This is a genomic window from Bacillus sp. z14 (2026) (assembly GCF_058313575.1).
In genome coordinates this window covers 115,344-230,686 of sequence record NZ_JBZFQK010000002.1, presented here as the reverse complement: position 1 = coordinate 230,686, position 115,343 = coordinate 115,344, and the positions used below count along the sequence as shown (strand labels likewise).

The window sequence follows — 115,343 nt, the reverse complement described above, 5'->3', positions numbered from 1 at the left end:
TCCATTCAAATTTTCCTTAAGCTGGATACCGAACAACTTAGCTCCTAATCTAATCCCAAAGCCGTCATTCAGCAAAAAGTCAGCTCTATTGATGATTTCCCTGTAATCATTGTCCCTTTGCGCGATATTATAACAATGGGCATTTAAGAAATAGATTGCTGCTTTCTTTTTGTTTATGAGACGGGATTCTATCACACATAAGCCTTCCTTTATATTAAAGATATCCATTGCAACATTGCCCAAATGGGACTTTTTCATTTGGATCAGTCTCCTTAACCCCTATTTTCAGTCCATTTATCTGCTCATTATAAACTCAATGAATCTATCTATGATTGCTGAATTTTATTTCATGAGCACTGCTTCTTTTTCAAATAAATTGCTGAAATCCATATTTTGAGCCATTATATTAGCCTGTGCATAAGAAGAATGTGTACCAGCATCTGTCCACCGCCCTCTCAGCACATCAAATTTCAGTAAACCCTCCTTAATATAGTGATTATTGACATCTGTAATTTCCATTTCACCTCGCGCTGATGGGGTAAGCTGGTCAATTATCCTATAAACGGTCGAATCGTACATATAAATGCCCGTCACTGCATAGTTCGATTTTGGTACCATTGGTTTTTCTTCTATCGCGATGATTCTGCCGTCATATATAACCGGAACACCGAAACGTTTTGGATCCTCAACCTCTTTAATTAAAATTTTCGCGCCACTCTCCTGTTGCGCAAAATGCTGCACATAAGGTCGAATTGTATCTGTGAAAATATTGTCTCCAAGAATGACGACCATTTTCTCATTTTCAGTGAAATCGCGAGCAAGTCCAAGAGCCTCTGCTATACCGCCGGCCTTTTCCTGCACCTTATAAGAAAATTCAACTCCAAATTCAAAGCCGCTGCCAAGCAAATCAACTACATCCCCCATATGTTCTCTGCCCGTTACAATTAATATTTCTTCAATTCCGGACTCCTTCAGTTTATAAACTGAATGATAAATCATTGGATATTTTCCGATTGGAAGCAGATTTTTATTGGTGACCTTTGTTAAAGGATAAAGCCGCGATCCGGTACCTCCAGCAAGGATAATTCCTTTCATTTACAACACTCCCTATTAAGTTTTTTATCTCCTAACCTTTAAAACAATCGGTTTATTGAATAAGAAGGGAATAGATACTTCTTTTCTCACTAGCGCGATCCCTATGCATAACAGCATGGTGATTATGCCGCCAGAAAAAAAATGGATAAATTGATGACCAGGCAAAAAGGAGATAATTAAATAGACCACTCCTGCGGTGAAACCTGAGGTTCCAAATGTCATCAAAATTGACCTGTAGGGTAGAAGCTCCCTTTGCCGAATTTCAAATACTTTGCATACATCTCTTTGCTGCAGGTAAATACTAATAAAACATGAGATAACAGAAGCTATAGCTACCCCGATGTACCCAAATAACCCCATCAATGCTAGTCCTAGAACGATATTGCAAATAACCGTGATAAGCGCGTTTTTTAAAACTAGCTTTTGATTACCGGATATAAGTAAAGGCGTGTAAAAAACTGTAAAGCGAAGCGGGAATTTCATTAAATATATTAAAAAGATGATGGATCCGCTTAAATAAGTATCAGAGTATAAAAGATCGATAAACTCTTTATGATAGAAAAATAGAATCCAAAAAATAGGGAACATGACTAATGATAGTAATCGGCTTGATTCTGACCAGAGATTTAAGGCTTCTAGCTTCCGCCTTTGTATGCTGTATAAACGACCTAGTCTTGGTAGCATCGCTGTTATAACAGCTACAGTAATAATAGACATGAAAGGAATCTCTTTTGATGATATTGAATAAATTGCAAACAATTCTATTGAGTAGAATAACCAAATGATGACTTTATCACTTGTCTGTGTAATCACATCGATGGCTGTTACTGCTCCAACTGCCGCTGTATATTTAAGCTGCTGTTTTAATAATGGCAGATCTCCTTTTAAAGACATGCCATGAATCTTATGGAAAAACAGATGCAAAATGATGACTCTAACGATTTCAAACAGGGCAATCAGTTTAATTGTTAAGAGTAGCTCCTTTGTCGCATATAATGTATAGCCAATAATCAGGAAATAGGCAAAATAATAAGATAAATTAATAAAGCTATAAATTTTAGCCCTCTTAATAGAAACAAACAAATTTTCTAAATAACAGCCCATTATGGTTGCAAAGCTCCAAAATCCAATCCAAATCTCATATTTGCGCAATGGGCTATCCTTTAATAAAAACTCAATATTGTATAGAGTATACAGGCCGAAAATCATCAGTACACCAAGAATGAACAAAACCCAGAACGTATTGGTTATCACTAATGATTTTTCACGTTCATTATCCGTTTTGTTAAAGAAATAACTGAACGTTGTATGCATCTCAAACGGAATAAAAGCACCTACCATTACTGCAATCAAAAAGATTTGCTGATAAAGGCCCATTTCTGTTAAGGTCAGTAATCTGGCTATAAGAATAGTTAAAAAAACTTGGACAATTGATTTGGCAAATCGATTAATTGATAACAACATTGATTCTTTAATCATCAGTAACTCCCACCGTACGATTTAGAATAAGTCGATATAAAACATAAATATTATTTATGACTATCACTTCTTTCTTATTGTTCTTTCCTAATAAGCATTATTAGGAAAGAACATTACGATAAACGTTTTGCAAATGATTTTTATATCATAAAAGAAATGGCGCTTACGAATATAATAAAGGTCCAGCTCAACCATTTTTTCAAAGCCGACACTGCTTCTACCAGTAACCTGCCATAATCCTGTACAGCCGGGAATAACGGACAAACGCTGTTTATGATAGTCAGAGTAACTTTCTACCTCTCTCGGCAATGGCGGCCTGGGACCGACCAAACTCATCTCTCCTTTCAAAACATTCCACAGTTGTGGCAATTCATCAATACTCGTCTTGCGAATAAAACGTCCTATTTTTGTAACCCTAGGATCCTCTTTCATTTTAAAAATAGCCCCACTGGACTCATTTTGATTGAGCAGTGTCTCTATCAGTTGCTCTGCGTTCATCACCATAGATCTGAACTTATACATACAGAATGTTTTTCCATCCTTGCCTACACGTATTTGTTTAAAGAACACAGAAGCCTTAGGATCTTCAATTTTTATCAAGACGGCTACAATAAAAAATACAGGAATTAACAGCAGAAGACCCACTACAGCTAGAATAATGTCTAAGTATCTTTTAGATACTAGATATAATTTCTTGTTATCAAGCTCATTCGGTTCTGCGAACGCTTCCTGTGCAGTCCCTGCCTTAGAAGAAATCAATGAATTCACTCCTTTTTCCCCTGATATATGGTGGCTTTTACTTTTGGTTTGAGTTGTTCCAGTCCTTTAATTATTTTTCCATTCCAGCCCCCTTTTGTTCTCAATAACGAATTTTATAGGTATACTAAAGAGTGATTGAATTAATCAGAGAAAGAATTTCATTCACTCTTTTTCCCATGAATATGCTTACTTTTACTTTTGGCTTGAATATTCAGTCCTTCTATTACGTTTCTATATAGCTCTCTTTGTTCTTAATAACGAACTATATAAATGTACTAAAGAGTCACTGAGCTAATCATAGGAAGAATTTCATCCCATTCCATGCTAATTCTATGCACATCTTCCTCCGTCAGCGAACTACCTTTTTGAACTTCAATTAATTCCAAGTCGGAAATAGCTTTCAATGCATGTCTTGTGCCAGCTGGAATTTCAATTACGCTTCCCGGCTTCACATCGTATATATATTCATTCAGTACCAAAGAACCCTCACCTTTGAGAATAGTCCAAACTTCCTTTCTCTTATTATGCTCCTGATAGCTTAAATTGCTGCCGGCATGAATGGTTATTCTTTTTGTGAGCACTTCTGTCCCATTATCATAGACGGTTTGATCAAGGACTTTATACGACCCCCATCGTCTCTCTTCATACATCGGCCTTTGATTAAAATGAAATATGAATTTCTTAAGATCATGACTCAAACCTTTATTGGCAACTAAGATGCCATCGGGGCTCGCGACAACCACCGCATCTGGCATACCAAGAACCGCAACTGGAATGTCCAGCTCATTGATGATATGGGTATTATGAGATTTTGGGCAAATAACACCTAAGCCTTGAACAGTCTCGATCATTTGCTCAGTTAAGGTGCTCCAAATCCCCAGGTCCCTCCATATTCCTTTATAGGGGAGAGCGACAATATTCTTCGTTTTCTCGACAACTTCAAAATCAAAACTAATACTAGGCAGGAGTTCATAGACATTTTGTAGCTGTTCGTACTCTATAGGCAAATTCATTTCTTCTAAAATCGAAATCATAAAACCTAACTTAAATGCAAATACACCACAATTCCATAATGCCTCTTCCTTTATCAATCTTTGTGCATACTCTTCTGTCGGCTTTTCTACAAAATGGCTAACAAGAACTAGCCCATCATTTTTCTTTTCTGGAACGATGTAGCCAAAACTAGTAGAAGGATAGCTTGGTTCCACTCCCATTAAAGCAATACTGCAATCTGTTGTGTTTAGCGTATCCTCCAATTTTTTCACAGATTCATAGAAATCATTTTCCACGTAAGAATCAATGGGCAAAACGGAAACTACTTCATCTAGGCTGATTCCTTTGATCGAATATAGGTAGGAGGCAGCAAGAGCAATTGCCGGAAAAGTATCCCGCCGCTCTGGCTCAATAATAAGGGGAACGTTTGAGCCGAGCTGATTTTTCAGGATATCCACTTGTTTCTTACTCGTCGCAATAACTGCCGACTTCATTAGTCCTACTTCATCCATTTGTCGCCATACTCTCTGAGCCATTGATTCGTTTGTCTTATCATGCCCTTCCAATACTTTCAGAAATTGCTTTGAACGTGAATCATTAGATAAAGGCCATAATCTTTGCCCCGATCCTCCAGATAAAAGGATAACCTGCATTTAACCACTCCTTAATAATCAGTTATATTGATAAGCCTTTGGTTTTATTGGATTTCCATTTAATGAAGCTCCCAATAATTCCGCTTTGGAATCTTGTAAAACATTTACTGCCTTTCTTGCATCTTCTTTTAATGTCTGACCGCTTTTCACGACCAGCATGGAAGCTTCACAAAGATTAGCAAGTATTTGCGTTTCAGCGGTATACAAGATAGGTGAAGTATCAAATATTATGGTGTCATATTGCTGGCTTAGAATCGAGATAATGTCCTCTATTCGATTTGCTGTTAAGAGCTCGTACGATGTTTTGGTTACGGCACCGCTCTGGATGATATGGAGATTTGGTATATCTGAAATGCATATAGCTTCAACCACTGTCGCTTTGCCAGCAAGAATAGCTGTTAAGCCATCAGATTGTTTAAGGTCAAATAATTTATGAATCTTCGGTCTTCTTAAATCAGCATCAATGACGATGACTTTTTTATCATGCTGGGCCAGCACGATACTCAGATTTGCGGCGGTGGTCGTTTTGCCGTCCCCGTGGTTTGGAGATGTGACAAGCAGAGTCTGGATGTCTTTACCAATTCGAGAAAACGTTATGCTTGAGCGCAGCAATCTGTACTGCTCACTCACAATCGATTGTTTATAAATTTGTGCATATTTCGCTCTTTCCTTGCTCACCAGCAAGTCTTTATTTCTATTACGACTCAAATGTACGTCCTCCTATTTTCACCCGGCTGTCCTCCATCTGCCTTTCCATGCTTTTGCTGCTAACTTTAATTTCCGGGATATTTCCGATAACCGGTATACCTAATTCATAAAGGATATCTTTTTCATCTCTGATTGTAGGGTCGAGGTACTCCAACAAGAAAGCTACCCCAATAGCACAAAATAAGCCTAATGAAAAACCAATCAGTACATTTCTAATCATATCTGGATTAAATATCCCATAAGGCTCTTCAACATTTGCATTCGCGAGAATATGAATATTATCAATATTCATTAATGTAGTAACCTCTTGCTGGAATACTGTCGCAATACTATCGGCCATTTTCGCTGCCAGAACAGGGTCCTGATCCTTGACGACTATTTCAACAACTTGAGAATTTTGAGTCGTGTTTACTGTGACTTGCTCATTTAATTTATCGATGCTTCTGTCAAGGCTGAGCTCACTAATTACATCTGCTAGAATAGCCTGGCTCTTGATCAACATACTGTATGTATGAATCAATTCAATATTCGCACGGACTTGATTAGGGTCGATTAAATTAGTTTCATTGCTATCAGTTTTGGCGTCCTCTTTTTTTGTTTTCTTATCCTGATTTTGTTGTTCGTTCGTGTTCATAGTGTCGTTGACAAGAATTTGTGTGGATGATTCATACGAAGGAGATAAAAAGAGATAGGAAATAATGCCACTGGCCAGAGCCGCTATTAACGTCATCAAAATAATAAGTACTAACCGTCTCTTTAATACACTTAAAATATCCTTAAAACTTACTGTATCTTCCATCCCAACCTCCATACATTTCTTTTTTTGTTCTCAAAAGAGAACTTATTGTTGATTGTAGTATAGAACCTAGAATTAGAAAAGGGTTTAAATTGTCAAAATTTGTATTTTGGTAAAATTTATTTATTTTAGGGTATTTCAGTTTATATTGATTCTAAATAATGAATGTAAGCCTTTTCGTATTTTTATATACTTATCCACCAGTCGATTTAATAATCAAAGGTAATAATTTATAATGAACAGCCCTTGGCCATGTTTTCTTAACACCATTTCAAAATAATTTAAATTACTTTACCTTCGCTTTTTTATAAGATAAATGTTTTTCGCAAAAAAAAGCATTTATTGTAAGCGCTTTCTATATTGAGGATAGTTAGTTCTCTATGCATCTTCATTCTTATCCTACATTCAAAAATAAACCCTTTCCGTTCGCTCTAAAGCACACGGAAAGGGTTTATTCCTTGTCAATCTTTCCGGAAAGAACCGATAACTCCGGTAGATTGAACGATATTTGTAAATGCATGTGGGTCTACTTCCTGAATAACACTCTGTAAATCATATAGCTCATAACGGCTTATCACAATCATTAGCATATTTTTATCTTCGCCCGTAAAGGCTCCAACAGCAGGAATCATTGTTATTCCGCGTACCAGCTTGGAATGAATCGCCTGCTTCAATTCATCTGCATGTCTTGTTACAATCATAGCTGTAACTTTTATATGTCTTGTATGAATAGCATCAATTACTCTCGTAGAAACATATAATGAAATTAATGTATAAAGTGCCTGTTCTTCTGAATACATAAGCCCCGCAATGGCTACAATAGCTCCATTCAGCATTAAAAAGTAAATGCCGATTGGCTTATCATTGATTCTAGAAAGAATCATTGCCACGATATCCATACCACCAGTGGAAGCACCGAATCGCAGTGTGATTCCCACACCGGCCGCTCCAATTACACCGCCGAAAACAGCATTTAGGATAATATCATCTGAATAGGATTGTACCGGTAATATTTCTAAGAATAATGACATTAATACAACAGCTAAAAAGCTGTACACTGTGAAAGACCTTCCAACCTTAAACCATGCAAGAATAGCAATCGGAATATTAAGAGCAAGTAATAATATACCTGTAGATAAATTAATATTCGTAAACATGTCCAATGCTGCTGATATAATTTGGGCTGTACCCGTGAACCCACTCGCAAACACGTTTGCAGGTATCAAGAAATAATTCATTGCGATTGCATTTAATAAAGCTCCAACCACAACAGCCAGTATTTTTTTTGTTTCATTCCAAACCAAATTTAGCTCCTCCTTAAGTTGACAACTGAAAATAAATTCCCCATGATAGATAGATATGTGAACAATTTTTGTTTTCTATAAAAGATAATAGACTTATAATTAAACTAAGTAAATTTTAAAAAAGTAGGTGTCTATATGAGTGTACAAATTTTGGCTGATAGTGCAAGCGATTTGCCATTAGAATACTTCCAGGATAACAACATCATTCTTTTTCCATTAAAAGTACATCTTGATGACAATGAATATGATGATCAAGTTACAATCAAACCAAAAGTAGTCTACGATGCCATGCGCGAAGGAAAAGCACCCAAAACATCACAGGTGTCTCCACAAAGTTTTTACGAAAAATTCGAAGAGCTGGCAAAAAATAAACAACCCGGACTTTATGTCGCATTTTCTTCCGAATTAAGCGGTACCTATCAAACAGCTGTTATGATGAGAGACGAAGTTAAAGCTGAGTACCCGGATCTTCAATTAGAAATTGTCGACAGTAAATGCGCGTCTTTAGGCTATGGCCTAGTCGTCATGGAAGCCGTACGCAAAGCCGCTAAAGGAGCCAGTCTTGAAGAACTGAAAGAAACAGCACAGTTTTCAGCCTCCCATATGGAACATTTATTTACGGTAGACAATTTGGAATACCTGGCTCGAGGTGGCCGAATTTCCAAAACATCTGCTTTTTTCGGCGGTTTATTAAATATCAAGCCACTGCTAAATGTTGAAGATGGCAAACTGGTTCCACTGGATAAATTCCGCGGCCGCAAAAAACTGATGCAAGCCGTCATCGATGTAATGAAAGAACGAGGAGACCAATTAGATAAACAAATAATTGGAATCAGTCATGGCGATGATATCGAAAAAGCTATGGAATTCAAGCAATTAATTGAAGAAAATTTCCAACCAAAATCAGTATATATTTCATCAGTCGGTGCAACTGTTGGCGCTCATGCCGGTCCAGGTACCATTGCGATATTTTTCTTAAATAAACTATCCTGAAATACATTCTGATGTATACATATTTTCCCCTACTTGCAGCATACTACACATATGCGTAGTAAATAAATTGCAAAGGGGCAAGCACACATGGGATATCATACTTCAGATAATGATAAAAAAGCCAGAGATAACCAAGCTAAAAATGAAATTAAAAATATTCAGGAAGAGAAAAACCGAAAAGCCGGAAAAAAATCTTTTTCAAAAAAGACTGATCACTTATAAGTAAAATCTCCATTTCAACATATTAACTGTGTATAAAGAGGATTTCAATAAAAAATCCTCTTTTTTACTTGTAATTGAACTTATATAGTGCTTTTTTTATAATAAAGTTAAAAAACGGAGGGATAGTATGGCTAAAGAAAGCTCATTTGATGTGGTTTCAAAAATTGACTTATCCGAAGTAACAAATGCTGTAACGATGGCAATGAAGGAAGTAAAAACACGTTATGATTTTAAAGGTAGCAAAAGTGATATTAAGCTGGAAAATGAGGAACTCGTGCTTGTTTCTGACGATGATTACAAAATGGGGCAATTAAAGGATGTTTTAATGAGCAAGCTCATTAAACGGGGCGTTCCCGTTAAGAACCTTGATTACGGAAAAATGGAAGGCGCTTCAGGCGGCACAGTTCGCCAACGTGCTAAATTGGTTCAAGGTATAGACAAAGACAACGCAAAGAAAATTAATTTAATTGTTAAAAATGTGGGTAACAAAGTTAAATCCCAAATACAGGACGATCAAATCCGTGTGACCGGAAAAAGCAAGGATGATCTTCAGCAAGTTATTGCAGCCATTCGAGACGCAGATCTCTCTATCGAAGTTCAATTTATAAACTTCCGCTAGTAGTTACATAGGTTTGAAGAGCTACTTATAGAGGCATATTGAATTGCATCTAAAAAGCCATCGGCTACACGATGGCTTTTTTCTATTTTTCAGGTTTAATATAGGGAACTATTTGTGCAGTGATGCCCACTGAAGCCCAGGAATAAAACTCTTATTCTCTAATGCTTTAAAATTTTCAGTCCATCCAGTGAGCATTACCCTTAATAGCCCAACCTTCTCAAAGGGTTTATTTTTAATTCGGTTAAAAAATCCTGAATTTCTTCACTATCACTACTTGGATCCTATTGTTTTGAGCATTAACAAAACGACATTAAAATCAGCAAATCATCACATTTTTTTACATACACCATATTTTCCAGTGCTTTTTTTGTAAGTAATAAAACATCCTTAACTTTAATCCTATTTCCATGTTTCTTTTTCCATAAATGAGGAATAACAATAGGGAAACATTAATTGGAAAGGATGTTGTGAAATGAATGAAGATATAAAAATCGGTAAAGATGGATTTCCAGCCCAAGAACAGGATACTCAACCTGGTGTAACAAACGAAATGCATCCTGAACCAAAAGAAGTCGATGAAAATTATAAAGGCAGCGATAAATTAAAAGGAAAAGTAGCGATTATCACAGGCGGAGACAGTGGGATTGGCCGATCTGTTGCCCACTATTATGCTAAAGAAGGCGCCAATGTTGCGATTGTGTATTTGAATGAACACGAGGATGCGAATAAAGCAAAAGATTTAGTGGAAAACGAAGGCGTACAATGCATGCTATTGGCTGGAGATATAGGTGACAGTGCTTTTTGCCGCGAAGTCGCCGAAAAAGTTAAAAGTGAATTCGGCAAAATTGATATCTTAGTCAATAACGCAGCTGAACAGCATCCTCAGGAGAGCCTGTTGGATATCAGTGATGAACAATTAGAAAAAACATTTAGAACCAATATCTTTTCACAATTCTATTTAACAAAAGCTGTCCTTCCTCACTTATCTAAAGGAAGCTCCATCATTAATACAACTTCTGTAACAGCCTATCAAGGTAATGCACAATTGATTGATTATTCTTCAACGAAAGGTGCCATTGTATCCTTTACACGTGCGCTTTCCAATAGTATTGCCAGCAAAGGAATCCGCGTGAATGCAGTAGCACCGGGACCAATTTGGACACCATTAATTCCTGCTACATTCGAGGCTGATAAAGTGGCTGAATTTGGTAAAAACGTTCCACTTGGACGTGCTGGACAACCATCCGAATTAGCCCCAACTTATGTTTATTTGGCAAGTGATGATTCCAGCTATGTCAGCGGACAGGTCCTTCATGTCAATGGCGGCTCTGTTGTGAATGGGTAATTAACGATTCTAGATCATATACACAAAGACAGGGTAACACTCTCAATTGAGGGTGTTACCCTTTTCGATTTTCTTTCTATATAGTTTATCGCCCCTCACTTGACGCCGACTATATAATCTTATTCAGCGACCTTCATGACGAAAAATGTTTTGTTTCAACAAACAGTGGAAAAGTATACACATAGATGAAAAATATAGGAGGTATTCAGTTATGAGTGAAAGATTTTATAATGCGCCAGGACAAGAGCAAGAAGTACAACCGGGATTGCAGTATAAAATGGATCCCGAACCTATTACCGTTACTTCTTCCTATAAAGGCAGTGGGAAATTAAAAGATAAAGTGGCTATTATTACTGGCGGTGACAGCGGAATTGGCCGATCAGTTGCAGTCTACTTTGCCAAAGAAGGCGCCGATGTAGCTATTCTTTATGTCGATAGAGAACAAGAAGATGCCGAAAAAACAAAAGAGCTTGTAGAAGCGGAAGGCCGAAAATGCCTGTTAATCACAGGCGATGTTGGATATGAAGATGTTTGCATAAATGCTGTAGAAAAGACCGTTGAAACATTCGGTAAACTCGATATTCTTGTCAATAACGCTGCAGAACAGCATGTTCAAAAAGAATTTACTGACATAACGTCAGAACAATTGGAACGCACATTCCGAACCAATATATTCGGATATTTTTATATGGCAAAAGCAGCCATGAAACATCTTCCGAAGGGCGGCAAGATTATCAATTCTGCCAGTGTAACAGCCTACCAGGGTAATCCATTGTTAATTGATTACTCATCTACAAAGGGAGCGATCGTATCCTTTACCCGTGCCCTTTCCAATAGTGTTGCTCCTAAGGGAATCTATGTGAATGCCGTTGCACCGGGCCCTATTTGGACACCGTTAATTCCCGCATCCTTCTCTGCTGAGCAAATTGAAGAAAGCTGGGGTCAAAATACACCGCTTGGCCGTATTGGGCAGCCTGATGAATTGGCTCCTACTTATGTTTACCTGGCAAGTGATGACTCGTCCTATGTTTCTGGACAAACCTTGCATGTAAATGGCGGCAGTGTCGTTAATGGATAATGGATAAAGATAGAAAACGGTGAAGACACCTTTAAGATGTCTTCACCGTTTCTTTATAAAAGTACCTTATTTTTTTGTAACAGATGATCGAATAATGAATTGATGCGGAATAATCATACGCATTGTTGGTCCCTGAGGGTTCTTTATTTTGGAAATCAGCAATTTGACTGCCTGATACCCCAATTTCTCTATATTGATATCCACAGAGGAAAGAGGAGGCTTTGACAATTGAGAAATTAAGACATTATTAAAGCTTACTACTGAGATATCCTCTGGAACACTGATATCCATTTCATCAAGCATGTTCAGTACACCAAGTGCCATAAAATCATCAGCAACTATCAATGCTGAAGGAGGTTTTTCAAGATTCATTAATTGCTTGACTGCTTCTTTACCGCCTTCAAGCATGAAATCTTCATGAATCGCATATTCTTTTAAAATAGGTATTCCAGCTTCCTTCAATGCTTCCTCGTACCCTCTCATCCGTTCAATCGTGACGACCAGATGGGCACTCCCTCCAATAAAGGCGATATCCTTATGCCCGTTCGCAAGTAAATAATCGGCTACATCCTTGCCGGCCTGAAAATTATCGTTATCCACATACGTAATACTGCTGTCATGCATTGGTGGTTTTCCAATAACAACAAATGGGAAATTTATTTTATATAGATAGTTCAATACGGTATCGTCAACTTTAGAGTAAAGCAAAATAACTCCGTCCACTCTGCCGCCATGTACCATTTTTTCAACTTCATTAAATATTCCTTCATCCGATATCCCCGTAGTAATATGTAAGCCATACAAGTCTTCATGCGCAGCCTGGCTTAAACCCTTCATAACCGTAGAGAAAAATGGATTTAAAAAAGATCCATCTCCAGACTTGGGCATAACGATTCCTAAAACCTCACTTGACTTGTTTGCCAAGCTTCTCGCTATAAAATTTGGATGATAGCCGAGTTCTTCCATTGCTTCTCTTACTTTTCTTTTTGTCTTCTCGCTTATTCTTGGATTGTTGGCAATTACTCTGGAAACTGTCGAAGGTGCCACATTTGCCAATTTCGCTACGTCTTTTATCGTTATCGCCATACGATTGTTCCCCATTTCCTATTCAGCGATCTGTTTGAAGAGATAGACTCTTGATTCATATGGTGATAAATAGATATTACCCTGTTCGTCTGTTTCTTCACTATGATTATTATAATTACTAAGGATTAGCTCCCCTGTCAACCCATTGAACACCGGTAAAGTAATAGCTTCACTATCTTTATTGAAATTACAGATTACTAAAGCGGTTTGTTCATCTGTAAATCTGGAGTACATGTACACATTAGGATCATCTTCAAGGTAAAGCTTATATTCACCATAAACAAGACAATCATACTGCTTGCGCAAGCGAATCATTTTTTTATAAAAGGAAAGAATCGAATTGGAATCCTGACGCTGATGCTTTACATTAATCTCCTGGTAATTTGGATTCACCTTCATCCAAGGTATTCCTAATGTAAAACCACCGTTTAACGAATCATCCCATTGCATTGGTGTTCTGGAATTATCACGTCCGTTTTTCCATATTACCTTCATAATTTCAAGATGGTCTCTTCCTTTGGCAGTTTCTAACTGATAGTAATTCTTCATGCTAATATCATCGTAATCATTAATAGAAGGAAAGGCTACATTTGTCATGCCAATTTCCTGCCCTTGATAAATAAAAGGGGTACCCTGCATGAAGAAATACATAGTTCCTAGCATCTTAGCGCTTTCTTGCCAATACTCCTGATCGTTTCCCAGTACGGATACAATACGTGGTTTATCATGATTTTCAATGAACAACGCATTCCAGCCTTTACCATGTAATACAGTTTGCCATTTTGACAGGATTCTTTTTAATGATACAAGGTCGAGATCAACTTCAGTTTCTTTTTCCCATAGGCTCAAATGCTCGAATTGAAATACCATATCAAAAGCACCTTTTTGCTCTTCTACCCAGGGGTCTGCATCTTCGGCTCTTACCCCACTTGCTTCTCCCACCGTCATAATGTCATAGTTTGAGTATGTTTTCATCTTTAATTCTTGAAGGAAATCATGAATCCCATCCTGGTCCGTATACATCTTGAAACCTTTTATCCCGTTATCATCTAATCCTGCTGCATCTGGAAAACCAGCCTTCTTTTTTATATGGCTAATAGCGTCAATACGGAATCCGTCAATCCCTTTATCTAACCACCAATTGACCATATTATAAACGGCCTCTCTCATATCCTTGTTCTCCCAATTCAAATCAGGCTGTTTTGTTGCAAATACATGCAAATAATATTGCCCACTTTCCACATCATATTCCCATGCACTGCCGGAGAAAATACTCTCCCAATTATTCGGTGGGCCACTAGGGCTTCCATCACTCCATATGTACCAATCTCTTTTAGGTGAATCTACTGATGTTTTGGATTCTAAAAACCACGGGTGCTCATCACTTGTATGGTTAACAACCAGATCCATTATTAATTTCATACCCCGTTTATGAACTTTCTCCAGTAATTCGTCAAAATCCTTCATCGTTCCAAACTCGTCCATGATTGCTTGGTAATCACTGATATCATAACCATTATCCGCATTGGGGGATTGATAAATAGGGCAAATCCAGATAACATCTATCCCCAGTTCGGTTAAATAATCAAGTTTATTAATTACCCCTCGTAAATCTCCAATCCCATCTCCATTGGAATCTTTAAAACTCTTTGGATATATTTGATAACAAACTGCTTCCTTCCACCATTTCTTATTCAAGCACTTTCATCCTCACTTATGCTAGTCTATGATTATTATTAAAAAAAAGGAGAGAAATAACATCCCTCCATTTTCGTTCAATTATGATTGTTTTGCCGTTTGCCTTTTCTTCGTGCCAAATAAAGGAACCCAAAGAACAAGATATTAACTAAAACGATTACAGCAATGAATACATAATTTACGCCGCTTTTTTCTGCTGCCAAATAGACTTCTGATGTTTCACGATCCAAAGTAATTGAATAGGTATCATTACTTTTTCTGACCATATCTGCATTAAGCCTGCCACGTAACTCTTCACTTGCTGGAAGATTAGCTGCATCAAGTTGAATGGTTTTTGTTTTCGAGCTATTATTAATCGCAACTATCATTATTTGGTCTTCATACTCTCTTTTGTAGACGGCCATTCCATCCTGCTCGTTCAAAAGTTCAAGAGTTCCTTTCCTTAAAGCAGGATATTCTTTACGCAGTGCAGCTATTTTACCAATATATTCAATTAAATCCTTATCTGTTCTGAAATCCATCATACGGCGATTATCAGGTATCTCATTACCATTCATGGCTATTTCGGATCCGTAATAAACCATTGGGATACCAGGCATGGTATACATATGGGTCATTAGTAATTCCCATCTCGTTCCAGGGAATTGATTATGATCCTGCATTGACTTAGTGAATCTAGGTATATCTTCTGTATCAACCATAACTCCCAACTGATGTGGCTGACTCATCGTTTGCATTCGTTCATTCCAGATAGTGAATAATGAATTCATCTTCTGATCCGGTTTAGCAAATACCTCTCTCAACGCTTCCATTTGTTGTTTATCTAGTACACCATCAATGCCTGATTCCTGAAGGCCAACCAAATCAGATGTATTTTCTATAGTACCATTACCAAGTAGAAAGAAATCATTTTTAACCGATTTCATTTCTTTACTGAAATTACTCCAAAAATCAACAGAAACATACTCCAAATCATTCAAGCGATAGCCGTCAATATTGGTTTCTGTAATCCACCACTTCGCAGCATCCAGCAAGTAAGCAGATACTTCAGGATTTTCCTGTGCTAAATCTGGTAATCCATCTATCCATCCAGCCTGCTTCCCTTCCTGGTTACTTGCAGAGGTCACATCTTTTCTTTCATGAAACCAATCTTCTTTTGCCGAATCCTTAAGCCATGGATGATTAGGTCCGACATGATTCGCATTAAAGTCAACGATCACTTTCATATTACGTTTATGAGCTTCTTGCACTAACTGTTTAAATTCCTTTAATGTTCCATAATTCGCATTGATCTTTCTATAATCCAGAGCCCAATCTCCATGATAGCCTGATTCTGTGTTTTCAACGATTGAATTCAGTGCAATAGTGGTAAAGCCCATTTCCTGCAAATAATCTAACTTTTGCATAATACCGGCAAAATCCCCGCCTTGGTATGTATTAAGATTATCAAGGTCCACACTATGATCGTTTTTCGTATTACCATTATAAAATCTGTCCACCATGATGAAGTAGATGGACTCATCCTGCCAATCTCTTCCCTCTATTTCCTCCGCAGATACTGGAATTGTCGAAAGTAAGATAAACGGCGCCAGCAGAATGGCCATTACTTTTTTTAACATACTAATTTCCCCCTTATTTCTCCCATCAAAATAACCTTATCCCTTTGTACCGCCAGCCGTCAATCCGGAAACAAAGTATTTTTGGAAGAATAGGAAAAGGGTAGCAATTGGAATAGCAATTAAAACCGAACCTGCTGCAAACTTGGTGAATTCTGCTCCAAATTTCTTACCAACCAGTTCATATAAACCAACTGCAATCGTATACTGATCACTTGAGCTAATTAATATTTTCGCTAAAATAAAATCTCCGAAAGGAGCAACAAAAGCGAATAACGCTACAACCGCTATGATTGGTTTTGCCAAAGGCAGGACGATTTGGAAGAAGATACGTAAATGACCAGCTCCATCCATCTTCGCACTTTCATCGAGTTCACGTGGAATGGTATCAAGATACCCCTTCATCAACCACGTATTCATCGGAATTTGTCCACCCACATACAGTAAAATTAAGCCGATATGTGTATCCAGCAATCCTGTCCGAACGGCCAATACATAAATGGCAATCAAGGCTGCAAAGTTCGGGATCATTTGTAAAATCAAAAAGGTCATTAATCCATTTTTTCTCCCAACAAACCGATATCGTGAAAACGCATAGGCTGTAAAAGAAACCGTAATAACCGTTAAAATCATTGTCATAATACTAATTTTAAGAGAGTTAAAGTACCAAATCAGATAATCACTGTTTTTCATATCAAATAGCTCTTTATAATGGTCGAGCGTTGGATTTTTGGGAAACATCGTTGAACCGGACAAACTGTTCCCCGGATTAAAGGATGAGCCTATAATCCAAAGAATTGGATAGATGACAATGGCAAACATGATGGCTATGACTATATAAGATAAGGTTAAGCGGATCATTTTATTCTTTTTTGAACTCTTCATTACATCATATCCTCCTCTTGGAAAGACTTAGTCCGTTTGAATTGCCATAATGCTACAGACATGACAATTAGTGAAAGAATCATCGTAACTGCGGCAGCTTTTCCATATTGAGCCGATGTCATTGTCAATCTATAAATCCACGAAATTAATATATCCGTACCCCACGCATTTTGACCCGGTATGGCAGGGCCTCCGTTATTAAATAAAAAGATTAAATTAAAGTTATTAAAATTAAACGTATACTGTGTGATTAGTATAGGCGCAGTGGCAAACAAAACGAGCGGTAAAGTAATTTTTCTGAATTTCTGCATCAAGCTAGCCCCATCTATCGTGGCCGCTTCATATAAATCCTCCGGTATAGATTGAAGGACTCCTGTTGTCATGGCAAAAATAAACGGAAATCCTAACCAGCCCTGTATGAGAATTAAAGCAAGTCTTGTCCAGTTTGCTTCCGTCATCCAATCCACTGGAGGTAATCCAAGAGCCGGAAGAATCGTCGTATTGATAATACCAAATGATTCATTAAACATACCTGAAAATACAAGGATGGATACAAAGGCAGGAACGGCCCAAGGCAAAATCAGGACGGTTCTAATGATAGCCTTGCCCTTTAAATCTTTCTGATTAACCAATACTGCCAGAAAGACTCCGAGTGCAATTTGTAAAGTCGTTGCTGTAAATGTCCATACAATAGTCCAGCCAAACACTTTAAAGAATGTGGTTCTCCATATTTCTATTTTAAAAATATCAATAAAGTTCTGAAATCCAATCCAATCGACCAGATTTGCAGGCGGGGAATGATACAAATCATAGTTTGTGAATGCCAAAAGGAAAGAGAAGATAATCGGAAATATAACAACGAAAATTAATAACAAAAATCCCGGAGAAACAATTAGATAGGGGAATCCATTATCAATTAAATTTTGATATTGCTCGCGTATAGAATTTAATGCAATCTCTTGGTCTCTCTTTTTACCATTGTTATAAGCATCGTAAATATTAAAAGCGTAAATACCTAAACCAATAATCGTTACAATTAACGTTAGAATGCCGTCTATCAATAAAATAACAGAATGATCAAGCTTCGGAATTTCACCTAAAGTGACCAATCCCCAAAATCCAATATTTAACATATCTGCAAAAGCAATAAAAAAAGAGGCTGTCAAAATAAGAAAGATAATTCCTTTTATGTATTGTTTATTAAAAAACTGTCCAAACCCTGGAATAATCGAAAATAAAGCAGCCTTTTTAGCATAGTTGGTTTTTGTTTGAGCAGGAATTATATCCATCGTGGGTTTTTCCCCTTTCTACGAAAAGAATTGGCTATATTCTGTGAAAGCCCAGAAACAAACTTTCTAAAGGGAAGATGAACAAAGAGAAAGTCTCTTCCCGAGTTTTCACTAAAATGCAATATAACCAATACCTTGTTATAAAAGGATAGGCCATATCCAGAATAATTGGATACCGCCTAACCCTTACCTAGCATTATTTTTTATGGTTGGTATCAATATTTGTTTTGATTGTCTTCGCTGCCTCATCCATTGCAGATTTAGCATCTGCTTTACCAGTTGCGATTGTCTCTAAAGCCGCTGCCATCGGGGACCAAACTTCTCCCATTTCTGGTATATTAGGCATTGGAATCGCATATTGGGATTGCTCTGCTACTGCTTTAGAAAATTCATTGTCAGCAATAATTGGATCTTCAATCAATTTTTTAACCGGAGGAATCTCCTGTGTTTTTTCATAACGAACTTTCGCGCTATCATAATTAGTTAAGTGTTCAACCAATTTAGTAGCCCAATCTGTATTTTTAGAGTAAGCTGACACGTGCCATCCTTTAACACCCATGAAGGTTTTCATGTGTTCTCCATTTGGAAGTGTCGGCAATGCAGTTGCTCCAATATCTATACCTGCATCTTTATATCCTTGGAAAGCCCAAGGTCCATTTTGTACGGAAGCCAGTTTTCCTTCATTAAATAAACCATCCTGTGCTGAACCGCCGCTTTCTCCAATAATCCCTTTAGGGAACAGGCCTTCTTTATACCATTTAGCAATAAATTCAGCGCCTTCAATTGCACCTTCATTATTTAGTCCTAAATCATCACGGTTTAGAGATCCATCTTTTTCTCCAAACACATAACCACCCATACCGCCAATTACACCATATGCATGATAAAAATCATCCCATTTAGCTGTAAATCCATATGTTTTGCCTTTTGTGTTCTCTTTTGCAAATGTATATAATTCATCCATTGTTGCAGGCGGTTTTTCCATAAGTTTCTTGTTATAAATAAAGACTGGTGTTTCAGTAGCTTTTGGCAAGCCATATAATTTACCATCATAGGTTTGTGCCTGAACAGAAGATTCTGTAAAAGTATCGATTACACTTTGGTCTACTTTTAGTTCAGCTAATACACCTTCAATAGCTAATTGACCAATTTGATCATGCGGCAATGTGATAACATCCGGACCTTTTCCAGCTGGTCCATCCAATCTGATTTGTTCACGAATCTTATCTGCCATACCCATTTCTTTATATTCAACTTTAATTCCATGCTCTTTTTCAAATGCTTTTATAGCCGGCTCTAAGCCAGGTCCTTTATCTGTATCTTCCCAAATGACTAGTTTTTCAGGTTTATCCGTATTCGTATCTTCCTTACTGCCTGTTTCTTTCTCTCTGTCTGGTCCACAAGCAGCCAGTACGCCAATTACGAGCATGAGCACCATTAACATGGAGTATGCTTTTTTCATGGGTCAACCCCTCCTCTTATAATATCGCTAAGTAAACAAACGTTTGCACATAAGAATGCACTTGATGTTCAAATATAATTTTTGTATTAATTTTCTAATGAAAACGATTGCAGACTCAACACCTTTATTATACTTATTTATCAAAATTTAACAATAATAAAATTGTGAATTATTTATTAAGTTATTTTACATCGTTTTATGGGTAAAAACACATTGTTATTATCTGAAATTTTCGAGATTGAAAATTTATCATTAACTGATATAGTTAATGAATAGAAGGCGCAAGCGTTTGCATTAATATTCACTTGTATATTGAGAGGAGAAAGGTTACATGGAAAAAGCATCTGTTATTCACTTTGCAAGAGATCAATTTATGTATAGTTCATCATTAAACTCCATTACGATTATGATCATGAGTAAAAAAGATGATATTGAAAAGATGGAGTTACTATATGGTGATCCCTATGATTTTCAGGGCAGTGAATGGATTTACAAAGCAAAAAATATGGACTATACCGGCAGTGATGAACTGTATGATTATTGGCGTTCTACCATTGATCTTCCTCACCGCCGAGCTCGCTATACTTTCCGTTTAACAGATAAGAATGCTAAAACAGCCTATTATTCTGAAAAAGGTTTTTACGAGGAACTTCCTAAAGTCGGCCTTCTCTTTGCTTTACCATATCTTCATCATACAGAAGTATTCAGCGCACCAGAGTGGGTTAAAGATACTGTTTGGTACCAAATCTTCCCCGAACGGTTTGCAAACGGGGATGCAAAATTAAATCCTAAAGGTACTTTGCCATGGGGAAGTGCCGCACCGACACCAACCAATTTCTTTGGCGGTGACTTGGCAGGGGTCATCGATCATTTAGATTATCTCAAGGATTTAGGCATTACTGGAATTTATTTCACCCCTGTATTTCATGCTTATTCCAACCATAAATATGACACCATTGATTATATGGAGCTTGACCCTCAATTTGGAACGAAGGAAACATTAAAACGACTCGTTGAAGAAAGCCACAAGCGCGGTATAAGGGTCATGCTTGATGCGGTATTTAATCATAGCGGCTATCATTTCAAGCCATTCCAAGATGTATTAGAAAAAGGAGAGGATTCCAAGTATAAGGATTGGTTCCATACGCGCAGCCTTCCAATGGTTGAAGAAAATCTCAACTATGATGCCTTTGGTTTTGTAGAAACAATGCCAAAATTAAATACAAAGAATCCAGAAGTAAAAGAATACTTGCTAAATGTGGCTAAGTATTGGATCCGTGAATGCAATATTGATGGCTGGAGACTAGATGTAGCCAATGAAGTAGATTTTGATTTCTGGCGTGATTTCCGTAAAGCAGTCAGATCTGAAAAAGAGGATGCATACATACTCGGCGAAATTTGGCATGATTCCATGCCGTGGCTGCGTGGAGACCAATTTGATGCTGTAATGAACTATCCATTCTTAACTGCAATCTTGGAAATTTTCGCCAAAAGCACCATCACACCTACACAGTTTGCTGAAAAAATGACGAAGGTTTATCATATGTATCCACATATTGTGAATATGGCGGCCTTCAATTTAATCGGAAGCCATGACACACCTAGGATTTTAACAGAATGTGAAGGTAATCTTGATAAAATCAAACAAATTTTCACGATATTACTTACCTTTACGGGAACGCCATGCATTTATTATGGCGATGAAATTGGACTAGATGGTGAAGATGATCCCGGCTGCCGTAAATGTATGCCTTGGGAGGACAAAAATCAAGACCTCGAGCTTCGTAAGCATGTGCAATCCTTAATTAACTTACGTAAAGATCATAAGGTCCTCGCCAATGAAGGTGATCTTCTCTTTGTAGCTCATGATCCTGATGTAGTTATGTATAAAAGAGAAAGCTCTGACTCTCTTGCCTATGTGTGCATTAATCTTGGCAAACAATCAAAGTCTATTTCTTTGAAAGAATGGAAGAGTGCTAAGCCACTTTACATGGATTCTAAAAGTCAGTGGAATGATAAAGGTCAGATTACACTTGCCGAAGACGGATATACGATTCTTTCTGTTTCTAAATAAAGTATCTATAAAGCCGCCTGTTTTTGGGCGGCTTTTTTCAACAAAATGCTTTCCATTCTTCAGCAATTATCTCTATAAAACTTACCATAGATACAAATACTCCACTTAAGGACTGTTTTTATCTTAATTTTTTCCTCATGATAATATCCGTTTCTATATATCCTAATTTCTCATATAAATCTCGTGCCCACTTATTGTGACCAAAGACGTGAAGCCCTATATAGTTAAGACCCTGATTTTGGGCGAAGATTTTAATTTCTTACATTGCCTCTTTTCCATAACCAAGTCCTTGATTATCCTTCCAAATATTAATCGTTGAAAGCTGAGCAAGCCAAATCATACCTACTTCTCTCTCTTCCTCACGAATAGAGAATAGGTGATGATTAGCGGTATCTTTTCCATCAGGTAATAACCTTTTAAATTCTGCAGCAGCCTGATCAATTGCTTCTGCCTCCTTCCAATTACCAGCCTTTACGTGTTCATTTGCATAGTTTTTAATTGCATAACTTGATAATTTTGAAACTCATCTGATTTCATTTCTTCCAATCTAACCATTGCCTTCCTCCTATTAAATGAAACTTATCTATAACTTACCTGCTTTAACTCACACCTAAATATTCACTATATTACCAATAAAATAACAAGTTATGTATAACAGTCATCCATATCGCTTGTTAAAGAGCACTTTTTTTGAAAAGAAGATTACAAATTTTTTTCTTTTGGGCAATTTCTGTCGTAAATGCTATTTTTACATGTATAATAAGTAGAGTATTTTTATAGGAGGATTTAAGACAAATGAATCTAGCTTTAGTTATCTTATTTAGTACAGCTGTCGTTTTACTTCTTATTTCATTTATGAAAATGAAAAAGCAAACGAAAGAGGAAAAAAAACAGTTAGACAGTTATTATGCAGTCATGCTCGATGAAACGAACAAACTGCAGGAGCAAATCAATAAATTAGAATTAAATGCAGAGGTTACTGCTCAGGAAGCTGGCATCATGGGTCATCACTCTGAAGAACGCCAAGTTATGGTGAAAATGCTGGACTTATATAAGCGCGGCTATTCCACTAAAAGTATTGCCTCTATGCACAAACTTACGGAGAACGAAGTAGTAGAACTGCTTGCTCCATACGAAGGTCCTAGCCAAAGAAGGAGGAAAATAGCCAATGACGCCTAAAGTTCTGAGTAGCTTTGCTGCAGGGATTATTGTGGCAGCAGGTGTATGCGGCGCCGTATATTTTTCCTCCTCTGAGGAAGAAACGGTTACTCAAGCTGCAGAATCTCCAAAAAATACCGTTACTAAAGAAATGACAGAAGATGAAATGAAAAATGAGCTATCTTCTTTGGGATATGTTATAAAAACAGAGGACGAATACTCCGCTGAACTGCAAAAAGCAGAGCAAACTGCAAAAGAAAACTCTAATCAGCAGGATCAACAAGTTGTCTACAAAACAGTAATCAATGTAGCTAGCGGAATGACTAGTATTGATGTTGCTCAAGCGTTGGTTAAAGGAAAAATCATTAAAGACGCTTCTAGCTTTACGAAAACGATCGAAAGCAGGAAGTTGGAAAACAAACTGAAACCTGGCGTATTTGAAGTGGATAGTACAATGTCTATGGATGAAGTCATTAACCATATATTCAAGTAATATAATGGCCGGGAGCCTTGGAGACTAAATTTACTCTGAAGGTTTCCGGCTTTATATATATTGTTTCATTCTGTTTTTCTTCTAGTATAATGGATTAATCCTCCAATAACTTTCTATTTAGTTCAGAGATTTAAAGAGCAGCTATTCAACAAAGCTTCTGCTAATATAATATCTTTCTTAACACTTGAATATTCTCCACCATCCTCTATACACCAACACACGCTCATAAGAGTTTCGACATATAGGCATTGCCTTATAATAGAATCTGGGATAGTAAGCTCTTTTTCTAAAACTTCAATGATATTGTTTATTTTCTTATACGTTTCCCTATCTTTTTTATTATCAAATTCATTTAATATAAAACGCGGAACATCAAACACTGGGTCACCGATGACACCCTTAGGATCAATAATTATATATTCTCCATCCATACCAAGAAGGATATTATCATGATGTAAATCACCATGAAGCAACGCCTTTTCAGAATACATAGCTGAAATCGATAAATAAATATTCCTCGCTTTTTTCATATATAAATATAGCTCTCTACAATCTTTTTGTTTGCTCATGTATTCTGTTATTCGATCGACCCATTGCATATAACTAGGATAAACCACAGATTTAGATGGGGAGATATGAAGTCCTTTGTAAAAGTGACAAAAAACAGATAATCTTTTTTCAAGTGAATTCTCTTCTCTCAAAGATGTACCAGGCTGTATACGGGCTTCAAGAATGACACCATTTTCAATGTCCGCTTCAATCACTCTACAAAATCCCCGCGCATGATATTGACATAATGTATGATATTCTGAAATAATCTCTCCTAAAGAAGGATCACCTAGTTTCAGGACCACATCACCATATTTTTTAGATTGACACTTAAACACTACCTTTGCGGAATAAGACGGAATGAATTGAATAGCTGTTAAACTCCACTTGTCAGCATAATATACAAGATCTAACAAGACCTTCTTATAAAAATCCAACCCAAAGCGATTAATTATTTTTTCACTTTCGGTTTGACTGAAGCAAAAAGAGAAATCGATCAATATACTACCTCCGTCTCATGTTTTTTTATGTAGAATCACTTTTTTCTTAGACCTTATAAAGCTGCTAAACCATATCTCTATATACTTATTCATCTACAAAATTATTTCCTTATTTCATTCTTAACCGGTAAACATAATACAAAGGTGTAAGACCACAGATAAAAATAACACCTCCTACAAGCAGACCTTCCCCCCATCCATAGCCAGGTGTAATTGAAATGAGAGAGGCAGAAATGACTACAATAGCTGTCAATACTGTTAAACTTATCATAAATGATTTTTTAGGATTAATGTTTTCTTTCTCATGTTCGATACTTACACTCATTGATAAATAAGCAGACACAACAGAGGTTAATATAAATAAAAACCAAAAAGGATTTGAACGCATTTGTTCAAGGCCGCCCTGAAAAAAATCGTATCCAAGTATACATAGAATACCAAGTGTTTGTATGGTATAAGCTATTTTAATATTTTGTAAATTTTTGAAGATAAGCCTCTCATCTGTAATCTTTTTCATTCAATATCCTCCTTTTCAATCCAAAAGATTTCATCTAATTTTGTATTTACTGTATAGCAAATTTGCAAGCATAGCTTTAATGATGGGTTGTATTTCCCTTTCTCAATAAGACTAACCGTTTGCCTTGTAATACCAACAGCTTCAGCCAATTGCTGTTGCGTCAAACCTACTCTTACACGAGCAACTTTTACTAAATTTTCCATAATACACCTCGATGTTAAAGTAACATATATATTCCATAATGTAAAATATAAATTACATAACGAGATTCTTCAGTTATACCGTATTTTGCACGAGAAAAGGCTGCCATGATATAGGCAGCCTTAGTTTTACTTATGAATCCTCCAAAGTAATATTGTAATGCTTAAACCATAAATGTACTTGAATCAAATAAGCAAGTAATTGCGGACCGGACATCAATTGCCCAAACCATGGCTTTTTAAATGAAGATCCTCCAGTATCAACAAGGGCTTTCAGCTGATCTTTATCGAAGAATTCGAATAGGGGGGAATCCCCATCCTCTAATAATTCCTCAAGCCAATCCTTCACAAGCTTTGTATAAAGAGGATTATGCGTTTTCGGATATGGGCTTTTCTTTCTGTATAAAACATCTTCCGGTAGGATTCCCTTCAAGGCTTTCCTTAGAATTCCCTTTTCCCGGTTACCTGCCATTTTCATATCCCACGGTATATTCCAGGCATATTCCACTAGACGATGATCTGCAAATGGAACACGTACTTCTAAACTTGCTCCCATACTCATTCGGTCTTTACGATCCAACAGATTGGTCATAAACCAGGTCATATTTAAATAAAATAACTGCCTTCTTTTTGTTTCTAAGTCAGATTCTCCCGAAAGCAAAGGCGTCTCCTGTAGACTTTCTTGATATTTATGCTTTACATACTCTTCAAGAGATAGCTTTTTTCTCCAGTCTTGTCTAAGTAATTGATTTCGTTCATGGATAGAGCGCATCCATGGAAAAGTATCGTTTGATAATTGTTCAGGATTATGAAACCATGGATAGCCTCCAAAAATCTCATCCGCACATTCTCCAGAAAGACCGACGACATAGTCCTCTTTGATTTTTCTGCAAAACCAAAGCAAAGAAGAATCGATATCTGCCATACCCGGTAAATCTTTTACGATTACGGCCTCTCCCAAATTATTAATCAGTTCTTCCTGACTGATGACACAATAGTGATGTTTCGTGCCAAATTCCTGATTCATTAGTTCAATCCAATGACCATCCGCATTGGGCTGGAATTCATTCGCTTGAAAATGAGCAGCATTATCCTCATAATCAATCGAATACGTATTAAGAGCAGGTTTCCCGTCCATCTGATATTGCTTGGCAGCAATTGCTGTAATGGCACTTGAATCAAGTCCGCCTGATAGGAATGTACATAATGGAACATCTGAAACCAATTGTCTTTTTACAGCATCCGTCACTAGAAAACGGACCTTTTCCACGGTTTCATCTAGACTCTCCTGATGTGTTTCACTCTTCACATTCCAATATCGGTTAATTTTAAGTCCATCTCTATTAAAGGTTAAGGTATGTCCTGGGCGGAGTTCATGAATATTTTTAAAAACCCCTGAACCAGGTGATCGTGAAGGACCAAGTCCGAATATTTCTGCAAGTCCTTCTCTTGTCAGAACCGGCTTGACTCCCGGGTGAGCCATAATAGCTTTTATTTCAGAACCAAATAAAAATTGGCCATTTTGTAGGGAATAAAAAAAAGGTTTTACCCCTAATCGATCTCTTGCCACAAATAATTGTTGTTTGGCTTCATCCCAAATCGCAAAGGCGAATATCCCATTAAAAAAATCCACGCATTTTTCTTGCCATTCCATATAGGCAGTTAACAGAACTTCAGTGTCCGAATGGCCAGTGAATGAATATCCTTTTAATAATAGTTCTTTTCGTATATCTTCTGTATTGTAAAGTTCACCATTATAGCATAGTACAAATTGATTCCCATTTTTTTCACGGATCATAGGTTGTTTTCCACAGAGCGGATCCACCACAATGAGCCTTTTATGTCCCAAACCGACATGTTGGCTATCCCAAATATTCGTGTCATCCGGTCCACGTTTTGAGAGTGTATTTGTCATTTTAATGAGAATCTCTTTCTCTTGATCAATAGATCGATTAAATTCAACCCAGCCAGTAATACCGCACAAAATGCATCATCCTTTCAAACAAGCAAATGGCCCATTCCTGCTAACATGATATGCATCTTACACAAAGTTGTTAATTGTCCAACTTTAAGGGGTGGGGTTATAAAAGAAGATGCTTATGTTAAGAAATAGAAAACAGTGCCATAAATTTTATCATTACAAAACGGATATGCAGTAATTTGAGTTCTACATAGACTCTTTTATCTGCACTTGGAGGCGCACAAATGAAAAATCAACTTAGAAATCAACTATTAAGTAAACAGCTGCGAGCATATACAGAAGGAATCTTTGAAAACATCAATGATCAATGGGTCTTCTTCGATGAAGAAACAGATGAGGCATACCCACTTGAGGAATATATGAATAATGAGATATCCATTTATCGTAATAATCGTTGGAGAAAAGGGACATTAGTAGAAGACGGGAAGCTTTTATCGGGCAAAGAGCTTATTTTTATAAAAGATGAAGACCAGGTTCGTATTAAAAAAAATTTACAATACTCTTTGGAACGATTACTGGAGGAATTAAGGGATGATGCTTTCTTTCAATTCATCACGACGTTAAACAGCATGGATTTCTCTGCTTATGACTGTATCTATGGCTATAACCAATTATCCTTTTCATCTACAGCCCAGTCATCAGGCACGAACTTTTTCATTTTTGATAATGGTGATTATATCTGCTCTGTCCACCACCATTTTAACGAGCACAACAAAGAACAAAACCGCTTTGAATTTACCCTGAATACTGGAAAACGAATGATCATTGAAAAATTAGTAAAGAACAAGGATTAAGGACACTGGCAGCTCATTTCATTTTCACACATCTCCAATCCATTTTAAATCGTGATAACCTAAAGTACTTTCAGCTCGTGAGCACTTTAGGTTATATACTGTTTACTTCAAGTGAAAGGCTGTCTGCTATAGGCAAATTACTTTTTAGAGGGGTTTTATTAGGAGGATACCCTATTTCAGGATAGATGTTTTTTCAGCATTTGCTGCAAATAAGCTTCTGATTGGCCTTTTGGTATACTAAGACTTTCCCACTCTTTACTCTTTATTTGTTTACCTATATAGACGATTTGTCCAATGTGATACGCATAATGAGCTAATTGTCTCTCAATAGCGTCTATTACCAAATGGCTTTCCGCACGTATATATACTTTCTTTAATAAATCTTCACCGCCTAAATTATGTAATGCTTTAAAGAGAGTATTCCATCCGTCTTCTAAAATACCGATCATTTCATCCTTTGTTAAAAGATGAGTTATAAATTCCTGTTCCCGATTCCGATTAGGCTTCTCTCCATCCGAATTCAAGAAATCGGTCCATCTAGATACCATATTGCCGCTTAAATGCTGTACGATAACAGCTACACTATTGGATTCCTCATTTAAAGCCCAATGTATATCTTCTTCTGATAATTGTGAAATTGCTTTATCTCCAAGACTTTTAACACTTTTAAATCGTTCCTTAATAATCCTTAAATACTCATTCTCCATACTCATCAGTATCCTCCCACATCATAAGTCAGGAAATTTTATATCATTAACCGTAAACATTTCTTGTTTAAAATCTACTTTGAACAATTTAACCAATATCAATAAAAAAGTTTTCTATGCTGCGGAAAGAGAATAGACACCATCCCATCCATCCAACTTTTACATATAAGCTATTCATTATCATCTTAATTACTGCACTTACAGATACCGTTTTGGTTTTTTGCTTTTTTGGATATTCCCAGATCCATTTTAAAAACTCGAAAGAAAATCTCTTCTCACAGCCTTCTCCCATATCTGGTCTTGTTTTATTTTGATATTGGAACATTCTTTTAAATGCTCTGTAAATGCAGATTGTTCTCGGTATATCAAGAAAGATTATCGTATCGGCTGCATTTATCCTTATATCCATCGTGCTACTGTAATTACCATCAATAATCCAATATTCTTTTGTTACTAACTCATATTGAACCTGTATTTGTTCCTCTTTAGGAACGCCTACCCATTTAGGTTTCCAAAATAATGAATCAAGATGATAGACATTTATATTCAACTTTTCACCTAGTTGTCTTGCTAAAGTTGATTTCCCTGAACCTCCAGAACCAATAAGCATGATTTTTTTCATATGATTCCCCTGTCAAAATAAAAGGTTTTAATTCTAAAAACTAAAGACAATATCCTTCTTCTATTACCGAACCTCAATATTATAATTTCAACATAATTAGTGTTAATCCTTCTTAAATCAACGTATCTAATGAACTCAAGCGAGTATTCCAAAATAGTAAAAATGCCGGCCACAATCATGCGGCCGACTTCATTTATTATTTTCTGATGATAAGGTAAAAAACTGCGCTAATAATCCCACCAATCAATCCATCCATCATATCAAACATCGTATCCTTATGATCTCGCCCTTGAGCGGTAAAATGAAATAATTGATCGCCCGCAAACTCGAGCAGCTCCCATGCACCAGCTAGACAAAGCGCAAAGATAACCATGAGACTAGCCAGAAACGCTTTCGGCAATTTTTGTGTAAGCTCCTCACCAATTATCTGCCTAGTTAGTACCAATGCTGCATACCCAAGCCAAATCCCGGAGGTAACATGAAGGAAATCATCAAAGTGCTTAATCGCGTACCCTCCGCCAAATGTACCAATTCCAACTGAAATGAAAATAAATATATACGTCATCATCATAAGCGGCCCGTCAAGCGGCTTTTTTGCTTTCCATTGCCAACCTCCTAAGACTACTAAGCTCATACAAGTTAAAATACCCATAAATCCTTTCGTACTGTCACCTTCTATGAACATTATTATCGTTGCAACCCCCATTAACAGTGTAACTATCCAAAACGTGATTGTTTCGATTTTAATTCTATGCATCACTGTTTCTCCTCTCGCTGTCAAAAAAGTATATTTAGTAATAAAATATGCTGTATGTATGGATGCGTTTTATATTCTAATAAATAAAAAATGCCGCACATTTGGCGGCAGCATCAAGTATGATCCATCTGAACAACTAGCTCAATTAACATTACTCATTGTTTTGGTAAGAAAATTAATATGAACACCGCTATGCTACATGATATTCACACACTTCACTAACATAGCAAAATGCTTCTATCCTATTAAATAGATATGAAACTACCATTTGATGAAAAGAACACTTTATAATTTGAAGTGTTTTTTTATCTTTTGGGCAACTTGTTCTGCACTTAAATCTGTATTGTTAATTCTCAGGTAATTTTTCTTGTTTATCTCACCTTCAAGCGAATTTAATCGTAAGTTTTCCATTTAAAACCGGTCTTTTCTCCCATCACTTTCTTCCAAATAACTCGAGTAAGTACGCTATTTTTTCGGTGTCGAACCCATTGGCAAAAGAACGGTCTTTTCGGACCCCTGACCCAAAATGGTATTCCTTTGCATTCAGGAATGAATGCAATTCCTGAATATGCTCCTTAACCAGGCCACCGCCGATTAATATCTCAGGACCCGACCATACATCTGTTAAAGTAATCAGCTGCTGTAGTGTTTCCCTGCCTTCATAGGCTCTTCTTTCACCGCCGGAAGTTAGAATTCGCCTTACATGCTGGGAGTACTGACAAAGTACTTTAAGTCCCTCTACATGAGATTTTAGTTCATCGAACGCCCTGTGGAACGTAATATCAAAATGCGGTACTTCCTTTATCACTTTCTCCAGTAGAGCCTGATCGATTTTCCCGTTCCTCAAGCAGCCAAATACAATCCCTTGTACACCCAAATCTGAAAAGGCTTGAAGCTCTTCTTTCATCGACATCCAATCGAACTCATCATATTCAAAAGAATAGCTATGCGGTCGCAGCATCACCTGAACAGGTATCTTCACATTTTCGATTACACGTTTTATTGTTCCATAACTTGGGGTTAGTCCGCCTTCCGACATGGCAGACACTAATTCCAAACGGTTAAATCCAAGCTGCTCTGCTTTAATGGCATCTTTTTCATTTTCCACTATACATTCCAAAATCATATTATCACCTGCTGCTAGTTCACATTATTTAATCCACGGGATGATATCCCTATAGAGAAAATTATTATTTTATAAACTTCATTATAACAAAACGAACCGAGCGTTATTTTATAAAACAATCAAAATATAACCATTGGTCTAAATAGTAAGATTGAATACTATAAGGGTTTTCACCTTACAAATATAGGTTTAACCCCTTCCCTCTGTATGTATCTGTGAGTATCTGTAAGTTCAAAATCACAGTCACTAATTCCTTGGAATCACGACAGCATTGCACGCTTTTTCATAAAATTCCAGTGGTCCAGCCTGCCCGATGATTGCATATTCATAGCCTATTTCCTGCATCTCTCTTAAACAATGATGAAGGAGAATGAATCCTATTCCTTGGACTCGATTTGATAGAGTAGTACCCATCGGACCGAACAATCCCTTCCTTTTTCTTACTACATCAAAGCAAGCGAATCCAATAATTTGGTTATCGTCTAAAGCGATGAAAATAGGAATATTATCTTTTAAAAACCCATTTTCAATTGAGTCTAGCCACCTAGCTCCAAATTCACTTTCCACAAAGACTTTTAACGATGCGGCATCATTTGGCTCCGCTTTCCGATAATTTATATTACTTGTTAAAATACTTGGGAATTCATAATCCTTCAGAGGAACAGCCATATCTCTCGGGGAAGACATTATTCCAAGTATGCTGGAAACATCTAAGCCATCCAATATGGAATAGGTTGAAAAATCCTTACTTTTAAATATTGCATCAGAAAGATGTCCTTCATTTAAATAAATCTGGTTAAAGCGTTTCATTCGGTTACTTGCATGTATTAACACCTGATTAGTCGATAAAGAAATGTTCATTTTAAAGGGCTCATAACTGATTCCATGTTCGTAAGTATGCGAGTACACTTCTTTAATCCGCTTAACTAATAGCTCCCGAAGTTCTGGATTCTTAATAGATAGCTCAGCACAGACACCTGTCCTTTCAAGCAACATTCCTAATACTAAATGAACTGGATAAATGATATTAGTTGTCCTTTTGGCTTCTATTTCTGCATATTTAAAAATTCTCAAGGTACGTTCCGTAAATCTCAAGAACTTCATCTCCCTTCTGAATTTAAATTAATTCTAGAAGTAAAATGAAAAAACCTTTTATTATAATAAATTAGGAATTAGATTAAATAAAAAAAGCCCAGTCTCTATCGACTGAGCCACTGCTTATCCGAATAATTGAATACCAATAGGTAATCTAAAGCCTAGCAATAACACTAAAACAAACGCAATCCAAAACTGGATGAAGAAAGATTTGTGATTCTTTCCTTTTGATCGCTTCACGTTTGTCATTTCCATTGCAGCGATTACCCAAACACCAATAATCGTCTTGGCGATGTATTCACCACTAATATTGGAAACATTCATTAACATCATGATACCTGTTGCAATAATTAATATGTATAGTACCCTATTAATCATCATCATTATTTTTAAATTTTTACCTGTCATTTTTAAAGATACTAAGAACACAACAATAGATAATACCCACATAAAAATATGTTCATAAGTAGACCCGCTCATAAAATCCCCCCACTTTCAGCAATATTCAACATAATAGTAGCATACTAGGTTGTATTCTACGAACATTATGTATTTACAATTTATTTAGAAATGATAGATTTTAAAGTCCCAATCGATTCTATAGTTATTTCAATCACATCCCCGTCTTTTAAATAACGCGGTGGTTTAAACCCTTTTCCTACTCCTGCCGGTGTACCGGTCGCAATAATGTCGCCAGGCTCCAGCGTAATTCCCTTCGAAATAGTAGCGATGATTTCGTCAATTGGAAACAAAAATAATGACGTTCTGGCATGCTGCCTTGTTTCCCCGTTTACTTTTGTTTTAATTTCCAGATCATACGGATGTGGCACATGATCTTTTGAAACAATCCATGGACCCATTGGACACGTACCATCCAGGCTTTTTCCCAGGAAATATTGCTGATGCTTTGATTGCAAATCTCTTGCTGTAATATCGTTTAAGATGGTATATCCAAAAACATGATCATAAGCTTTTTCACGGGAAATAGAGGTTCCCTTTTTGCCAATTACAATAGCCAATTCCCCTTCATAGTCCAGCTCATTCGTTACTTCTGTATGAAGAGGCACAACTTGTTTATGGGCATTGACTGCGGTTGGAGCCTTCGTAAATACAATCATATCCTCCGGTGGAACCCCGCCATCAAATTCAGTAGCATGTGCAGCGTAATTTTTACCTACACAAAAAATATTTTTGTGCGGACGCGGCAGAGGAGCCAGCCATATTAAAGAGTCGATTGATTTACCTTCTGTTTTCTCTGCAGCTTGTACCCATCCCTGAAGCTTTGGCAGCCATGTTTCAGATTCTTCAATCAAAGCCTGTAAAGAAGTTGGCAATCCTTTCAGTACCTCACTGGATTGCCTAATTACTTCTAAAGAATAAAATAAATCCTGATCAATCAGTCCTGCTACTGCTTGTCCATTATCATTGACGGTTGAAAATTTCATCCTTCCCACATTCCTTTCATATTGGTTTAAAACCATTTATGCAGCTCTTCCCTGCTACTAAAATGATAAATTACGTATCTCTATCCTTTTAAGCTATACTCTTATTAAACTGCGTTCCACCTTTATTAAAATGTATCATATACCTTTTCCCGCTTGAATGATGCTTTGTCCCAGTAAGTAACGATTCTCCAGCCATATTCAATTGGTCCCATTCTAAAAGAGCGTAACCAATATTTTGTATATACCATTTGAAACAGGATAATCAATACAGCTAATAAAGTACCCATAAAAGCTCCCACTTCGCCATATAGCCCTAGTCCATATGAATAAAAGATCAGCGTACATAGAATGGAGTGCATAAGGTAATTTGTAAGCGACATTCTTCCCAGTCTGACAAGAGGAACAGCCATTTTTCTAACCTTTGGAGATTGCTCATAAATAAGAGTAATCCCTGTTATAATGGCCAGTGTCAGGAGGGGCCCACCAAAAATATCCTGCCAAAATTCAGTAGCATAATTTTGGCTCGACAGATACGGATACATTTTCAAAAGCAGTCCTATAGGCAATGATACAAGGAACATGATCTGTAACTTTTTCTGATGAACCTTCAGATTGGTGAGCCATTCCAATTTGGCAAATGCCATTCCTGCCAAAATACATGGAAAAACGGATAAAAATAAAAAAAACATATTTGCCGGTCCATTGACAGCAGCCCAGTCATTAAATCTCAGTGAAAAAATCTCAGTGAACGTCCCGCTTGAATAGATTTCAATGGCTTTATTTATTTTTGAAAAATCGGTATTTAACAATCCAGATGTTGGGGTCAATAATTCGAGCAGTAGAATGAGCAGCCCAAATATTCCATAAGGAATGGTATATAACCATACTGATAAACGAAGCAATGTTTTACCCTTTAATCGATAAACAAGCAGCAAAAGTAATCCACAGACGGCATATGTGATTAAAATATCACCATGCCAAATTAAAAATGCATGAATTATGCCCAGCAATAGTAAAAAGATCATCCGCCTTGTAAATAAAACAGGAAACGATATCCCCTTTTGTTCTGCCCTAGTCATTAAAATAATCGTACCGAACCCAAACAAAAAGGCAAAAAGCGGATAAAAATTCCCCTGTGCCAAAATATCAATGAGTGCATATGTATAGAGATCTAGATTGTTATCCCAATAATCTATTTCAAGATACAAAAAAGGCGAATGAAAATCGAGCATATTGACCAATAAAATTCCTACAATTGAAATCCCACGCAGAAAATCAACCACATGTATCCTTTGTTTATCCGTTATGGATTGCAATAGAACACCCCATCTCTCCTAAAAATTTCTTATAAAACCAGTTTAGCAGTTTCTGCTAAAATCCCCTACATAATTATCTGTTTTTTCTGAAGCACAGAGGTTCCCTCACCTTTCAGCCCATTCCTCATATACTGTTAAAGAACGTTAAGATGGTAGATATAGGTATACCCAAGGAAGGTGTTAAATGTGCCAGGTATTGTAGGTGTTGTCCAAATTCTCAGTGTAGGGAGCAGCGGTGTATTTAATGTGGGGGATATTTACAAGGTCACTCCCTACTCTAATGCTAAAACATTTTCCGGAGCGGGTTCATTTAATACGGGTGATTATGTGGCTGTAAACAATCCTTACAGTGCTACGAATACGTTTGATGCAGATGTTGTCGATCAACCAATTGCATTTACGTTATAGAGGTGAAAAAAATTGAACATCTTTGTTAAGCAAACGATTATGATTAATACCATTAAAATTAACGCAATCGCCAATGCATCCGTCCTGCAAATCGGCAGTGCCGGTATCATCAAGTCCAAGTCACTCATGACCAATTCCGGTGGCTTTGAGGCACCTGCTCCGGAAGCGCACCATCCCCTTTTTGAGACTGAAGAAGATTCTCCGCAGGTTCAAGTCCAGAATAGGAAAGGATGAGTCATGTGCAGCAGGATTTAACCCAATTCCTACACTACTTACAAAATACGCTGGAATATCAACAGCAGGCTATCCGCAAACTGGAAGAAGACGTAAAGAGATTAAAAGAAGAATTAACAGAGGCAAAACATCAGGCACCGATTCGAGTCGATCGGATAGAATATAAATTTGACCAACTGAAAGTGGAAAGATTGGAGGGTACCTTAAATATTGGGCTAACCCCATCAGATTTAGAAAAAATCGATGAGTTGGCCATCAATAATCACACTCCTCCCGGTCCATTTCTCTTTCCATCCAGGGATGAATTTGTCCATCAACTAACGAGCGAGGTTTTACTTGACCTAAATAATCAGAAGGATGAAATCTTTAAAAGAGCCGAACATATCTGCGAACAAAAAGCGGATGAAACCATGCGCTCCTTTATCATGGAGGATCTAGCCCGGCAGCTTCCTCAGCGTATTCATCATTATTTGGATCAAACGCCACCTCATAACAGGACTGAGCAAAAAATCCCGGCAATTCGGGAGCAAATATCAGAAGTACTCAAAACAGATATCGAAAATGCCATCATCAGATTTATAGAGGTTTATCCTGATTCAATGAAGGAGCAGTGAGCAATGTGATGAATTTCCATGTCGTAAACGAACAAATTAAGGTTGGCTGCATTAAGTTGATATCTGTATCGAGCGCCTCTGCCATTAAAGTCGGCGATACAGAAACCATGCAGCTATTTGCCGCCTCTGACACGCCATTAAACGCATTAGAATTTGGACCCTTGCAGCCTATTGTTAATCGTTAAAGAGGACCATGCCATGTGGGAAAGAACATCGATAGTCGATCATATTCATGTATCCATTTTATCCAGGGGATCTACATTTGATATAGGAGAAATTCAATATAGTTACTCAGTTGACAATGTCCTTGCCTATCAGCGGGAACAGGAAATTTTTTACGGAAAGGAAGGTAATTTCGGAGATTATAAAGTATTTTACACAGTGCCTGATTTTGAACCAATTGAAGAAATGGTTCATATCATTTTTGAGAATGTTAATCCATACCTTTTTGTTGATTGCATCCGAACACAGGCCATCTCTGCTTCCTCTTTATTACAGGTAGGAAACGGCCGGTTTATCCGATCCGAAACTAGAGTCATGAATGTAAGACAGCTTCTTAATCGGCCCAAAAATGAAAGAAGGGAGGAAACTTAATGCCTGCTCTTGTCGGTTCCGTTCAAGTCCTTAATGCAGGAAGCGGAATTATTCAATTCGGCGACTCTCTGGTTATCTCCCCAAAATATGCAACTAAAAGTGTGAATGGATCAGGTTCTGGAATTACCGGTGGAATTATTTTTGATACAAATGGACTTAGCGGAAACTCCGTTATTGGTATAAATGGGGTTGATCAGCCCATCTCTGCGAATAATTAATCAATCACCTTTTTCCGGCCTTATAGCCGGATTTTTTTATACGCGGTAATTTACCTGCCGGCTGCTTTACAATCCACTTTAAATATTTCTTGATTTCAGGATCATCTCTCAGTTTCTCAATCGTATTAAGTCTGACAGCCAAATCCAAATTTGGATAAAGAGCATGTATCTGTTTATGGCATGGAATGCATAGCTTGGAGGTATCATTGGGGCCCCCACCATATTCGCGTGGAATTAAATGGTGAATCGTCCGTTCGACATAATTTCGTAGACAGAGTTCACATACACCGCTCCTTGCTTTACTCATATAATCCCCTCCTTTTCATACCTTTTCCTAAATTAGCACAATGATCGTATTCATTTATATTTCCATTATTAAGTGACATCCATTCCTGTTTTACTCCTATCTATATCGTTTTATTTCACTTGAACAAGTCTAAAGTCTTACTATTTTTATTTTTAACAATATAGTAGTATATTTTCCTTGAAGGGTATGGATATTTACTGGTAAGAACTTAATATCCAATTTACAGATTGGGGGAAATTAATCATGAATTATAAAAATGTGACAGTTGCAGGCAGTGGGGTTTTAGGGAGTCAAATCGCTTTTCAAACAGCCTTTAAAGGCTTTAATGTCACCATTTATGATATTAATGAGAGCGCCATTGAACAAGCAAAGAATCGTATCACCGATTTAGAAGATACCTACATTGCCTATTTTAAAAATGAACAGGAAGCAGCCCGGTCTGCTCAATCACGTATTCAATATGCAACAGACTTAAAAATCGCAACAGCTAATGCCGACTTGGTCATCGAAGCTATTCCAGAGTTAAAAGAAATCAAAATTAACTTTTACACTGAGTTGAGTAAAGTTGCACCTGAACATACGGTGTTTGCAACAAACTCTTCTACGATGCTTCCTAGTGATTTTGCCGAATATACCGGACGTCCGGAGAAATTCCTGGCCCTGCACTTCGCAAACCGCGTTTGGATGAATAATACTGGAGAAGTCATGCCACATCCTCAAACTGATGACCAAGTGGTTGAAGATGTATTGCAATTCGCAGCCGCAATTGGAATGGTTCCGCTCCATATAAAAAAAGAGCAACCTGGCTATATTCTAAACAGCTTACTCGTTCCATTACTGGATGCAGCCCAAAATCTATGGGGAAATGGAGTAGCGGATCCATATACAATCGATAAAACATGGATGATTGCTACAGGTGCACCTCTTGGACCATTTGCGATTATTGATGTAGTCGGTTTGGAAACAGTTTATAACATCGTCAGTACTAAAGCAGCAAAGCATCCAAATCCAGAGCAAAATCCATTCAAGGACATTGCAGATTTAGTCAAAACAGAATTTATTAACAAAGGCAAATTGGGTATGAAAACAGGGGAAGGATTCTATAAATATCCGAATCCAGCCTATAAGAAAAAAGACTTTCTACAGCCTTAAACCAGATCACTGATACTTCTAAGATAAATCCTATTGGCATAAATGCTAATAGGATTTCTTTAGGTCCACTGAAGAAGGATTTTAAAAATATATCAAGAATCTTTATATAAGATTAAAAGGGAGGTTATGTATTAAATGAATGATATTGTCGATTTGCTTGATACAAAAAAACCTGGAGTTACAGATTTAGATATAAAATTAGCAGAAGAACACTTAGATGAAATTTCCCCAAACAGTATAAAGATCTCTTTAAACTATCTAACCATGCACAGATTGATGAATGGACGATGAACGCTTTTCCCTATTAAAGATCCTAGAAATTTAAAAAGAACCTGGGATGATATTGTAAGACAAAATAAAGATATGCGAGAGGAAGAAATGGATGAAAATCTCATATCTATTGGCGAGGATGGTACAGGGGACAAATTATGCTATAAAATTGTGGATACAATCATAGATCATAAAATTTATATTTGGTATCACGAAACCGGCGAATTAGAAGAAGTAGCTTCTAACTTGAAAGAATTTATTATATCGGTCCAATACCAATAAATGATATAGCGGTCCTGTTGGCCATATATTTTCCCAAATTAGACAGTATCGAAAGAGAAAATATAAAAATAGACGACACAACTGCACGGTTTCCCGTCCAAATGTGCCGCCTTCAGCAGTTAAAGCTTCAATACATGTGTACCGTCAAAGAACATCAGATATCTTTCTGAAACTTCTCTTTTCAGGATTTGTTCAATCGCTCTTGTATATAGCTGAATCTGCTTTTCATATCTTTCTTTTAATACAGGCTCAGCTTCTTCAAATCCATTTTTAAATCGATCTGTTATCGCGTCTGTTTTATAGTCAAGCAGTACAATCCCATTCTCATCTTCAAATAGGCAATCCACTATTCCCTGAACAAGAATGTTCTCGTCGCCATCCTGCCAATCCTGATACGCTTCATGTGCAGGAAGTGCCATTGTAAATGGAATTTCCTTGCGTATTTTTTTGGCATGCTGCAAGCGTTGACCCAATTCACTTTCAAAAAAGCTCAAAATCTGGTCAGTTCTTATCTCACTGACTTGTTCCTTCGTAGCGTATTCCTTCATCACCAAATACTCCAGTAACGTCTGAACAGACTCTTCCGTGACTGGCTTTGTAAAGTCCAAATGCTGCATCACTAAATGCATCATCGTTCCCTTTTCTGCAGGTGACATTGTTTTTTGCTGCATAAAAGCCGGTCTCTTTAAATTCATCCGTTTAAAGGTCGCCCGAACCAAATCAGTTGCACTGTATTCATCCTTTGATTCATTTAATCGTTTCAATTCGGACACAGACTGCTTAGAACGCCCAGTTGTCGAGCTTTTAAATCGATAATCCCATTCCATTTGGTCCCTGACCTGTTCTTTAAACTCAGACTCTACCTCAATTGGTTCCATTTGTTCAATTGATTTAAATAATCGTTTACTTTCCAGGTTTTCTTCCTCTTTAACTGATTGCAACGTATTAGATTTCCGGACATGTACCTGCCATTCTGACGGATGACTAGCAATCTCAGCAAGTGAATCACTGGCGATTGCCCCTTCTTTAAAGATACGATGCCGCACTAGAGACGGACCAATCCAATCCATATAGGACGTGGCATTTGCTCTCGTATAATCAGGTAGAAGCCAGCCTTCTTTATTCTCATAGGCAGACCACTTCTTAAAGGATTTTTCAGCATCTGAGAGTGTTCCGATTAAGTACAGCTTCTCTTTTGCACGGGTTAACGCTACATACAGGACGCGCATCTCTTCCGCAATATTTTCAAGGAGCTGCTTCTTTTTAAAGGCAATCTGTGGTAAGGATGGATAGGTTATCCTTAACTCCGGATTCACATATCGAAATGCAAGACCCAGATCCTTATCCACTAAATAGGAACGCTTTAGATCCATCTGATTAAACTTCTTAGACAAACCGCCCAAAATCACGACAGGGAATTCCAGTCCCTTACTCTTATGAATGGTCATAATCCGGACAACATCTTCCTGTTCACCCAGGGCACGTGCCGCACCCAAATCACTGCCCCTTTCTCTCATCCGATCGATAAAACGGAGAAAGCGGAATATTCCTCTGAATGAACTTTCCTCATATTGTCTGGCACGGTTATATAGTGCCAATAAATTGGCCTGCCTTTGTTTGCCGCCAGGCATACCGCCAACAAAATCATAATAGCCCGTATCCCGGTACAGTTGCCAAATTAAACTGGATAGTGCTCCCTCACGCGCCTGGTTTCTCCATTCGTGAAGATAATCAAAGAATCGCTTCACTTTTAAATAGACAGTTCCGTATTTTTCAAATGAACCGTACTGGCAATAGGCCTTTAACGCATCATAGAATTGCCCCTTTGGCAAGGTAATCCGGATATCTGACAAGTTTTCTTCATCCAGCCCCACTATAGGAGAACGCAGCACAGATGCAAGCGGAATATCTTGATATGGATTATCAATAATTTGCAGGAGAGAGATCATAATAGCTACTTCTGTCGCCTCAAAGTATCCTGTTGAGAGATCGGCATAAACCGGGATACCCTGCGCTCTGAATTCATCCATAATTTGAGGAGCCCATGGCATGGAACGCAGCAAGATGACAATATCCCGATAGGTAATGTTCCGGTATGTTTTCGTTTTGGCATCATACACTTTGCGGCGTTCATTAATCATTTGTTTAATTAATTCAGCCATTTGCCTAGCTTCTAACAGTACCGTTTCAAGATCTTCGTCTGCCTCGTCATCATCCTCAGATCCGTAACCAGCTCCTTCTGCCGATTTATCAATCAAATAAAGTTCCACCGGGTACTCTTCATCCTCAGGATAGGCTGCTCCTTTTTTCAATTCAGCGGGTTCATCATATTCTATTTCACCAACCGTTTTTCCCATCAATTGTTTAAATAAAAAGTTCGTACCTGCCAATACTTCACTTCGGCTGCGGAAATTTTTATTCAAATCAATCTTCATTCCGGTATCTGTCGGCTCTGTTAAAAATCTGCTGTATTTCCCCATGAAAAGATTAGGCTCAGCCAGGCGGAATCGATAGATAGATTGCTTAACATCCCCAACCATAAACATATTGCCGGTTGACTCACCGTCCTGTGTAACAAGCTGAAGGATTGTTTCCTGCACCATATTAGTATCCTGATATTCATCGACAAGTACCTCTTTGAATTTATCACGGTACTCCAACGCAACATCTGTTGGCTTTAATGCTCCATCCTCATAAGTCCCCAGAATTTCTAACGCCATATGCTCCAAGTCGGAAAAATCAACAATCCCGCGTTCAAGCTTTTCTGCCAGGAATCGTTTTTGGAACGCTGTGACCAACCCGGCAAGTGTTACTACATACGGCTTCATATCTGATATATCTTTTAAAAAGCTATCTGCTTTCCGGAAGAATAAATCGCTCGAAATTCCATTCAGCAATTTCTTAACATCATCTCTCGTTTTCTTGGCTTGCTTTGCCAAGTCCTCATCACAGGTTCCCTTGCGAATCGTTTTTGCTTTTGCAAAGCTAACCGCTGAAAATGCATCTGCCATCGACTGCCAATCTGCTTCAAGCGACTCGGATAACTTGTTAATAAGCTCTTCGTCTAATTTAAATGTTTCGCCCAGGGCTGCTGGACCATCAGGCAGCAAGGTTAATTGATAGCCTTCATGGATCATTTCTTTAGCTGCAGCTAGGCGCATCATGATATCAAATTTCAAGACTGGATAAAATGGCAGATCCTCAATCCTGGTATGTTCCCCTACCTCATACATATCCGCAAGGCTTTCCAGCCATTTCTCAGGATTGGGATTAGATCGTGAAAAATCATCAAGCACTCGGATAATTTCGAGAATCGTACGATCACTGCGGTCATCCGTAAATGCATCGATAAGCCTGAAAAACGGCTCATTATCAGATATTCCATACTGTGTTTCCAATACTTCTTCAAGAATTTCATCTTTAATTAATTCGATTTCCGTTGAGTCCCCAATTCGAAAACCGGGATCAATGTCCAACAAATAATAATGACTCCGGACTACATCCAAGCAGAAGGAATGAAGGGTTGAGATATTCGCCTTATTCAGCAAACTGAGCTGCTTACGTAAATGTCTGGAGTCCGGATTCTTTTTAATTTCCTTTTCCAACGCTTCCGCAATACGGTGGCGCATTTCAGCAGCTGAAGCATTGGTAAAAGTGGCTATCAATAAACGATCCACATCAAGAGGGTTATCCTCTGAAATAATCTTCCTGATAATCCTCTCAACCAGTACAGCTGTTTTACCACTTCCGGCCGCAGCCGCTACTAGAATATCATTTCCATCCGCAGTGATAGCTTTCCATTGGTCATCTGTCCATAAGGCATCTGCCGGTTTTACGGGAATTTGTTTACGGTTATTCATCATCTTCTTCCTCCTCCCGTATAGCCTCAAAGATTTCTTCTTTTTTAGCCGGTTTAAATACTCTGTACTCGTTGCTCTCAAGAGAAGGATCAAACTGGCAAACTGTTTTATAATTACAGAAGGTGCATGGTAATTTATTTTGCAAACGATAAGGTTTGATATCAGCTACACCGCTCGTAATGGCATTACCTGTATCGGCATACATTCTCTTCACATGCTGGCTTAAAAGGGAGAACTCTCCTTCACTTGCGATCCGTGAAGCCGCCGTAAAATGCCCATCCTTCTTGAATCCTGCAGGTACAATCAGGGATTCCCCATTTTCCAAATCGCTATCCATCATTTTAACAACCTGGTCATCCCCTAAAAGCAATCCCTTCATTTTAAAGCTTTTAAAGACTTCACGTTCAATCTGGTCTAACGTATAAACTCCATTGTTTTTAATTAATGGATTGTGAACATGGAAATAAAGGACACCTGCAGGCTTAGCTTGTTCCCCAACCAACAATGGTGAGTGTGTGACCACAATATCGAGGTAGGTCAGCATTTGCAAGGCGATTCCATAATAGATTTCCGTGAAGTTTAAATCCTTCGAGCTCGATTTATAATCAATGATTCTCAAATAGGTTCCATCATCTGTCTTCGCCTGATCAATCCGATCAATTCGTCCAGCCAGTTCCATCTTTGTTCCGTTTTTAAGCTCAAAGGTCAGAGGCGGCAAAGAACCTCTCCGGCCAAATCCAAGCTCTAGCCCAATCGGTGAAAATTGGCTGTTTTTAGCTTGTCCGCTTAAAGTGATTGAGGCTCTCGCCACAATTTGTTCCAGTTTCCTTTTCAAATAATGGAATCGATTGGAAGATAATAAGATTTCATTCTGCAGTTTCGGTGCCATTACCTCTACAGCCGTTCTGGCTAATTGGATACATTGCTCCCGTGATAAAGCTCCCCAGCTTGTCCCACGTTCGATAATTTGTTCCGTCATCCATTGCAGAGCACCATGGAACATTTCTCCGATATCAGGAGCTTCTAAACGATAGATATCCCGTTCCCTAAGCTTTAAGCCGTGTGAGGAAAAATGCGCAAATGGGCAGCTATTGAATAGCTCCATTCTCGACACGCTTCCCTGGATTGTATCTCCATACAATTCAACAGCTTTTTGGTCAGGGATTTTCTTCGCTTTATTTTGATACGAAAGCGCTGAAAGAACAAAAGCTGCCTGATCCTTCATCGGACCGTCTTTAACATATTCGTTATATACATCCCACCAAACAGGGGATACCGGATAATTCCTTTTTTTCTGTTGAAGCTGGCTTGCCAGGAATGACAGCGTTGCTCTCGTCTGAACCACATACTCCAGTTGCAGCTCATCACTCATTTCAGCCGGATCATGCACAAAGAAAGTTTCTTTCACCGAACCAAATAAATCCTTCACTCGTTTCATATAAGAGGAAGCCAATAATTGCTTTCCTTCGTCATCAGCCAGTGGATAAGAAAAATATACATAGTCGGATGCCAGCAGGAATGCCTTGTATGCAGCAAACTCCTCATCCAATAATTTGGTGCTTGATGTCGGTGCCATCTTTATTCCCGAAGAATGCAGTGTTTCTCGATCCTTATCTGAAAGGATTCCCCCTTCACTTACTTTTGAAGGAATTACCCCTTCATTTAAGCCTGCTATGAAAGCAATCTTTACATTTTGAGGACGTGATAAATCCATATTGGTCACGACTACTTGGTCAAGGGAAGGTGGAATTAAGGAGAAGTTCAGTGTTTCAATCCCGCTTTCTAGGATTGCACCAAAATTCTTTAACGTAACCGGCCTGTCCCCAACAATTTCTACAAATTGATCCAACAAATCCATGACACCATTCCATGCCTGGTCGTGCTCGGTTGCATGGATGAGTCGGCCTTCCTGCTCATCGCTTCGAGCCATTTTTTCAAGCTTTTCCGGTATGTTAAGCTCATCTAAATACATATATAAAGCCTGAGCATAATCCGTTCCGGATGTTGCTTTTTTAAAACGATTTGCAAGTCGACGGATGGGCTCTGCCACTTGTTCCTTCGTTTCATTCAGCAACAATTCCATTTTCAATTCTTCATCTGTCTGGACACTGGCAACCAGTTCAAGACCGCGATTTCTTTTATACTTCCAGCCCTGCTTCTTACTCCAACGGTCACCATAATAGCCTCTGGATAATACATAATTTTCTAGCAGAGCAGCACTCTCACGCTCTTTTGGTATATAGGCATTCTTATCAAACAAAAGGTCTGTTTTTATAGCACGGAACATCGGTTCATAACGCCAATTATTCGTTAAGGCTTCAAGTGTAGAACGAATAAGCTCGATCAAAGGGTGATTAAGCATAGGTCTCTTTTGATCGATAAAGACCGGAATACCATAGTCCATAAAGACGGTTTCCACCACTTCAGCATATTCCTGGCTATTTCTCATTAACACAAAGATATCTCTGTATCGATATCCTTCCCTAACACTCTTTAGAATCTTACGTGCGATTCCTTCCACCTCAGCCCTTCTGTTACCAGCCGGGCAAAATTCAAAATTCGGCTCCTGATCATAAACTGGTGCCGGTCTGTTGGCAAACCATTTATCCAAATGCTGCATGGATTCATTTTGAATAAATCGATGCGGTTCCTTAAATAAACGATCCTCCTCCACCTTTACTCCGTTTTGGAGCGCAATCTGGTATAGATCAAAATAAGTTTCCCCTGTCATCCTGAATAAATGAAGTGGATCAGGCGCCCATTCTTTAAAGGGCTGATCTAATGTCAACGAAACCGTCACATTCCTACAGTGTTGCATTAGAGCTGCCATAATGCCGTATTCCTGGGCTGTAAAGCTGTAAAATCCATCTATATAAATTTCAGCATCGCGAAGGTAAGCTGATTCAGGCATCTTTTCTACTAATAAAGTAAAGTAATCCTCTGAATCCACGTACTGACCCTCTAATTCACGCTCAAATCCATTGTATAAAAGGGATAGATCATCAAGCTTTGATCGTAAAATCGGTGATACCTTTCCATCTGATTGGTTTAGCATTTCCTCAGGAGTCAGGCAATATCGCTTACATTCCTTCAGTAAATCACTCAGCTGGGTAATAAAGCCCTGCTTATCACTGGAACGTTGAAAGGTCTTTAACTCGTCCTTATTTTCCTCCATGATTTTGCGAATCACCATGTTGACACCGACATTATTTAAATGCCGTCTGCCCATACCGCCTGTTTCCTGCAAAACCTTCCATGCCAGACGGCTGAAGCTAAACACTTGAGCACGTATCATCCCGCCCAGATTAGGCGTATTAATTAATTCCAGCTCAGCCTGAAAAGTCATCTGATCTGGAACAATATATATAATCGAAGAACCTTCCGGATCACTCTCCAGCTTGGTCCTAATGTCATTTAAAATAGTCTCTGTCTTACCTGTACCTGTTTTTCCAATATAAAATTGCAAAGACATTAAATGTGCCTCCCCCCTTTATATCTATCTCTCTATTTTATCATAATTAATGGCGTTTTCTCCTCAATTGACTCTATATCCCAGCATTGTAAAAAATGGTTTATTTCAATGGTGAATAGAAGATTCGTTTTTGTTATATCACAGGAAACGAGAGAAAGAGGAGAAGTCAAAATAGGCACTAATATGAAAATGACAATCGGCAAGTGGAAAACTTTCACTGCAAAAATAAAACAATGACCATCTGGATTGTGATCATTGTTTTGGTTAGTTTCTTTATTGAATTCTAAGCCACTATTAATTAGCGATATATGGATAAAAGGGTTGTCATTTAATGAAATACTTTAGACCATTTTAAGTTTTAAATGATGTACGACTTTAGAAGTATCTACTGTTACTTACATACGTTGGGATATCTCACTTTATATTTGTTTCTTATTAGGCGCTATCCTTACTTTAAACTTTTTAAAAAAACGAAAACAGATGACTAAAATTACTCACCAAATGTTTTTCTAAATCCATAAAAAGGTCTGTAACCAATTTGGTTATAAAAGGATTGAGATTCACTGCTTGCCAGCATCTCTATTCTCGTAGAGGGATACAATCCATGTACAAACTTTAGCAGATACTGACCAATCCCTAGCCCCCGGTATCTTTTGTCGATTAAAAGTTCGCAAATATAGAGAGTGACATGTTTATCAGTAAAGCCCCTTATATATCCGATAACTTCCTCTTTTGAAAGTACAACAAATGCTATATTAGAATTGTTCCAGGCTTGCTTTGTTTTATCTTTCCCCGCAACCAAGTTTGTCCATTGTTCTTCCGCATTCAGCTTATTTACAGAAACAAAGTCTTGCTCACTATATTTGCGGATTTGTATGGGCTGCCCATGCTCTATGTGAATCATGATATCCCCCAATGCCTTTTTTATCGTTACTCCTAATGATTAGTATCCCTATCTAATGTGACCTTTTCTCTCAGAATAACCTTGAATCTTTCTGGTTCATCTAATCGAATCGCAACTTGTTCATATTCTTTCTTTATGCCCAATATGAGAGTAGCTTGTATGGGCTGTTTTAATTTTAAAATAACATCTGGATAAACTTCTTCTAGATCACGGGAAATGAATTCAATCGTCTTTTCAGTAACTTTTTGCTTAAGTTGTTCTTGTTCATCAATTATGGATTCAATATCTGTCCACTTTATTTCCATACGTTTCATTAATCCAAGAGATATATACATATGGTCCTCCGTAATCTTTAAGGGATTCAAACGGACAGCCTGTATATCTGCCACAAATAGAATGACCGAGTATAAATTTAGAAGGAGTAAGATCATGGACAATAGAAAATATTTTTCATGCAGCCACCAATGAATTGCTGCTGTTTCAAAAACAATCGCGTGAATCAACATCACTTGGAAAGCAATATAGCTTGATTTTTGATGCAAGGTATATTGCTTTTCACTCAGCTTCATCTTTTTGTTCCAGCTTGCAAAAGCATAATAAAAAACCAGCATTTCTGAACAAATCATTTGAATAATAACAGGCGTTTTTTTCATTTTTTGCTCAACGGCATTCGAGAATGAAAAAACCACCGGTAGTGGACTATTTTTAACAGCACGGATAATGTACGGCATATATTTGAACAATGAGACGATGAGCAGCACTTCAAAACATACTAATAAACCTTCAATCAGAAAGCCGACCCAAGTGATTGATTCAAATGGCGCCAAATATTCCATTGGAATTAGGAAGCGGACTAAAACGAGACCGCTGGCCGCCAATAAAATCATATTTTTCCATCCCCAGCTTCTCTTCCATGCCATAAATAAAACCGGCAAAACCAATGCCAAATCAATTATGGAGCCTACCACTGCACCATTTGGATTGTATTGTAAAATTTCAACTCCAAACGCTGTACGATATAAACAAACATTAGAGATTAGAACAAGCAGAAACAACATAATCAATAAAAACTCTCGATATAAGGATTTTTTCAAAATCACCGTTTTCACACCTTCCTCCGAAACAATTCCACTTTTTCCTAACTGTCTATATGTATAAAAAAATAGAAATATCATCACTTCGCCTACAACAATCTTATTCGACAAATTTCAATTTTCCCCTGCACAATTCTATTTCAAAGCAAGAAAAAGACGGCAATCATTAGCTTGCCGTCTCTTCAGCCCATATTTGATTTATTTTAGATCATCTACTCTCCACAATCCAACCTATCCAATTCTTCATAAAGATCTTCACGTACCTCTTCTGCTTCTTTCTTTTTTACATATAGTAGTTGAAGTGCTTCTACCGCTGTCTCCTTCTCCATATCACGAATGATTTCTGATAAGCGATGTTCCACTTTATCAATTTTTTTCTCCAGTGATTCGTAAGTCTCATTCGAAATTACATGGTGTACAAGCTTCACATTACTCTGACTCTGAGTCACCAATTGACTTGCTTGCTTTACTTGTAACATATCTGCAAGCATATGCTCTCTCGCCCAGGAGTAATTTCCTAAATAAACCTGTAATATTCGATTTTGTAGCCAATATGTTTTTTGAAATAGCTTATTCAGCAAGTATCGATCATGGCTGACCACAATAATGGTCCCCGAAAATTCACTTAATGCTTCTTCCAGCACTTCTCTCGAATCAATATCCAAATGATTCGTTGGTTCATCCAGTATCAATAAATTAATATCCTGGTACATTAGCTGAGCGAGTCGTAATCTCATACGCTCACCCCCGCTTAATTTTTCTACCTTTTGAAAGACTTGAAAACCATAGAAAAGGAACCGGGCCAGAATATGACGGGCTTCCCCTTCTGTAACATGGACCTCTTGGCGGAAGGCCTCCAAAACGGTCATGTCTTTTCCTTCTTGAAATAGCTGTTGAGACAAGTATCCAATCTTCACATTGCTGCCCAGTTTGACCTCTCCAACGTCAGGTGTAAACTCATTCAGAACCAGTTTAAGAATGGTTGATTTCCCGGTGCCGTTAGCACCAACAATCGCAATTCGTTCACCGTATTGAACAAGCAGGTTCATATTCTCAAACAGTGTTTGCGTACCAAATCGCTTCGTAATTCCATGAAGCTGCAGGACATCTTTACCGCTTCGCTCAGATTGGTCGAAGTCTAGGTCCATTTTACGTCTTTCTAAAATGGGCCGTTTAATTTTCTCCATTCTCTCTAAGGCACGTTCCATATTGCGGGCACGTTTATGCAATCCTTCACTCGGTGGATTCGCCTGATTGGCCCATTCCCGCAATCGTTTTATCGCTTCCTTCATTTTTTTGATTTTCTTCTGCTGTTCCTTATATTGATTAAATTCTTCCAAAAGCCGCTTTTCTTTTGCTTGCACGAATTCAGAGTAGTTTCCTTCGTATACGAATACCTCTCCATCGTCCAAATCTAAAATCCTCTTAACTGTTCGATCCAGGAAAAATCGATCATGCGAGACAATCAGAACTGTCCCATCATAGTCTTCGAGGAATCCTTCAAGCCATTCAACTGCACCAATATCCAGGTGATTGGTTGGTTCATCCAACAATAGGAGATCTGGCTTTTGCAGAAGCAGCACTCCTAAACAAACTTTTGTTTTCTCACCTCCGCTTAAGGAAACAAAACGTTTATCGAGCATCAAATCGAGTATCAGCCCATTGGCTATCTTCATAATCGTGCTATCCATCTCATAGCCACCAAGCCGTTCAAACTGCTCCTGAACTTCTCCATACTGTTCTATACTGCGAGCCAATGAGCTATCATTGGTCTCAGTAGCCATACTATGTTCTAATTTATCCAGTCTCTCCTTCAGCTCAATCATATGGCCAAAAGCAGATTGCAAGCATTCATATACCGTGATGCCGTCAGTAAAGTCAGGGATTTGTGACAGCAAGCCTATTGCTGCACCCTTTTTAATGTGAATAGCCCCCTCATCAATTGTTTCGACGCCTGCTATCATTTTTAGAATTGTTGATTTCCCACAGCCATTCCGCCCGACGAATCCAACTCGTTCTCCTTCCTTGATCTCAAACGTAATATTTTCAAATAGCTTTGTTCCGCCATAGTTTTTTTCAATTTGCTGTACACTGCATACAATCATGTGTATGAACCCCTCTCATGCTCATACCCTGTACATGAAAAAAAGCCATAGGAAAGTCGATATAAGACTTCCCCATGGCTTTTGAATTCCTATTTTATCAAGGGTATAGAGACTTATTATCGTTCTTTTTCATATGAAATTTCCTGAAAAGGGCAGACTACCCCCTTGGCGAAATTGCACATGAAAAATGGCACGGATCAATGACAAGTTTTCAAGCCATTGCAAACATACCTTCACAGAACGATTCATCTCTACACCTCCTTTAATGGAATAATTTAGTTATAATTATAAACTTTCAGTCAATTATTAACAACTGCTTTTTTCACTCTTCACAGATATCCTTCCATTCTACGAATGGTCCTTCTGTTCCACCCGATTCAAACGGATTTCTACTTGTTTGCCTACTAGCCATAAAAGGAAAATGACGATACCAACAATAATACTTTTTACTGGTTCGCGAATTAAAGACATAATGTCATGGCCAATATAACTAATAGTAAAGATCATGACCAATTTCCCTGCAAAGACAGCAAGCATATATTGTTTTGGACTAATGTCAGATAATCCGCAAACTATATTTACGATCGCGGAAGGAGTGAATGGGAAACAAAGCAAGATAAACAACGGGCCAAATCCATGATGATTGATCCAGAGCATCGCTTTTTGCACAGCCGAATGTCTATGTAAAAATGAAAGGGCTTTTTTCTTTCCATATTTTCTGGACAAATAAAACACAACCATCGCACCAGCGACAGCACCTGTCCAGGAGAGAAGAAATCCAATCCATAAGCCAAAAGCATTGGCATTAGCCGTCACAAAAACAAACAAAGGCAAAAAAGGAAGGAACGCTTCAACAAACGGGAGCAACAATCCCGGAATGGGACCTAAGTTTCTATAATCACTTATTAATTCGGCTAAATGCTCCAATGTTAGCCATTCTGTTAACCAATTAAGATCCATAGTCTCTCCTCACAAACAAATAACAAATTCAGTCCATACTATATAAATATCCCCATATACATTAGATTGAAACAATCCTTACCCCTATTATATCAGATTGCTGTAAGGAGAGAATTAGTTAGAAAATAAACTTGTCAAAAATGTGAAAAGCGATTATTCTATATAGGAACATACGTTCGTTTTTTTACAGACATTGAAAGGACGCGATTTACATGACCCGCATCCCTACAGAAGAGCGCAATATAATGGAAAAAGCGATCTATCTACCCATGGTCCTCACCGTACTTGCCCGAGACCTTCAAGTGGTAAAAGCATCGCCCCTTAAATTAAAACAACCATACATATTATTAATTGATGAAACCATGAAACAGGTCCAAGCAGAATTGAAGCAAGCAAGCCACTATATGAGGACACATCAACTCAAAGTGGAAGAAACAAAAAGAGACGAATCATTCACCTCCTTTTTATTTCTGTATAAAGGCTATGAGGAATACCATAATTATTTCAATCCCCGTATTCGAAATAAAGTACAGGAATTACTGGAGTATTATTTTTTGAAGCAGTGGACTGACCAACTGAAAAATTAACAGCAATAAGTTTCATCGACCTTCCTTATAACTATTTGATGAATGCATTAAACCATGCTTTGCTTGGAAATCTGAATTCCTATCATTAACTTGCATGGCGTTATATAAATAATGTGTCTTTCGCTCCGTCTCTGCTAAGGTTTGAAGCAGCTTCGACTTCAGCATTGCAGTTCTGAGCATCTGGTTTTCAATGATACTATATGAAACTGGAACAACGATAGATTGCTTATTATGAAAATTAATTTGGGTTTTAGTCGCGTCAATCTTAACTCTGGATACAATGTGTTCATAAGAAAGCCAAATACATGATTCTTTTGCAGGAGATGTAGTAGGAAAAAAGAATAATCGATTAGCCGGTTCTAACGATATCGGCACTTTATGCGAGATACCGAGGAGCTTTTTCGTCGACTGGCATCTCCCAGGATAATCAGCCCCAAAATAATCACAGCTGGATTTTACTACTTCCGATGGCCTAAAAGGTACTAAAATTTCTTCATCAAATTCAATCACTTTAGAATACGTTTTCGATCCGTATTCTACTGGAACAACAGCAAATGTAAATGGACTTATTTCGTAATCCTCTCTCCTGGTAATCACGTTCTTTTCCATAGCTTCCTCCTTATAAATCCTGCAATTAAACTACAATTTCAATATAACATAATATTTTAAAATAATTGGTTTATTCACCAAAATTTCAATTTTAACCCAGAACCCCCATGATTGTTACGGTTAATTCATTTTATATTCTGGGTATATGATAAATAACTATTTCAAACTACCAAAGTAAATTTTCTGAATAATTTAAATATTTAGTTGATTTTTCTTTTCATCTGACTTATAATAAAAAAAAGCAACGGGGGGATATCCATGAATCACGAAAAAGCAAATACAGATATCGTAAAAGCTGTTGATGTGACTGTTGACCAGGGGACCATGGAAGATCTACTGATGGATATGATGATTTACGAAGCTCAACTAACCCATGCACATAGGAAACTGAAAGAAGAAATCGATCATGCCTTGGACAATAAGGACAAAGAAGCATTTATGAAACTTTCCGCCGAGCTAATTGAATTGGAGAAAAACTTTGGGAATTAATTCAAACAACTTGTAACGAATAAATACGGTGTATAAACAAAATCACAGAGCGAGGATCATTTAATCCCGCCCTGTGATTTTCTTGTTTTCACTCTTTAATCACGGTATTTCCCTAAATAAAATGAAAACGTTGACAGTATTTAATCAAATACTTTGAAAATGTTAGGGTCGAATCCAAACGTTCCTTGTTTGAACTATATAAAGTCTCCTTATCAGTTGTGCGAGCAAGAACAGCAGGCATCCAGTGCAATGGAGCCATGTAAATACAAGCCCTCCAACTCATTTGGCAGATATTCATTGAATAATCCTTCGTATTCATTCAAAATAGTTTCTACGATTTTTGGTATTTTCAACATACCTATCCCTCTATTACTATAGTTAGTATAATTCTATTGTCATAAACACACTGTTCGGGTTCTCTTTGTAATCTGCAAACGGCTTACAATATTGAAATCCAACACTCTCTAAAGCCTTTGGGCTGGTTTAAAGGCAGCCATTGATCCAGTTTCCAGACTTAGTTTCTTATAGTTACGTTCCTTCGCTATATTGATAATGTCCTCTAGCAGCTTTCTAGCTACCCCTTTTCTTAAATGATTCAGTGAAGTTTTCATCGATTTAATCTCTCCATGAGTCATATCAAGTTCTTTCAGGGCCCCACAGCCAACTAACTCCTCATTCTCCCAGACACTCCAAACCGTGATATTTGTTTTTTTCAACTCTTCCAAATTTAAAGCATGTATACTCTCAGGTGAAGAATGCTCGGCCATACTGTAAAGATGGCTATTAATTAAAGCAGCCACTTCAGTTCCTCTTAAATCATCCAATTTAATCTTCATTCAATCATCCCTCACCTTTGACGCCCCCAAAAGAATATACAAATCTTTAATTTATGTCTCCTAAATAGACGGGAACCTTATCACCTTTGTGATAGTTGATTACCTGTTTTCTCATTGCACAAGGATAGAGTCTGTATGCTAATAAATCACTTAACGGCAGCCATTCTACTCCGATTTGTCCCTCATCAGGATTTAGTCCATTTTGAATCACTGTATTCCTTCCTTTAATCGTACATAAAAACATATATTCAATTTGATGGGTTTCCATATCAAAAGCAGCATGTTCATGATTTTGTCCGATATATTCACGAATCAGGATTAAATCACTAATTTCAACCTCCTGTCCTATTTCTTCTATACATTCTCTTATTAACGCTTGATGAAAGGTTTCTCCATGCTCTTGCCCGCCACCAGGCAATATATAATAGACACCTTCCTGATCTTCTTTTTTTATCGCAAGTAATTGATCATCCTGAATAATAATGGCTTTAGCAGAATTTCGAATCGGCATCATCGTTCATCCCTTTATCTATGTATTTTAAATTACAAAAAGAGCTGAAAATCCAGCTCATATGGTTATTGATTTGGAATTGAGTCAGCGTTCATATATCGTTCACTGATGATACTGCGATGATGTAATTCATGCCCGGCAATGATAACAGCCAGAGCCCGAACCGTTATATCGCAATCATTAGCTGTGCCTCGGCGCAGCCACTCTTCACTGCGGAGACTTTTTAATAATATAATCGTTGACTGACGGACGATAGAAAAGTTTTGTAGGAGCTCTTCTACTGTTTGTTTTGTAAAGGATGCTTGCTGAACATATTCTTCTTCATTAAAACCTGGCAAGTTTCTGCGTTCTCCTCGCGCGATTGCAAGAAGCCTGTATGCCATGATTCTCTCTGTATCAATCATATGCCCAATAACTTCCTTGATACTCCATTTTCCTTCGGCATAACGGAATTCCGCCTGAGTATCAGTTGTTTTTTCCAGATTGGCAATCGTCTGTTTTATTTGTTCGGATAAAATTTGGATCAAATCACCTTCCGGAACTAATTCTACATATGGTTGATAATAAGGAGCATATTCATTTTGTTTTAATTGTTTTCGCATATTCCCTCTCCTTTTATGTATTTCCTCTATTTATTCCACCTTCATTGCTTAAATTCCTTTATTGCACGATAGCAAAAACAGAGCCACTCCGTCTAACGAAGGGCTCTTCATTTTATTCATTATAACTTTTTATTTTTTATACTTCTCTGCCATTTCAATCCGTTCAAGCATGGTTGGATGACTGTTCCGGAATATTTTAATCAGTAAAGGCGGATTCACTTGGCTTAGCCCCTTTTCAGAAAGTTTCTGAAAGGAGGAAATAGCTGCTTCAGGATTATCGGTCATGTTTAATGCATAGGTGTCTGCTCTTGTTTCCTGCACACGGGATACATAATTTGTAACGGGACTTGCTGCGAACAACAGAATGGACGTGATCAGTAAAAAGAGCGGCAATGACCGAATATCACTCATGGATTCTAAGTGATACAATTCCCCTCTGTTCCGTATGGCTCTTTTCATCCATTTATCTGTCAGCCATAAACCAACCAACATGAGAACCAAATACCCGGCAATACCGAGGTATATATGTTTTTCCACATAATGAGCCATTTCATGAGCCATGATAAATAAAATCTCATCATCCTCTAGGCTGTTCAATGTGGTGTCCCAGAGTACAATTCTGGAATTTGAGCCAACCCCTGTTACATAAGCATTTAAAGAATTGGTTTTCTCTGACATATTTACTTCATACACATGCTCAGCCGGAATATTGGCTTTTGCTGCCAAATCAAGGATTTGTTCTTCCAATACTTTATCTTTCAGTGGGTAAAAATCATTGTAAAGCGGATCGATGACAACCGGCTGAATAAACATGACGAATATCGTGAATGGAATGCATAAAAGCCAGCTATACAGCCACCAGCGAGCGGGACTTTTCCGAATGAGCCAATACAAGACAAGAACAACAATTAATGTCATTCCTAGATCCACCCAAAACTCAATAAAATTATCCTTCATCCAGGAGGAGAAAACCTGAGAGGATATGCCATAGGCAAGCGATATTTTATATCGAATGTATGAAAGCGGCAGGAAGACAATAAATAAAAGGAGTGAAAGCCAAAAGACATAGGCGCTAATTTGAACGGAATGTCTTTTCCAGGATTGCTTCCCCCATTTCTCTAGCCCTTTGGACAATCCAGATATCAGAACAATCGCATAGAATAGCCACTCAAGCGGTGTACTGATAAAAAAGAAAAAGTTTCGTATTTTAGAATACGTTTCACTCTTTTCTAACAATTCCTTATTCATAAACGTAGAGGGATCTGCATTGGTTCCCCTCATCGATTCAGGAATAGCTGTATTGGCACCATGAAAAAGATAAACATATATCGCCAATGCATAAATTAGAAATAGGCCTAATATGATTAAAATCCATTTTCTCCGCAAATATACCCCTCCTCAAACATTCCATCTATATAGTTTACCGGCATTTGTACAAGTTAGAACCTTAATTCATTCTTTCTCCATACGACACAAAATAGACACTCATTTCTCACAAGTTTCCAACAACTTTACCATAACCACTATCTATATAATGGTAAAATAGGGGAGGAATAACAAACAGAGGGGAACTGTTAAACGATATGAAAAAGTTATATATAGGTTTTACTATCTTATTAATTTTAAGTATCGGTGCTGGTATATACTACTTCACTGGTTATAGGCAGTCACAAATGGAGTTTCCTAATGAAGTTACAATGGAATCCACTACCGGTACGGATTATTCATTCAAGGAAATTCCACAAAAAATACGCCTATTGGAATTTATGTATACAAACTGTCCTGATGTCTGTCCAAATACAACCTATCAAATGGTCGATATACGCGATCGGCTTGTGAAAGACGGTCTGTTTGGCGATAAAGTCGAATTCCTGACAGTCACAATTGATCCAGCTCGGGATACACTCCCGATTATGAAAGAGTACGGTGAGACCTTTAAAACAACTGCTGCAGACGGATGGTATGTATTGCGTGGAGATGCAGAGGATACAAGAAAGCTCGCAGATGCATTCCGTTTCCAATATAAAGACCCCGGTTCAGGATTCCTAATCCACACAAATGCCACTTATCTTATTAATGAAAAAAACCGTGTCATTGAAGTATTTGGAATGGGAGAAAAGGATTTTGACCGAGAAGAAGTTTACAAGAAAATTGTTAAGAATGCTGAAAAGATGTAGCTGATTCCAGAAGATTTGTATATAAAGGTGTAGGCAAAAAAAGACAGCTCTTTTAATTATCAAACCAATCAACCTTCTCCATCCACTCTAAGAGTATAAGAAAAGACTGTCCATTGACAGTCTTGTTCTTATGCGGAAATACTATCCCTCGCACAATTAGAGAAACCTAAATTTCCATGAGAGAAGCTTCAGCTTTGCAGCCTGCATAATCAGCTCCAAGAAAATCTAGTAATTCCTGATTTCGGTCATGAAATTGTTCTAACCCTTTATTATGTGATTTCCACATAATCTCTGTGTTTTTTTCAAAACTCTTAAGTTCAAACGGCGGTCGATAAACGAATGCTTTCCCTTCTTGCTCCAGCTTTTCTATCAAATCCATGGTTTGATTATAATGATGTGCACGGTTCTCCATGGCTTGAACCAGTTGCGGATATTTCTTACGCAATAGTTTCACTGCCCATTTTGTCTGACTGTCGAGCTTCTTCCTGTAGCCCGGCGGCCTGGTCAAGATGATGACATGCTTTTCATAGCCATCTGCTATCGCCTTTTGGATTGGTACCGAATCAGCTAATCCTCCATCATAATAAGGAACATTATTTATTTTAATTTCAGGAAACAGGACTGGAATAGCACATGTGGCCCGCAAAATTGTAGCCCCTTTGTCCATTGTTTTACCATCCATGTATTCTACCTGTCCGGTATAGGCATTTGTCACGCCAAACAAAACTTGACCTTGATAGTTTTGATATGTCTCCCAATCAAAGAAATCCAACTGATTAGGAACCGTATCATAGGCAAACGTCAGCCCAAACAGACTTCGCTCCGTTAGAAAATTGCGCACTCCGACATAGCGCTTATCATTCCGGTAAGTAGATATAAAGCGAATCGTCCTGTTTTTTTGCTCAGAAATATAGGAACAAGCACTAATAGCACCCGCAGAGATTCCCAATATGTAAGGAAACATCATCTCTTTCTCTAAAAAACCGTCTAAGACACCCGCTGTATATACCATGCGGAATGTTCCGCCCTCTAAGATCAAGCTCGTATTTTTTATATTGATAGGAATCATCAAAAAGTCTCCTTTATTCATGCTCATTATAGATGTTTATAGATGTTGTTTAAGCCATAAGCCTCTCTTCATCCACAATCAATTGTAACGTATCAAAACTTCTATAACGCTGGTTAATCTATACTATTTTTCCTAGTAAAAAGGAGCTGTCCCGAAAGCCAGGGAAGTATGGCTAATAAGAGGACAGCTCTTACATTCTATTTAAATGGTAGGATAGTAATAAACTTATTCTTCCACTACAATCCGGTCACATAACACCATAATACAAGGACGTTGTTGATATATCTATTGATACCACTAAATAAGTTGAACAACTAATCCTCAACAAGGAAGTTATGCTATGACCCTTTACATTTATTATAAGGCAAATAATATATATTTTTCTAACTGTAATGACTGCCAAAGTGGTGACTGAAAAAAATACTATTTCAATCTTAGTAAATACAAAATTATAAATCAGGAAGTACATCCCCATTTTTATTTTTATTTTAGTATTTCCATATTATCCAAAACAATATATAATGTTATAAATCCATAATAAGGAAAAAGCGATGAAAAGAAGAGTAAGCGCGCTTAAGCATAACAGAGAACTCCAGTAGCTGAGAATGGAGGATGTAATAGCCCGCCGAACCAAGTCTCGGAGCTTCGTATAGGATATTTCATCTGATATTGATTATGCGTCGGTTTCTCCCGTTAAAGAGATAGAGTATAACCAGGCCTTGTCCTGCGTACTCGAAAAGATTTCTGTGGCGACACAGGAATAAACTGGGGTGGCACCGCGAACTACTAAATTCCAAAAGTCTCGTCCCCAAGGTTGTTAACCTTGGAGGTGAGACTTTTTTATTGGCCTAAAAATCAATGTCTGGGAGTGGATTAAATGAAGTGGAAATACCTCCTTTTACTCTTACTTGGAATTGGAGTATCGAATGTTGGTGCATGGATTTATTTGATTGCATTAAATTTAATTATTTTGGATAAGACAGAATCACCCTTAGCCGTTTCTATCCTATATATCCTATTGCCTATTGCATCCTTATGTACAAATTTCTGGTCTGGGACTTTAATTGATCGGTTCAATAAAAGAAAGCTCATGATTTATCTAGATATTATAAGAGCCATTTTTATTTTTATCTTACCGTTTTTAGATTCACTTCCATTTATTTACTTCATTGTATTTATCATCAATATTGCCAGGTCTATTTTTGAACCAACCTCAATGGTCTACATGACAAAATTAATTCCAAAAACAAATCGACAACGATTTAATGCCATGCGAAATTTTATTAATTCCTGTGGTTTTATACTAGGGCCTTCCATAGCGGGCTTCCTTTTTATCATTGGTTCTCCTAATTTAGCAATCCAAATAAATTCTTTCGCTTTGTTCTTTTCAGTAATCATTATTTTGTTTCTTCCAAATGTAGAATTTGGGAGTGAAGATCGTATATATGAAAAAATTAAACCTTCATTAATGGTGAATGATTGGAGAATCATCCTTCAATTCAATAAAACAAATAAACATATAACATTAATATATATTCTGTTTAGCGGAATTTCTGTATGTATGTCTGCCTTAGATTCATTAGAGGCTGCATTTGCAACCAAAGTTCTCTTTTTATCCGAAAGTACCTATGGATTTCTTGTTAGTATTGCCGGTGCAGGAATCATTGGGGGTTCACTAGTAAATACAATCTTTGCGAATCAATTGAAAATAAATGTACTAATGGGACTTGGAGCGTTCTTCACTCCGATTGGTTATCTAATCTTTGCCTTTTCAAACGATTTTATATGGGCTTCAATAGGATTTTTCGTTTTAACATTTTCTTTATCATTTGCAAATACAGGCTTTTTAACCTTCTACCAAAACAATGTGCCTGTAGATATTATGGGCAGATTCTCCAGTGTCTTAGGGATGCTAGAGGCAGTTTTAATCATCATATGTACAGCCTTAATTGGATTATCTGCCGAACTATTTGATATTCGCCCTGTTTATATCATGGGTTCCTTTATTTTTTTCCTGTTGGGGCTGGTCATTAATTTTGTTATATCTGATCATTCGAAAAGAAGTTATTATATTCAAGTATAAAAAACAATAATAATACAGGTACTTTCTAGAAAAGAGAAAGTACCTGTTTTTTGTATTATTTAATAATCTATCATAATCCTTCAATTCGATCCAACCATTCATTTATTAGAACGTTAAAAATTTCGGGCTGTTCAATTTGTAAATTATGGCCTGCTTTATCCAAAATAGCGAAAGTTGCTCTAGGATACTTTTTAATTAATTCGAGTGCGTCCTGATAGCCAACAGACGAATCTTGTCTGCTCAGCAGGAAAACGCTTGGCTTAATAAAATTTGTTTGGTCAATCTCGAAGGAAAATCCATATTGGTCTATGTACGCCATCAAAAATTTTTCATCACCTAGTTTACTGCCGCTTACAATCTCTCGTTTATACCTCAACCATGTGTATTCATCAAGTATGACATTATTTTTGCTGAAATTCTCTACATCTTCCGTTGTTAATGTGGCTAAAAATTCTTCATCCGTCTTAAATATTTGATGTTTCTCCACTCTTCTGTTTTCTAAATAGGGGAAGATAACCGGACAGATAAAAGCAGCACCTAATAAACTATCATATTGATTTTGAATAACTCCTCTTGCTATATATCCCCCATAGGACTCACCTGCAATGATATATTCTTGGTCAGGCAGGATGGCTTGAATAAAATCTTGAACGGTATTCAGCATATCATCAGCATTTGTAATGTCATCATAGTTTTTCGTCAAACCCATGCCAGGAAGGTCAAAATAAATACGACGATACCCATTTCTATCAGTAAATATGGGTTCCATACACCCTTTCATTAATCGATGATCGAGGGAATACCCGTGTAACATTAAAATGGGTTTACCTTCACCTATGTCTTCATAATATATTTCTGCCTGGCAGACTTTGCAATATGGCATCCTATTAACCTCATTTCTAAGCAGTAAATCCTACATTCAATATTCTCTATAATTCGTTCCATGGCCTTCTTGCCCAGTTTATAGAATTAGAAAAAAAGAGCTGGTCACATCATATGAAGCGGACTGCTCGGAGTATCACTCTCACCTATACATATCAATCAGTAAGACTAAAGCCCATATGATCCGTATAAAGTGCATAGGATTCTAATTCAATGATGTTATCAGGTGCTGAAAATGGAATTATTTTTACATTTCTAAGCAATATCATTCCAGATAAATTGGTAGTATTGCCTTCATTAATAATGCTGTGTATATCATCTTCTGCTTCAAGGATTGATTGTTCCAATAAAGACATCTCACCCATAATAGGTTCTTTTGTATTGATTTTGTCGGCAATGATTAAACAATGAGAAGTCGTTATTTGGATTTTTTTATTTTCTTCTTTATGTAGCTCATCTAAGGTTGCTTGAGTTAATAATAAAGTTATTTTTTTCATATCATGTACCGTATTCAACTCATGACCTGTGACAGTGAAACGCATCATATTTCCCCCTTTATCACGAGCATACTCTTCCAAAAAGTCACTCTAAACAAGTAAATTCTCTATTAGGTTTAAGAAATCCTTCTTCAGCTAACTGTTTCTCCACCACATAAGAGGTTCAACAGAAAAAAGCGTTAATCCTTTTGAATCAACGCAACATTTGGTTCATTATACATATTCAAAGTCAAAGCACCAGTAATGTAAAATATCTCTTTTTATTTACCGTTTTTACCCCGTAAATTCAGTAAGGTAAATAAAACTATTTAGAACTCCATCCACCATCAATGATTAATTCTTCACCAGTAACAAATTTGGATTCATCAGAGGCTAAATATAAATAACCGTTAGCAATATCAATCGCTTCACCTGCGAATGGTGGTAATGGTATTGTACCTTCAAATGCTTTCCCCAATACTTCTCGGGATGTCACACCATGACGCTCGGCAGCACCTGTTAAAATGGCTCCTGGATAAATAGAATTTACTCGGATATTATCTTTAGCAAAGTTGATAGCTGCATGTTTTGATAGGGCACGGACACCACCTTTTGCTGCAGCATACGCAGCTGCACCATTGTCAGCGCTTCCAATAATCGCTGCTAAAGATACACAATTGACGATTGATCCACCGCTATTTTCCTGCATATAAGGAATAACGGATTGCATTCCTAGGAACACGGAGGTTAAATTTAAGTTAATAGTACGATTCCATCCATCTAATGTTTCTTCCAAAAGTGTTTTATGAAACGATACACCGGCATTATTAATTAAAATATCAATTTTACCAAATGCCTCTTTTGTTTGTTCCATTACAGTTTTCCAATCTTCATCAGAAGTGACATCTAAACGAGCACATAGTATATCGCCTTCTATTACAGCAGTTACTTCTTCTAACTTATCAAATGCGATATCTGTTGCTACAACCTTTGCGCCTTCACTTATGAATAATTGAACTGCAGCTAACCCCATACCTGACGCAGCACCCGTGATAATTGCTACTTTATTATCTAAACGTCCCATCAAAATCCCTCCATTCGATTAAATGTGATTTTTTATCACACTTAAAACTTAACAATCCATCCATTTAAGGTCAATCATTTTATCTTTAATTTCAAACAATTCATTGCTAAAATAGTAACAGATTGGACGTGAATGTATGGAAGACCTCTTACAATTAAGCTACTTAGGTAAAACGAACTTCATCGTTGCCATTAAGTCCTTAGCAATACTTGCAAACGAAAAAAAGCTTGTAACTAGCAGCACTTTAACTGAAAAACTAAATGTTGAATCGAGCTTTATTAGGAAGGTATTAGCTAAATTAATGCAGGAAAAAATGGTTGAAGGTTTTGAAGGGCGCTACGGTGGTTATAAGCTGGTTGTTAATCCCGAAAAGACAACTCTTTATGATGTGTATGTTGCCATTGTGAAAGACGCACATCCGACTAAAATGGATAAAGAAATCGATGAAATGGACAAAAATATTTTAGATATTCTACTAGAAGCACAACATAAAATAAAAGATGTCTTGAGCCAATATTCTATTAATGATCTTGCAAATAGTTCTTTAAAAAAGAATCTTTTTTGATTTTACCTTTATATTTTACAATAAAACACCTCTACACTATCAAATTGAGGCCGTTTAGTATTGCCATATCTTTTAATCAAAAAAAGCATGCTTCTTGATACAGAAACATGCTTTTTACTATTATTCTACATCTAAAATTAAGGACTCAATATCTACATCATTTTCGATCATATTATTCTCTTTCATGAATTTCACTGTTTTTTCCATACTCTCGATATCTGATGGTTTGATTTCCATATTGAAGTCATACATTTCATACATTTCTTTTACACCATCTAGAGGTAGTTCGGTTTCCTTTGCTGTAATTTCCATGACTTCCTCATAATTTTCATCGATATATTGCAGTGTCTCTTCTTGTACTTGTAAAAATTTCTTTACTAAGCCAGGATTCTTCGAGTAGAAATCTTCACTAGTTGCAACTACAATTGTTCCATCGACCAGCCCTTCACCATTTGTAACCACCTGGTACCCATCTTGAATCATATTATATGCGGTAGGGCCAGCTAGTAACGCAAAGTCGACTTCCTCTGCTACTAACGCTGCTTGTGCAGAAGGTATATCCATTTGAACAAATTCAATATCCTTTTCTGTTAAGCCTTCAGTTGCTAAATAATTGATAAGCAGTTCATGTAAAATTGTTCCCTTTGGACCAGCAACTTTTTTCCCTGCTAGATCTTCAGGTGATTTAATATCTTTCAGGTTTGTAAATAACATGAAAGCCTCAGGAGAACGGCTATACATGCTCATAATTTTGATATCCGCTCCATTCGATGCAGATAAAATGACAGATGTGGCACCGACTGCATTCAGGAATTGGATATCACCTGAAGCCAAAGCCTGAGTTTGTTCAGGGCCGGTTGTTAAATTGGAATAGCCGAATTCAATCCCTTCTTCCGCAAAAGAATTGGCCAACAATCCTTTTTCCTTTTCTACAATAGAAGGAATATTTAAAGGAGATTGCACATAAGTTGTCTGCACCTTATCAACAGTATACGTGTTCTCCTCGTTATTTTTTGTACTGTTCTTATCAGAATCGGTATCTTTTCCACAAGCAACGATAACTGATATGCTCAGTAAAGCAAGTAAAGATAATAACCATTTTTTCATTTTATGTCCCACTCTCACGCTAGTTTTTCTATGATGTTTTTCTTTATTTCTATTAGAGAAGGCGATAATACATCTCTTGGATATTCATATTGCTCTAAGTTAAATTGAGCATGAATCCTTCCTTCATTAACTACAAAGATATTTTGTCCTATTGCTATGGCTTCTTCGATACTATGGGTAACAAAGATTATACTTTTCTTTTTTAGTTGGTTAATTCTTATTAATTCTTTCTGCATTGCCTCACGTGTGAAATAATCGAGTGCAGCAAATGGTTCATCCATTAAGATAATGGATGGGTCATAGGCTAATGCTCTTGCTAATGCGACTCTTTGTTGCATGCCTCCGGATAATTGGTGTGGATAGGCTTTTTCAAACTTTTTTAATCCTATCAAATTCATTAACTCTTCTATTTCCACATCATTAATCTTTTGTTTTTCTAAACCGAATGTAATGTTCTTAGATACGGGTAACCATGGCATCAAACGGGGTTCTTGAAATACAAAGCTAATTTTTTCATTGCTATTAATGGACACTTCTCCTGCATCGCATTGCTCCAGATTGGCTAATATGCGCAGGAGTGTCGTCTTCCCACATCCGCTTTTTCCGAGAATGACACTGATGCTATTCTGAGGGAATTCGACATTAACATTTTTTAAAACATCATGCTTTTTTCCATCTACCATAAAACTTTTATAAAGTTGATTTATTTTAATCCCAGCTATTGTCTATACCTCCAATACGAGTGAATTTCTTGCTAAAGAACGAGAAAATTTTATCGCAGATGACTCCCAGGAGGCCGATCACCAGAATTCCCACAATCACTTTATCAGAGCGAGACATCGTCTGCGCATCCAATATGAAGTACCCCAAACCGCTTGCAGCGGCAATCATTTCAGCACCAATAATAGCTCTCCAGCTATATCCCAGGCCAACCTTCATTCCTAAAAGAATATCTGGGACAGCAGACGGAAGAATTATTTTCAGAAAACGTTGCCTTGGATTTAATCCTAAAACTTTTCCGACCTCCAAAAGCTTATAATCACAAGAACCAAAGCCCTTTTTTATATTTAAAAACATTGGAAAAAAGGAAGCTAAAATGATTATGATTGTTTTGGATTCTTCTCCGATACCAACCCATAAAATTAGCAAGGGAATCAGGCTAAGTGGAGGTACATTTCTGAAGAACTCCACAATATGATTGTAATAAGGAGAAAGGGCAGGCTTTAAACCAGCAATGATGCCTAGAAAAAAGGCGAATACAAAGGCAATCGAAAAGCCGACTAGTACTCTATATAAACTTGCAAAGATATGAATAAATAATTCTCCGTTTTGTACCATTGATACAAAGGTATTCCATACTTGCATTGGACTAGGCAGAATATAGGCACTCCAAACTTCGAAATAGCTGCATAAATACCATGCGATTAAAATACAAGCAATCGGTATCAATCTTTTTATAAGATTATTCATTTGTTATCCTAACTCCATCTCCATTATGGCAGCCACCTTGGCAATATAACATTTCTATTAATTGTTTTTCTTGCTTAGGAGTACTCTGGAAAAAGCAATCAATATCATCCTTCGATGCAAGGCTGACTACATTAGGGATATTATCAAAAAAGCCTGGTGGAATCGGACTGTTTTCAGTTGGTTTACTATTAAGCTTGATTTGGTGATCTCTGCAAAATTCAGTCCATGTTTGAAATATCGTATTTTTCAATGCCAAGCTAGTTCCTAGGTCTTTTAAATCTGTACAAGGAGTGATGATATATAGTTCTGCATCATCATCTTTATATCTATTAGCCAGTTCTTCAGCACAATGAATTAAGATTGGTTGGATAGTAGCGTACTCCTGGCCAATTTGATCATAATGAGTTTTTACATAGGAAATTGCTTTAGGACATCTATTATCACAAAGGAGCTGATTACATCCTTCGTATCGCTCTTTGTATTTATTTTTCACAGTCATCAAGTGATTTTCCTCACAAGTAACAACCTGAAAATCTAAGCATTCTAAGGTAGAATATAATTCTTCCTGTTCATACATTTTTAAAACAACAGGATTTAGCCAAATATATTTTTTCACTTCCTTCTCCTTTCTAATTAGAAGTGATAAAGATTAACAAAATTATTTCTGAATAATATTATCATAAATGATAATGGTTATCAATGAAGTTCATATTCATTTATATCATTGCCAAAGAAAGTAAAATCTGTTAAACCTTAAAATATCTACTGTCCTTACAGTTAGCTTTAATTTATCATCACCAAATTTAAAATAGATATATAAATTAAGGACATAACCTATTAGGATAATAGATTATGTCCTTTGTTATTTCTAGAAAGACTTCATTTGTTTAAATACTTTTATCCATAAAAACTTATTATTTCGCTAATAGAGAATCTGTCCCATTAGCCTCCATAATTACTACTCAGTAGCAGTCTTGGTCTTCAACTTTTAACTGCTTCAACCATTTTCTAACTCGTTATATTGTTGTGCTGAACTAGATGGGACAAATACGATTGGATATTTTCCGCGTAATTGTTTCTTCACTTCCTGGAACAGCCGCAATCCTTTTTCATTGTGCCATTCCTCTAGCTTTACTCCATTTTCCTTTAATAGGTCGGTTTCTAACTCAATCCAATTGCCATATTCCGATATCCATTCCAATAGTTCTTCCTGTAATTTATCTGATATAGGGAAATTATCTATCTCCAAATTTACTCCACAATCATTACACCAAATTGGGTCACTCATAAAATCAGCTTCAAATTTATATGAAGTATGGTTGCAATTTCTATTTTGTTTCCAAATCATTAGTTAATCCCCATTTCAACTTTATAAATGAAGCTTGCAAATATACAATACTATGATTATATCTGTTATATACATATTATTACAAAACATCCCCTTTTTGCTGCATAAAAAATAGAGCTGTTCACAGCTCTGGATAGTATTGTAATATCCCGTTTTTTAAATTTGTATGAATTAAATGATCTTCTGTTTCCTACTTAGTTTAAAAAATCCTTTTTATATTGAACAGCTAGAAATATTCCTGAAGCAATGAATGCAAGAGAATATTTAAATAAGAAGAAAATTTGCCACATATATTCTTTCGGGAAAATTACGTCACATAAAATTACTACGCTTAACATAATGAAGGTACTTTTTAAGTGTATTTGATTTGTTCTTTCGTCAGCCTTACCTATTTTTCTATAAAATACGTACAACAGAATTACTCCGACTATAAGCAATAAAATACCGATGCCAATAAGCATATTCCAATTACCAGTTGATGCTTCCGCCCAAGTTTTTAATGGATAAAAAGTTGTATTAGATATTTCCTCACTTTTCATTTTGATCGCACCCTTTCACATAAGTAAAAATATGGTTAATATCTACGTTAAAGAACTCAGCAATTCGAAAAGCTAAAACAAGGGAAGGAGAGTAATTATTCTTCTCCATCACATATATGGTTTGTTTGGATACTCCCACAGCGTCAGCCAGCTCTTTTTGGGACAATCTTTTTAAAACTCGATGCTCATATACTTTATTTTCAACGTAATCCTCCATTTTTTCTTTCAAGGTCAACACCTTCCTTTTTTTACCATAAATATATAATAAACTACACTTTTATAAAAGTAAAGTAAACTTATACAAAGGATAAATATTATTATGCAAATTAAAAAGGGTTAGAATCCTATCATCGATTCTCACCCTTTTTATATTTATAAAAAAACAGCCTAGAGATGTTCTTTCAACAATCAGGTTTATTACCCTTTAAACGAATAAGATGGACTTCCCTTTACATCCATTTTGATCCTGAAAAGTCCTCCTGATAATGGGTAATTCTTAAGTTGTTCTTCACTAAGTCCCGATTTTGCTGTAGTTATATATAATTCATTTAAATCTTTCCCTCCGAAAGTACAAGATGTAACATTTAGTGCTGGGACCTCTATGGAGCCTATCTGTTCACCTGTTTTAGGGTTCCACCTAGATACTTTTGAACCACCCCAATGGGCAATCCACAACATTCCTTCTTCATCTATAGTCATACCATCAGGCATTCCTTCTTCTTCTTTGAAACTGATAATTTCCACGGGATTTTCAATATCACCCGTAACAAGATTAAAATTAAAACAACTAACCTTTTTAGATAGAGTATCTATGTGATACATAAATTTATTATCAGGTGACCATGCCATGCCATTGGATAAGCCAATCTTACTCAGCTTCTTCTCTACTTTTCTATTTGTATCTAAGCAATAAAGGGAACCTTGTTCTTTAATATAAGATTTGTCCATTGTACCTGCCCAAAAGCGTCCATAAGCATCACATTTTCCATCATTAAACCGATTATTAATCAAGTGACTCTCCGGTTCATTTATCAGGGTTACTTTTTCCGTGGAGTAATTCAAAAAATAAAAACCATTTTCTAATGCCACTACTGCTTCGTCTATATTTCGAGGTACTATTGCCCCAATATATTGTTCTAACTGAATTCCGTGGTTTTCATTTGTATTTGGATTAAAGATGTATATCTTTTTTTCTAAAATATCAATCCAATATAACAATTGTCTTTGCCTATCCCAGCATGGACCTTCTCCCAGTGTCGCTTTTACATCTAGAACCAATTCTAAAACTCCTACCAAGCCAAACACCTCGTTTAGTATTATTTTCTCTATGTCCTTTATTCTATAACGATAAGAAGTAATCCTTCTTTCGCTAAACTGGCTCATTTTACTAACTAGAAATTGGCCCGGCAATAAAAATAGGCACGGATTTCATTCATTTAAAGATGAAATCTGTGCCTATTTTGGGTATCTCCTTCAGAGCTTGAAATTGAATGAATGAAATACTTCTCCAATAATTCCTTTCAGCTGGCGGACACCTATATCTGTGTTTGTCATGATGATTAATCCTGTTTCTTTATAATTCTTTAAAAGGTAAAAGTTGCTTGGACTTTCTGTAAGTAAATCAAAAGAAATGATAACCCCGCAAGGTTGTAAAGATTCTCCTTAATGTTCAGATCAGTAAGCACTCATACACCCCAGAGTTTTTTACAACTGTTTAGATAAAGTATCAAACTCAGTTGCTCTTTTCCTCTTTTCAATAATAATGGTTGCCCCAAGTAACGTAAGAGCAAAAATTACTAAAACGACCGGAAATAGATTCATTGTATAATTCTGAAACAGGATTCCTACTAACGGAGGTAAAATGGTTACCCCAACAGAGCCAAAAGCTACTTGAAGCCCAATAATTGCACTTGCACTCCTTTTCCCAAACCTTCTTGGAGTTTCATGTATCATGGTTGGAAAAATTGCCGCACATCCAAGACCAATTAATATGAATCCACCGTACAAAACGCTGCCTGTTCCAAAAGCAACCGTAATAATTCCTATGAGTAGTGCAATTTCGCTAAACAGTAACAATTTCTGATTAGATAGCCAAAACGTAATAAAACCAGAAATAAACCTTCCCATGGTTAAACTTGCAAAGAATACTGATATTATGAAACTAGCAGTAGCTACTGATAATGACTTCATTTCTATTAAATAACTACTTCCCCACAAAAATATTGTACCTTCTAAACCAACATAAAATACAAAAGATAATAGCGCAAAAACAACTCCCTTTTCTTTTAAAACCGAGCCATTGGACACGGGACTCTCTTCAGACTTTTCGGATCCCTTTTGTTGATTTGTCTTCCAGAGAGGAATAGATAGGAAGAGAATAATAGCTAATACAATTTGAATACCGCCAATAATAAAATAACCGTTTCTCCAGGAAAATTGATTATTTAAAACGACACCCATAATAACTGGGCCGAGAGTTGCTCCTACTCCCCAAAAAGCATGTAACCAATTCATATGATGTGCTTTGAAGTTAGCAGCCACGTAGTCATTTACAGAGGTGTCAATAGCGCCAGCTCCAAAACCTAAAGGTAATGCACAGACAATTAATAATAAGAAATTTTGTGTAAACGCAAACCCTATCAATCCAATCACAGTAAGCAATACACTACCTAGAACTAGTCTTCCCGTTCCGATTTTTTTATTAATTCGCATAGTCGACAAGCTAGAAATAACCGTACAAATTGCAATAGTCATTGAGATTAAGCCTGCCGCACTATGTGCTACATTAAATTCTCCCACCATCTCAGGCCAAGCTATCCCTAAAAGGGGATCGGGTAACCCTAAACTAATATAAGTGGCATAGATGATAAATATAAAAATTATCTTCCGCAAAAAGCAGTCCTCCATTATTCGCTTATGTATAAAGTTTTAGCACAGTGAGCGCCTGATTTAGTCTGGTATCAATATAGCGTGTCTCACCATTGTTCTCTATCTTTAATCAGAACCTGATAGTAGTTAACTACATATCGTTAAAATAATATATCTTCATTTATTAACCTATGCACTAAATTCATGTTGAATCAACAATACACATTGTTCATCTTTTTAATAATCACAGGAATTTCAGATAAATCATCCACAATAAAATCTGCATCGGCTTCAGACCAAAAAAGAAAATTAGCAATAGTACACAAAAACATCTTTTCCATTTAATAGTAGTTCTTTTTCTATTCGCATACCAATCTTTTGAGCAACTTTTTGAGAGGCAGTGTTGTCTTTTTGAATAAGGGCAATCATTTTTTCAAGCTTCAGCTTATTCTTCCCATATTCCATTACCCCTCTGGCTGCTTCAGTTGCAAATCCCCTACCCCAATATTCCTGTGAAATCCAGTAACCAATTTCAATCTCTTTTTTTCCATCTATCAATTGGGGTACCAATCCTGCATGACCTATTCTGTTGTTGCTTTCTTTTTCTAAAATGAGCTTCAATCCATAATTAGGATTAATGGCATATGTATCAATAATCCAATTCAAAAATTTTTGAATTCCTTCTTGATCTCTTATTTGTCCGTTTCCTATATATCGCACAATATTAGGATTCGTTAAAAGTGATTCAAGAAAATCTAAATCATGATTATTATATGGTCTCAGCAATAAACGGTCTGATAGTGTTTCCATCATAAACTCCTCTTCAATTGTAACTTATGGGAACATTGCGGTTCCTTTTCGTTCATTTCAAAAAAATTATCAATCTCTCTTAGATTCATACCAAGCAAGTTTAACAAATACTTTCATTTCTAAATTCACATTGAAATCGTTCCACACCCGGATATTTTTCTCCTAAACTTGTTATCATGAAGCCATATTTACGATAAAAATCCACCCCATCCTTATCCGTTTCAGCAGAGATAAGACAGAATTGATTGGACAGGAAATTTATCATTTTGCTGCCAATCCCTTTTTCTCTTTGTTCCGGAAATACAGCAATATGTGAAATGACACATTCTTTTGGACTAATCATTTCAAATCCTATGCACCCAACATATTTCCCATTGCATTCTAAACCAAATAATTTTCGATTTGGAGATTTTAAATATTTATTGTATTCCTCGTCAATCCTAAATTCTGATGTCGCATAGGAAAGAAGATTCCGTATTAATGGATGGATTTTTTCGGTATTAATTTCTTTCATATCATTATCCTTCAAATGTGTGATGATTAAATAATTCTTCAATTACACGCAATATCCTTCTTGTATTAACCTGGACCATTAGATATATAAATCACATAAAAATCCTTCCTGCAAACAAACAAAAAGACACTAACTCAACACACTCCTAAGTGTTGAATTAGTGTCTCTAGCCATCTATTTGAACCTATATTAACCTCAAGCAACAAAATTGAATCATTCAGCCTTAAACTTCATATTATTACTATTTGTTTACATACTGTAGAAAGTATGAAGTAACATAATTTCCCAAATAATATATAATTAAATTATGGAGGTGAATATAATCAGAAAATATATTATTTTTATAGGTACCTTTTTAATCATTGGAATTATTAACTTTGCATTAACCTCATCGCTTGATGCTTCTTTCTTTGATTACAGTGTGTTTGTTGGCTTCTTTTCTACAATAATTATTTATTTTTTTACTTCAACTGGCGGCTACACAAGTCGCAGTCTTGATGTTCAAATTCAAGGCAGTACTGGCCTACGACCAGAAGGAACTCAAAGTAAGTTTAATCCTTCCTATGTTTTCTTTGGCTCTCTTGCATACTTTTTAACCTCACTTATTATAACGATTTTCATTTATTTATAATTCTATTGTATATTTGTATCTCTTTACCTAATACAATCTATTCTTAGCGTTTATGAGATTCATATACACCGTTGTCTTGAGGAGAATATAAATATGAGTTTTCTTGACACTATGGATCCTTTTTTATTGCAGCTAGTTATTGTCCCAACCATTGTGATTGGATTAGGCGTATTAGTCTCAGCCATAACCAATAAAATTTTTATTGGCCCGCTAGTGACTTTAATAGCCAACCTGATCTTTGAAGTTTGGCATTCTAAATACTATTATCAATATCCTGATATTTCATTTTCAGAATGGAACATCATATTTCCTAGTATTTCCTTGTTCCTATCAGCAATTATTGTAGCTTATATTAGAACCAAAAATTAAAGATCCTATCAAATCCATTATTAATAAGAGAAATCTTTTGTCCAAATAAAAAGCATTAATCCATATGGACTAATGCTCTCTAAGAAAATCAAATTTTCCCACTATTACCTTCAGTCAATTGTTAATTAAATTTCTCTTTATTAAAGCTGCGATTTGTTTATCATTTTGATCCGGATTGTTTTCCAAATGTTTAATAATTAACTCTTGTCTCTCCACAGGATGATTTTGACTCAGCTTTGCCTGTGCTTCTATTTTGGTAATAATAATCTTAAAGGCGACAAGCTCTCTTATCATACCTTCGATTATACTGGAATCTAAGTCTAGATAATGGTATGAGCTATCTGCCTTTTCATACTTATTAACCAGGCTATTTAAGGTGTGATGGATGACATTCTTTTCACTCACAATCTCCATTCTGCCATATACATGAATAGAAACATAATCCCAAGTAGGTACTGATTTAATAGTTTCATAATAAATAGGAGAAATATAACAATGAGGGCCATGGAAAACAGCAAGGACCTGCTGTTTTCCTGCTTCTTCCCACTGTTTGTTTGCACGCGCCATATGGCCATATAAGGCAAATTGATCTTTATCTAATATTAGGGGTAAATGCGTAGCATATGGTTCGCCGTTATGCTGTGAAAAAAGAGTAGCGAAGCTGTATTTTTCAATAAAATCATAAATGGTTTCTTTGTCATCGATAGTAAAGCACTCAGGTATGAACATCGTGATATTCCTCCTTAAGTTCGTCTATGAAAAGAACAAAGAAGAGTTAAAAAGATATGATTCCAGATATGTAAAAATATTAAAATTCAAAAGCTGAATCTTTTGCCGTCAATATCATATCCGTACTTATAGTGTTGAAATACGAATCAATCAATTGCTTCAATTCATTCATGGCTAGATTAGCACGTTCAGCTTGTTCTTTGTTAATGGATTCAATGAATAGGACAGCATCCGTTGTGTCATCAGTTAGCATCGTTCTTTGAGCTTCTCTCCAGTTTAAGCATCTGCAAATAGCTCCGTCCTGATCATAATAGATGATTTCCTCCGGTAAAGCAGGGGAATCTTGATCAGCACCAAGTGGCAAGAATGGTTCTCCTCCTTTTGCTTTCCCAAGACGTAAGTCCCCAGTGATACAATTTAAATCTTCTCCGCCACAGGGAACAGCATATTTTAGAGAAACACTATTATAGATGTCCACCAAAGGATTAATTGGTGTAAACTCTCTACCTTGATTGGCTCTCTTTAGCAATGCTTCAATCGATGAACGAGTACCCTTTTTCGTTTTAAATTTACCAAATGCTTTACGCCATTCATCAACAACTTGATTTTGGCTAAATGTATCTTCTGTCAGAAACTGAGTAGCCTCCTTAGCCGCTCTGTTAAGTAGTTCAGAGAAATCATCATGGTTTTCTTCCGAACCTCGATTATTAATATTTCTAACAATTAACATATTAATTTGAGCATCCGGGAAAACATCCCAAAATTCAGTATCGACAATAAATTTCACCATCACACAACACTCCACTTCATCGTTTTTAATCATGAAAGGATCTATAAATAGTTATATCAATGATTTACTCATGATAAAGTCGACTTGTTCTTCATCACCCATATAGAAGGAGTGAGCTCCTATTTGAACAAATCCTCTTTTTTTATAAAAATTAAGAGCAATCTCATTCTTTTCCCAAACGCCCAGCCACATAAGCTTCTTCTTTTGTCCAATGGCTATTTCCTCTGCCTTATCCATCAGATAGTTGCCCAATCCGCTTCTTTTAAATTTTGACTTTATATAAATCCGCTCAATTTCTAGTGCCTCATCAGCTATTCTTTCAGTTTGAGCATCATTGAAATTGACCTTTAAATAGCCTGCGAGTTCTTCACAGAAATAGATGAAATAAAATTCAGAGGAAGCATTGGATAATTCCGTCTCTAACTGTTCGCGATTAAATGCCCTTTCTAAATAGGCCTTTAAATTTTCAGGCGAATTCTGATCCTTAAATGTATCAGTGAATGTCTGAATACTAATTTCTTGGAGGATCTGTATATCTTCATGATTGCACTTTTGTATATTTACATTCATTTTATGGATGTCTCCTTTATGTAATCAATACGTTCTCTTATTTCCTTTTTTCACAAATTCCCAATCTACTTCAATATTTTTTCTAACTCTTTGAAGGAGATCAAAAATAATATCTATCTCTGTTTCAGATAATCCAGCTAATGCTACTTTATTAGAATAATCATTCTCTCGTTTTATAAATGGGTAAACCTTTGCCCCTTTTTCCGTTGGAAAGAGCTTTTTTATTTTTTTGTTTTGATGATCAGCTTTCTTTTCAATAAAACCATTCAGTTCAAGTTTTTTTATAGCTCGTGCAGCCGTGGTTCGATCCACTTTTATCATCTCAGCTAACTTCTCTTGAATGATACCAGGATTCTCACAAATGCGGACCAGGTACAAATATTGCCCTTTAGTAAGGTCATATTCCTTAAATTCTATATTACTAATCGAATCTAAAGCCCTGGCAATCATGCCTATTTCCCGTAGAATTTCCTTCATAAATACATCTCCATTACTTTAAGCACTTAAATTATGCTATTATAATTATTATAGTACATTTTGTTGTATATGCAACAAAATGTATAATGAAAAAGACCGCAATGGATGTGCACCCTAAAAGTTAGAATCAAAAGGCAACTTTTGGGGTCACCTTCAATTTAGCAGCCTTTTCATTACATCTTATTTGTTACCACATCACAGAATTCATCTGCAGCTTCATAATGAGGTGTATGACCGCTATTTTTCATCGTATATATTTCACCTTGTTTAACCTCGGTTATATACGTTTGAACTTGAATCGGGCAGGTCACAACATCATGCTCTCCTAAAATTAAGAGACAGGGGATATTGATTTTTTTCAACAGAGGCAAAACTGACTCAAATATCTTTCCTTCATCTCTTAAGCGGTCGAAATGGATTGCTGATTTATTATAGAAGTTATCCCACTGATCATCTGAATATACGCCTGTATCAGTTGGATTAGTAAAATTATGAGTATAGATTTCCATCCTATTTTCTTCTAGAAGTTCACCAATCTCCATATACCCCTCTACCAGTTCTCGTGCTGAAAGAGTGGCGTCATTATAAAGTTTTATACACTTCAATTCATGCTCGACCATCTTATATTTTTCAAATAAACTAGCCGTTTTTTTAAGAAGTGCTTTAGCTGTTAGTCTAAAATCAAATGTTGGTCCTTCAAAAATTACTTTTTCTACGGAGTTAGGATACCGTGATGCATAAAGTACTGCCAGGTAACCTCCAAAAGAATGCCCTATTATAGACCATTTCTTTATTCTAAGTAATTGCCGAAGCCCCTCACAATCGTCAACCAAGTCATCAAGACAAAATGTTTCTCCAATACTTATGCCTTCAGACCTGCATACCCCTCTTTGATCAGATGCTATTAGTTTGAATTTATCTCCTAAACGAGTCTTTTGGTGATAGGTGAAATCGAAGCAGCCTTCTCCGGGGCCTCCGTGTAAATATAAAATCGCTTTATCACATTTTTTATGGCTGATTTCCACATATATCTTTTTCCCTTTAATATCAATTAATTGTCCATTCTCCATTTAGTTATCCTCCTTATATTCAATGATTAGATTATCTACTTCCTATATAAGGAGGAGCTCTTGTAGAGAAGCATAGAATACAGTGTTAATGAAACGGCTTATTACAGTACCTCACAATTTACCTCCAATCTAGTTTTTAAAAATCCTTTTAGGTTTAAAGAGAAAACTAAGTTATTCTATTGAGAAGCAACTATCCTAATTCGGATTAGGGTTTTTAAGAACCTCACTTAATTGTAAAGGAGAGATAGTTCCTTGATGAAAATATAATTGCCATCTGCCACCAATCAATTTCCATATTGAACTTCGATAGGTATTACGATTACGAGTGCTATCAACAATGAAATAAGTAGATAAAACAACATCTTGCGCTAACGGATAAATATTATAGTTATAGAGTGACATCTCAGTTAAAACCACTCCATCTTCCAGACAGGCTTTTTTATCAAACATAAACCCTGAACTGCCAATCTCAAAGAAATCGTCTGCCAGTATGTTATCCAGCTTGTCCCGACTTTTACGAACTTCAAATCCAATATGGCTTTCTTCTAATTCCTTTAATTGTTCCTTTAATTTCACATCCATTTAATCAGTCCCTTTACTAACGCATTATTATTTTAATCCGCTTATTTTATAGCCCTTTATCTACTAATTGTGTTTTTACTATCTAATATTTATTTTCAAATTAGGTGTAGCATTCTCATTTCTGGTGAGGTATCTTAACATTTTGCGCTTGAAATTGAATATTTTTCTGTATTTCTTCAAATGTTAGACAATGGAGGTGAGAGTAAATGAAGAATAATCAAGATCAATCTAAATTCCGGGTACGAAATCAGGAAACGACATCAAAAAACGGTGATACTCCCTTAAAACATATACCCACTGTAAATAGCCGTCACGGTTCAAATATCAAGACGAATGATGAGTGATCTAATGATATCAGCCAAATGAAAGGAGCAATTGGATGACTAACTCTAGCAAGGATTCTATTCAAATAAAAATGGAGCAAATTTTATCTCATACCTGCGGCTCCTTTGAGTATTGTACAGAAACCAATATCCAGACTTTTTTAACCCAATGCTATGAAGAAAATATCGATCCCCAATATTGCTTAAGCTGGATCGCAGAGCATAATGCAAAAATCCCTAATTGGGCTAATGTATCTAAAATCTCACAGGAATGGATTAATGGACATACCTCTACTGGCTCTACGTTTTTTAATAATGAGGGAGATGTACTTCGGTAAAAGCAAAGCTGTCCATAGGGCAGCTTTTTATTACTTACCTTCACTTCTATTTGATGGTAAAAGTTTTTTCAAAATCGCTAAATTTTCTACAAGAAATGCAGCGTTTTTTTCCATTCCACGCTTCTTACACCACCCAATGCTATTGAAGGCATCTGTAAATCGATAAAAGGGCAATACAATATCTAAATCAATTAAAGGTCGGATACTTTTATAGCCCTCTTTATATGCCTGGTAGAGGGTATGATCGCAGCTTAAAATATCACGATAAATTTTAGTGAAATCGATTTCTGTTGAACCAAATCGTACGGATTCAAAATCGATGATTCCTGAGACTTGATTGTCGTCCGCTATAATATTGGCGGGGCGAAAATCCATATGTACTAAGCTTGGTCCGTCTGGGGCAGGGAGTTGCCGTTTCATGATTTCAAACTTTTCTATAGCCTGTTCATATAAATGTTCATCCAATACATCTCTTACATCCACAGCAAAACTATAGAATTTTGATTCAAGAAAGTCGGACCAATTCGGGAATTCATTTTGTATGGCAATCAACTCGTTCGTTATCGGCAGCTGAATAGAATGCATTGAAGCATGTATAACTCCAACATGATATACTGCTTTGGGTGAAGCCACAGGTGTTAAAGGTTGTCCTTTTAATTCGGAAAGCAAAAAAGCACTAGGGCACTCCTCATCTCCAAACCAACAATCTAGCATATCAGGAATCGCAATTCTTCCTTTTAAAATCTCATAAGCTTCCAATTCCCGCTGAAACTTTAACTTTGTATAAGGAATTTTAATAAAAACCGTCGCTCCCCTAAGCAACTCACATTTATAGACGTTTGAACTAAAGGAATCTTCAACTTCATTCATTGATATTACCTGCAATCCAAAATGTTCAATGATACGTTTTATAATAAAAATCTCCTCCTCATCGAACTTACTCTATCTGAAAGCTCAAAGACAACGCTCTTTACGATACTCGTTTCTCAATATAAAACAACAAAATTTAACATATGTATTCCATCTTTAAAAACTCGAAAGTGCTGCCATTTGTATCTTGCATAAAAATCTCAACATCTTTAAATCCAACTTTTCTATATACATTAATTGCTCTTTGATTAAATGTAGCAACTGATAAGGTGATTTTTTGAGGATTCGCTTCAGATTTAATAAACTCCATCCCTGCCTTTAAAAATTCTAATCCCATCCCTTTTCCAGTTAAATCAGGCCTCATCCCTAAACCGATATCAACCGTGTTATCGTCAATTCTGTGAATACTCAAGAAAGCTATTAATTCTTCATCTTTTGATACAGCGAACATAGAGTTACCTCGTTTATCAACATCTAAAAATTCCTCTAAATCATCTTTATCCGCTTCCAAATCATAAAAAGAATATTCACTATCATAATGCCAGGTGAAAGCAATTGTTTCTGCTTGTTCTTGTGCCATACTATATATTTCAAATGACATTCTATCTTTCACTCCTCATTATTTTTATTCACCTTAGCTGTAAAAAAGAAAGCAAGATAACTTGCCCTCTTGAAAGAATTTACACCTGTTTTTCCTTTTGAAAAGTAACTATTACAACACCAGCAATAATTAAAATGGCACCTACAAAGAAATTAATGCCCAACTTTTCATTTAGTATGAGCCACCCTAAGAAAGAACCAACCAGTGGCTGAAAAAAGAAAAATAATGAGCCGATTCCTGCATCCATCATTTCTAATCCTTTGTTCCAAAGGAAAAACGCTCCCGCAGTTGAAACTACCCCCAGATAGATAACCCCCATGATAACTAAAGCACTATCATAGTCAGCAGCATTTGATTGAAGTTCCCATATCATTACAGGTGTTGTAAACACAAGCGCAAACATGACCGCATAGGTAGTGATTGTTAATGACGTAAAACGCGCAGAGGCAATTTTTACATAGACGGATAATAAAGCCCAGGTAATGGCAGCTCCCACTAATATCATGCTACCTAAAAAATAATCTCCAGCCTTTGTATCCCATCCAATAACAATGGTGACTCCGATTGATGCGAGTATGACCGAGATAACTTTTCTGCCCGTTAGCTTTTCCTTCAGAATAAGCGTTGCAAAAACAACCATAAAAGCTGGTGTAGCTGATGTTATTAAAGATCCCGTATGGGCATCGGATAATTTAGTACCAATGAATTGAAAAGCAATTGATACAAAGTAACCTATAAACCCAATCCACCCCAGCAGCAGCCAATCTTTCATCTGTATCGTTTCACGAGTTTTACTTTTGACTTGAATGGTCTTTAAAATAGCGTACAAAACAACAAATGCAACTACATACCTTAGCCATACTAGCGTCAATGGCGGAATAAAATCCAAAACATATTTGCTCACTACGTACATACCGCCCCACAAACTGGCGGCCAAGGATAAACAAACAGCTCCGAGTAAACTTTGTTTCATTTTGAAAATACCTCCGTCTACAAAAATAGGATTATTAAAAATCATCTTCAGCTAAGACGAGGTATGACTTTTTTGACTGTTCATTCCTCAACTTATGAATGAACAGCTGGTTGGTCATTTTCTAATAGATTTAATTACAATCTCATTACCGATTACACCACAAATTGCCATTTTGTATTCATCTAAAGTATAAACTATCTCTTCTACTATACGTTTTTAATCTCCAGCCATTCATTTTCTAAAATACTCATTTCCCATAAACTCCAGTATTCATCGCCATTTTTACTTGCATCTCTATGTAAACCCTCTTTTACAAATCCTGCCTTTTCGTAACAATCAATGGCAGAGTCATTAAAGTCAAATACTCCAAGACTAACCCTATGTAAGTGAAGTTCTTCAAATGCGATTTTAAGTATTTCTTTAATCATTTGCTGACCGATCCCTTTACCTCTTGTGTTTTTATCACCGATTAGGACTTTTCCAACTCTTGCAGATTCGTTTTTTCTATCAATTCTCCCCAAAGAGATATGTCCAATAACGTTGCCTGTTTCTTGATCAACCACTTTATAAATCAGAGCTTCTGAGTTAGCATGATTGGCATTCTCCATGTACTTTTCTAATTGAGTATCATTCAAGGGATAGTTAAACCCAGGGCCACCCCATTGAAGTAAAAATGCAGGCGAATCAATCCAATTGATAAGCTGTTTAAAATCAGAGCGTTCAAAATACTTTAGTTCTATCATGATTACCACCTCCCCTTAATACTGGTCTAGATATATAGAACATCTCTAATTTAAAGACTTCTTAAATACATAACTTACTTTGTCATAGTTCATCCGCTCTTCATAAAAACGATGGGTATCTTTACGCTGCAATCCTGATGATAAGGATATCGTTTCATAATTGTTTTCCTTAGCCCATTGATGAACATATGTAAGTAATTGTTCACCATATCCTTTGGAACGTTTATTTATATCCGTAACCAAATCACATACCCAAACAAATCGTCCATAATAAAGAGTGATCATCGTTTTAAAACCAATTACCGCAACTATTTCACCCGCATCAACCAAAGCAAACATTTTGTATCTATCGCTTTCTTGTGCATCCAAGACGAGTTCAAGATAGGAGTTTTCATCGAGATGAGTACGCAGCTGCTTCATCACAGGGAATGCTTCAACTATTTCATTTACTGATTTAATTTCTTTAATCGTGAACGGATCCATAATCCACCTCTTATTTCTGAATATTTAGTCATTTTATCTTGCAATTTGCCTGTTCTACTCTATTCTTTAGTAATTCCGACTTCCTTTATTTTTCCCCCAGTAAAAAGCCATGGAATAACTCCCCTCCAAAAGGTTCTAATATATTTTCAACTAAATGGATTACTTGATCCTTTTCTCCTGTCTTATAAAAACAATCAAATGCTTCTACAAATTGGTTTGCAAATAATTCATCATATTGCTTGAGAGAACGAACTACCCATTTTGATGTGCCAATCCATTGACGGTTTGCTCTTAAGATAAATTCACTTACCAATTCAGCAAGTGTATTGGCTATAAAGAGTTCCTCTGCCCGATTCGTACAGCCTTTAAAATCATCGAGTGCATCCGTAATAAAATAACGCTTCGTATTGATTATTTCGGCTGTCCATTCTTCTGGACCTTTAGCCAGTATTTCTTTAGCCTCTTTTTTAATCGAATCGATTATTCCGCAATCTTTTAAGATTATCCCTTCAGAAATCATTCTTGACAGTGAAGGTCTTGCCCTTTCACAGTCACTTTCAACAAACAGTTTATAAGAGGTTAAATTATATACGAACATTTCAATAGGCCATCCAAATTCAACTAATGACTCTCGATAGGATGAACTGATATTTTTATCGAAAATAACGATATCCAAGTCAGATGTTTCAGTTGCTTCACCCCGAACAACGCTCCCTGCCAATAGAGCACCCTGACAGTTTGGAAAATAAATTTTAATAAACCGTTGCCCGGCTTCAATTGGACTTATTTTATTAAATCCACCCATTGACTCACCTCTGATTCGACAAATTTCTCAATTATTTGATTCTACATTGAGATATGAAATACCTTCCAAAAACCAAAGCTTTATCGAAAACAAAAAAGAACTGGTTGACAGCTCTTGATTTTATTTAATAGTTTCCCATTCTTCTCGCAATAAGCCCATTCTAATTGAATCGTAATATTCGTTATCATAGAAACGGCATTTTCTTAACCTTGCTTCCATTTGCATACCTAATTTTTCTCCAACTTTGATCATTCGCTGATTACCAGACCAGGTTGTGTACCCTACACGAACTAAAGGCATCGTTTTAAATAAATGGTCAATCCATAATTTTAAAGCTCTCGTACCATATCCCCCATTCCAATATTGAGGATTATATATACCAATGCCCATTTCTAGCCACTTTGACGGCTCATGCTCCCAGTAATAACTGACTGTACCAATTATTTTTCCATCTACTTCTATTCCCCAGTAGTAATCTTGATTGATAATCTTATCCCTTTTCTTCAAGTAATCATCATAGGATATAGACTTATGTTCAAAATAGGGGGCATCCCACTTTTTCCATTCAGGAGATTCTTCTTTATAAACTAATTCCCATAAAGAATATAAATCTTCTTCTCTGATTGGCCGAATAATTAACTCATGATTCTTATACATATGTATAATTGAGCCCCTTTCTCTTTTTAAAACTTAATAAGATTAAGCTATTTGAATGGTATTCCTGTTTATTTATTTTCATCTATATCTCCAATATGAATCTGCTATTTCTTTTCAATCTCGTATAAATCCTCCCTCTGAATGTATAATCTGACCTGTTATCCACTCTCCTTCTTGAGAAGCAAGGAAGCCAATCATACGGGCTACATCTTCAGGTACACCTATACGTCCCATTGGAAACTTAGGTAAAAGATGTTCCCGAATCTCATCTGTCATCCATGTTGAATCAGTAGGACCAGGGTTTACAGCATTGACTGTAATTCCTAATGATGCCAGTTCAGCGGACAATGACCGAGTGAACGCTGAAATAGCTCCTTTTGTGGCTGCATAAGCTAATTCGTCAGGCATCGCACCCAAGTCCTGACCTGATGTCATATTAATAATTCTGCCTGATTTATATCCAGCATTCTTAAAACATCGAGCAAATTCTGTACATAACAGAAAAGTAGTCCTCATATTAACGGCATAATGGTCATCCAAAGTTTTAGCGTCCAGATTTAGATACCCATCTCTTGTTGAATGGGCTGCATTATTAATCAATATGGAAGGTACACCTAATTCCTCTGAAATACGCTTAATTGTTTCGGAGGCTGCATTTGCATCTGACAGGTCAATTTCCATGCTTTTGCAACGGACTCCGTTAGTTTGTATTTCATTAAAAAAGATTTCAGGCCATTCTTGTTCTGCTTTCCAGTATGTAAAAAATATATCAGCTCCCTGTGAAGCTAGTTTTCTGCAAATGGCCGTCCCAATATCCCTTGAACCACTCGCACCTGTTACTAAAGCTATTTTCCCATGCAAAAAAGTCATGTATTTTCCCTTCCCTAAAGCAATTTGATATTTATACTAGGTATTGTGATTAATCATAATTAAAAACCCATAATTTAACAATAAAAAAAACCAACCATATATATACTGGAATAAATCTAAATCTGACAAACTAATAATTGAAAATAAAGAAAAAAAGGGGAGAGAGAGTCCCCCTTTTAGGTACGCGAATAAAATTATAAAAAGATAGACAAGACTGTTAAAATACTAATCGATCCCACCACTACAAGCATGACATTGGCTCCAAGCAAAGAAAGAATGATAGCTGACATCCCACCGATTAATCCTATCCAAATGTTTTCCTGTATAAAAAGCACACCAGGAAAAATCAATGCACCCAGCGTTGCATAGGGGATGTTTTGTAAAAAACCTTCCCAAAATGGAGAGAGCTTCATTTCTTTAAACAAAACAAAAGGCAGCATTCTTGGTATGTATGTAACGAGGGCCATCCCTAATATAAGTATAAAACTAGATGCCGTCATTCACTTGTCCTCCTTTTGCCAATCAACGTATACATCCATTCAACCAGAAAGGCTGATAAAAGCGTTGCCACAATAATTGACCAGCCGGTGGATAAAAGACCCGTTACAGATAATATTGTGTTAAAGATTGCTCCCATACCAGCAAGGAGGAGGATTTTACGGCTTTTCGCCAATGCTGGCATTAACAGAGCAATAAACATCGCATAGAGGGCAATACTCATACTTTCCTGTAAGGCATGGGGCAAACTGGCTCCGAACAAATAACCAACTCCCGTACAGAGAACCCAGCTTACATAAGCAATTCCTCCAAGGCCGAACATATAGCCCGCTGTTATTTTCCCCTTTTTAAAGGATGCGACCGAAAACGTTTCATCTGTAATACCAAATGAATAAATAATCTTTTTCCATAAAGGATCATTCACAGATTTTAACTGAATGGATGTCGCCATTAATAAATGCCGTATATTTAAAATAAATGTAGCGACAATAATACCAATTACACCTGTACCGAGTGACAGCAAATTTAATGCTGTGTACTGAGAAGCACCTGCATATACCAATATACTCATAGCTAAGGCTTCCCCAAATGTTAGTCCCGATGATTTGGCAAGCAGACCAAATGTTAGCGCGATTGGAAAATATCCTATCGCAATACTGATTCCTGCCTGAATCCCCTCCTTAAAATCCGATACACTGCGCTCGGCAACCTGCACCTCCATGACATACTCCTTTCTTAGTCTCTTACGTCAAGATAAAATAAGCTATTCCTAATAATTCAAGGGTTTTTACTCTTATCTACCAAGCTTCTGTAAGAGATTTACGTATTTTACTTATTCTTTTAATGGTTATACCAAAAGTCTGTCTTATCGAACTTATCTTTTGTATTGGAATTTTTTGAATATTGTAGAATTACATTCATCCCTCATATAATGGATTTATGATGAAGATGAAAGTAGGGATACTTATGCAAGGTAATGAAAAAACATTAGGATATGTACGAGTAGTTATTGATGAAGTTGGCAAAGTAGCACATATTTGTCCAAACACTCTGCATCATCCTGATCCAGACGAACAAGAACGTTTACAAAAAATAATTTCAGTTAATCACTTAGATGAAGTTTTCTCTAAAATGGGCCATTCCTATAAAGATTGCCAGGTTTTAGTCGTATTCCACGAAAACAATAACCATGTATGTGTAGAGCATTCTATGACGATTCAACCAAATTTCAAAAGCTTCTGGAGAGAGAGAATCACCAAAAAAATCGAAAAGCATCATGAAAGCATGCGCGATGAAATCCATATCCAGAGCCGAATTGATTTGTGGGAAGATACATACAAAGAAACATTTGTTCCAACAAGAAAGGTTGGCTAAAATAGATGGAAACAGCAAGCATAATGCTTGCTGTTTCTGTTTGTTTACTCCTATACATCTATTATCCCAACAAGCTCCTATCAGAAATTTGCGTATTCCGTTTTAGTTTTTGGAATTCATTCAATAACTGATCAATGGTTAACGTTTGTTTAGAGTTTTGATCTGCTTCATAAATAATTTCACCGCTATCCATCATGATTAATCGATTGCCCAAATCAAGGGCCTGCTGCATATTGTGGGTTACCATTAAGGTTGTCAATTTATGTTCTTTTACGATTTTTTTCGTAAGTTCGGTTATAAGCTGAGCCCGTGATGGATCGAGTGCTGCAGTATGCTCATCAAGGAGGAGTATATCCGGCTCTGTAAAAGTAGCCATTAATAAGGATAGCGCCTGTCTTTCCCCTCCTGATAGCAAGCCGACCTTCGCAGATAATCGGTTCTCCAGACCTAAATGAAGCTCCTCTAGTTTTTCTTTAAAAAACAGTCTGCGCTTATTTGTAACCCCGAAACTGAGCCCTGCTCTTTTTGTTCTTGCATAGGCAATGGCCAGGTTTTCTTCGATTGTCATCGTCGGAGCAGTACCTGCCAGCGGATCCTGAAAAACCCTTCCTATTTTTCGGGCACGGCGGTGTTCTCCCGCATACGTCAAATCGGTTCCGTTAAGGATGATTTTTCCTGAATCGGGCAGGATTTTTCCTGAAATTAAATTCATAAGTGTGGATTTACCCGCTCCATTACTTCCAATTACCGTCACAAAATCTCCCTGCTTCAATTCAAGATTAATCTGATTTAATGCCATTTTTTCATCAGGAGAGCCTTCATTAAACACTTTTAATATCTGACTTAGTTGCAGCAAGCTGCTCTCCTCCATTCTCATTTATACTAGGTTTAACCGTTTCTGCATTCAATTCTTTCATTCGATTGCGTCTTTTCCGGGATTTTTTCGTACTGTCTATCCATTTTGGAATAAGCAAAGCAATAATAACAATTACAGCCGTAATTAGTTTCATATCTCCCGCTTCAAGAAACTCCACTTTAAGCGCAAAGGCTACAACCAATCGATATAAAATCGCTCCGCCAATAACCGCTAAGGTCGCTCTGGCAATGGATTTAGAACCGAAGACTGCTTCCCCGATAATAACGGATGCAAGCCCAATGACGATCATTCCAATCCCCATTCCGACATCAGCAGACCCAATATACTGTGCGACAAAAGCTCCTGATAAAGCGACCAGCGCATTGGCGATTCCAAGTCCCAGCATTTTCGTCATATCTGTATGAACCGAAAAGCTGCGCACCATTTGCTCATTATCTCCAGTTCCTCGAATGGCAAGGCCGATTTCTGTTTTCAAAAATGCATCCAGTAACATCTTGCCTACGATAACAAATAAAATCATCGGCAATACAATGGACCATGTATGCGGAATATAGCCTTCTAATCCAATGTTTGTGAAAAGTGATGCAATCCAGTTATCAATTCCAAGACTCGCCCACCATGTACCAAGCTGAGTAAAAATTGTATCCTCTGATAATAAGGATACATTTGGCTTACCTAGAATTCTTAGATTAATAGAATATAAGGCAATCATCATTAAAATTCCCGATAACAGTGGATTAATCTTCCCTTTTGTGTGCAGTAACCCCGTAATTATTCCTACAAAGAACCCTACAAATATCGCCGAAAACGTAGCAAGGATAGGACTTGTTCCGCCTGTAATTAAAATGGAAGCGACGGCCGCCCCTGTTACAAAGCTTCCGTCCACTGTCATATCAGGAAAGTTAAGAATTCGAAATGATAAGTAAACACCTAAGGCCATAATGCTATAAATAATGCCGGCTTCCACCGAACCAAAAACAGATGCAAACACGTATTAACCTTCCTTTCTGTTTGGATTAATTACGGCTGAAGAACCTTATTCCAGAAATTCAGCTTCCTCTTTAATTTTAGTAAGATCTATCTTCATTTTTTCAGCGGCTGATTTATTAATAACTAATTTCAAATCATTCGGTGCTTCAACAGGCAAGTCCTTCACCTCTTTTTCACCCTTCAGTAATTGCACAGCTTGTTCCCCCGCCTGATAGCCGATATCATAATAATTGAAGCCATATGCTGCAAAGCCACCTCTTTTGACTGAATCCAATTCTCCAACAAATAAAGGAATACTTTCTTTTTCTGCAACCTGGATCACAGACTCGAGTGCGGATACAACTGTATTATCTGTAATGATATAAATAGCATCTACTCTACCCACCAAAGAATCTGCAGCTTGCTTTACTTCAGAAGTGTTTGCAACAGAAACCTTTTCAACAGACACTCCATTTTTCTTTGCTTCATCTTCAACAGTTTTGACCTGAACCTCCGAATTTTGCTCACCGGCATTATAAATCGTTCCTATTTTCGTATAGCCCATTTCTTTTATCAACTTCACTGTATTAGGGATCGCTTCAGGGTGAGTATCTGTTGTTCCCGTCACATTTTTATCCGGTGCTTCCATGCTGGATACCAATTTTGCCCCTACTGGATCTGTAACAGATGTAAATACAATCGGTATATCCTTTGTAACATTGGCTGCAGTTTGAGCACTTGGAGTAGCATTAGCAAAGATTAAATCGACTTTTTCACTCACTAAATTAGTAGCAATCGTTTGATTATTATTTAACTCCCCCTGAGCATTCTGTTCATCATATTTAATGGACAACCCAGAATCCTCAAGAGCCTTTTTAAAGCCCTTTGTGGCCTCATCAAGCGATGGATGTTCAACAAATTGAGAAATCCCTACTGTATACTGTTTTCCTTCTCCATTTTTCTCACCTTCGCCGGACGATTTTTCATCCGAACCACAGCCTGCAAGTGCAATGGTTGATATTACAGCTATACTTGCCAATAAACTTTTCCATTTCATGATATGCTCCCCCACCCTTTATCGCTTTTATGCTTTTATTCGTTAAATTATAGCCTGAAAATTTTAGAATTGCAATAAATAATATAGAATATTCAGACAATAAAGCAGCGGCATATCTGTAAAAATTGAAACTTAAACTATAATATGCTATTTTTTAGCTGGGTGAGTAGGTTGATTAGTTTTAGCAGGATAAGATCCATAAAAATGATAGATAAATACGGATTAAGCAAAAAAAATTCCCGCATCACTGCGGGTCCAAAGTTCGTTTTTCTATTTTGTTTGCTGCAGCACAGTATTTCTTAAAGCTCTGCGTAAAATCTTACCTGTCGTATTTTTAGGAAGCTCCTCCATAAATTCAATCGATGTAGGTACTTTATATTTTGCTAAATGCTCATGGCAATAGTTGATTAATTGCTCTTCCGTTAAATCTAGGCTTTTGGATACTACAAAACATCGGATGACTTCTCCAAGATTCGGATCCGGAGCCCCTATTACAGCTACCTCCGATACTTCGGGGTGTGCAAATAAAACTTCTTCAACTTCCCTAGGATAAACATTAAAGCCACCGACAATAACCATGTCTTTTTTCCGATCAACAATATAAAAATATTCTTCATCATCTGCACGAGCTAAGTCACCAGTATATAACCAACCATCCTTAATGGTAGCTGCAGTTTCTTCTGGCATTTTATAATAGCCCTTCATGACATTTGGACCTTTAACAATCAATTCCCCAACTTCACCCGCTGGAACCTCTTCACCCAATTCATTTACGACTTTATTCTCAACATGAATGATGGATTTTCCAATAGAGCCAGGCTTTCTAGGGCGATCAATTGGGTTAAAACAGGTAACTGGAGATGCTTCTGAAAGACCATATCCCTCTGACACAATAACATTAAATTTCTTCTCGAAATTTGTTAATAACGCAACCGGCATAGCTGAACCTCCGGAAATACAGAACCTGAGAGTTTTAAAGCTATCTTGATTAGCCTCGGGATATTGCAATAGATAATTGAACATAGTAGGCACACCTGCGAAAAGGGTTACTTCATATTTCTCGGCCACTCTGAACACTTCTTGTGGACTGAATTTAGGCAGGATGATTAATGTACCTCCATTTATTAGTGGCGCATTTAAAGAAACCGTTAAACAAAATACATGGAACATTGGCAGCACCGTAATAACACGGTCATCTTCATTGATCTGTAAGTAATCTGCTACATCCCGGGCATTACTATAGAGATTTTTATGCGTAAGCATAGCACCCTTTGGTTTACCGGTCGTCCCTGAGGTGTACAAAATAAGGGCGGTGTCATCTTCCTCCACTTTCGGGGCAGAAAATTGTCCGGTAGCAATTTTGAGTATATCTGTAAACGGTTTCATTTTGTCGCTGATAGATAGGTTCTGAGGCAATTCATCTGGTCCTGTACCGGACGGACAAACAATCACATGATTAATATCTGGCAGTATCTTTCTCATCTTATCAAACATAGGAATCAGCAAATCCAATGTGATTACTGCTTTTACATCACCATTTTTCAATATGTAGGCTATTTCATCTGGTGTATACGTTGGATTAATCGGGATAGCCGTTGCACCCAATCTCATTAATCCATATAAACCAATTATGAAATGCGGTGAATTACCCAATAATAGAGCAACATTATCTCCTTTGTTTACCCCTAAACTCTGAAGACCATCAGCAAACCGTGTAACAGCTGCATTCAATTCAGCATAACTCGTTTCCTGATCCATAAAAATATAAGCTGGTTTTGTTTTAAACTTTTCTGCCGTTTCTAGAAGTTGGGTTGATAAATTCATATTATTCCCTCCCCTGTTAGAAAGGTGTAAGTTTTGTTAAAATATTCTAAATACACCCAATTTTTATTATAGAAAAAGAACTAGGTATAAGCAACTATTTAATCGAAATCATAGATTAAGCAATCCCTACATTCACAATATTCATAAACAGGATAATTTACCTATAACCTTTATGTTTTCACAAAAATATCGTATTTTTATTGATATAGTTATTTGTATAAATAAAAAGCTTCAAACGGATTTAACCCATTAGAAGCTTTTTGATAGAAAGTATTTTCACTTTTTATTTAATATAAAAGATTAACAAAATCCTCTTTTGTGATATTTCCAAAATAATGACTGATATTCACATCTTTCAATGCATTTTCTAGTTCAGATTTTGAAAATCTAACACCAACTAATCGTTTTTGGATTTCTTCTACATCACCCACTCCAAAGAAGTCACCAAATATTTTGCATTCCTCAATTTTACCTTTAGCTACCTCTAAGCGAACATCTATTTGTCCAACTGGGAAACGATGAGAATGCTGAATATTAAACTTAGGTGATTTTCCATAATTCCAATCCCATTGTTGATAACGTTCTTCAGAGATTTCCATAATTTTTTTCCAGTCTTCATCAGTCCATTGATATTCTTGTACATTCTCCATTCCACCAAAAATATGTTCAAGTAGCTTTTGGCGGAATTCTTCCATAGTCAATGGTTCAGACAGGAACTCGGAAATATTGGCAACTCTTGAGCGAATGGATTTTATTCCTTTTGATTTAATTTTATCTTCTTTCACCTTTAAGGCCGAAACCACATTTTCAATTTCACTGGAAAGCATTAATGTTCCATGGCTGAACATTCTTCCCTTAGTGGCAAATTGAGCATTTCCTGAAATTTTGCGTTCTCCAACTACTAAATCATTACGACCACTTAATTCAGCATTTACGCCTAGTTCCTTCAATGCTTCCACCACAGGTTCAGTGAACTTCTTATAATTATGGAAGCTTTCACCATCATCTTTAGTGATAAAGCTATAGTTCAAATTACCGAGATCATGGTAAACCGCACCGCCGCCGGAAAGTCTGCGGACAACAATAATATCGTTCTCTTCTACATAATCACTGTTGATTTCCTCAATTGTATTTTGGTTCTTTCCAATAATAATGGATGGCTGATTAATATAAAATAATAAATATGATTCATCAATATCCAAATGTTTTAATGCATACTCCTCAATTGCCAAATTAATACGTGGATCTGTTATTCCTCTATTATCTAAAAATAGCATTACTCAATCCCCCTAAAATTAAATATAAATTTGTAAACCAGTCTTGGCTAAATCAATCTCACCCTTATAGACTTTTGCGGCTTGCTTTACCAGATCATTCTGATTCCCGAAGTGCGGCAAATGGGTCAATATTAAGGTTTGAACTGCTGCATCCCTGGCTATTTCTCCGGCTTGAATGCTGGTTAAATGACCGGCCCTTTCAGCCATATCCATGCCCTCATAAAAATTGCACTCGCATAGTAAAACATTTGCATCCCTGAAAAAAGACACGAGTTCAGAAAAATAGGCTGTATCTGCCGTATAAGCCAATCTTTTGCCCCCTGCTTCAATAACATAAGCATAGCATGGAACGGAATGCTTCGTCTTAAGTGCCTTAACATGGAAAGGACCAATTTGAACAGATTTCCCTTCCACAATAGGTTCCCATACAGTCTGGCTTTTATATGTCAGAGTAACAGCTGTAGCTTTATCTTCCGTATGAGCATATATAGGCAATGGCTCTTTTTCAATTCCTACCATTTGATCGATTAATAATGCATGCTGCAGGACCCCTATATCTGCAATATGATCTGTATGAAAATGTGATAAAAGAACGGCGTCCAAATCGCCTGGTCTTATGTATTCCTGTAACTGAGATAATACTCCGCTTCCACAATCAAGCAGCAATTTAAATCCTTCATGCTCAATCAGATAACCCGAACTGGCTTCTTTCTTCCCAGGATAGCCGCCCCAAAACCCGATAACTGTTAAACGCATTTTATCCCCCCATTAAAAATCAATCTAACTTTATATTGTTTGTTGGCAAATGGCTGTAACGAAATCTATAAGCTATAAAATTCCTATCGTTCTTTCTCATAATCTGTCCTTTTCCACTAATTGCATGCAATTATAACCAATTTCATGGTTATGACTTCGCAAAATCTAATATAGCTTCACACTCAATATATAACAATTAGCCTATTTTTTCATCTTTTTCAAAATTGTCTTAAAACAGTGTTGACTTTCCATATCTGTTATAATACAATGACATTATCAAGCAGTTATATAACAGATTCGAAAATGGATTATCTGTTATAAATCAATTAAAAAACGGAGGTTTTAAACATGGTACGAAACGTTATGGAATTCTTCAGAAATTTGCCCCCTAAGAAATGTTCAGAATGCGGTGAAAACATTGAAGAACAGCACGAATGCTACGGAATCGTCTGTGATAAATGCCTGCGTCATGTATCTGAATAGTCTTTAAATAATGTTAGCAGCAATCCCCTTTAATCCTGGGGTGCTCATATCGACTGTATTCATACAGTCCCTGATTTTTTAAATTCCCTCTATTTTGCGATTTGCAAAAAACCAGCCAATTATATATGGCTGGTTATTTTTTAGGTTATTTTTAAAGAAAACATAAATAAATCATTCATTTATAAATTCACTTGATAAGAGTTCCTATAGTAAGAAATCCTTTATTGATGTTAACTTTTCAACATATAGCTAAACAATGGTCTGCTTCTGCTTTAAACCCTTTATCAATTCGAATTTCGGTTCTATAGAAGAAAGAATTGTTAATCTCCCCTTTGAAAAAAGACAATAATCCATCTTATAATTCCAATCAACACTATAAGAATTCCATTTGCTATTGTAATAAGTCCTAAAAACGCTCCAAGAATAATAAAGATAGCTCCGAAAAATTAGCATCCTATCTACTATGGATTAGCTCTAATAATGAAAATATAGAGATAGTTACCGATAGCGATAAATATATAAAATTATCAAAGCAAGATTCAACAGACCTATATAAAATTTTAACAGGGGAAACATTAATAAAATAATTCTATATCTTTTATTCCTATCATGGATGTAGCGTTTGTTGATAACAAGTATAGCCCTTCCTTTACATCTCAGATTAATAGTAACAATAACAGCAATCTCTATGAAAACAGTCTTTATAAAGAAACGCTCAAACGGTGGTTCACATCATTTGAGCGTTTCTTCGTTATTAGACTGTCTTCATTGTATTTAGATAAGAAATAACTAGGTTCTAAAATGCAATCCCTTCTAAATAATAGATAGCCTATGTTTTTACACAGCTATCTGTTCTCCCCCGTTGCCGCTAGGGATTGAATCATCGTCATATCTCCAATTTTATTATTCAAGGTGATTGCCTCCTTCTGAATGTGGGTATAAAGCTGTAATAGGACTCATATATAATACTTCAGAAGCTAAGGAGTGATTGAATATGATAACCTGGATGCTGGCCTTTATATTTTTTATCATACTATTAATAATCGGTGAAACGGCAGGTAATATCTATTTAACAAAATTAATACAATCTTCACATGATCTTGAGGATGCAGCATTGAAAGAGAATTAAATATTTTTCAGCTGATTCTTTTTTATAAAACAAAATGCTGTTCGTAGAGGTTATTACTAATAGCTTAATAAAAAGAGACTATTTTGGTGCCATATCCGAAAAGTTAGAGTAAAACTAACTCCTAGGGTGCGACACCTTATTTGCAATCGCCTGCGTTATCTCTATTTTAATTAACCACTATAGAATTATCTAATGTATTCACTGATATTAATAAAATCCCCTTTGAACTAAACTGTCCTTCGTATTATAAAAAGGGCGTTAATCCGTCTTGGGTTAATACCCCACATAGTTGAAGGGGAAAATTATTTATGGTACTCCATTAACCAACAGTCCTGAAATTCCCCTTCGTGCAATTCATTCTTAGGCAGTATTTTAACCTTTTTAAATCCACATTTTTCATAGCATCTGATAGCCCTTGTATTTCTTAATTGAGGGTCCATCACTACTCTTTCAGCTCCTTTTTCTTCAGTTAAAAAATAAACCATAGATGATACAAGTAATGTTCCAATCCCTTTATTCCAGTAATCTATTTCCCCAATAAATTGGTCAGTACCAAAAACATTTTCTTGAAAAAATCCATAGTCATTTTTTGTGTCATCATCCAATTGGTAAAATTGAATATATCCAATTTCGGTATCATCGATTTCCACAATACATCTCACTTCACTATCTTCAGGTGGATAAAAAGCTTTTTCAACTTTTTCTAAATTAAATGGGTTGTCTCTACCCTCATAAAATTCGAGAACCGTTGGGTTTGATAGCCATTTTACAAATAGATATTTATCCTTTTTTTCTAATCTTCGAACCTTTAGATTACCATTTTGAAACAGCATAAATATTCCTCACTTATTATTTATAATAGATAGGTAATTCGTTTCCTTATAGGCAAATTCCTGCAATTAGCTAGCTATCCAGCTAATCCTTCCCCCGATAGTTAAATAAGAAGTAAGTTTAATTAGAAAACAATATCTACGAACAGAGCCCAATAAAAAGATATAAAAAATCCGATTAATTCTTCTCCATAATAAGAGGAATTAATCGGATTTGTTTATTTTGTAAAGTTATAGATTTTTTTCTTTAATAAATGTAAGGACCTGATTCATGGCAGCAATCCCCTGATCAATACAGTCAGGCATTCCAATACCATTATAGGATGCTCCGGCCAGATAAATTCCCGGAAGCTCCTTGTCCATTCTTTCTTTAATCATTTTTAAACGATCTAAATGACCGACTTCGTACTGAGGCATCCCTTCATTCCAACGAGTGACGATGGTGAAATCCGGTTTTTCAGTAATTTGCATGATTCTGTTTAAATCATCCAATACAATTTGTTCAATTTCACCGTCTGATAAGTCTACGACTACCTCATCACCGGCTCTTCCTACATAACAGCGCAGTAAAACCTTGCCATGAGGCGTAGTATGCGGCCATTTTTTATGAGTCCATGTACAAGCCGTAATCGTATAATCACTGTTTCTTGATACAAGGAATCCTGTTCCATCAATATCCTCTTTAATCGCGCTTGCATCAAATGCCATTGATACCGTTGCAACCGATGTGGAAGGTATTACTTTAAACGGCTCAAACATCCCATAATCCGGCAGCATTTGCGGAACAGCCTGATGGGGAGTAGCCAATATAGCTGAAATGACAGGTAACCGATCCCCATTATTTAATGTCAGCATATATCCTTCACCTGTTTTAATAATCCCATCAACTCTTGTCCCTTTAAGGATTTGATTTGCTGGAAGCTTTGCTTCAATGGCATCCGTCAATGATTGCAGCCCTTTATTAAAGGTTCGGAACATACCAATTTTGCTATCTGCTGCTGATTTATTGTCTTGTGATACTGGTTTTTTAGGACGGTTCTTTTTTGTACCCAATACAATGCTTCTGTATTTCTTCTCCAATTTTAGCATATCAGGAAACGTGGACATTGTGCTTAACTTGTCGAGATCGCCTGCATAAATTCCTGAAAGAAGAGGCTCAACCAGATTCTCCACTATCTCATCCCCAAGACGGCGCCTTAAAAATTTCCCTAATGGCTGATCGCCTGGCTCTTTAGAACGCGGCAGGATAAAATCCATAGCTGCTCTCATTTTACCTGATAGAGAAAACAGCCCCGTTGTAATAAACGGCCCTATCTCCGTAGGAATCCCCATAACCGATCCACCCGGAATTGGATGAAGGTTATCCTTTACGAGAATATAAGATTTCCCTGTTGAATTTGGAACAATCGTGCTTTCAAGACCCACTTCTTTCGCCAATTCTGTCATGCTCTTCTTTCGAGCCAAGAATGAATCTGGGCCTCTTTCAATGACAAAACCGTCACGTTCTACCGTTTGCATTTTACCGCCAAGCCTAGTTGTAGACTCTATTAGAATTACATTATATGGAAGATTGTCTTCCTTTACTTTTTTATCAAGGTAATAGGCTGCCGTCAGACCCGCGATTCCACCACCAATGATTGCAATATTTTGTTTCGTTGAATCCAATTTTATCGCCTTCTTTTCATTGTTGGTTATCAGTTAAGCTTCATTTTTTTCATAACTGCATCAACCATGGCATTGATGAAATCAGGATGCGTATTCGGCATGGCAGGGCGATAGTATGTTGCGCCTATCTCATCCGTAACCACCTTACATTCATAATCATTGTCATAAAGAACTTCCAAATGCTCAGCCACAAAGCCAACCGGTGTATAGACAAACGCTTTATATCCATGTTGTTCATAAAGATCTCTTGTCAAATCCTGAACATCCGGTCCAAGCCATGGATCAGGTGTATTTCCGGCACTTTGCCAACCAACCGCATAGTTTTCAACGCCTGCTCCTTCAGCAACCAGTTTTGCTGTTTCTTCTAATTGCTGTTCATATGGATCGCCTAGCTGTTTAATTTTTTCAGGTAAGCTATGTGCAGATACGATTAATACCGCTGCTGATCTTTCCTCCGGAGTCATTTGATTAAATGCTTCTTTTACATGGTCAACCCAATATTTAATGAAGTTTGGTTCTTTGTACCAGCTTTCAACTGAAGTAATTTTCATGCCATATTTATCAGCAACATCTTTTGCACGTCCATTGTATGATTTAATGCTGAAAGTGGAATAATGAGGTGCAAGCACAATGCTAACTGCCTCCGTGATTCCGTCAGCATGCATTTTTTCAACAGTATCTTCAATAAATGGCTCAATATGTTTCAAACCTATATAAGCTACAAATTCATATTGATCCTGTACTTTATTTAGCGCTGCTTCCAAATGAGCTGCCTGATCTTCCGTTGTCTTTCCAAGCGGTGAAATCCCGCCAATCGCACGATATCTTGAAGTCAAGTCTTCAAGCATTTCTTCAGACGGCTTTCTTCCGTGACGAATATGTGTATAATAACGCTCAATATCATCTTCCTTATAAGGTGTACCGTATGCCATTACTAATAAACCGATTTTTTTCTTTGTATGTGCCATTATTCAGCCTCTCCTTTTGATGTGATGATAGTTGCAGAATACTCATGTATAAATGCAGTCAGGCGTTTTAGAACTTCAGGATTTACCTCTGGGAAGACCCCATGTCCAAGGTTAAATACATGACCCGGTTCCTGTAATCCCTGTTCGATAATCTCTTTTGCCTTCTTCTCAATGGCATCCCAGGATGAGGTAAGCAATGCCGGATCAAGATTTCCCATTACTGTTTTGTTTATTCCGATATTTCTTGCTTCAGTAATGGACAGCCTCCAGTCAAGACCGACAACATCAAGTGGAAGGCTATTCCATTCCTTAGCCAAATGGCTTGCTCCCACACCGAACATAATCAAAGGAACTCGCACTTCCCTAAGTTCTGTGAATATCCGATTCATAATTGGTTTAATATAGTATTGGTAGTCTTGAACATTTAAGGCACCGACCCATGAATCAAATATTTGGATTGCTTTTGCGCCTGCTTTTACTTGAGCTTTCACATAGATAATAATGGTATCTGCCAGCTTATCCATTAATGCAAACCATGCCTTTGGTTCGGTATACATAAATGCTTTTGTTTTTGTATAATTCTTAGAAGGACCGCCTTCAATCATGTAACTTGCGATTGTGAAAGGAGCTCCTGAAAATCCGATTAACGGGACGGATAATTGTTCTTCAGTCAACAGTTTAATCGTATCGAGAATATAAGGAACATCTTCTTCTGGATTTAATTCACCAAGCTTTTCGACATCGGCTAATGATTGAATTGGATTGTCGATAACCGGACCAATTCCTGATTTAATGTCAACCTGTACACCAATTCCAGGCAGCGGAGACATAATATCTTTATATAGAATAGCTGCATCTACATCGTATTGTTCAACCGGTAGTCGAGTTACATAGGCTGCTAATTCAGGTTGATGAGTAATTTCAAATAAGGAATATTTTTCTTTAATTTTTCGGTATTCAGGCTGAGATCTTCCCGCCTGTCTCATATACCATACTGGAGTGTGATTTACCTTCTCTTTATTAATTGCTTTTAGGAAGGTATCATTGAATTTTTGTCTCAAAGCCGCTCCGCCCCTCTTTTTTACTATATATTTTATATTTTTTTCCTGAATTACATCGTTTAGGCATCAATAACAACTATATCCTTTCAGCCTTTCCTTGTATATAATCGTGAAAAAATTGTCAAAAAATAGACTTAATTTAAACCATTATAGTTAAATGCTCCTTACCTAACAGCAATGTAGGTTATGACTTAACTAATAATGGGTAAATAAAATGTTACAAATTAGAATAATTACTATTAACTAACGACTCCATTATACTAAAATATCTAATCAGGGGGCAAATAATGAACTTCTATATAACGACAGGAACCTTCAGCTTTTTAAAAAGGATACAAGATAAACGAGCAAATTTACCTCTTATTTTATTGAACAATCCTAAAACTGCCGCTCTGATTCATGAAACGGATCAGAAAACAATCTTTTCTTCAGCAAGAAAGTTCGAAGTTTTGGATGGATTCGGTCCACTTAAACAAGAAGGATTTTATGCTCTACATAATATACCTGTTTCTATTGAAGATCGGCCTGCATTTGAATTTGACCTTAAAAATAAATTAGTGTCTATCAAAAATGAAACTGGGATCCATGCGATGCGTATACTTAGCCCTATCAAATCTGATACCTATGTTGTTTTGACAAACTGGAAGAACGAACAGGCCTATGCAAAAGGGGATACAAGTGCACTAGTCCCAAATAAGTCCAGCCTTTTTAACACACAGGTATTGTTTACAGGCAGTCCTTACACTGTCACCTTTCATGCTTACAAAGAAGAAAACAAGTAGGGGAAGGCAATTATCATATTTGAAAACCGTCTACAATGATAACCATACTGACATATCATCTATTTGGCTCCTTAATCATTGTTTATCCTTTTTTTAAAATGTCAATCTACTAAACTTATAGAAGTTTTACTAAATTTAGTTTAATAATGGTTAATTATGTAAATAAGGATACTAGGAAACCATGTCATTTAATTAGGGGGATTATATGGAAAAGGAGCTATTTCAAAGATTAGAAGATGATTTCAAAGAAATGGTGGCCATTCGCCGTTATTTGCATAAGCACCCTGAGCTTTCCTTTCATGAAAAGAAAACAGTACAATTCATAAAAAATTTTTATAAAGAATTAAATGTCCCTATCCGAAGCAATGTTGGAGGTGGCGGGATTGTGGCGACCATACATGGTAAATCCCCTGGCAGAACAGTTGCCCTGCGTGCAGATTTTGATGCCCTCCCCATCCAGGATGGAAAAAATGTCTCTTACCGCTCAACAGTCCCTGGAGTCATGCATGCCTGTGGCCATGACGGACACACAGCTTTATTGCTAATATTGGCCAAAGCGATTAAAGAAATGCAGCATCTGTTGGAAGGAACATATGTCTTTATACATCAGCATGCAGAAGAACTTGCTCCCGGTGGGGCAAAATTTATGATTGAAGATGGCTGCCTTGATGGTGTAGATGCCATTTTTGGAACACATCTTTGGTCTCCATTCCCTACTGGATCTATTTATATAAGCCCTGGCCCAATAACCGCCACTGCCGATCGGTTTAAAGTGACCATATACGGTCAGGGTGGTCATGGGGCAGAGCCTCATACTTCAAAAGACTCATTGGTCATTGCGTCAGAAATCGTATCTCTCCTGCAAACTATAACGAGCAGAAGAATTGATCCAATGGAAGCAGCCGTTTTAACAATCGGGAAATTTAAAGCTGGGGAAGCATTTAATATCATACCTGATAAAGCCTTTTTAGAAGGTACTGTCCGAACCTTTGAATCAGAAGTTCAAGAACAAATTATTGAGGAAATTGAACGAATTGTTCAAGGTGTCTGCCTGGCAAATAACTGCCAATATGAACTGAGATACTTCAGAGGATATCCTCCAACCATTAATCATCCATCAGAGACTGACTATATTGAATATAAGGCAACCGAAATCGTCGGATGCGAAAACATAAAAAAACTTACACCCCTGTTGGTAGGAGAGGATTTCTCGTACTATCTTCAACAGGTCAGAGGATCTATGTTTTTTACAGGCGCTGCTCCCGAGAACACAGATCACCCTTATCCACACCACCATCCTTTATTCGATTTTAATGAGAAAGCCATGTTAATTGCCGCAAAGACCTTGGGCAGTGCAGCCATCGGTTTTCAGGAATGGCGCTATTTCTAATCCCCTTACTTCCACCAGCAAATTTTATCTTCGACATTTTAATATGAAAAACAGAAAAAACTGGCATATCTTTAATCGATGCCAGTTTTTAAGCCTAATAATTTTATTTTCAGCCCATTTCCTCTTCAGTAAACCATCTCATTTGATAAGCGTGTTTTGCCGTTTCACCCAATTGTTCAAGCAGCTGATGATTGGCCCAGGCTCCTACAATTGCGCCGATTCCCGGCACCAACTGCATCATTTTTATAAAGTCAATCGAATCCCGGTACTCCTGCTGAAAGCTTTGCCAATCAATTTCCTGGTACAATCCTTTTTTGTTTTCCCAGTCTTCAATCACTGGGAGAAGCTCTTTCCTTTTTTCTAAAGAAGAAAAAGCAAGCTGGAATACTAACAGGATAAATACTCTTTCCTCCCATTTTCTTGGGTCAAAACCATAAAGCTGAGAGATACTAAATAGATACTTTATTTTTATAGATAGAAGCAGTGGAAAGTCCGATAGACCAAGCAATATTCCTCCTGCCCCTGTTCCCGCTCCTTCAATGACTGCTGTTCTTCTATATATATTCAGCATAGATTGAGCCAGCTCTTCCTTTTCCTCGAGCGTATTCCCAACATGGTCTACTTTCTTAAAATAGGTTGAACCGTATAATACGCCGTCCACCATTGTTTTAATAGAAGAGCTAATTATATCATGTACTTTTTGAGGTATCTTTTGATTAATTGCCGTTTGGGCCTGTTTGGAGATACGCATTGCCATACTTGGCTTAGCGCTGATTTTCTTCTTCCATAACATCAAATCCTGCTTGGCTCTTTCCTCGTACCGTTCAGATGACATACAAAACCTCCAATGCCACTCACACTTTTTTCATTGCATACGGTCTGAAAATGAAAATGAACGCAAAACCACTCACTAATGTTACAATTGCCAATTTAACTCCTGCACCAATCAGAACCGTCATAAAGAAAATTAAATTTTGAATAACTAGAACGGTAATGAGCAGTCTAAGAACAGCCTTCCTTCTATAATCTGTATGCAATGGATAAAGATCCATCACCATTTTTTGATCATGATGATGCCAGATTGGCAGGAGCTGTAAACCTGTTATATATAAAAAGAGAATCGCAATAAATAATGTTCCCCATCCCAGATCTGTAAACAGGAATAAAACAGCCGCAATGAAAGTTAACCTCACAAATAAACCTAGATAGTCATTCGCTCTTACAAATGTTCTGGCATATAAATAGCTGAATGGATTGTTAGACTTACCCGAAAGAAGAGTCATAACACCACCAAGCCATCTTCTCTCTGAGATTTTTTCACGTAATTTTGGAACATCCGTAAACAAATTTGCTACTCGATAAAAAGCAGCCATTCTTCCATTCTCTAGCTCAATCAGCTTTTCCCAATGTAAACTTTCCTCTCTTGTGCTTTTCCAATAATAGAAGCAAAGCCCTCCTAAAAGAAGGAGGACAATTCCCATAAAAAGAAAAGACTCATTCTTAACAAGAAAATACACAAAAGCCGCATTTAGGACGAAACGGACTAATCCATCAACGAAAGATGCACTTTTTTCCCTATAGTACAAAACGAACCAGCGCGAACAAAGATTAATCCCCTTTACAATCAACAAAGATAGGAGCATCCACAAGAAGGATACCGTTTGTTCTTGCATTGTTTGCATATACATTGGCATTAATACAGCCAGAACCATGATAAGAATATAGCCCTGCATGACTAAGCTAAATATGATCGATTTTTTTATATAGGATGATAATTTTGACTCGATTGGCAGTAAGAACACTATGTCCGGATCGCGGAAAAACGTTGAAACCGGGCTAATTGTTGTAACTAATCCTAAGAGAATCGCCATAATCCATACGGTTGGAAAATCAGGACTTAATGTTTTAAGCCATTCACTGTAATAGAACCCCGCTCCTCCCAGCAGAATAATCATTACAAAGACCAGATGTCCATTAAATATGAACCGCAAGTATTTAGTTGTCTCCTTCAGATAATTATTAAAACGGTCCTTCCACAATGTTTCCCTATTCATGGCGATCTTCCTTTGTCAATTGCAGATAAATATCATCCAGGGAAGCTCCAGGCATGTTAAATTGATTGCGTAAATCTTCAATATTTCCTTTAGCCCGTACCTCACCTTCATGAAGAATGATAAAGGAGTCACAATATTTTTCAGCCGTAGCCAAGATGTGGGTAGACATTAAGATTCCTGCCCCCTGATTTTTCATATCCTTCATCATATCCAATAAGGATTGGATGGCAATCGGATCAAGCCCAACAAATGGTTCGTCAACAATATATAAAGAAGGCTCAGCAAGAAATGCACACATGATCATTACTTTTTGCTTCATCCCTTTGGAAAAGTGAGCTGGAAACCATTTCAGCCTTTTTTCCATTCGATATTCCTTTAATAGCTTTTCGACTCTTTCTTGATAAACAGACTCTTCTATACCATAGGCCATAGCAGTCAATTTTAAATGCTCTTCCAAAGTCAGTTCTTCATATAAGATAGGGGTTTCAGGCACAAATGAAAATTGTTTGCGATAGTTGTCTTTATCATCCTTAAACTGGCTTCCATTTATCTTGATTTCGCCATTTTTCGGTGTCATTAAACCAATAATATGTTTGATGATCGTTGATTTCCCTGCCCCATTTAATCCAATCAATGCGACAAGTTCATTGGGTTTCACTTCAAAACTCACGTCTTTTAATACAGGTGTTTTTGTGTAACCGCCTGTTATATGATTAATTTCAAGCAATGACATAGAGACAGTCTCCTTTTCTTTTTCTCCCTATCATTGTAACAAACGGTTCCTAAAACGGAAAACGCTAAAAGTAAATGTGGAACTTTTTTGGACATTTAATATGTATATTAGGAAAAAACATGGGCAATCTATAATCAGAGGGGAACAACATTCACTTTACTTCATTGATAAATGGGGTGTTGGTTCGCGATAACGTAAGGCTTTAACCTAGGGTTTGATCAGTGTACTTCTTTCGAAAATGGGGTGTTCGCTAAAGGCCTAGAACCTGAAATTGGGATCAATAATTCCAAGTGTTAAGGGGATGGTTGCATTGGACATAACATGGGAAAACGACAAAATTGCTTCATCTAAACGATTGGAGTAATTGTCAGAGAAGATTCTGTAAGAATATCCAGGAATTAAGCTTCCCCTCGAGGACTTAGGGGCGTAACATTATATGTTGCGTCCCTTTCCTTTTTTCCCGTTTTTGTCTGTGCTACACTAATACATAATGAATCAATAAATAGAAAGGATGTTAACCATGGAAGATTGTATATTTTGTAAAATTATTAAAGGTGATATCCCCTCTGCAAAAGTATACGAAGATGAGCATGTGATGGCATTTTTAGATATAAGCCAGGTCACTAAGGGACATACTCTCGTCATCCCAAAAGTACATAAAGAAAATGTTTATGAATTAACTCCTGAAATAGCAAGCCATGTGTTCCAGGTAGTTCCAAAAATAACTCGCGCCTTGAAGCAGGAATATCAACCGATCGGAATGAATGTTCTAAATAATAATGGTGAACATGCTGGACAATCCGTATTCCACTTCCACATCCACTTGATTCCACGCTATGGACAAAACGATGGGTTTGGCGCTGTTTGGAAAACACATACAAGTGAATATACGGGCGAAGACCTCGCTAATATTGCTGCATCAATCAATCAGCATATTCAATAATTGATAAGCAATAATGATAATGGCTGCCCTCCATAGGACAGCCATTTTTCTTATAGAGTATAGCCGTAAATAAAATAATTATTGTATACTGCTCACATTTAACAAACTATTTTTAAAATCCCAGGTAATATATAGCTATAGTTACCTTTATTGTTAGAATTACAATAATACGTAATTTTTAGTAGATATAATGATTTGATTACTATTTAAAAAGTGTACTATATTATTTCTATATTATTTATTTTTTGATTATTAGATCTACTATATACCTCTCCATTAGTAAAACTGGAGGTATTAGTAAAAATAATAGTCTTGAAAGGATGATTATAGTGACTAATATATTGGTTACGTTAAATTCTACTTATTTAAGACCACTTAAAGTAATGCTTCAATCCCTATTCCTAAATAACCCACACAGGACATTTAAAGTCTTTATCATGCATACGGATATTAAAACAGAAGAATTCCATTCTTTAGAACGATTTGTTCAGGCAAATGGAAGTGAGCTTATAAATATTCAAGTGGATGGTAAACATTTCGAAGAGGCACCTATTCTCAAGCATTATACAAAAGAAATGTATTATAGATTATTGGCCTTCAAATTCCTTCCGAAAGAAATGGACAGAATCCTATATCTGGACCCAGATATTCTTGTTTTAAATTCTGTAGATGAAATTTATGAGATGGACCTAGGGGAGCATTTATATGCTGCTGCCTGCCATGATAAAATATCGATAAAAGAGATTAATCAAATCCGTTTATTACCATATGAAATAGATGCTTATTACAATTCAGGTGTATTGTTAATGAATTTAAAAGAGCAGCGAAAAGTAATAAAGGAAGAAGATATTTTTAAATTTGTAGAAGAGAATAAGCAAAAATTAATCTTACCCGATCAGGATGTCTTAAACGCACTTTACTCCAAATCTATTAAAAAGTTAGAAGAAACGATTTATAATTATGATGCAAGATTCTTCAGTTATTATAAATTAACATCCAATGGTAAGCTAGATATGGATTATGTAATACATCACACTGTGTTCCTTCACTTTTGCGGAAAGAAAAAGCCATGGAAGCAAAACTACAACGGCATATTTCATGCTCTATATAAACACTATGACAAAATGGCATTTCGTGAGCCTAATATTGCTGAGCAAAAAATTGCTAAATTGCCTTAAGGAATGTCGGAGCTTCAAAATGATGCTTCGAAATAACGATATCACTCTACTCAAAGCATCTCGGATGAGGTGCTTTTTAGTTTGCTTTTATGAGTTTCGATATTTCTTCCTAACCTTAGGAAGATACATGGAGGAAGCATGATATCTTTGATATATAAAGCAATCCCCTTTCGAGTAAACGAAATAGTCTGATTATTTATTTATTTTTATCATCTTTTGATGTAGAATATGGGGGAATTCACTCACTTTAGTACTGAAAAGTATTAGAGGGGACTAAGTAAAGAATCGCGATATCGGAAGGGGAATAATCATGACACGTGCTTACAATTTTAATGCCGGTCCTGCTGCATTACCGGAAGAAGTATTATTGAAGGCTAAACAGGAGTGGATGAACTTTGAAGGCAGCCATATGTCTGTTATGGAATTAAGCCATCGCAGCAAAGAATATGACAAAGTGCATTCAAAAGCTACCCATTTATTGAAAGAGCTATTAGATATTCCTGATAATTATGAAGTACTATTTTTACAAGGCGGAGCTAGTCTTCAATTTTCTATGGTACCTATGAATCTTCTTTCACCCGATAAATGCGCAAGCTATATTTTGACTGGATCCTGGTCTGAAAAAGCTTTAAAAGAGGCTCGTAAAATTGGACACACAGAAATTGCCGCTTCCACTAAGGATATAAATTATAAGCGTATTCCTGAACATAACAATATTTCTTTGAAACCTGATGCTGCCTATCTGCATATCACCAGTAATAATACCATTTACGGCACTCAGTGGCAGGAATTCCCCAAAACAAATACAGTTCCTCTGATTGCAGATATGTCCAGCGACATTTTAAGCAGGCGAATTAACATAACTGATTTTGGACTGATTTATGCAGGTGCTCAAAAAAACCTAGGTCCATCTGGCGTCACAGTCGTGATTATCCGGGATGACTTAATTAAAGAACATCAGCAATTACCAACCATGCTCTCTTATGATACTTATGCGGCTTCAAAGTCTTTATATAACACACCGCCGACTTTGGCCATCTATTTATTGGCCTTAGTCCTTGAGTGGACAAAAGATAAAGGCGGTGTTGACGAAATAGAAAAAATAAATTCACAAAAAGCCCAGATCATTTATCAGACAATAGACGAGAGTAACGGATTTTACAGTGGCCATGCCGAGAAAGATAGCCGCTCAACCATGAACATCACCTTTACTCTTCCTACTAAAGAATTATCCGACCTATTCATTCAAGAGTCCAAGAATGCTGGCTTCGTCGGTTTGGCGGGCCACCGTTCCATTGGAGGATGCAGGGCATCTATCTATAATGCAGTTCCGATTGAGCACTGCCAAAAGCTGGCCGACTTCATGAATAATTTTAAAAATAAGCATTAACAATGTGTTAAATATTGCTAATGGGTGATATACTCTATATAACCTTTTCGCGGTTGGCAACGAGTGCACAATCGGAGAAGAAAATGAGATAAGCTTAGAATAGGAGAGATGAGAAGTGAATACGAAGAATTTGGTGACTTTATCACTGCTAGTTGGAATTGGTACTGTATTGCACACTGTCATGCCGGGAATTGTGTTTGGGATGAAGCCAGACCTTATGCTGATTATGATGTTCCTAGGGATATTTTTATTCCCTGATTTGAAAAGCACGGTACTGTTAGGCAGCGTAACCGGGGTCATATCCGGATTGACCACTACTTTCCCTGGAGGATTAATTCCAAATCTGATTGATAAATTTTTCACTGCTTTACTTATATATGCTATTTTTAGTATCGTTCAAAAGTTAGGCAAAACCTTTGCCTTTTCACTTGTACTGACTTTTATAGGTACACTGGTATCCGGCATGCTATTTCTTGGATCGGCCTATCTGATCGTTGGATTACCTGGACCATTTCTAGCTTTGGCAGCTGGCGTAGTCTTACCTGCAACAGTTGTTAATACTGTCGTAATGGCCCTTATACACCCCATTGCCAGCGGCATTTTAAAACGCTCGAATATAGCAGTTAACTAATAGAACAAGAGGATGCAAACCATAAAAGGTTAACATCCTCTTTTTACGTTCCTCTACTATCTACAACTTCCATATTAAGATTAATACCAAAAGAAGAACTGAAGCCCATATTCCACTCATATGAATCCTCTTCTTTAGTACACGTCTAGCTGGATATACGCCTCCTTTTCCCAGAGAAATGATTGAGTAAAACAATATACTTATAAACCCACTGAAGAGAATTAATATGAGTAAAAATAATGACACTTCCTCCTCCTCCTTTTCATCTACATATCTAATTGTATGCACATTCAATATTTATATGAAATAACATAATACTGGATGAAAAATAAGGTATAACCTAAAAACAAATGAATTTTTTTCCAAAAATAGTTTCCGAAAATAGCTTTTTACGTTTAAAATAATATAAAAAAAGGAATTGTTAAATATAAGGAATAATTTTAAAGGGTATTTTAACTTTATGTAGAAATCTGTTATGGAAAGATAAAATTGAGGTGAATAGCAATGAAAGGAAAATCATTATTAATTGGTTTTATTTCCGGGTTTACAGTAGCTGGAGTCTCAGTATTGTTAAGCACTCCTTCATCCGGACAAGAGCTCAGATTGAAGCTTAAACAATCGAAAGATGAGACTATGGACCTTCTTCAGGATGTAAAAAGAAGTATCGTCCAGTTAAAGAACGAATCCGTATCTGCAACCGCGGTCAGCAAGACACAGATTCAAGTGTTCGTAAAAGGTGTAAAAGAAGCATTGGAAGAATGGAAACAAGACAGCCAGGCACACACAAGTGCTATTCAAGTCCAAATTAATGATGTTGAAACAGCCATCCAGGAGCTTGAAACAGCTATATCTCCGCTCACTACAAAATAACTCAGCGCCAAGAAAATCTCGGTAAAAAAACTAAAAATTTGGCAAATTACCATTTTTGTTATTTAATATTTTATAAGGATAATAAATCAGTAAGATAAATTGAGAAAAGTAGGTGAGCGTATTATGACTGAAAATTTAAATTCCATCAAAGAAGCCATGCTATTTACCCAGCGGGTTGCTCAGCTTAGCAAAGCTCTCTGGAAAGCAATTGAAAAAGACTGGCAGCAGTGGATTAAACCCTATAATTTAAATATCAATGAACATCATATTCTATGGATTGCTTATCATCTTAAGGGAGCATCCATATCTGATGTGGCCAAGTTCGGTGTTATGCATGTATCTACAGCCTTTAACTTTTCAAAAAAGCTGGAAGAACGTGGTCTTCTCAGATTTTCAAAAAAGGAAAATGACAAACGTAACACCTATATTGAGCTTACAGATGAAGGGAACGAACTATTGCTTGAAATCGTAAGCGTATTCGATTCATCCAAGAACTCCGTCTATTTAGGTGCTCAACCCTTAAAAGACTTATACGGAAAATTCCCTGATATGATGGAAATGATGGCGATTGTTAAAAATATCTATGGTGACGACTTTATGAATATATTCGAAAAATCATTTGCAAATCTTGAGAATGAATTCACAGACGAAAATGGAATTCTCGAAAAAATTGAAAATCAAAAAGAGCCCATTCAATAATAATAGATAAAAGCGGACACTAATCTATCATACCTCCGCTTTTATCTTGAATGGGCTTGTGTATTTAATCACAATGTTTTATATATCCCTCGTTTTCTTCCCCCTCTTAATTTCCCGAGTAATTAATGTTCTAACGATTCATATTCTTTACAGAATTGATACTTTTTTGATAATGTTAGAGAGATACTAGCGTCAAGGAGGATAACAGGATGATACCTCTCATTTGGTTTTCATTATTTGCACTTTTTATTTTGTATTATATCAATAAATTATCAGACAGCTTCTGTACTAAAAAGGAATTGCCAGAAGCTAAACAGGCCAAATTTTTTCGAACAATCAATATCCTTATTACCATCCTGTTAATCTCTACTTATATTGAAATATTCTACACCATATAAAAGACGAGTGTTACTCACACTCGTCTTTCGTTCAACCTATAGATCATAGGTGACCTTTTAGAGGATTTTGCAAATGTCTGAATTCTTCTCCATAGTTGCCTGAGAATATACATGATTTCAGCTTGCATACGCCCAATTGGTACTCATGACCACGTTCGTGCAGCACTCTTTTGCAAATCTTGAATTAGTTAATCCAAGATGCCCCAATGATAACCAACAAGATAAATAAAACTACTAATAAAGCGAAACCTCCGCCGTATCCACCAGACATGTTGTATCCTCCCTTCAGTTACATACTTACTTAGTTAGTACACATATGACGCACCAACAATCACGAGTAGAATAAACAGAACTACGATGAAAGCAAATCCTCCACCAAATCCTTGACTCATGATCACACCTCCTTTTGAGCTGCTACCGTATCATATTCAATTTCCACAAAAAGGAATGGGCCTTTTGCTTAAATAAATGATTTTTAATGAAGACCCTAAACAGACTTAAAAACACATGAGATTCCATGAAAACGCTGATTAGAATTTAAGTAAGATTGTTCCAATTATTATAATTATCAAATAACATTTGTGCTTATCCTTTTTTTAACAGAATTTTTGTGTTATAGTTAGGCTTGTTATGAAATACTTTTACTTGGCAACACGCTAAAAGGAGTGTAATGGATGAAGAAATGGTTAATTACGTTGGCATCAGCAGCTTTACTTGTCAGTCTTGCAGCCTGCAATAATGAATCTGATGAAGCAGTGGTAGAAACGAAAGCAGGAAATGTTACTAAAGAGGAGCTTTATCAACAACTAAAAGATCAATACGGGGATCAAGCAGTAAAAGAACTCGTATATAAAAAAGTTCTCTCTGATAAATATAAAGTAACAGATAAAGAAGTGAATAAACAGGTTGAAGAAGCCAAAGAAAATCTTGGCGAAAATTTTGAAGCAGCTTTGGCACAGTCTGGCTTTAAAGATGAAGAAGCTTTTAAAGAATCTGTGAAATTCAATCTTTTACAGGAAAAAGCCGCTCTTGATACAATCAAAGTAACAGATAAAGAACTTAAGGATTACTATAATAACAAATATAAAATCGACTTAAAAGCTCGCCATATTCTTGTAGCAGATGAGGAAACAGCGAAAGAAGTAAAGGCTAAGCTTGATAAAGGTGAAAAATTCGAGGATTTGGCAAAAGAATATTCAACAGATACAGCCAATAAAGATAAAGGTGGAGACCTTGGTTGGTTTGGGGTTGGACAAATGGTAACTGCATTTGAAGATGCTGCATACGGCCTTGAAGTCAACAAAATTTCTGATCCTGTACAAACTGAGCATGGATTCCATATCATTCAAGTAACAGAGAAGAAAGAAAATGACAATCCTTCTTTTGAAGAATCCAAAGATGAAGTAACTAGAAACGTTAAAATGACCAAGCTAGATTCCGCAAAAGCTCAAGAAGCTATTCAAAAAGTGATTGATGATGCTGATGTTGAAGTAAAAGATAAAGATTTAAAAGATGCATTCTAATAGGTGAAACAGAAAACTCGACCGGTTTGGTCGAGTTTTTATTGTGCCATTGCTCTTTTTCTTTTTTCTTCTTCCATTCTTTCTATATAAACATTCCCCTCCTGTTCAATCCACGATTCATCAACTTTTTGCTCTTCCCTGATTGATTTTATGGTCATAAAGGCACTAAAGAAGATACCAGCTATGATTACTCCAATAAAAATTGACAAGCTTGTCCTCCCCCTCCTTAAGGATTAAGCATCCTTTTTAAAACTATATGCTTTTAAAAAAAAAATATGCTTTCCACTTAAAGGAAAGCATATTTTTAAAATCGATAATCTATTTGATATTCGGTTTATAAAGGCTGCGATTATCGAGAGGGAAGATTCGCTCTGTAAATTCTCCCGGTTTTACCCGATCAAGCGCACGATCCATCATATTCATTTTCGCATCCAAATTATCAATATAATGCAGAACCTCTGCCTCTTTAACCAATGGCGGTTTCGGACTTCCCCATTCCGCTTTTCCATGATGGCTTAAAACGATATGCTGAAGAATAAGAACTTCTTCCCCCTGAATATTTAATTCATCAGCAGCTTTACCGATTTCATTCACCATAATGGAAATATGGCCAAGCAAGTTGCCCTCCACTGTGTAAGTAGTCGCAATTGGTCCTGATAGTTCCTTCACTTTTCCGAGATCATGAAGGATGACTCCCGCATATAATAAATCTTTATTTAATGATGGGTATAGCTCAGCAATTGATTTTGCTAAGTTTAACATCGATACAACATGATATGCCAGACCAGAGAAAAATTCATGGTGATTTTTCGTGGCAGCAGGATATTCCAAAAACTCATTAAAATATTTTTTAACCAAATGTCTAGTAATCCGCTGTATATTAGGATTCGTCATCTCGAATATATATTTTGTAATCGTTTCAGACATTTCATTTTTTCCAAGAGGAGCAGTCGGCAATAAATCAGCAATATTAACCGTCTCATTATCGTACTTTAGGCGAATTGATCGAATCCGAAGCTGAAGCTTACCTTTATAATTTTGTATATCTCCTGTTACCCGTACGATTGCTTCCGGCATATACAGCTGTTCATCCTCAGGTTTTACATCCCAAAGCTTTGCTTCTATTTCTCCGCTTTTATCCTGGAAAATTAAAGATAAAAAAGGTTTTCCATTACTTGCTGTTCCTTTTATAGCATTCTTTATGAATAGATGAAGATCTATCGTATCTCCAACTTCATGATGGGCAATTCCCTTCATGTATATCCCTCCCCGGTCCATTCCAATATTTATTATATCATGCGAAGGCAAATTAATATTAAAAATCATCTTGTTAATTGGATGATATTCTGCCCATTAAACATCGCAGCAATATGATCATGGCAGGTAAAAAAGAGAACCTGATTCCCCTCTTTACTAATATGCTTTAATAGAGAAATCATTCTTTCCGTTCGCTTATCATCAAAATTGACAAACGTATCATCCATGATCAGCGGCCATTCTTTTCTTCCATCAATCGTACCCGCTAAAGCAAGCCTTATAGATACATAAGTAAGTTCTGCCGTCCCTCTGCTCAAATTTTTCGAATGAACCTCTAATCCCCTATGGTCCAATAAAGAGAGTCCCTCACCATTTTCTGAGAATAGGATTTTTTCATATCTTCCATTCGTAAGGTTACGTAGATACCCATTAGCTTGTTCAATAATTGCAGGCAGTTTTTCTTCTTTATACGTCGTTATAGACTCAGCCAGAGTCCCCTTCATGAGGCTGAGCGTTGTCCACTTCTTAGCCAACACTTGAAATTCCTGTTTTAAAAGCTGATGGTTATGAAGCAACGCCTCTACTGTTCCATCCTCCTCAAGCCTATTTATCTCGTACTTTACCTCTGCAAGTCTTTTTCGTAACCGATTTAATGTTGATTCATAGGAAGACTGCTCAGCCTCTTGTTCCTCAATTCTATCCTTTAAAACCAAGTCTGTAACAGAATGGTACTGATCGAGATTTGCATAACGTCCCAGCTGCCCAATCAATTGTCTCTTTGCTATGCTGAGCTGACTTCTTTCTTCGGCATCTCTACCGCGCTGATAGAACCCTTCCACTTCATGACAATCTGCTTCCTGAAGCAATTGCTGCTTTTCTTGATTTAGCTGTCTGCACAAGTCCTTTAAAGGTATAATTTCTTCCTCGAGCTCCTGTATTTTTTCGAGCATATTATTTTTTTGCCTATTGACCAATTCATTCTCTTTGTACTTCTGAACAATAGAGTAGTTTATTTGCTCGATACTTTGAGTGCCCGTAACACCAAATTCCTCTGAAAGCTTCCCTATATAGCGGATATACTCATCCTTTTTCTCCTCTGTATAAGCAAGCAATGAAATGAGTTTGCTCTTCTCCAACATAAGGTTTTTAATTTGTTCAATTCGCTCAAAAGCATCTGAAAGCATCGTACATGACACCTCATTAGGCAATGACCATTCATTTCCGAGCGTAATCAATTTATGTTTACAAAGCGCCAACTCTTTTTCCCATTCTTCAAAGGAATCAATTAAACTGTCAAATATTGCTTCCTGTTGCTCTTTGCGCAGTGATTCCAGCTTGTATTTTTCTCGATTTGCCGTATCCTCTTCAAGCATACTTTTTTGCATTCTGTAGCTTTGTTCATCAATTGAAATCGAAGATGATTTTTTTACAATTTCCTCATAGTAGTTAATTTCTTTCGCTAATTCCTCAGATTGCAATTGATTGCCATTCATCGAATTTATATATATAACGAGTACGATACCAACAACCGCCACAATCAATGCAACGCCAAGCTGTCCGCCTAAGATTAATAAAAGAACCGCCAAAATGGAAGCCAGTAAGACCGAGCCCAGAATAACTTTCTGTTTTTTCTTACCCTTTTTCTCTGATTCCAACGCTTGATTCCTTCGTTGCTTTAATCGCTGGATCACTTCCTTGGCTGACTTCTCTTCCTGTGCTGCCTTGTCAGCATGTTCATACTGCTCTACTATTCTTTTAAGCCTTTCTCTTTCATTTTCAGGCAGCAATTTTCTCTCATAAATTTCAGTGATTTGCTCGATTTGTTCCAATTTGACTCGTTCTTTTTCAAGCTGAGCATCAAGCTCCATCTTCTTCTTGGCAAGTGTATGCTTCTCTAATTCTATCTGTTTAATTTCTTCTTTCCGAAAGATACTTGTATCAAAACTTTCAACCATAACAGGATCAAATTGTGTATGTAATTCTCCCTGAAGCTTAATGATTTTATCCTCTATATGCTTTAATTCGATCGATTGAGTCCTAATTTCTTCGAGTAGGATGATCAATTTATCACTATAAAGCTCGGCTTGACGTACCCTCTCCTCACTTGCCAGCCACTGTTCATTGACTTGGAGGGAATCCTTTTCATTTTGGAGTACTTTCAATTTATTTAACTGAGTTTGCAGAAATGTTTCCTTTGCCGACCTTTCAGCCTCTATCTTTCCCATGCGCCCCATCCCATTTACCGGAAAAGGAAATTCTTCTAATTCTGACAGGCGCACTTCAATGGAAGCAAGCTCCTGAATGGATGGCAACAGTCTCTTCCAGTCCATTA

Annotated in this window: 126 protein-coding genes, 3 pseudogenes and 1 other annotated feature (2 of these 130 cut by a window edge); of the genes and pseudogenes, 38 read left to right on the top strand and 91 right to left on the bottom strand. The window is 36.8% G+C overall.

Annotated elements, in window-relative coordinates:
• The 8 genes from AC4G3O_RS07135 to AC4G3O_RS07100 all read right to left on the bottom strand — a co-directional run.
• Positions 1-258 carry the 5' end (the start) of a WecB/TagA/CpsF family glycosyltransferase gene (locus AC4G3O_RS07135; RefSeq protein WP_140461151.1) on the bottom strand. 501 nt of this gene lie to the left of the window's left edge, so 258 of the gene's 759 nt are visible here — the first part of the coding sequence; it begins with the start codon at positions 256-258; its stop codon lies off the left edge, out of view.
• 84 nt (positions 259-342) lie between these two features.
• Positions 343-1,095, bottom strand: coding sequence for a sugar phosphate nucleotidyltransferase (locus tag AC4G3O_RS07130; RefSeq protein WP_066101553.1), 753 nt, complete (start codon positions 1,093-1,095; stop codon positions 343-345).
• A gap of 24 nt (positions 1,096-1,119) precedes the next feature.
• Positions 1,120-2,574 (bottom strand): oligosaccharide flippase family protein, encoded by a 1,455-nt coding sequence (locus tag AC4G3O_RS07125; protein WP_066101556.1) that lies wholly within the window; start codon positions 2,572-2,574, stop codon positions 1,120-1,122.
• 87 nt (positions 2,575-2,661) lie between these two features.
• Entirely contained in the window at positions 2,662-3,333 is a 672-nt protein-coding gene (locus AC4G3O_RS07120) for a sugar transferase (protein WP_066102381.1), read from the bottom strand.
• Positions 3,334-3,608: 275 nt separating this feature from the next.
• Complete coding sequence (locus AC4G3O_RS07115; protein WP_491136009.1) at positions 3,609-4,979, bottom strand: sugar phosphate nucleotidyltransferase; 1,371 nt, start codon at positions 4,977-4,979, stop codon at positions 3,609-3,611.
• Positions 4,980-4,997: 18 nt separating this feature from the next.
• The gene (locus tag AC4G3O_RS07110; RefSeq protein WP_491136008.1) at positions 4,998-5,687 is read right to left on the bottom strand and encodes a CpsD/CapB family tyrosine-protein kinase; all 690 of its coding nucleotides are present in this window, start codon (positions 5,685-5,687) and stop codon (positions 4,998-5,000) included.
• Positions 5,677-6,486 carry a YveK family protein gene (locus AC4G3O_RS07105; protein WP_066101564.1) on the bottom strand — a complete coding sequence of 270 codons (810 nt, stop codon included), beginning with the start codon at positions 6,484-6,486 and terminating at the stop codon, positions 5,677-5,679. The genes AC4G3O_RS07110 and AC4G3O_RS07105 overlap by 11 nt, the downstream gene beginning before the upstream one ends.
• A 458-nt stretch (positions 6,487-6,944) precedes the next feature.
• Positions 6,945-7,787, bottom strand: coding sequence for a YitT family protein (locus AC4G3O_RS07100; RefSeq protein WP_066101567.1), 843 nt, complete (start codon positions 7,785-7,787; stop codon positions 6,945-6,947).
• 135 nt (positions 7,788-7,922) lie between these two features.
• Here AC4G3O_RS07100 and AC4G3O_RS07095 point away from each other — a divergent pair, with 135 nt between their 5' ends.
• The 3 genes from AC4G3O_RS07095 (at position 7,923) to AC4G3O_RS07085 (ending at position 9,621) form a co-directional block, all read left to right on the top strand.
• Positions 7,923-8,780: a DegV family protein gene (locus tag AC4G3O_RS07095; protein WP_139891446.1), complete on the top strand. Its 858-nt coding sequence runs from the start codon at positions 7,923-7,925 to the stop codon at positions 8,778-8,780.
• A gap of 87 nt (positions 8,781-8,867) precedes the next feature.
• Positions 8,868-9,002 (top strand): DUF3941 domain-containing protein, encoded by a 135-nt coding sequence (locus AC4G3O_RS07090; RefSeq protein ID WP_077247962.1) that lies wholly within the window; start codon positions 8,868-8,870, stop codon positions 9,000-9,002.
• 127 nt (positions 9,003-9,129) lie between these two features.
• Positions 9,130-9,621 (top strand): YajQ family cyclic di-GMP-binding protein, encoded by a 492-nt coding sequence (locus AC4G3O_RS07085; RefSeq protein ID WP_140461149.1) that lies wholly within the window; start codon positions 9,130-9,132, stop codon positions 9,619-9,621.
• A gap of 82 nt (positions 9,622-9,703) precedes the next feature.
• Here the strand turns inward: AC4G3O_RS07085 and AC4G3O_RS07080 are convergent.
• Positions 9,704-9,884: pseudogene (locus AC4G3O_RS07080) on the bottom strand (hypothetical protein); the annotation flags it as partial.
• 209 nt (positions 9,885-10,093) lie between these two features.
• On the opposite strand from AC4G3O_RS07080, the gene AC4G3O_RS07075 reads away from it, so the two are divergent.
• Together AC4G3O_RS07075 and AC4G3O_RS07070 are read left to right on the top strand one after the other, a co-directional pair.
• Positions 10,094-10,966 carry an SDR family oxidoreductase gene (locus AC4G3O_RS07075; RefSeq protein ID WP_066101576.1) on the top strand — a complete coding sequence of 291 codons (873 nt, stop codon included), beginning with the start codon at positions 10,094-10,096 and terminating at the stop codon, positions 10,964-10,966.
• Between the two features lie 211 nt (positions 10,967-11,177).
• Entirely contained in the window at positions 11,178-12,044 is an 867-nt protein-coding gene (locus AC4G3O_RS07070; RefSeq protein WP_491136007.1) for an SDR family oxidoreductase, read from the top strand.
• 66 nt (positions 12,045-12,110) lie between these two features.
• Here the strand turns inward: AC4G3O_RS07070 and AC4G3O_RS07065 are convergent, their stop codons facing one another.
• The 6 genes from AC4G3O_RS07065 to AC4G3O_RS07040 form a co-directional block, all read right to left on the bottom strand.
• Positions 12,111-13,130, bottom strand: coding sequence for a LacI family DNA-binding transcriptional regulator (locus AC4G3O_RS07065; protein WP_066101581.1), 1,020 nt, complete (start codon positions 13,128-13,130; stop codon positions 12,111-12,113).
• Positions 13,131-13,148: 18 nt separating this feature from the next.
• On the bottom strand, positions 13,149-14,828 hold the full coding sequence (locus AC4G3O_RS07060) for a glycoside hydrolase family 13 protein (RefSeq protein ID WP_490551947.1): 1,680 nt from the start codon (positions 14,826-14,828) through the stop codon (positions 13,149-13,151).
• Positions 14,829-14,905: 77 nt separating this feature from the next.
• On the bottom strand, positions 14,906-16,447 hold the full coding sequence (locus AC4G3O_RS07055; protein ID WP_139891449.1) for an alpha-amylase family glycosyl hydrolase: 1,542 nt from the start codon (positions 16,445-16,447) through the stop codon (positions 14,906-14,908).
• Between the two features lie 36 nt (positions 16,448-16,483).
• Positions 16,484-17,329 carry a sugar ABC transporter permease gene (locus AC4G3O_RS07050; protein WP_066101590.1) on the bottom strand — a complete coding sequence of 282 codons (846 nt, stop codon included), beginning with the start codon at positions 17,327-17,329 and terminating at the stop codon, positions 16,484-16,486.
• Positions 17,329-18,618 carry a carbohydrate ABC transporter permease gene (locus tag AC4G3O_RS07045; protein ID WP_066101593.1) on the bottom strand — a complete coding sequence of 430 codons (1,290 nt, stop codon included), beginning with the start codon at positions 18,616-18,618 and terminating at the stop codon, positions 17,329-17,331. Before AC4G3O_RS07045 ends, AC4G3O_RS07050 begins: the two co-directional genes overlap by 1 nt.
• A 196-nt stretch (positions 18,619-18,814) precedes the next feature.
• Positions 18,815-20,080, bottom strand: a complete 1,266-nt coding sequence (locus tag AC4G3O_RS07040) for an extracellular solute-binding protein (RefSeq protein ID WP_066101595.1) — start codon at positions 20,078-20,080, stop codon at positions 18,815-18,817.
• Between the two features lie 331 nt (positions 20,081-20,411).
• On the opposite strand from AC4G3O_RS07040, the gene AC4G3O_RS07035 reads away from it, so the two are divergent.
• The 3 genes from AC4G3O_RS07035 to AC4G3O_RS07025 all read left to right on the top strand — a co-directional run bounded on the left by AC4G3O_RS07035 (position 20,412) and on the right by AC4G3O_RS07025 (position 23,805).
• Positions 20,412-22,154 (top strand): glycoside hydrolase family 13 protein, encoded by a 1,743-nt coding sequence (locus AC4G3O_RS07035; RefSeq protein WP_490551951.1) that lies wholly within the window; start codon positions 20,412-20,414, stop codon positions 22,152-22,154.
• A gap of 795 nt (positions 22,155-22,949) precedes the next feature.
• Positions 22,950-23,333 carry a hypothetical protein gene (locus AC4G3O_RS07030; RefSeq protein WP_139891451.1) on the top strand — a complete coding sequence of 128 codons (384 nt, stop codon included), beginning with the start codon at positions 22,950-22,952 and terminating at the stop codon, positions 23,331-23,333.
• Complete coding sequence (locus AC4G3O_RS07025) at positions 23,323-23,805, top strand: endolytic transglycosylase MltG (protein WP_139891452.1); 483 nt, start codon at positions 23,323-23,325, stop codon at positions 23,803-23,805. The genes AC4G3O_RS07030 and AC4G3O_RS07025 overlap by 11 nt, the downstream gene beginning before the upstream one ends.
• Before the next feature lie 122 nt (positions 23,806-23,927).
• On the opposite strand, the gene AC4G3O_RS07020 is transcribed toward AC4G3O_RS07025, so the two are convergent.
• From AC4G3O_RS07020 to asnB, 4 genes are all read right to left on the bottom strand, one after another.
• On the bottom strand, positions 23,928-24,854 hold the full coding sequence (locus tag AC4G3O_RS07020) for an aminoglycoside phosphotransferase family protein (RefSeq protein ID WP_254654684.1): 927 nt from the start codon (positions 24,852-24,854) through the stop codon (positions 23,928-23,930).
• 109 nt (positions 24,855-24,963) lie between these two features.
• Positions 24,964-25,371, bottom strand: coding sequence for a hypothetical protein (locus AC4G3O_RS07015; protein ID WP_066101603.1), 408 nt, complete (start codon positions 25,369-25,371; stop codon positions 24,964-24,966).
• Positions 25,368-25,574, bottom strand: a complete 207-nt coding sequence (locus tag AC4G3O_RS07010) for a helix-turn-helix transcriptional regulator (RefSeq protein ID WP_066101605.1) — start codon at positions 25,572-25,574, stop codon at positions 25,368-25,370. The genes AC4G3O_RS07015 and AC4G3O_RS07010 overlap by 4 nt, the downstream gene beginning before the upstream one ends.
• Positions 25,575-25,704: 130 nt before the next feature.
• On the bottom strand, positions 25,705-27,555 hold the full coding sequence (gene asnB, locus AC4G3O_RS07005; protein WP_139891453.1) for an asparagine synthase (glutamine-hydrolyzing): 1,851 nt from the start codon (positions 27,553-27,555) through the stop codon (positions 25,705-25,707).
• A 221-nt stretch (positions 27,556-27,776) separates the two neighbouring features.
• Between asnB and AC4G3O_RS07000 the strand changes: the two genes are divergently transcribed.
• Positions 27,777-28,346 carry a DUF2777 family protein gene (locus tag AC4G3O_RS07000; RefSeq protein WP_066101611.1) on the top strand — a complete coding sequence of 190 codons (570 nt, stop codon included), beginning with the start codon at positions 27,777-27,779 and terminating at the stop codon, positions 28,344-28,346.
• Between the two features lie 176 nt (positions 28,347-28,522).
• Here AC4G3O_RS07000 and AC4G3O_RS06995 read toward each other — a convergent pair whose 3' ends face one another.
• The 8 genes from AC4G3O_RS06995 to AC4G3O_RS06960 form a co-directional block, all read right to left on the bottom strand.
• Complete coding sequence (locus AC4G3O_RS06995) at positions 28,523-29,059, bottom strand: DUF1572 family protein (protein WP_491136006.1); 537 nt, start codon at positions 29,057-29,059, stop codon at positions 28,523-28,525.
• A gap of 82 nt (positions 29,060-29,141) precedes the next feature.
• A complete protein-coding gene (locus AC4G3O_RS06990; protein WP_491136005.1) occupies positions 29,142-29,675 on the bottom strand; it encodes a DNA topology modulation protein in 534 nt (177 codons plus the stop codon).
• A 196-nt stretch (positions 29,676-29,871) separates the two neighbouring features.
• Positions 29,872-30,432, bottom strand: a complete 561-nt coding sequence (locus tag AC4G3O_RS06985) for a DUF2238 domain-containing protein (RefSeq protein ID WP_491136004.1) — start codon at positions 30,430-30,432, stop codon at positions 29,872-29,874.
• A 433-nt stretch (positions 30,433-30,865) separates the two neighbouring features.
• The gene (locus tag AC4G3O_RS06980) at positions 30,866-31,558 is read right to left on the bottom strand and encodes a copper homeostasis protein CutC (protein ID WP_491136003.1); all 693 of its coding nucleotides are present in this window, start codon (positions 31,556-31,558) and stop codon (positions 30,866-30,868) included.
• Positions 31,559-31,804: 246 nt separating this feature from the next.
• Positions 31,805-32,653, bottom strand: coding sequence for a GNAT family N-acetyltransferase (locus AC4G3O_RS06975; protein WP_491136002.1), 849 nt, complete (start codon positions 32,651-32,653; stop codon positions 31,805-31,807).
• Between the two features lie 123 nt (positions 32,654-32,776).
• Positions 32,777-33,133, bottom strand: coding sequence for a YisL family protein (locus AC4G3O_RS06970; protein ID WP_066101632.1), 357 nt, complete (start codon positions 33,131-33,133; stop codon positions 32,777-32,779).
• Positions 33,134-33,213: 80 nt separating this feature from the next.
• Positions 33,214-34,098, bottom strand: coding sequence for a fumarylacetoacetate hydrolase family protein (locus AC4G3O_RS06965; RefSeq protein WP_148630870.1), 885 nt, complete (start codon positions 34,096-34,098; stop codon positions 33,214-33,216).
• Between the two features lie 125 nt (positions 34,099-34,223).
• The gene (locus AC4G3O_RS06960; protein ID WP_491136001.1) at positions 34,224-35,414 is read right to left on the bottom strand and encodes a DUF418 domain-containing protein; all 1,191 of its coding nucleotides are present in this window, start codon (positions 35,412-35,414) and stop codon (positions 34,224-34,226) included.
• Positions 35,415-35,600: 186 nt separating this feature from the next.
• Between AC4G3O_RS06960 and AC4G3O_RS06955 the strand changes: the two genes are divergently transcribed.
• From AC4G3O_RS06955 to AC4G3O_RS06930, 6 genes are read left to right on the top strand one after another with little or no spacing between them, the layout of a single operon-like run.
• A complete protein-coding gene (locus tag AC4G3O_RS06955) occupies positions 35,601-35,822 on the top strand; it encodes a spore germination protein (RefSeq protein WP_066101638.1) in 222 nt (73 codons plus the stop codon).
• A 12-nt stretch (positions 35,823-35,834) separates the two neighbouring features.
• Positions 35,835-36,056 carry a spore germination protein GerPB gene (locus tag AC4G3O_RS06950; RefSeq protein ID WP_066101641.1) on the top strand — a complete coding sequence of 74 codons (222 nt, stop codon included), beginning with the start codon at positions 35,835-35,837 and terminating at the stop codon, positions 36,054-36,056.
• Positions 36,053-36,670, top strand: coding sequence for a spore germination protein GerPC (gene gerPC / locus AC4G3O_RS06945; RefSeq protein WP_491136000.1), 618 nt, complete (start codon positions 36,053-36,055; stop codon positions 36,668-36,670). The genes AC4G3O_RS06950 and gerPC overlap by 4 nt, the downstream gene beginning before the upstream one ends.
• An 8-nt stretch (positions 36,671-36,678) precedes the next feature.
• On the top strand, positions 36,679-36,855 hold the full coding sequence (locus AC4G3O_RS06940; protein WP_139063800.1) for a spore gernimation protein GerPD: 177 nt from the start codon (positions 36,679-36,681) through the stop codon (positions 36,853-36,855).
• Between the two features lie 13 nt (positions 36,856-36,868).
• On the top strand, positions 36,869-37,264 hold the full coding sequence (locus tag AC4G3O_RS06935; RefSeq protein WP_139891463.1) for a spore germination protein GerPE: 396 nt from the start codon (positions 36,869-36,871) through the stop codon (positions 37,262-37,264).
• A complete protein-coding gene (locus AC4G3O_RS06930; protein ID WP_066101652.1) occupies positions 37,264-37,482 on the top strand; it encodes a spore germination protein in 219 nt (72 codons plus the stop codon). The genes AC4G3O_RS06935 and AC4G3O_RS06930 overlap by 1 nt, the downstream gene beginning before the upstream one ends.
• Positions 37,483-37,486: 4 nt before the next feature.
• Here AC4G3O_RS06930 and hlpB read toward each other — a convergent pair whose 3' ends face one another.
• Positions 37,487-37,789 (bottom strand): HNH nuclease-like protein HlpB, encoded by a 303-nt coding sequence (gene hlpB / locus AC4G3O_RS06925; protein WP_148630864.1) that lies wholly within the window; start codon positions 37,787-37,789, stop codon positions 37,487-37,489.
• Between the two features lie 243 nt (positions 37,790-38,032).
• Between hlpB and AC4G3O_RS06920 the strand changes: the two genes are divergently transcribed.
• Together AC4G3O_RS06920 and AC4G3O_RS06915 are read left to right on the top strand one after the other, a co-directional pair.
• On the top strand, positions 38,033-38,941 hold the full coding sequence (locus AC4G3O_RS06920) for a 3-hydroxyacyl-CoA dehydrogenase (RefSeq protein WP_066101657.1): 909 nt from the start codon (positions 38,033-38,035) through the stop codon (positions 38,939-38,941).
• Between the two features lie 135 nt (positions 38,942-39,076).
• Positions 39,077-39,493, top strand: a pseudogene (locus AC4G3O_RS06915) (SMI1/KNR4 family protein).
• Positions 39,494-39,612: 119 nt separating this feature from the next.
• On the opposite strand, the gene addA reads toward AC4G3O_RS06915, so the two are convergent.
• From addA to AC4G3O_RS06880, 7 genes are all read right to left on the bottom strand, one after another.
• Positions 39,613-43,353: a helicase-exonuclease AddAB subunit AddA gene (addA, locus tag AC4G3O_RS06910; protein WP_491135999.1), complete on the bottom strand. Its 3,741-nt coding sequence runs from the start codon at positions 43,351-43,353 to the stop codon at positions 39,613-39,615.
• Entirely contained in the window at positions 43,346-46,825 is a 3,480-nt protein-coding gene (addB, locus tag AC4G3O_RS06905) for a helicase-exonuclease AddAB subunit AddB (protein ID WP_491135998.1), read from the bottom strand. Before addB ends, addA begins: the two co-directional genes overlap by 8 nt.
• 490 nt (positions 46,826-47,315) lie before the next feature.
• Entirely contained in the window at positions 47,316-47,729 is a 414-nt protein-coding gene (locus AC4G3O_RS06900; RefSeq protein ID WP_066101664.1) for a GNAT family N-acetyltransferase, read from the bottom strand.
• Positions 47,730-47,761: 32 nt separating this feature from the next.
• A complete protein-coding gene (locus AC4G3O_RS06895; protein WP_491135997.1) occupies positions 47,762-48,934 on the bottom strand; it encodes a beta-carotene 15,15'-monooxygenase in 1,173 nt (390 codons plus the stop codon).
• A gap of 101 nt (positions 48,935-49,035) precedes the next feature.
• Positions 49,036-50,928 (bottom strand): ribosomal protection-like ABC-F family protein, encoded by a 1,893-nt coding sequence (abc-f, locus tag AC4G3O_RS06890; protein ID WP_491135996.1) that lies wholly within the window; start codon positions 50,926-50,928, stop codon positions 49,036-49,038.
• A gap of 129 nt (positions 50,929-51,057) precedes the next feature.
• Positions 51,058-51,177: an RAxF-45 family protein gene (locus AC4G3O_RS06885; protein ID WP_368072416.1), complete on the bottom strand. Its 120-nt coding sequence runs from the start codon at positions 51,175-51,177 to the stop codon at positions 51,058-51,060.
• 99 nt (positions 51,178-51,276) lie between these two features.
• On the bottom strand, positions 51,277-51,888 hold the full coding sequence (locus AC4G3O_RS06880) for a TVP38/TMEM64 family protein (protein WP_066101678.1): 612 nt from the start codon (positions 51,886-51,888) through the stop codon (positions 51,277-51,279).
• Between the two features lie 212 nt (positions 51,889-52,100).
• On the opposite strand from AC4G3O_RS06880, the gene AC4G3O_RS06875 reads away from it, so the two are divergent.
• Positions 52,101-52,475 (top strand): YhjD family protein, encoded by a 375-nt coding sequence (locus AC4G3O_RS06875; protein ID WP_066101681.1) that lies wholly within the window; start codon positions 52,101-52,103, stop codon positions 52,473-52,475.
• Between the two features lie 12 nt (positions 52,476-52,487).
• Here AC4G3O_RS06875 and AC4G3O_RS06870 read toward each other — a convergent pair whose 3' ends face one another.
• Positions 52,488-53,084: a competence protein ComK gene (locus AC4G3O_RS06870; protein WP_066101684.1), complete on the bottom strand. Its 597-nt coding sequence runs from the start codon at positions 53,082-53,084 to the stop codon at positions 52,488-52,490.
• 258 nt (positions 53,085-53,342) lie between these two features.
• Here AC4G3O_RS06870 and AC4G3O_RS06865 point away from each other — a divergent pair, with 258 nt between their 5' ends.
• The gene (locus AC4G3O_RS06865; RefSeq protein WP_066101689.1) at positions 53,343-53,573 is read left to right on the top strand and encodes an IDEAL domain-containing protein; all 231 of its coding nucleotides are present in this window, start codon (positions 53,343-53,345) and stop codon (positions 53,571-53,573) included.
• 212 nt (positions 53,574-53,785) lie between these two features.
• On the opposite strand, the gene AC4G3O_RS06860 is transcribed toward AC4G3O_RS06865, so the two are convergent.
• The 5 genes and pseudogenes from AC4G3O_RS06860 to AC4G3O_RS06840 form a co-directional block, all read right to left on the bottom strand.
• The gene (locus AC4G3O_RS06860; RefSeq protein ID WP_491135995.1) at positions 53,786-53,929 is read right to left on the bottom strand and encodes a hypothetical protein; all 144 of its coding nucleotides are present in this window, start codon (positions 53,927-53,929) and stop codon (positions 53,786-53,788) included.
• Positions 53,930-53,951: 22 nt separating this feature from the next.
• Positions 53,952-54,409, bottom strand: a pseudogene (locus AC4G3O_RS06855) (GNAT family N-acetyltransferase).
• A gap of 46 nt (positions 54,410-54,455) precedes the next feature.
• Complete coding sequence (locus AC4G3O_RS06850) at positions 54,456-54,920, bottom strand: NUDIX domain-containing protein (RefSeq protein ID WP_491135994.1); 465 nt, start codon at positions 54,918-54,920, stop codon at positions 54,456-54,458.
• Positions 54,921-54,985: 65 nt separating this feature from the next.
• Complete coding sequence (locus AC4G3O_RS06845; RefSeq protein ID WP_066101702.1) at positions 54,986-55,522, bottom strand: DinB family protein; 537 nt, start codon at positions 55,520-55,522, stop codon at positions 54,986-54,988.
• A 129-nt stretch (positions 55,523-55,651) separates the two neighbouring features.
• Positions 55,652-56,908 (bottom strand): M48 family metallopeptidase, encoded by a 1,257-nt coding sequence (locus tag AC4G3O_RS06840; protein WP_148630860.1) that lies wholly within the window; start codon positions 56,906-56,908, stop codon positions 55,652-55,654.
• A gap of 197 nt (positions 56,909-57,105) precedes the next feature.
• Here AC4G3O_RS06840 and AC4G3O_RS06835 point away from each other — a divergent pair, with 197 nt between their 5' ends.
• Positions 57,106-57,699 (top strand): SCO family protein, encoded by a 594-nt coding sequence (locus AC4G3O_RS06835; protein WP_139891472.1) that lies wholly within the window; start codon positions 57,106-57,108, stop codon positions 57,697-57,699.
• Between the two features lie 166 nt (positions 57,700-57,865).
• Here the strand turns inward: AC4G3O_RS06835 and AC4G3O_RS06830 are convergent, their stop codons facing one another.
• Entirely contained in the window at positions 57,866-58,768 is a 903-nt protein-coding gene (locus AC4G3O_RS06830; protein ID WP_139891473.1) for a patatin-like phospholipase family protein, read from the bottom strand.
• A gap of 542 nt (positions 58,769-59,310) precedes the next feature.
• Positions 59,311-59,581: a binding site (T-box leader), on the top strand.
• A gap of 64 nt (positions 59,582-59,645) precedes the next feature.
• Between AC4G3O_RS06830 and AC4G3O_RS06825 the strand changes: the two genes are divergently transcribed.
• Positions 59,646-60,851 (top strand): MFS transporter, encoded by a 1,206-nt coding sequence (locus tag AC4G3O_RS06825; protein ID WP_491135993.1) that lies wholly within the window; start codon positions 59,646-59,648, stop codon positions 60,849-60,851.
• 70 nt (positions 60,852-60,921) lie between these two features.
• Here AC4G3O_RS06825 and AC4G3O_RS06820 read toward each other — a convergent pair whose 3' ends face one another.
• The 3 genes from AC4G3O_RS06820 to AC4G3O_RS06810 form a co-directional block, all read right to left on the bottom strand.
• A complete protein-coding gene (locus AC4G3O_RS06820) occupies positions 60,922-61,734 on the bottom strand; it encodes an alpha/beta fold hydrolase (RefSeq protein ID WP_066101718.1) in 813 nt (270 codons plus the stop codon).
• A 154-nt stretch (positions 61,735-61,888) separates the two neighbouring features.
• Positions 61,889-62,275, bottom strand: coding sequence for a hypothetical protein (locus tag AC4G3O_RS06815; RefSeq protein ID WP_491135992.1), 387 nt, complete (start codon positions 62,273-62,275; stop codon positions 61,889-61,891).
• A gap of 259 nt (positions 62,276-62,534) precedes the next feature.
• Positions 62,535-63,293: an SDR family NAD(P)-dependent oxidoreductase gene (locus AC4G3O_RS06810; protein WP_066101722.1), complete on the bottom strand. Its 759-nt coding sequence runs from the start codon at positions 63,291-63,293 to the stop codon at positions 62,535-62,537.
• Between the two features lie 136 nt (positions 63,294-63,429).
• Between AC4G3O_RS06810 and AC4G3O_RS06805 the strand changes: the two genes are divergently transcribed.
• Entirely contained in the window at positions 63,430-63,858 is a 429-nt protein-coding gene (locus tag AC4G3O_RS06805) for an RrF2 family transcriptional regulator (protein ID WP_066101725.1), read from the top strand.
• A 120-nt stretch (positions 63,859-63,978) separates the two neighbouring features.
• Here the strand turns inward: AC4G3O_RS06805 and AC4G3O_RS06800 are convergent, their stop codons facing one another.
• The 11 genes from AC4G3O_RS06800 to AC4G3O_RS06750 form a co-directional block, all read right to left on the bottom strand.
• Complete coding sequence (locus AC4G3O_RS06800) at positions 63,979-64,965, bottom strand: ABC transporter substrate-binding protein (RefSeq protein WP_139891476.1); 987 nt, start codon at positions 64,963-64,965, stop codon at positions 63,979-63,981.
• 14 nt (positions 64,966-64,979) lie between these two features.
• Positions 64,980-65,648 (bottom strand): ABC transporter ATP-binding protein, encoded by a 669-nt coding sequence (locus AC4G3O_RS06795; protein ID WP_187393492.1) that lies wholly within the window; start codon positions 65,646-65,648, stop codon positions 64,980-64,982.
• 25 nt (positions 65,649-65,673) lie between these two features.
• The gene (locus AC4G3O_RS06790; protein ID WP_066101732.1) at positions 65,674-66,435 is read right to left on the bottom strand and encodes an ABC transporter permease; all 762 of its coding nucleotides are present in this window, start codon (positions 66,433-66,435) and stop codon (positions 65,674-65,676) included.
• The gene (locus AC4G3O_RS06785; protein ID WP_066101735.1) at positions 66,428-67,051 is read right to left on the bottom strand and encodes a hypothetical protein; all 624 of its coding nucleotides are present in this window, start codon (positions 67,049-67,051) and stop codon (positions 66,428-66,430) included. Before AC4G3O_RS06785 ends, AC4G3O_RS06790 begins: the two co-directional genes overlap by 8 nt.
• Before the next feature lie 381 nt (positions 67,052-67,432).
• The gene (locus AC4G3O_RS06780; protein ID WP_066101738.1) at positions 67,433-67,783 is read right to left on the bottom strand and encodes an immunity protein CdiI family protein; all 351 of its coding nucleotides are present in this window, start codon (positions 67,781-67,783) and stop codon (positions 67,433-67,435) included.
• Positions 67,784-67,977: 194 nt separating this feature from the next.
• Positions 67,978-68,322 carry a DUF2178 domain-containing protein gene (locus AC4G3O_RS06775; RefSeq protein ID WP_066101743.1) on the bottom strand — a complete coding sequence of 115 codons (345 nt, stop codon included), beginning with the start codon at positions 68,320-68,322 and terminating at the stop codon, positions 67,978-67,980.
• Positions 68,312-68,551, bottom strand: a complete 240-nt coding sequence (locus AC4G3O_RS06770) for a helix-turn-helix transcriptional regulator (protein WP_077247964.1) — start codon at positions 68,549-68,551, stop codon at positions 68,312-68,314. Before AC4G3O_RS06770 ends, AC4G3O_RS06775 begins: the two co-directional genes overlap by 11 nt.
• 188 nt (positions 68,552-68,739) lie before the next feature.
• Positions 68,740-69,618: an SMP-30/gluconolactonase/LRE family protein gene (locus AC4G3O_RS06765; protein WP_139891480.1), complete on the bottom strand. Its 879-nt coding sequence runs from the start codon at positions 69,616-69,618 to the stop codon at positions 68,740-68,742.
• 408 nt (positions 69,619-70,026) lie between these two features.
• Positions 70,027-71,214 carry an MFS transporter gene (locus tag AC4G3O_RS06760; protein ID WP_225983657.1) on the bottom strand — a complete coding sequence of 396 codons (1,188 nt, stop codon included), beginning with the start codon at positions 71,212-71,214 and terminating at the stop codon, positions 70,027-70,029.
• Positions 71,215-71,499: 285 nt separating this feature from the next.
• The gene (locus tag AC4G3O_RS06755) at positions 71,500-72,000 is read right to left on the bottom strand and encodes a GNAT family N-acetyltransferase (RefSeq protein WP_175354226.1); all 501 of its coding nucleotides are present in this window, start codon (positions 71,998-72,000) and stop codon (positions 71,500-71,502) included.
• A gap of 100 nt (positions 72,001-72,100) precedes the next feature.
• A complete protein-coding gene (locus tag AC4G3O_RS06750; RefSeq protein ID WP_306821539.1) occupies positions 72,101-72,556 on the bottom strand; it encodes a GNAT family N-acetyltransferase in 456 nt (151 codons plus the stop codon).
• A gap of 682 nt (positions 72,557-73,238) precedes the next feature.
• On the opposite strand from AC4G3O_RS06750, the gene AC4G3O_RS06745 reads away from it, so the two are divergent.
• Complete coding sequence (locus AC4G3O_RS06745; protein ID WP_066101756.1) at positions 73,239-73,514, top strand: DUF2651 family protein; 276 nt, start codon at positions 73,239-73,241, stop codon at positions 73,512-73,514.
• A 114-nt stretch (positions 73,515-73,628) separates the two neighbouring features.
• Here the strand turns inward: AC4G3O_RS06745 and AC4G3O_RS06740 are convergent, their stop codons facing one another.
• The 6 genes from AC4G3O_RS06740 to AC4G3O_RS06715 form a co-directional block, all read right to left on the bottom strand.
• A complete protein-coding gene (locus tag AC4G3O_RS06740) occupies positions 73,629-74,243 on the bottom strand; it encodes an FMN-binding negative transcriptional regulator (RefSeq protein ID WP_066101757.1) in 615 nt (204 codons plus the stop codon).
• Between the two features lie 79 nt (positions 74,244-74,322).
• A complete protein-coding gene (locus AC4G3O_RS06735) occupies positions 74,323-75,033 on the bottom strand; it encodes a B3/B4 domain-containing protein (RefSeq protein ID WP_066101760.1) in 711 nt (236 codons plus the stop codon).
• Between the two features lie 51 nt (positions 75,034-75,084).
• Complete coding sequence (gene paiA / locus AC4G3O_RS06730) at positions 75,085-75,603, bottom strand: spermidine/spermine N(1)-acetyltransferase (RefSeq protein WP_066101763.1); 519 nt, start codon at positions 75,601-75,603, stop codon at positions 75,085-75,087.
• 24 nt (positions 75,604-75,627) lie between these two features.
• On the bottom strand, positions 75,628-76,080 hold the full coding sequence (locus AC4G3O_RS06725) for a MarR family winged helix-turn-helix transcriptional regulator (RefSeq protein WP_066101766.1): 453 nt from the start codon (positions 76,078-76,080) through the stop codon (positions 75,628-75,630).
• Positions 76,081-76,253: 173 nt separating this feature from the next.
• Positions 76,254-77,150 carry an alpha/beta fold hydrolase gene (locus AC4G3O_RS06720; RefSeq protein WP_491135991.1) on the bottom strand — a complete coding sequence of 299 codons (897 nt, stop codon included), beginning with the start codon at positions 77,148-77,150 and terminating at the stop codon, positions 76,254-76,256.
• 195 nt (positions 77,151-77,345) lie between these two features.
• A complete protein-coding gene (locus AC4G3O_RS06715; RefSeq protein WP_140461135.1) occupies positions 77,346-77,732 on the bottom strand; it encodes a nuclear transport factor 2 family protein in 387 nt (128 codons plus the stop codon).
• Positions 77,733-77,938: 206 nt separating this feature from the next.
• Between AC4G3O_RS06715 and AC4G3O_RS06710 the strand changes: the two genes are divergently transcribed.
• Both AC4G3O_RS06710 and AC4G3O_RS06705 read left to right on the top strand, forming a co-directional pair.
• Entirely contained in the window at positions 77,939-78,076 is a 138-nt protein-coding gene (locus AC4G3O_RS06710) for a hypothetical protein (protein WP_180349926.1), read from the top strand.
• A 35-nt stretch (positions 78,077-78,111) separates the two neighbouring features.
• Complete coding sequence (locus tag AC4G3O_RS06705) at positions 78,112-78,393, top strand: hypothetical protein (RefSeq protein ID WP_491135990.1); 282 nt, start codon at positions 78,112-78,114, stop codon at positions 78,391-78,393.
• 30 nt (positions 78,394-78,423) lie between these two features.
• Here the strand turns inward: AC4G3O_RS06705 and AC4G3O_RS06700 are convergent, their stop codons facing one another.
• From AC4G3O_RS06700 to AC4G3O_RS06655, 10 genes are all read right to left on the bottom strand, one after another.
• Positions 78,424-79,263, bottom strand: a complete 840-nt coding sequence (locus AC4G3O_RS06700; RefSeq protein WP_491135989.1) for a phosphotransferase family protein — start codon at positions 79,261-79,263, stop codon at positions 78,424-78,426.
• Positions 79,264-79,399: 136 nt separating this feature from the next.
• Positions 79,400-79,864, bottom strand: coding sequence for a GNAT family N-acetyltransferase (locus tag AC4G3O_RS06695; RefSeq protein ID WP_491135988.1), 465 nt, complete (start codon positions 79,862-79,864; stop codon positions 79,400-79,402).
• A 79-nt stretch (positions 79,865-79,943) separates the two neighbouring features.
• A complete protein-coding gene (locus AC4G3O_RS06690) occupies positions 79,944-80,837 on the bottom strand; it encodes a DMT family transporter (protein ID WP_066101791.1) in 894 nt (297 codons plus the stop codon).
• A 206-nt stretch (positions 80,838-81,043) separates the two neighbouring features.
• Positions 81,044-81,580 (bottom strand): GNAT family N-acetyltransferase, encoded by a 537-nt coding sequence (locus AC4G3O_RS06685; protein ID WP_066101794.1) that lies wholly within the window; start codon positions 81,578-81,580, stop codon positions 81,044-81,046.
• A gap of 45 nt (positions 81,581-81,625) precedes the next feature.
• Positions 81,626-82,063: a GNAT family N-acetyltransferase gene (locus tag AC4G3O_RS06680; protein ID WP_066101797.1), complete on the bottom strand. Its 438-nt coding sequence runs from the start codon at positions 82,061-82,063 to the stop codon at positions 81,626-81,628.
• A gap of 85 nt (positions 82,064-82,148) precedes the next feature.
• Positions 82,149-82,868: a nucleotidyltransferase domain-containing protein gene (locus tag AC4G3O_RS06675; RefSeq protein WP_140461132.1), complete on the bottom strand. Its 720-nt coding sequence runs from the start codon at positions 82,866-82,868 to the stop codon at positions 82,149-82,151.
• Positions 82,869-82,988: 120 nt separating this feature from the next.
• A complete protein-coding gene (locus AC4G3O_RS06670) occupies positions 82,989-83,525 on the bottom strand; it encodes a GNAT family N-acetyltransferase (RefSeq protein WP_066101801.1) in 537 nt (178 codons plus the stop codon).
• A gap of 114 nt (positions 83,526-83,639) precedes the next feature.
• Entirely contained in the window at positions 83,640-84,395 is a 756-nt protein-coding gene (locus tag AC4G3O_RS06665) for an SDR family oxidoreductase (RefSeq protein ID WP_490552073.1), read from the bottom strand.
• Positions 84,396-84,589: 194 nt separating this feature from the next.
• Positions 84,590-84,895 carry an AzlD domain-containing protein gene (locus tag AC4G3O_RS06660; protein ID WP_066101807.1) on the bottom strand — a complete coding sequence of 102 codons (306 nt, stop codon included), beginning with the start codon at positions 84,893-84,895 and terminating at the stop codon, positions 84,590-84,592.
• Positions 84,892-85,614, bottom strand: a complete 723-nt coding sequence (locus tag AC4G3O_RS06655; RefSeq protein ID WP_066101810.1) for an AzlC family ABC transporter permease — start codon at positions 85,612-85,614, stop codon at positions 84,892-84,894. Before AC4G3O_RS06655 ends, AC4G3O_RS06660 begins: the two co-directional genes overlap by 4 nt.
• Before the next feature lie 245 nt (positions 85,615-85,859).
• Here AC4G3O_RS06655 and AC4G3O_RS06650 point away from each other — a divergent pair, with 245 nt between their 5' ends.
• Positions 85,860-86,267 carry a hypothetical protein gene (locus tag AC4G3O_RS06650; protein WP_066101814.1) on the top strand — a complete coding sequence of 136 codons (408 nt, stop codon included), beginning with the start codon at positions 85,860-85,862 and terminating at the stop codon, positions 86,265-86,267.
• Positions 86,268-86,328: 61 nt separating this feature from the next.
• Here AC4G3O_RS06650 and AC4G3O_RS06645 read toward each other — a convergent pair whose 3' ends face one another.
• The 6 genes from AC4G3O_RS06645 to AC4G3O_RS06620 form a co-directional block, all read right to left on the bottom strand.
• Entirely contained in the window at positions 86,329-87,123 is a 795-nt protein-coding gene (locus AC4G3O_RS06645) for an ABC transporter ATP-binding protein (RefSeq protein WP_066101815.1), read from the bottom strand.
• Positions 87,089-88,135 (bottom strand): ABC transporter permease, encoded by a 1,047-nt coding sequence (locus tag AC4G3O_RS06640; protein WP_140461131.1) that lies wholly within the window; start codon positions 88,133-88,135, stop codon positions 87,089-87,091. Before AC4G3O_RS06640 ends, AC4G3O_RS06645 begins: the two co-directional genes overlap by 35 nt.
• 45 nt (positions 88,136-88,180) lie before the next feature.
• Positions 88,181-89,170, bottom strand: a complete 990-nt coding sequence (locus AC4G3O_RS06635; protein WP_066101818.1) for an ABC transporter substrate-binding protein — start codon at positions 89,168-89,170, stop codon at positions 88,181-88,183.
• A gap of 270 nt (positions 89,171-89,440) precedes the next feature.
• Positions 89,441-90,994: a fatty acid--CoA ligase family protein gene (locus AC4G3O_RS06630; protein ID WP_140461130.1), complete on the bottom strand. Its 1,554-nt coding sequence runs from the start codon at positions 90,992-90,994 to the stop codon at positions 89,441-89,443.
• A 287-nt stretch (positions 90,995-91,281) separates the two neighbouring features.
• Positions 91,282-92,271 carry a lipoate--protein ligase gene (gene lplA / locus AC4G3O_RS06625; RefSeq protein ID WP_066101822.1) on the bottom strand — a complete coding sequence of 330 codons (990 nt, stop codon included), beginning with the start codon at positions 92,269-92,271 and terminating at the stop codon, positions 91,282-91,284.
• An 18-nt stretch (positions 92,272-92,289) separates the two neighbouring features.
• Entirely contained in the window at positions 92,290-93,027 is a 738-nt protein-coding gene (locus AC4G3O_RS06620) for an MBL fold metallo-hydrolase (RefSeq protein WP_491135987.1), read from the bottom strand.
• Positions 93,028-93,375: 348 nt separating this feature from the next.
• On the opposite strand from AC4G3O_RS06620, the gene yhfH reads away from it, so the two are divergent.
• Both yhfH and AC4G3O_RS06610 read left to right on the top strand, forming a co-directional pair.
• Positions 93,376-93,510, top strand: coding sequence for a protein YhfH (gene yhfH, locus AC4G3O_RS06615; protein WP_077247967.1), 135 nt, complete (start codon positions 93,376-93,378; stop codon positions 93,508-93,510).
• A 994-nt stretch (positions 93,511-94,504) separates the two neighbouring features.
• Entirely contained in the window at positions 94,505-94,639 is a 135-nt protein-coding gene (locus AC4G3O_RS06610; protein ID WP_257468976.1) for a hypothetical protein, read from the top strand.
• A 302-nt stretch (positions 94,640-94,941) separates the two neighbouring features.
• On the opposite strand, the gene AC4G3O_RS06605 is transcribed toward AC4G3O_RS06610, so the two are convergent.
• The 4 genes from AC4G3O_RS06605 to hemE all read right to left on the bottom strand — a co-directional run bounded on the left by AC4G3O_RS06605 (position 94,942) and on the right by hemE (position 99,163).
• On the bottom strand, positions 94,942-95,472 hold the full coding sequence (locus AC4G3O_RS06605) for a GNAT family N-acetyltransferase (protein ID WP_490558836.1): 531 nt from the start codon (positions 95,470-95,472) through the stop codon (positions 94,942-94,944).
• A gap of 228 nt (positions 95,473-95,700) precedes the next feature.
• The gene (gene hemY, locus AC4G3O_RS06600; RefSeq protein ID WP_139891494.1) at positions 95,701-97,134 is read right to left on the bottom strand and encodes a protoporphyrinogen oxidase; all 1,434 of its coding nucleotides are present in this window, start codon (positions 97,132-97,134) and stop codon (positions 95,701-95,703) included.
• Between the two features lie 29 nt (positions 97,135-97,163).
• Entirely contained in the window at positions 97,164-98,102 is a 939-nt protein-coding gene (gene hemH / locus AC4G3O_RS06595; RefSeq protein WP_491135986.1) for a ferrochelatase, read from the bottom strand.
• On the bottom strand, positions 98,102-99,163 hold the full coding sequence (gene hemE, locus AC4G3O_RS06590) for a uroporphyrinogen decarboxylase (protein WP_066101841.1): 1,062 nt from the start codon (positions 99,161-99,163) through the stop codon (positions 98,102-98,104). Before hemE ends, hemH begins: the two co-directional genes overlap by 1 nt.
• 287 nt (positions 99,164-99,450) lie before the next feature.
• On the opposite strand from hemE, the gene AC4G3O_RS06585 reads away from it, so the two are divergent.
• Together AC4G3O_RS06585 and AC4G3O_RS06580 are read left to right on the top strand one after the other, a co-directional pair.
• Entirely contained in the window at positions 99,451-99,945 is a 495-nt protein-coding gene (locus AC4G3O_RS06585; protein ID WP_066101844.1) for a hypothetical protein, read from the top strand.
• Between the two features lie 205 nt (positions 99,946-100,150).
• Positions 100,151-101,335, top strand: a complete 1,185-nt coding sequence (locus AC4G3O_RS06580; protein ID WP_139891496.1) for a M20 metallopeptidase family protein — start codon at positions 100,151-100,153, stop codon at positions 101,333-101,335.
• A 109-nt stretch (positions 101,336-101,444) separates the two neighbouring features.
• On the opposite strand, the gene AC4G3O_RS06575 is transcribed toward AC4G3O_RS06580, so the two are convergent.
• Genes AC4G3O_RS06575 through AC4G3O_RS06565 form a run of 3 tightly spaced genes read right to left on the bottom strand, consistent with a single transcriptional unit; the run spans position 101,445 to position 104,122 of the window.
• Positions 101,445-102,170: an EcsC family protein gene (locus AC4G3O_RS06575; protein ID WP_066101850.1), complete on the bottom strand. Its 726-nt coding sequence runs from the start codon at positions 102,168-102,170 to the stop codon at positions 101,445-101,447.
• A 19-nt stretch (positions 102,171-102,189) separates the two neighbouring features.
• On the bottom strand, positions 102,190-103,389 hold the full coding sequence (locus AC4G3O_RS06570; RefSeq protein WP_491135985.1) for an ABC transporter permease: 1,200 nt from the start codon (positions 103,387-103,389) through the stop codon (positions 102,190-102,192).
• A complete protein-coding gene (locus AC4G3O_RS06565) occupies positions 103,382-104,122 on the bottom strand; it encodes an ABC transporter ATP-binding protein (protein WP_066101856.1) in 741 nt (246 codons plus the stop codon). The genes AC4G3O_RS06570 and AC4G3O_RS06565 overlap by 8 nt, the downstream gene beginning before the upstream one ends.
• Before the next feature lie 520 nt (positions 104,123-104,642).
• Between AC4G3O_RS06565 and AC4G3O_RS06560 the strand changes: the two genes are divergently transcribed.
• The 4 genes from AC4G3O_RS06560 (at position 104,643) to AC4G3O_RS06545 (ending at position 108,264) form a co-directional block, all read left to right on the top strand.
• Positions 104,643-105,065, top strand: a complete 423-nt coding sequence (locus AC4G3O_RS06560; RefSeq protein ID WP_066101859.1) for an HIT family protein — start codon at positions 104,643-104,645, stop codon at positions 105,063-105,065.
• A 320-nt stretch (positions 105,066-105,385) separates the two neighbouring features.
• Positions 105,386-106,243, top strand: a complete 858-nt coding sequence (locus AC4G3O_RS06555; RefSeq protein ID WP_491135984.1) for a glycosyltransferase family 8 protein — start codon at positions 105,386-105,388, stop codon at positions 106,241-106,243.
• Positions 106,244-106,553: 310 nt separating this feature from the next.
• A complete protein-coding gene (gene serC / locus AC4G3O_RS06550) occupies positions 106,554-107,633 on the top strand; it encodes a 3-phosphoserine/phosphohydroxythreonine transaminase (RefSeq protein ID WP_066101865.1) in 1,080 nt (359 codons plus the stop codon).
• A 115-nt stretch (positions 107,634-107,748) separates the two neighbouring features.
• Positions 107,749-108,264, top strand: coding sequence for a tryptophan transporter (locus AC4G3O_RS06545; protein ID WP_066101867.1), 516 nt, complete (start codon positions 107,749-107,751; stop codon positions 108,262-108,264).
• A 60-nt stretch (positions 108,265-108,324) separates the two neighbouring features.
• Here the strand turns inward: AC4G3O_RS06545 and yhzF are convergent, their stop codons facing one another.
• Positions 108,325-108,510: a membrane protein YhzF gene (gene yhzF / locus AC4G3O_RS06540; RefSeq protein ID WP_066101870.1), complete on the bottom strand. Its 186-nt coding sequence runs from the start codon at positions 108,508-108,510 to the stop codon at positions 108,325-108,327.
• A 258-nt stretch (positions 108,511-108,768) separates the two neighbouring features.
• Here yhzF and AC4G3O_RS06535 point away from each other — a divergent pair, with 258 nt between their 5' ends.
• The 3 genes from AC4G3O_RS06535 (at position 108,769) to AC4G3O_RS06525 (ending at position 110,231) form a co-directional block, all read left to right on the top strand.
• On the top strand, positions 108,769-109,134 hold the full coding sequence (locus tag AC4G3O_RS06535; RefSeq protein ID WP_139891499.1) for a YtxH domain-containing protein: 366 nt from the start codon (positions 108,769-108,771) through the stop codon (positions 109,132-109,134).
• Between the two features lie 123 nt (positions 109,135-109,257).
• Positions 109,258-109,833 carry an HTH-type transcriptional regulator Hpr gene (locus tag AC4G3O_RS06530; RefSeq protein ID WP_066101876.1) on the top strand — a complete coding sequence of 192 codons (576 nt, stop codon included), beginning with the start codon at positions 109,258-109,260 and terminating at the stop codon, positions 109,831-109,833.
• A gap of 209 nt (positions 109,834-110,042) precedes the next feature.
• The gene (locus tag AC4G3O_RS06525; RefSeq protein ID WP_066101879.1) at positions 110,043-110,231 is read left to right on the top strand and encodes a hypothetical protein; all 189 of its coding nucleotides are present in this window, start codon (positions 110,043-110,045) and stop codon (positions 110,229-110,231) included.
• 184 nt (positions 110,232-110,415) lie between these two features.
• On the opposite strand, the gene AC4G3O_RS06520 is transcribed toward AC4G3O_RS06525, so the two are convergent.
• Entirely contained in the window at positions 110,416-110,502 is an 87-nt protein-coding gene (locus tag AC4G3O_RS06520) for a YjcZ family sporulation protein (RefSeq protein ID WP_066101882.1), read from the bottom strand.
• 34 nt (positions 110,503-110,536) lie between these two features.
• The gene (locus AC4G3O_RS06515) at positions 110,537-110,623 is read right to left on the bottom strand and encodes a YjcZ family sporulation protein (RefSeq protein ID WP_066101885.1); all 87 of its coding nucleotides are present in this window, start codon (positions 110,621-110,623) and stop codon (positions 110,537-110,539) included.
• A gap of 282 nt (positions 110,624-110,905) precedes the next feature.
• On the opposite strand from AC4G3O_RS06515, the gene AC4G3O_RS06510 reads away from it, so the two are divergent.
• Positions 110,906-111,754 carry a peptidylprolyl isomerase gene (locus AC4G3O_RS06510; RefSeq protein ID WP_066101888.1) on the top strand — a complete coding sequence of 283 codons (849 nt, stop codon included), beginning with the start codon at positions 110,906-110,908 and terminating at the stop codon, positions 111,752-111,754.
• 38 nt (positions 111,755-111,792) lie between these two features.
• Here AC4G3O_RS06510 and AC4G3O_RS06505 read toward each other — a convergent pair whose 3' ends face one another.
• The 3 genes from AC4G3O_RS06505 to AC4G3O_RS06495 form a co-directional block, all read right to left on the bottom strand.
• On the bottom strand, positions 111,793-111,963 hold the full coding sequence (locus AC4G3O_RS06505) for a sporulation YhaL family protein (RefSeq protein WP_066101891.1): 171 nt from the start codon (positions 111,961-111,963) through the stop codon (positions 111,793-111,795).
• Positions 111,964-112,072: 109 nt separating this feature from the next.
• The gene (gene yhaM / locus AC4G3O_RS06500) at positions 112,073-113,011 is read right to left on the bottom strand and encodes a 3'-5' exoribonuclease YhaM (protein WP_066101894.1); all 939 of its coding nucleotides are present in this window, start codon (positions 113,009-113,011) and stop codon (positions 112,073-112,075) included.
• 65 nt (positions 113,012-113,076) lie between these two features.
• On the bottom strand, positions 113,077-115,343 hold the 3' portion of the coding sequence (locus tag AC4G3O_RS06495) for an ATP-binding protein (protein WP_491135983.1). 712 nt of this gene lie beyond the right edge of the window; the window shows 2,267 of its 2,979 coding nt (coding positions 713-2,979); its start codon lies beyond the right edge, outside the window — the gene reads right to left on this strand; it ends in the stop codon at positions 113,077-113,079.

What these genes read in the sequence shown, in the direction of transcription:
- AC4G3O_RS06865 (WP_066101689.1), top strand. Translation starts at nt 53,343, where the DNA reads ATGAATCACGAAAAAGCAAATACAGATATCGTAAAAGCTGTTGATGTG.
- AC4G3O_RS06780 (WP_066101738.1), bottom strand. Translation starts at nt 67,783, where the DNA reads ATGATTTGGAAACAAAATAGAAATTGCAACCATACTTCATATAAATTT.
- AC4G3O_RS06835 (WP_139891472.1), top strand. Translation starts at nt 57,106, where the DNA reads ATGAAAAAGTTATATATAGGTTTTACTATCTTATTAATTTTAAGTATC.
- addB (WP_491135998.1), bottom strand. Translation starts at nt 46,825, where the DNA reads ATGTCTTTGCAATTTTATATTGGAAAAACAGGTACAGGTAAGACAGAG.
- AC4G3O_RS06560 (WP_066101859.1), top strand. Translation starts at nt 104,643, where the DNA reads ATGGAAGATTGTATATTTTGTAAAATTATTAAAGGTGATATCCCCTCT.
- AC4G3O_RS06660 (WP_066101807.1), bottom strand. Translation starts at nt 84,895, where the DNA reads ATGACGGCATCTAGTTTTATACTTATATTAGGGATGGCCCTCGTTACA.
- serC (WP_066101865.1), top strand. Translation starts at nt 106,554, where the DNA reads ATGACACGTGCTTACAATTTTAATGCCGGTCCTGCTGCATTACCGGAA.
- AC4G3O_RS07045 (WP_066101593.1), bottom strand. Translation starts at nt 18,618, where the DNA reads ATGGATATAATTCCTGCTCAAACAAAAACCAACTATGCTAAAAAGGCT.
- AC4G3O_RS06680 (WP_066101797.1), bottom strand. Translation starts at nt 82,063, where the DNA reads ATGGATCCGTTCACGATTAAAGAAATTAAATCAGTAAATGAAATAGTT.
- AC4G3O_RS07065 (WP_066101581.1), bottom strand. Translation starts at nt 13,130, where the DNA reads ATGGCGATAACGATAAAAGACGTAGCGAAATTGGCAAATGTGGCACCT.
- AC4G3O_RS06845 (WP_066101702.1), bottom strand. Translation starts at nt 55,522, where the DNA reads ATGCGAAAACAATTAAAACAAAATGAATATGCTCCTTATTATCAACCA.
- AC4G3O_RS06565 (WP_066101856.1), bottom strand. Translation starts at nt 104,122, where the DNA reads ATGTCATTGCTTGAAATTAATCATATAACAGGCGGTTACACAAAAACA.
- AC4G3O_RS06665 (WP_490552073.1), bottom strand. Translation starts at nt 84,395, where the DNA reads ATGACTTTTTTGCATGGGAAAATAGCTTTAGTAACAGGTGCGAGTGGT.
- paiA (WP_066101763.1), bottom strand. Translation starts at nt 75,603, where the DNA reads ATGAATGTAAATATACAAAAGTGCAATCATGAAGATATACAGATCCTC.
- AC4G3O_RS06575 (WP_066101850.1), bottom strand. Translation starts at nt 102,170, where the DNA reads ATGTCATCTGAACGGTACGAGGAAAGAGCCAAGCAGGATTTGATGTTA.
- AC4G3O_RS06650 (WP_066101814.1), top strand. Translation starts at nt 85,860, where the DNA reads ATGCAAGGTAATGAAAAAACATTAGGATATGTACGAGTAGTTATTGAT.
- AC4G3O_RS06920 (WP_066101657.1), top strand. Translation starts at nt 38,033, where the DNA reads ATGAATTATAAAAATGTGACAGTTGCAGGCAGTGGGGTTTTAGGGAGT.
- AC4G3O_RS06735 (WP_066101760.1), bottom strand. Translation starts at nt 75,033, where the DNA reads ATGGTGAAATTTATTGTCGATACTGAATTTTGGGATGTTTTCCCGGAT.
- AC4G3O_RS06700 (WP_491135989.1), bottom strand. Translation starts at nt 79,263, where the DNA reads ATGAATGAAGTTGAAGATTCCTTTAGTTCAAACGTCTATAAATGTGAG.
- AC4G3O_RS07050 (WP_066101590.1), bottom strand. Translation starts at nt 17,329, where the DNA reads ATGAAGAGTTCAAAAAAGAATAAAATGATCCGCTTAACCTTATCTTAT.
- AC4G3O_RS06995 (WP_491136006.1), bottom strand. Translation starts at nt 29,059, where the DNA reads ATGAGTATGGAGAATGAGTATTTAAGGATTATTAAGGAACGATTTAAA.
- AC4G3O_RS06555 (WP_491135984.1), top strand. Translation starts at nt 105,386, where the DNA reads ATGATTATAGTGACTAATATATTGGTTACGTTAAATTCTACTTATTTA.
- AC4G3O_RS06875 (WP_066101681.1), top strand. Translation starts at nt 52,101, where the DNA reads ATGACCCGCATCCCTACAGAAGAGCGCAATATAATGGAAAAAGCGATC.
- AC4G3O_RS07030 (WP_139891451.1), top strand. Translation starts at nt 22,950, where the DNA reads ATGAATCTAGCTTTAGTTATCTTATTTAGTACAGCTGTCGTTTTACTT.
- AC4G3O_RS06745 (WP_066101756.1), top strand. Translation starts at nt 73,239, where the DNA reads ATGAGTTTTCTTGACACTATGGATCCTTTTTTATTGCAGCTAGTTATT.
- AC4G3O_RS06880 (WP_066101678.1), bottom strand. Translation starts at nt 51,888, where the DNA reads ATGGATCTTAATTGGTTAACAGAATGGCTAACATTGGAGCATTTAGCC.
- AC4G3O_RS06695 (WP_491135988.1), bottom strand. Translation starts at nt 79,864, where the DNA reads ATGTCATTTGAAATATATAGTATGGCACAAGAACAAGCAGAAACAATT.
- AC4G3O_RS06795 (WP_187393492.1), bottom strand. Translation starts at nt 65,648, where the DNA reads ATGGTAGATGGAAAAAAGCATGATGTTTTAAAAAATGTTAATGTCGAA.
- AC4G3O_RS06525 (WP_066101879.1), top strand. Translation starts at nt 110,043, where the DNA reads ATGATACCTCTCATTTGGTTTTCATTATTTGCACTTTTTATTTTGTAT.
- AC4G3O_RS06940 (WP_139063800.1), top strand. Translation starts at nt 36,679, where the DNA reads ATGAATTTCCATGTCGTAAACGAACAAATTAAGGTTGGCTGCATTAAG.
- abc-f (WP_491135996.1), bottom strand. Translation starts at nt 50,928, where the DNA reads ATGATTGTATGCAGTGTACAGCAAATTGAAAAAAACTATGGCGGAACA.
- AC4G3O_RS07055 (WP_139891449.1), bottom strand. Translation starts at nt 16,447, where the DNA reads ATGTTAAAAAAAGTAATGGCCATTCTGCTGGCGCCGTTTATCTTACTT.
- AC4G3O_RS07040 (WP_066101595.1), bottom strand. Translation starts at nt 20,080, where the DNA reads ATGAAAAAAGCATACTCCATGTTAATGGTGCTCATGCTCGTAATTGGC.
- AC4G3O_RS06670 (WP_066101801.1), bottom strand. Translation starts at nt 83,525, where the DNA reads ATGTATAAGAATCATGAGTTAATTATTCGGCCAATCAGAGAAGAAGAT.
- AC4G3O_RS06685 (WP_066101794.1), bottom strand. Translation starts at nt 81,580, where the DNA reads ATGATAGAACTAAAGTATTTTGAACGCTCTGATTTTAAACAGCTTATC.
- AC4G3O_RS06825 (WP_491135993.1), top strand. Translation starts at nt 59,646, where the DNA reads ATGAAGTGGAAATACCTCCTTTTACTCTTACTTGGAATTGGAGTATCG.
- AC4G3O_RS06885 (WP_368072416.1), bottom strand. Translation starts at nt 51,177, where the DNA reads ATGAATCGTTCTGTGAAGGTATGTTTGCAATGGCTTGAAAACTTGTCA.
- AC4G3O_RS06705 (WP_491135990.1), top strand. Translation starts at nt 78,112, where the DNA reads ATGACTAACTCTAGCAAGGATTCTATTCAAATAAAAATGGAGCAAATT.
- AC4G3O_RS06655 (WP_066101810.1), bottom strand. Translation starts at nt 85,614, where the DNA reads ATGGAGGTGCAGGTTGCCGAGCGCAGTGTATCGGATTTTAAGGAGGGG.
- AC4G3O_RS06775 (WP_066101743.1), bottom strand. Translation starts at nt 68,322, where the DNA reads ATGAAAAGTGAGGAAATATCTAATACAACTTTTTATCCATTAAAAACT.
- AC4G3O_RS06755 (WP_175354226.1), bottom strand. Translation starts at nt 72,000, where the DNA reads ATGGAAACACTATCAGACCGTTTATTGCTGAGACCATATAATAATCAT.
- AC4G3O_RS06580 (WP_139891496.1), top strand. Translation starts at nt 100,151, where the DNA reads ATGGAAAAGGAGCTATTTCAAAGATTAGAAGATGATTTCAAAGAAATG.
- AC4G3O_RS06635 (WP_066101818.1), bottom strand. Translation starts at nt 89,170, where the DNA reads ATGAAATGGAAAAGTTTATTGGCAAGTATAGCTGTAATATCAACCATT.
- AC4G3O_RS06725 (WP_066101766.1), bottom strand. Translation starts at nt 76,080, where the DNA reads ATGAAGGAAATTCTACGGGAAATAGGCATGATTGCCAGGGCTTTAGAT.
- AC4G3O_RS06810 (WP_066101722.1), bottom strand. Translation starts at nt 63,293, where the DNA reads ATGGGACGTTTAGATAATAAAGTAGCAATTATCACGGGTGCTGCGTCA.
- AC4G3O_RS07025 (WP_139891452.1), top strand. Translation starts at nt 23,323, where the DNA reads ATGACGCCTAAAGTTCTGAGTAGCTTTGCTGCAGGGATTATTGTGGCA.
- AC4G3O_RS06900 (WP_066101664.1), bottom strand. Translation starts at nt 47,729, where the DNA reads ATGATTCACATAGAGCATGGGCAGCCCATACAAATCCGCAAATATAGT.
- AC4G3O_RS07090 (WP_077247962.1), top strand. Translation starts at nt 8,868, where the DNA reads ATGGGATATCATACTTCAGATAATGATAAAAAAGCCAGAGATAACCAA.
- yhfH (WP_077247967.1), top strand. Translation starts at nt 93,376, where the DNA reads ATGGTACGAAACGTTATGGAATTCTTCAGAAATTTGCCCCCTAAGAAA.
- AC4G3O_RS07075 (WP_066101576.1), top strand. Translation starts at nt 10,094, where the DNA reads ATGAATGAAGATATAAAAATCGGTAAAGATGGATTTCCAGCCCAAGAA.
- AC4G3O_RS06970 (WP_066101632.1), bottom strand. Translation starts at nt 33,133, where the DNA reads ATGAGCGGGTCTACTTATGAACATATTTTTATGTGGGTATTATCTATT.
- hlpB (WP_148630864.1), bottom strand. Translation starts at nt 37,789, where the DNA reads ATGAGTAAAGCAAGGAGCGGTGTATGTGAACTCTGTCTACGAAATTAT.
- AC4G3O_RS06570 (WP_491135985.1), bottom strand. Translation starts at nt 103,389, where the DNA reads ATGAATAGGGAAACATTGTGGAAGGACCGTTTTAATAATTATCTGAAG.
- AC4G3O_RS06520 (WP_066101882.1), bottom strand. Translation starts at nt 110,502, where the DNA reads ATGTCTGGTGGATACGGCGGAGGTTTCGCTTTATTAGTAGTTTTATTT.
- AC4G3O_RS06535 (WP_139891499.1), top strand. Translation starts at nt 108,769, where the DNA reads ATGAAAGGAAAATCATTATTAATTGGTTTTATTTCCGGGTTTACAGTA.
- AC4G3O_RS06530 (WP_066101876.1), top strand. Translation starts at nt 109,258, where the DNA reads ATGACTGAAAATTTAAATTCCATCAAAGAAGCCATGCTATTTACCCAG.
- AC4G3O_RS06605 (WP_490558836.1), bottom strand. Translation starts at nt 95,472, where the DNA reads ATGCTGTTTCAAAATGGTAATCTAAAGGTTCGAAGATTAGAAAAAAAG.
- AC4G3O_RS06930 (WP_066101652.1), top strand. Translation starts at nt 37,264, where the DNA reads ATGCCTGCTCTTGTCGGTTCCGTTCAAGTCCTTAATGCAGGAAGCGGA.
- AC4G3O_RS06800 (WP_139891476.1), bottom strand. Translation starts at nt 64,965, where the DNA reads ATGAAAAAATGGTTATTATCTTTACTTGCTTTACTGAGCATATCAGTT.
- addA (WP_491135999.1), bottom strand. Translation starts at nt 43,353, where the DNA reads ATGAATAACCGTAAACAAATTCCCGTAAAACCGGCAGATGCCTTATGG.
- AC4G3O_RS06870 (WP_066101684.1), bottom strand. Translation starts at nt 53,084, where the DNA reads ATGGAAAAGAACGTGATTACCAGGAGAGAGGATTACGAAATAAGTCCA.
- AC4G3O_RS06980 (WP_491136003.1), bottom strand. Translation starts at nt 31,558, where the DNA reads ATGATTTTGGAATGTATAGTGGAAAATGAAAAAGATGCCATTAAAGCA.
- AC4G3O_RS07125 (WP_066101556.1), bottom strand. Translation starts at nt 2,574, where the DNA reads ATGATTAAAGAATCAATGTTGTTATCAATTAATCGATTTGCCAAATCA.
- AC4G3O_RS06585 (WP_066101844.1), top strand. Translation starts at nt 99,451, where the DNA reads ATGAACTTCTATATAACGACAGGAACCTTCAGCTTTTTAAAAAGGATA.
- AC4G3O_RS06815 (WP_491135992.1), bottom strand. Translation starts at nt 62,275, where the DNA reads ATGCGTTTCACTGTCACAGGTCATGAGTTGAATACGGTACATGATATG.
- AC4G3O_RS06935 (WP_139891463.1), top strand. Translation starts at nt 36,869, where the DNA reads ATGTGGGAAAGAACATCGATAGTCGATCATATTCATGTATCCATTTTA.
- hemH (WP_491135986.1), bottom strand. Translation starts at nt 98,102, where the DNA reads ATGGCACATACAAAGAAAAAAATCGGTTTATTAGTAATGGCATACGGT.
- AC4G3O_RS06510 (WP_066101888.1), top strand. Translation starts at nt 110,906, where the DNA reads ATGAAGAAATGGTTAATTACGTTGGCATCAGCAGCTTTACTTGTCAGT.
- AC4G3O_RS06715 (WP_140461135.1), bottom strand. Translation starts at nt 77,732, where the DNA reads ATGGATGTGAAATTAAAGGAACAATTAAAGGAATTAGAAGAAAGCCAT.
- AC4G3O_RS07085 (WP_140461149.1), top strand. Translation starts at nt 9,130, where the DNA reads ATGGCTAAAGAAAGCTCATTTGATGTGGTTTCAAAAATTGACTTATCC.
- AC4G3O_RS06630 (WP_140461130.1), bottom strand. Translation starts at nt 90,994, where the DNA reads ATGAATTTATCAACCCAACTTCTAGAAACGGCAGAAAAGTTTAAAACA.
- AC4G3O_RS07105 (WP_066101564.1), bottom strand. Translation starts at nt 6,486, where the DNA reads ATGGAAGATACAGTAAGTTTTAAGGATATTTTAAGTGTATTAAAGAGA.
- AC4G3O_RS06985 (WP_491136004.1), bottom strand. Translation starts at nt 30,432, where the DNA reads ATGCATAGAATTAAAATCGAAACAATCACGTTTTGGATAGTTACACTG.
- AC4G3O_RS07130 (WP_066101553.1), bottom strand. Translation starts at nt 1,095, where the DNA reads ATGAAAGGAATTATCCTTGCTGGAGGTACCGGATCGCGGCTTTATCCT.
- AC4G3O_RS07035 (WP_490551951.1), top strand. Translation starts at nt 20,412, where the DNA reads ATGGAAAAAGCATCTGTTATTCACTTTGCAAGAGATCAATTTATGTAT.
- AC4G3O_RS07095 (WP_139891446.1), top strand. Translation starts at nt 7,923, where the DNA reads ATGAGTGTACAAATTTTGGCTGATAGTGCAAGCGATTTGCCATTAGAA.
- AC4G3O_RS06850 (WP_491135994.1), bottom strand. Translation starts at nt 54,920, where the DNA reads ATGCCGATTCGAAATTCTGCTAAAGCCATTATTATTCAGGATGATCAA.
- AC4G3O_RS07015 (WP_066101603.1), bottom strand. Translation starts at nt 25,371, where the DNA reads ATGAAAAAGATTACAGATGAGAGGCTTATCTTCAAAAATTTACAAAAT.
- AC4G3O_RS07000 (WP_066101611.1), top strand. Translation starts at nt 27,777, where the DNA reads ATGAAAAATCAACTTAGAAATCAACTATTAAGTAAACAGCTGCGAGCA.
- AC4G3O_RS06830 (WP_139891473.1), bottom strand. Translation starts at nt 58,768, where the DNA reads ATGATTCCTATCAATATAAAAAATACGAGCTTGATCTTAGAGGGCGGA.
- AC4G3O_RS06620 (WP_491135987.1), bottom strand. Translation starts at nt 93,027, where the DNA reads ATGCGTTTAACAGTTATCGGGTTTTGGGGCGGCTATCCTGGGAAGAAA.
- AC4G3O_RS06675 (WP_140461132.1), bottom strand. Translation starts at nt 82,868, where the DNA reads ATGGGTGGATTTAATAAAATAAGTCCAATTGAAGCCGGGCAACGGTTT.
- AC4G3O_RS06860 (WP_491135995.1), bottom strand. Translation starts at nt 53,929, where the DNA reads ATGTTGAAAATACCAAAAATCGTAGAAACTATTTTGAATGAATACGAA.
- AC4G3O_RS06820 (WP_066101718.1), bottom strand. Translation starts at nt 61,734, where the DNA reads ATGCCATATTGCAAAGTCTGCCAGGCAGAAATATATTATGAAGACATA.
- AC4G3O_RS06740 (WP_066101757.1), bottom strand. Translation starts at nt 74,243, where the DNA reads ATGTTCATACCTGAGTGCTTTACTATCGATGACAAAGAAACCATTTAT.
- AC4G3O_RS06720 (WP_491135991.1), bottom strand. Translation starts at nt 77,150, where the DNA reads ATGGAGAATGGACAATTAATTGATATTAAAGGGAAAAAGATATATGTG.
- AC4G3O_RS07070 (WP_491136007.1), top strand. Translation starts at nt 11,178, where the DNA reads ATGAGTGAAAGATTTTATAATGCGCCAGGACAAGAGCAAGAAGTACAA.
- AC4G3O_RS06690 (WP_066101791.1), bottom strand. Translation starts at nt 80,837, where the DNA reads ATGAAACAAAGTTTACTCGGAGCTGTTTGTTTATCCTTGGCCGCCAGT.
- AC4G3O_RS06990 (WP_491136005.1), bottom strand. Translation starts at nt 29,675, where the DNA reads ATGAAAAAAATCATGCTTATTGGTTCTGGAGGTTCAGGGAAATCAACT.
- AC4G3O_RS07115 (WP_491136009.1), bottom strand. Translation starts at nt 4,979, where the DNA reads ATGCAGGTTATCCTTTTATCTGGAGGATCGGGGCAAAGATTATGGCCT.
- yhaM (WP_066101894.1), bottom strand. Translation starts at nt 113,011, where the DNA reads ATGAAGGGAATTGCCCATCATGAAGTTGGAGATACGATAGATCTTCAT.
- AC4G3O_RS06610 (WP_257468976.1), top strand. Translation starts at nt 94,505, where the DNA reads ATGATAACCTGGATGCTGGCCTTTATATTTTTTATCATACTATTAATA.
- AC4G3O_RS06710 (WP_180349926.1), top strand. Translation starts at nt 77,939, where the DNA reads ATGAAGAATAATCAAGATCAATCTAAATTCCGGGTACGAAATCAGGAA.
- AC4G3O_RS06805 (WP_066101725.1), top strand. Translation starts at nt 63,430, where the DNA reads ATGGAAGACCTCTTACAATTAAGCTACTTAGGTAAAACGAACTTCATC.
- AC4G3O_RS06965 (WP_148630870.1), bottom strand. Translation starts at nt 34,098, where the DNA reads ATGAAATTTTCAACCGTCAATGATAATGGACAAGCAGTAGCAGGACTG.
- lplA (WP_066101822.1), bottom strand. Translation starts at nt 92,271, where the DNA reads ATGCTATTTTTAGATAATAGAGGAATAACAGATCCACGTATTAATTTG.
- AC4G3O_RS06790 (WP_066101732.1), bottom strand. Translation starts at nt 66,435, where the DNA reads ATGAATAATCTTATAAAAAGATTGATACCGATTGCTTGTATTTTAATC.
- gerPC (WP_491136000.1), top strand. Translation starts at nt 36,053, where the DNA reads ATGAGTCATGTGCAGCAGGATTTAACCCAATTCCTACACTACTTACAA.
- AC4G3O_RS07010 (WP_066101605.1), bottom strand. Translation starts at nt 25,574, where the DNA reads ATGGAAAATTTAGTAAAAGTTGCTCGTGTAAGAGTAGGTTTGACGCAA.
- AC4G3O_RS06515 (WP_066101885.1), bottom strand. Translation starts at nt 110,623, where the DNA reads ATGAGTCAAGGATTTGGTGGAGGATTTGCTTTCATCGTAGTTCTGTTT.